Annotated in this window: 89 protein-coding genes and 1 pseudogene (2 of these 90 only partly in view); 57 read left to right on the plus strand and 33 right to left on the minus strand. The window is 68.9% G+C overall.

Annotated elements, in window-relative coordinates; genetic code table 11:
- Positions 1 to 748, minus strand: partial view of a BtpA/SgcQ family protein gene (locus tag HDC31_RS15505; RefSeq protein ID WP_179516313.1) — the 5' portion only. 71 nt of this gene lie to the left of the window's left edge; the window shows 748 of its 819 coding nt (coding positions 1-748); the start codon lies at positions 746 to 748; its stop codon lies off the left edge, out of view.
- Between the two features lie 124 nt (positions 749 to 872).
- On the opposite strand from HDC31_RS15505, the gene HDC31_RS15510 reads away from it, so the two are divergent.
- From HDC31_RS15510 to HDC31_RS15545, 8 genes are all read left to right on the plus strand, one after another.
- Positions 873 to 1,646, plus strand: a complete 774-nt coding sequence (locus tag HDC31_RS15510) for a DeoR/GlpR family DNA-binding transcription regulator (RefSeq protein WP_028503122.1) — start codon at positions 873 to 875, stop codon at positions 1,644 to 1,646.
- 172 nt (positions 1,647 to 1,818) lie between these two features.
- On the plus strand, positions 1,819 to 2,853 hold the full coding sequence (locus HDC31_RS15515; RefSeq protein ID WP_113680445.1) for an autoinducer 2 ABC transporter substrate-binding protein: 1,035 nt from the start codon (positions 1,819 to 1,821) through the stop codon (positions 2,851 to 2,853).
- A gap of 64 nt (positions 2,854 to 2,917) precedes the next feature.
- Positions 2,918 to 4,456, plus strand: a complete 1,539-nt coding sequence (locus HDC31_RS15520) for a sugar ABC transporter ATP-binding protein (RefSeq protein WP_113680444.1) — start codon at positions 2,918 to 2,920, stop codon at positions 4,454 to 4,456.
- A complete protein-coding gene (locus HDC31_RS15525) occupies positions 4,453 to 5,481 on the plus strand; it encodes an ABC transporter permease (protein ID WP_231728793.1) in 1,029 nt (342 codons plus the stop codon). Before HDC31_RS15520 ends, HDC31_RS15525 begins: the two co-directional genes overlap by 4 nt.
- Before the next feature lie 2 nt (positions 5,482 to 5,483).
- Positions 5,484 to 6,581 (plus strand): ABC transporter permease, encoded by a 1,098-nt coding sequence (locus tag HDC31_RS15530; RefSeq protein WP_230977975.1) that lies wholly within the window; start codon positions 5,484 to 5,486, stop codon positions 6,579 to 6,581.
- A 22-nt stretch (positions 6,582 to 6,603) separates the two neighbouring features.
- A complete protein-coding gene (locus HDC31_RS15535; protein WP_179516314.1) occupies positions 6,604 to 8,091 on the plus strand; it encodes an FGGY-family carbohydrate kinase in 1,488 nt (495 codons plus the stop codon).
- Positions 8,091 to 9,164 carry an aminopeptidase gene (locus HDC31_RS15540; RefSeq protein ID WP_179516315.1) on the plus strand — a complete coding sequence of 358 codons (1,074 nt, stop codon included), beginning with the start codon at positions 8,091 to 8,093 and terminating at the stop codon, positions 9,162 to 9,164. Before HDC31_RS15535 ends, HDC31_RS15540 begins: the two co-directional genes overlap by 1 nt.
- Position 9,165: 1 nt before the next feature.
- Complete coding sequence (locus HDC31_RS15545) at positions 9,166 to 10,866, plus strand: dihydroxyacetone kinase family protein (protein ID WP_179516316.1); 1,701 nt, start codon at positions 9,166 to 9,168, stop codon at positions 10,864 to 10,866.
- Positions 10,867 to 10,879: 13 nt separating this feature from the next.
- Here the strand turns inward: HDC31_RS15545 and HDC31_RS15550 are convergent, their stop codons facing one another.
- The 3 genes from HDC31_RS15550 to HDC31_RS15560 all read right to left on the minus strand — a co-directional run bounded on the left by HDC31_RS15550 (position 10,880) and on the right by HDC31_RS15560 (position 12,644).
- Complete coding sequence (locus HDC31_RS15550) at positions 10,880 to 11,326, minus strand: hypothetical protein (protein ID WP_113680442.1); 447 nt, start codon at positions 11,324 to 11,326, stop codon at positions 10,880 to 10,882.
- Between the two features lie 113 nt (positions 11,327 to 11,439).
- Entirely contained in the window at positions 11,440 to 12,216 is a 777-nt protein-coding gene (locus HDC31_RS15555; RefSeq protein WP_113680441.1) for an inositol monophosphatase, read from the minus strand.
- 59 nt (positions 12,217 to 12,275) lie between these two features.
- Positions 12,276 to 12,644 (minus strand): VOC family protein, encoded by a 369-nt coding sequence (locus HDC31_RS15560; protein ID WP_046746852.1) that lies wholly within the window; start codon positions 12,642 to 12,644, stop codon positions 12,276 to 12,278.
- Between the two features lie 62 nt (positions 12,645 to 12,706).
- Between HDC31_RS15560 and HDC31_RS15565 the strand changes: the two genes are divergently transcribed.
- Entirely contained in the window at positions 12,707 to 13,156 is a 450-nt protein-coding gene (locus HDC31_RS15565) for a MarR family winged helix-turn-helix transcriptional regulator (RefSeq protein ID WP_113680440.1), read from the plus strand.
- 11 nt (positions 13,157 to 13,167) lie between these two features.
- On the opposite strand, the gene HDC31_RS15570 is transcribed toward HDC31_RS15565, so the two are convergent.
- From HDC31_RS15570 to HDC31_RS15580, 3 genes are read right to left on the minus strand one after another with little or no spacing between them, the layout of a single operon-like run.
- Positions 13,168 to 13,941, minus strand: a complete 774-nt coding sequence (locus tag HDC31_RS15570) for a heme ABC transporter ATP-binding protein (RefSeq protein WP_058631633.1) — start codon at positions 13,939 to 13,941, stop codon at positions 13,168 to 13,170.
- Positions 13,938 to 15,011: an iron ABC transporter permease gene (locus HDC31_RS15575; RefSeq protein ID WP_179516317.1), complete on the minus strand. Its 1,074-nt coding sequence runs from the start codon at positions 15,009 to 15,011 to the stop codon at positions 13,938 to 13,940. Before HDC31_RS15575 ends, HDC31_RS15570 begins: the two co-directional genes overlap by 4 nt.
- Positions 15,008 to 16,114 (minus strand): hemin ABC transporter substrate-binding protein, encoded by a 1,107-nt coding sequence (locus HDC31_RS15580; RefSeq protein ID WP_179516318.1) that lies wholly within the window; start codon positions 16,112 to 16,114, stop codon positions 15,008 to 15,010. The genes HDC31_RS15575 and HDC31_RS15580 overlap by 4 nt, the downstream gene beginning before the upstream one ends.
- Before the next feature lie 163 nt (positions 16,115 to 16,277).
- On the opposite strand from HDC31_RS15580, the gene HDC31_RS20530 reads away from it, so the two are divergent.
- Both HDC31_RS20530 and HDC31_RS15590 read left to right on the plus strand, forming a co-directional pair.
- Positions 16,278 to 20,525, plus strand: coding sequence for an HtaA domain-containing protein (locus HDC31_RS20530; RefSeq protein WP_179516319.1), 4,248 nt, complete (start codon positions 16,278 to 16,280; stop codon positions 20,523 to 20,525).
- Between the two features lie 105 nt (positions 20,526 to 20,630).
- The gene (locus HDC31_RS15590; RefSeq protein WP_058631637.1) at positions 20,631 to 20,945 is read left to right on the plus strand and encodes a hypothetical protein; all 315 of its coding nucleotides are present in this window, start codon (positions 20,631 to 20,633) and stop codon (positions 20,943 to 20,945) included.
- A gap of 3 nt (positions 20,946 to 20,948) precedes the next feature.
- On the opposite strand, the gene HDC31_RS15595 is transcribed toward HDC31_RS15590, so the two are convergent.
- Genes HDC31_RS15595 through HDC31_RS15610 form a run of 4 tightly spaced genes read right to left on the minus strand, consistent with a single transcriptional unit; the run spans position 20,949 to position 25,274 of the window.
- A complete protein-coding gene (locus HDC31_RS15595) occupies positions 20,949 to 21,554 on the minus strand; it encodes a zinc-binding alcohol dehydrogenase (RefSeq protein WP_113681004.1) in 606 nt (201 codons plus the stop codon).
- 44 nt (positions 21,555 to 21,598) lie between these two features.
- Complete coding sequence (locus HDC31_RS15600; protein ID WP_113681003.1) at positions 21,599 to 22,423, minus strand: enoyl-CoA hydratase/isomerase family protein; 825 nt, start codon at positions 22,421 to 22,423, stop codon at positions 21,599 to 21,601.
- Positions 22,420 to 23,712 (minus strand): hypothetical protein, encoded by a 1,293-nt coding sequence (locus HDC31_RS15605; protein ID WP_113681002.1) that lies wholly within the window; start codon positions 23,710 to 23,712, stop codon positions 22,420 to 22,422. The genes HDC31_RS15600 and HDC31_RS15605 overlap by 4 nt, the downstream gene beginning before the upstream one ends.
- Entirely contained in the window at positions 23,709 to 25,274 is a 1,566-nt protein-coding gene (locus HDC31_RS15610) for an amino acid adenylation domain-containing protein (protein ID WP_113681001.1), read from the minus strand. Before HDC31_RS15610 ends, HDC31_RS15605 begins: the two co-directional genes overlap by 4 nt.
- A gap of 249 nt (positions 25,275 to 25,523) precedes the next feature.
- Here HDC31_RS15610 and purM point away from each other — a divergent pair, with 249 nt between their 5' ends.
- Genes purM through HDC31_RS15625 form a run of 3 tightly spaced genes read left to right on the plus strand, consistent with a single transcriptional unit; the run spans position 25,524 to position 29,431 of the window.
- Entirely contained in the window at positions 25,524 to 26,639 is a 1,116-nt protein-coding gene (purM, locus tag HDC31_RS15615) for a phosphoribosylformylglycinamidine cyclo-ligase (protein WP_046746859.1), read from the plus strand.
- 6 nt (positions 26,640 to 26,645) lie between these two features.
- Complete coding sequence (purF, locus tag HDC31_RS15620; protein ID WP_046746860.1) at positions 26,646 to 28,118, plus strand: amidophosphoribosyltransferase; 1,473 nt, start codon at positions 26,646 to 26,648, stop codon at positions 28,116 to 28,118.
- The gene (locus HDC31_RS15625) at positions 28,115 to 29,431 is read left to right on the plus strand and encodes a CynX/NimT family MFS transporter (protein WP_113681000.1); all 1,317 of its coding nucleotides are present in this window, start codon (positions 28,115 to 28,117) and stop codon (positions 29,429 to 29,431) included. Before purF ends, HDC31_RS15625 begins: the two co-directional genes overlap by 4 nt.
- A 9-nt stretch (positions 29,432 to 29,440) precedes the next feature.
- Here HDC31_RS15625 and HDC31_RS15630 read toward each other — a convergent pair whose 3' ends face one another.
- Positions 29,441 to 30,475, minus strand: a complete 1,035-nt coding sequence (locus HDC31_RS15630) for a LacI family DNA-binding transcriptional regulator (RefSeq protein WP_113680999.1) — start codon at positions 30,473 to 30,475, stop codon at positions 29,441 to 29,443.
- Positions 30,476 to 30,569: 94 nt separating this feature from the next.
- Between HDC31_RS15630 and HDC31_RS15635 the strand changes: the two genes are divergently transcribed.
- Together HDC31_RS15635 and HDC31_RS15640 are read left to right on the plus strand one after the other, a co-directional pair.
- A complete protein-coding gene (locus tag HDC31_RS15635; RefSeq protein WP_113680998.1) occupies positions 30,570 to 32,390 on the plus strand; it encodes a beta-galactosidase family protein in 1,821 nt (606 codons plus the stop codon).
- A gap of 265 nt (positions 32,391 to 32,655) precedes the next feature.
- On the plus strand, positions 32,656 to 37,845 hold the full coding sequence (locus HDC31_RS15640) for an endo-alpha-N-acetylgalactosaminidase family protein (protein WP_113680997.1): 5,190 nt from the start codon (positions 32,656 to 32,658) through the stop codon (positions 37,843 to 37,845).
- A gap of 406 nt (positions 37,846 to 38,251) precedes the next feature.
- Here the strand turns inward: HDC31_RS15640 and HDC31_RS15645 are convergent, their stop codons facing one another.
- From HDC31_RS15645 to HDC31_RS15665, 5 genes are all read right to left on the minus strand, one after another.
- Entirely contained in the window at positions 38,252 to 39,172 is a 921-nt protein-coding gene (locus HDC31_RS15645; RefSeq protein ID WP_113680996.1) for a carbohydrate ABC transporter permease, read from the minus strand.
- Positions 39,169 to 40,146, minus strand: coding sequence for a carbohydrate ABC transporter permease (locus HDC31_RS15650; RefSeq protein ID WP_257022229.1), 978 nt, complete (start codon positions 40,144 to 40,146; stop codon positions 39,169 to 39,171). Before HDC31_RS15650 ends, HDC31_RS15645 begins: the two co-directional genes overlap by 4 nt.
- A 90-nt stretch (positions 40,147 to 40,236) precedes the next feature.
- On the minus strand, positions 40,237 to 41,550 hold the full coding sequence (locus HDC31_RS15655; RefSeq protein ID WP_046746513.1) for an ABC transporter substrate-binding protein: 1,314 nt from the start codon (positions 41,548 to 41,550) through the stop codon (positions 40,237 to 40,239).
- A 195-nt stretch (positions 41,551 to 41,745) separates the two neighbouring features.
- Positions 41,746 to 42,567, minus strand: a complete 822-nt coding sequence (locus HDC31_RS15660) for an MOSC domain-containing protein (RefSeq protein WP_113680994.1) — start codon at positions 42,565 to 42,567, stop codon at positions 41,746 to 41,748.
- A gap of 80 nt (positions 42,568 to 42,647) precedes the next feature.
- Entirely contained in the window at positions 42,648 to 42,833 is a 186-nt protein-coding gene (locus HDC31_RS15665) for a DUF3073 domain-containing protein (protein ID WP_029259537.1), read from the minus strand.
- Positions 42,834 to 42,983: 150 nt separating this feature from the next.
- Between HDC31_RS15665 and HDC31_RS15670 the strand changes: the two genes are divergently transcribed.
- On the plus strand, positions 42,984 to 43,529 hold the full coding sequence (locus HDC31_RS15670; protein WP_046746511.1) for a universal stress protein: 546 nt from the start codon (positions 42,984 to 42,986) through the stop codon (positions 43,527 to 43,529).
- A gap of 150 nt (positions 43,530 to 43,679) precedes the next feature.
- Here the strand turns inward: HDC31_RS15670 and HDC31_RS15675 are convergent, their stop codons facing one another.
- The gene (locus tag HDC31_RS15675) at positions 43,680 to 44,306 is read right to left on the minus strand and encodes a PadR family transcriptional regulator (RefSeq protein WP_046746510.1); all 627 of its coding nucleotides are present in this window, start codon (positions 44,304 to 44,306) and stop codon (positions 43,680 to 43,682) included.
- Positions 44,303 to 45,142 (minus strand): DUF4097 family beta strand repeat-containing protein, encoded by an 840-nt coding sequence (locus HDC31_RS15680; protein ID WP_113680993.1) that lies wholly within the window; start codon positions 45,140 to 45,142, stop codon positions 44,303 to 44,305. Before HDC31_RS15680 ends, HDC31_RS15675 begins: the two co-directional genes overlap by 4 nt.
- 229 nt (positions 45,143 to 45,371) lie before the next feature.
- On the opposite strand from HDC31_RS15680, the gene HDC31_RS15685 reads away from it, so the two are divergent.
- From HDC31_RS15685 to HDC31_RS15695, 3 genes are all read left to right on the plus strand, one after another.
- On the plus strand, positions 45,372 to 46,187 hold the full coding sequence (locus HDC31_RS15685; protein ID WP_257022233.1) for a MerR family transcriptional regulator: 816 nt from the start codon (positions 45,372 to 45,374) through the stop codon (positions 46,185 to 46,187).
- A 145-nt stretch (positions 46,188 to 46,332) separates the two neighbouring features.
- Entirely contained in the window at positions 46,333 to 46,707 is a 375-nt protein-coding gene (locus tag HDC31_RS15690) for a hypothetical protein (RefSeq protein WP_046746508.1), read from the plus strand.
- 5 nt (positions 46,708 to 46,712) lie between these two features.
- Complete coding sequence (locus tag HDC31_RS15695) at positions 46,713 to 47,552, plus strand: nitroreductase family protein (RefSeq protein ID WP_113680992.1); 840 nt, start codon at positions 46,713 to 46,715, stop codon at positions 47,550 to 47,552.
- Here HDC31_RS15695 and HDC31_RS15700 read toward each other — a convergent pair.
- Positions 47,521 to 49,047, minus strand: a complete 1,527-nt coding sequence (locus HDC31_RS15700; protein WP_179516320.1) for an FAD-dependent oxidoreductase — start codon at positions 49,045 to 49,047, stop codon at positions 47,521 to 47,523. The genes HDC31_RS15695 and HDC31_RS15700 overlap by 32 nt on opposite strands.
- Positions 49,048 to 49,134: 87 nt before the next feature.
- Between HDC31_RS15700 and HDC31_RS15705 the strand changes: the two genes are divergently transcribed.
- From HDC31_RS15705 to HDC31_RS15745, 9 genes are all read left to right on the plus strand, one after another.
- Positions 49,135 to 49,509 (plus strand): CrcB family protein, encoded by a 375-nt coding sequence (locus HDC31_RS15705; RefSeq protein ID WP_113681463.1) that lies wholly within the window; start codon positions 49,135 to 49,137, stop codon positions 49,507 to 49,509.
- Complete coding sequence (locus HDC31_RS15710) at positions 49,506 to 49,865, plus strand: CrcB family protein (protein ID WP_113681462.1); 360 nt, start codon at positions 49,506 to 49,508, stop codon at positions 49,863 to 49,865. Before HDC31_RS15705 ends, HDC31_RS15710 begins: the two co-directional genes overlap by 4 nt.
- Before the next feature lie 177 nt (positions 49,866 to 50,042).
- A complete protein-coding gene (locus HDC31_RS15715) occupies positions 50,043 to 51,311 on the plus strand; it encodes a sugar ABC transporter substrate-binding protein (protein WP_113681461.1) in 1,269 nt (422 codons plus the stop codon).
- A gap of 4 nt (positions 51,312 to 51,315) precedes the next feature.
- A complete protein-coding gene (locus HDC31_RS15720; RefSeq protein ID WP_179516322.1) occupies positions 51,316 to 52,275 on the plus strand; it encodes a carbohydrate ABC transporter permease in 960 nt (319 codons plus the stop codon).
- Positions 52,268 to 53,155 (plus strand): carbohydrate ABC transporter permease, encoded by an 888-nt coding sequence (locus tag HDC31_RS15725; RefSeq protein WP_017204308.1) that lies wholly within the window; start codon positions 52,268 to 52,270, stop codon positions 53,153 to 53,155. The genes HDC31_RS15720 and HDC31_RS15725 overlap by 8 nt, the downstream gene beginning before the upstream one ends.
- Positions 53,156 to 53,158: 3 nt before the next feature.
- Complete coding sequence (locus tag HDC31_RS15730; RefSeq protein WP_113680311.1) at positions 53,159 to 54,214, plus strand: LacI family DNA-binding transcriptional regulator; 1,056 nt, start codon at positions 53,159 to 53,161, stop codon at positions 54,212 to 54,214.
- Positions 54,215 to 54,256: 42 nt separating this feature from the next.
- Positions 54,257 to 55,438 carry a Gfo/Idh/MocA family protein gene (locus HDC31_RS15735; protein WP_211368779.1) on the plus strand — a complete coding sequence of 394 codons (1,182 nt, stop codon included), beginning with the start codon at positions 54,257 to 54,259 and terminating at the stop codon, positions 55,436 to 55,438.
- Positions 55,439 to 55,590: 152 nt separating this feature from the next.
- Entirely contained in the window at positions 55,591 to 56,178 is a 588-nt protein-coding gene (locus HDC31_RS15740) for a TetR/AcrR family transcriptional regulator (protein ID WP_113680313.1), read from the plus strand.
- 16 nt (positions 56,179 to 56,194) lie between these two features.
- Positions 56,195 to 59,407 (plus strand): efflux RND transporter permease subunit, encoded by a 3,213-nt coding sequence (locus HDC31_RS15745; RefSeq protein WP_179516323.1) that lies wholly within the window; start codon positions 56,195 to 56,197, stop codon positions 59,405 to 59,407.
- Positions 59,408 to 59,565: 158 nt separating this feature from the next.
- Here the strand turns inward: HDC31_RS15745 and HDC31_RS15750 are convergent, their stop codons facing one another.
- Positions 59,566 to 60,462, minus strand: coding sequence for an aldose 1-epimerase family protein (locus tag HDC31_RS15750; protein WP_179516324.1), 897 nt, complete (start codon positions 60,460 to 60,462; stop codon positions 59,566 to 59,568).
- Between the two features lie 295 nt (positions 60,463 to 60,757).
- Between HDC31_RS15750 and HDC31_RS15755 the strand changes: the two genes are divergently transcribed.
- Positions 60,758 to 62,989 (plus strand): DEAD/DEAH box helicase, encoded by a 2,232-nt coding sequence (locus HDC31_RS15755; protein WP_179516325.1) that lies wholly within the window; start codon positions 60,758 to 60,760, stop codon positions 62,987 to 62,989.
- Between the two features lie 72 nt (positions 62,990 to 63,061).
- Here the strand turns inward: HDC31_RS15755 and HDC31_RS15760 are convergent, their stop codons facing one another.
- Complete coding sequence (locus HDC31_RS15760; protein ID WP_113681460.1) at positions 63,062 to 63,601, minus strand: YaeQ family protein; 540 nt, start codon at positions 63,599 to 63,601, stop codon at positions 63,062 to 63,064.
- A 47-nt stretch (positions 63,602 to 63,648) separates the two neighbouring features.
- Positions 63,649 to 64,728, minus strand: a complete 1,080-nt coding sequence (locus tag HDC31_RS15765) for an Rv2578c family radical SAM protein (RefSeq protein ID WP_113681459.1) — start codon at positions 64,726 to 64,728, stop codon at positions 63,649 to 63,651.
- Positions 64,729 to 64,802: 74 nt separating this feature from the next.
- Here HDC31_RS15765 and HDC31_RS15770 point away from each other — a divergent pair, with 74 nt between their 5' ends.
- From HDC31_RS15770 to HDC31_RS15785, 4 genes are all read left to right on the plus strand, one after another.
- The gene (locus HDC31_RS15770; RefSeq protein ID WP_058631662.1) at positions 64,803 to 65,732 is read left to right on the plus strand and encodes a M15 family metallopeptidase; all 930 of its coding nucleotides are present in this window, start codon (positions 64,803 to 64,805) and stop codon (positions 65,730 to 65,732) included.
- Positions 65,733 to 65,884: 152 nt separating this feature from the next.
- Positions 65,885 to 67,048 carry an acyl-CoA dehydrogenase family protein gene (locus HDC31_RS15775; protein WP_113681458.1) on the plus strand — a complete coding sequence of 388 codons (1,164 nt, stop codon included), beginning with the start codon at positions 65,885 to 65,887 and terminating at the stop codon, positions 67,046 to 67,048.
- A gap of 111 nt (positions 67,049 to 67,159) precedes the next feature.
- Complete coding sequence (locus tag HDC31_RS15780) at positions 67,160 to 68,257, plus strand: serine hydrolase (RefSeq protein WP_113681457.1); 1,098 nt, start codon at positions 67,160 to 67,162, stop codon at positions 68,255 to 68,257.
- A gap of 196 nt (positions 68,258 to 68,453) precedes the next feature.
- Positions 68,454 to 69,836 (plus strand): HNH endonuclease signature motif containing protein, encoded by a 1,383-nt coding sequence (locus tag HDC31_RS15785; RefSeq protein ID WP_257022235.1) that lies wholly within the window; start codon positions 68,454 to 68,456, stop codon positions 69,834 to 69,836.
- A 202-nt stretch (positions 69,837 to 70,038) separates the two neighbouring features.
- On the opposite strand, the gene HDC31_RS15790 is transcribed toward HDC31_RS15785, so the two are convergent.
- Genes HDC31_RS15790 through HDC31_RS15805 form a run of 4 tightly spaced genes read right to left on the minus strand, consistent with a single transcriptional unit; the run spans position 70,039 to position 74,172 of the window.
- Positions 70,039 to 70,764, minus strand: coding sequence for an ECF transporter S component (locus HDC31_RS15790; RefSeq protein ID WP_308472284.1), 726 nt, complete (start codon positions 70,762 to 70,764; stop codon positions 70,039 to 70,041).
- Positions 70,761 to 71,636, minus strand: coding sequence for a siderophore-interacting protein (locus HDC31_RS15795; protein ID WP_113681034.1), 876 nt, complete (start codon positions 71,634 to 71,636; stop codon positions 70,761 to 70,763). Before HDC31_RS15795 ends, HDC31_RS15790 begins: the two co-directional genes overlap by 4 nt.
- An 11-nt stretch (positions 71,637 to 71,647) precedes the next feature.
- Positions 71,648 to 72,466 carry an energy-coupling factor transporter transmembrane component T gene (locus HDC31_RS15800; RefSeq protein WP_058632145.1) on the minus strand — a complete coding sequence of 273 codons (819 nt, stop codon included), beginning with the start codon at positions 72,464 to 72,466 and terminating at the stop codon, positions 71,648 to 71,650.
- Positions 72,463 to 74,172, minus strand: coding sequence for an ABC transporter ATP-binding protein (locus tag HDC31_RS15805; protein ID WP_113681035.1), 1,710 nt, complete (start codon positions 74,170 to 74,172; stop codon positions 72,463 to 72,465). The genes HDC31_RS15800 and HDC31_RS15805 overlap by 4 nt, the downstream gene beginning before the upstream one ends.
- 182 nt (positions 74,173 to 74,354) lie before the next feature.
- Here HDC31_RS15805 and HDC31_RS15810 point away from each other — a divergent pair, with 182 nt between their 5' ends.
- On the plus strand, positions 74,355 to 75,692 hold the full coding sequence (locus HDC31_RS15810; protein WP_082682648.1) for a heparan-alpha-glucosaminide N-acetyltransferase domain-containing protein: 1,338 nt from the start codon (positions 74,355 to 74,357) through the stop codon (positions 75,690 to 75,692).
- Here the strand turns inward: HDC31_RS15810 and HDC31_RS15815 are convergent.
- Entirely contained in the window at positions 75,664 to 76,209 is a 546-nt protein-coding gene (locus HDC31_RS15815; RefSeq protein WP_045264328.1) for an ECF transporter S component, read from the minus strand. The two genes, HDC31_RS15810 and HDC31_RS15815, sit on opposite strands and share 29 nt — an antisense overlap.
- Positions 76,210 to 76,376: 167 nt before the next feature.
- Here HDC31_RS15815 and HDC31_RS15820 point away from each other — a divergent pair, with 167 nt between their 5' ends.
- The 7 genes and pseudogenes from HDC31_RS15820 (at position 76,377) to HDC31_RS15850 (ending at position 86,194) form a co-directional block, all read left to right on the plus strand.
- Positions 76,377 to 79,586, plus strand: coding sequence for a S8 family serine peptidase (locus HDC31_RS15820; protein ID WP_179516326.1), 3,210 nt, complete (start codon positions 76,377 to 76,379; stop codon positions 79,584 to 79,586).
- Positions 79,587 to 79,865: 279 nt separating this feature from the next.
- Positions 79,866 to 82,151 carry a carbon starvation CstA family protein gene (locus tag HDC31_RS15825; protein ID WP_058632149.1) on the plus strand — a complete coding sequence of 762 codons (2,286 nt, stop codon included), beginning with the start codon at positions 79,866 to 79,868 and terminating at the stop codon, positions 82,149 to 82,151.
- Positions 82,152 to 82,166: 15 nt separating this feature from the next.
- Complete coding sequence (locus HDC31_RS15830; RefSeq protein ID WP_046746616.1) at positions 82,167 to 82,412, plus strand: YbdD/YjiX family protein; 246 nt, start codon at positions 82,167 to 82,169, stop codon at positions 82,410 to 82,412.
- Between the two features lie 28 nt (positions 82,413 to 82,440).
- Positions 82,441 to 83,631 (plus strand): sensor histidine kinase, encoded by a 1,191-nt coding sequence (locus tag HDC31_RS15835; RefSeq protein WP_179516327.1) that lies wholly within the window; start codon positions 82,441 to 82,443, stop codon positions 83,629 to 83,631.
- A pseudogene (locus tag HDC31_RS15840) lies at positions 83,628 to 84,363 on the plus strand (LytR/AlgR family response regulator transcription factor). The gene HDC31_RS15835 and the pseudogene HDC31_RS15840 overlap by 4 nt, the downstream one beginning before the upstream one ends.
- Positions 84,360 to 84,740: a hypothetical protein gene (locus HDC31_RS15845; RefSeq protein WP_046746619.1), complete on the plus strand. Its 381-nt coding sequence runs from the start codon at positions 84,360 to 84,362 to the stop codon at positions 84,738 to 84,740. The pseudogene HDC31_RS15840 and the gene HDC31_RS15845 overlap by 4 nt, the downstream one beginning before the upstream one ends.
- A complete protein-coding gene (locus HDC31_RS15850; protein ID WP_046746620.1) occupies positions 84,737 to 86,194 on the plus strand; it encodes a cation acetate symporter in 1,458 nt (485 codons plus the stop codon). The genes HDC31_RS15845 and HDC31_RS15850 overlap by 4 nt, the downstream gene beginning before the upstream one ends.
- Position 86,195: 1 nt before the next feature.
- On the opposite strand, the gene HDC31_RS15855 is transcribed toward HDC31_RS15850, so the two are convergent.
- From HDC31_RS15855 to HDC31_RS15865, 3 genes are all read right to left on the minus strand, one after another.
- On the minus strand, positions 86,196 to 87,113 hold the full coding sequence (locus HDC31_RS15855) for a pirin family protein (RefSeq protein ID WP_058632152.1): 918 nt from the start codon (positions 87,111 to 87,113) through the stop codon (positions 86,196 to 86,198).
- Complete coding sequence (locus HDC31_RS15860) at positions 87,110 to 87,454, minus strand: GNAT family N-acetyltransferase (protein ID WP_058632153.1); 345 nt, start codon at positions 87,452 to 87,454, stop codon at positions 87,110 to 87,112. Before HDC31_RS15860 ends, HDC31_RS15855 begins: the two co-directional genes overlap by 4 nt.
- A 120-nt stretch (positions 87,455 to 87,574) precedes the next feature.
- Positions 87,575 to 89,017 carry an MFS transporter gene (locus tag HDC31_RS15865; protein WP_113681846.1) on the minus strand — a complete coding sequence of 481 codons (1,443 nt, stop codon included), beginning with the start codon at positions 89,015 to 89,017 and terminating at the stop codon, positions 87,575 to 87,577.
- A 59-nt stretch (positions 89,018 to 89,076) separates the two neighbouring features.
- On the opposite strand from HDC31_RS15865, the gene HDC31_RS15870 reads away from it, so the two are divergent.
- The 5 genes from HDC31_RS15870 (at position 89,077) to HDC31_RS15890 (ending at position 93,231) form a co-directional block, all read left to right on the plus strand.
- Positions 89,077 to 89,586, plus strand: a complete 510-nt coding sequence (locus tag HDC31_RS15870; protein ID WP_058632155.1) for a MarR family winged helix-turn-helix transcriptional regulator — start codon at positions 89,077 to 89,079, stop codon at positions 89,584 to 89,586.
- Positions 89,587 to 89,647: 61 nt separating this feature from the next.
- A complete protein-coding gene (recQ, locus tag HDC31_RS15875) occupies positions 89,648 to 91,705 on the plus strand; it encodes a DNA helicase RecQ (protein WP_179516328.1) in 2,058 nt (685 codons plus the stop codon).
- 84 nt (positions 91,706 to 91,789) lie between these two features.
- A complete protein-coding gene (locus tag HDC31_RS15880; RefSeq protein WP_046746624.1) occupies positions 91,790 to 92,131 on the plus strand; it encodes a helix-turn-helix transcriptional regulator in 342 nt (113 codons plus the stop codon).
- A gap of 3 nt (positions 92,132 to 92,134) precedes the next feature.
- Positions 92,135 to 92,611, plus strand: coding sequence for an SRPBCC family protein (locus tag HDC31_RS15885; RefSeq protein ID WP_058632157.1), 477 nt, complete (start codon positions 92,135 to 92,137; stop codon positions 92,609 to 92,611).
- Positions 92,611 to 93,231: a dihydrofolate reductase family protein gene (locus HDC31_RS15890; protein WP_046746626.1), complete on the plus strand. Its 621-nt coding sequence runs from the start codon at positions 92,611 to 92,613 to the stop codon at positions 93,229 to 93,231. Before HDC31_RS15885 ends, HDC31_RS15890 begins: the two co-directional genes overlap by 1 nt.
- A gap of 64 nt (positions 93,232 to 93,295) precedes the next feature.
- On the opposite strand, the gene HDC31_RS15895 is transcribed toward HDC31_RS15890, so the two are convergent.
- Entirely contained in the window at positions 93,296 to 94,588 is a 1,293-nt protein-coding gene (locus tag HDC31_RS15895) for a TetR/AcrR family transcriptional regulator (RefSeq protein WP_230977971.1), read from the minus strand.
- Between the two features lie 119 nt (positions 94,589 to 94,707).
- Here HDC31_RS15895 and HDC31_RS15900 point away from each other — a divergent pair, with 119 nt between their 5' ends.
- The 8 genes from HDC31_RS15900 (at position 94,708) to HDC31_RS15935 (ending at position 109,342) form a co-directional block, all read left to right on the plus strand.
- Positions 94,708 to 96,006, plus strand: a complete 1,299-nt coding sequence (locus tag HDC31_RS15900; protein WP_058632158.1) for an MFS transporter — start codon at positions 94,708 to 94,710, stop codon at positions 96,004 to 96,006.
- A gap of 2 nt (positions 96,007 to 96,008) precedes the next feature.
- Positions 96,009 to 97,763, plus strand: a complete 1,755-nt coding sequence (locus tag HDC31_RS15905) for a glycoside hydrolase family 3 protein (protein WP_113681727.1) — start codon at positions 96,009 to 96,011, stop codon at positions 97,761 to 97,763.
- A 261-nt stretch (positions 97,764 to 98,024) separates the two neighbouring features.
- The gene (locus tag HDC31_RS15910) at positions 98,025 to 103,217 is read left to right on the plus strand and encodes a choice-of-anchor G family protein (RefSeq protein WP_179516329.1); all 5,193 of its coding nucleotides are present in this window, start codon (positions 98,025 to 98,027) and stop codon (positions 103,215 to 103,217) included.
- Between the two features lie 79 nt (positions 103,218 to 103,296).
- A complete protein-coding gene (locus HDC31_RS15915; protein WP_061018464.1) occupies positions 103,297 to 104,133 on the plus strand; it encodes a DUF5819 family protein in 837 nt (278 codons plus the stop codon).
- The gene (locus tag HDC31_RS15920) at positions 104,130 to 105,365 is read left to right on the plus strand and encodes an HTTM domain-containing protein (RefSeq protein WP_113680841.1); all 1,236 of its coding nucleotides are present in this window, start codon (positions 104,130 to 104,132) and stop codon (positions 105,363 to 105,365) included. Before HDC31_RS15915 ends, HDC31_RS15920 begins: the two co-directional genes overlap by 4 nt.
- Before the next feature lie 120 nt (positions 105,366 to 105,485).
- On the plus strand, positions 105,486 to 107,552 hold the full coding sequence (locus tag HDC31_RS15925) for an acyl-CoA dehydrogenase (protein WP_058631584.1): 2,067 nt from the start codon (positions 105,486 to 105,488) through the stop codon (positions 107,550 to 107,552).
- Positions 107,553 to 107,660: 108 nt separating this feature from the next.
- The gene (locus HDC31_RS15930; RefSeq protein ID WP_113680840.1) at positions 107,661 to 108,704 is read left to right on the plus strand and encodes an NAD(P)-dependent alcohol dehydrogenase; all 1,044 of its coding nucleotides are present in this window, start codon (positions 107,661 to 107,663) and stop codon (positions 108,702 to 108,704) included.
- Positions 108,705 to 108,772: 68 nt separating this feature from the next.
- Positions 108,773 to 109,342, plus strand: a complete 570-nt coding sequence (locus HDC31_RS15935; protein WP_046746634.1) for a DNA-3-methyladenine glycosylase I — start codon at positions 108,773 to 108,775, stop codon at positions 109,340 to 109,342.
- Between the two features lie 18 nt (positions 109,343 to 109,360).
- Here the strand turns inward: HDC31_RS15935 and HDC31_RS15940 are convergent, their stop codons facing one another.
- Entirely contained in the window at positions 109,361 to 110,107 is a 747-nt protein-coding gene (locus tag HDC31_RS15940) for a GntR family transcriptional regulator (RefSeq protein WP_113680839.1), read from the minus strand.
- A 198-nt stretch (positions 110,108 to 110,305) separates the two neighbouring features.
- Here HDC31_RS15940 and HDC31_RS15945 point away from each other — a divergent pair, with 198 nt between their 5' ends.
- Positions 110,306 to 113,146 carry a metallophosphoesterase gene (locus HDC31_RS15945; protein WP_179516330.1) on the plus strand — a complete coding sequence of 947 codons (2,841 nt, stop codon included), beginning with the start codon at positions 110,306 to 110,308 and terminating at the stop codon, positions 113,144 to 113,146.
- Between the two features lie 202 nt (positions 113,147 to 113,348).
- Positions 113,349 to 115,343, plus strand: the 5' portion of a protein-coding gene (locus tag HDC31_RS15950; protein WP_179516331.1) for an Ig-like domain-containing protein. The gene runs 4,071 nt beyond the window's last position; only the first 1,995 of its 6,066 coding nucleotides appear in the window; its start codon is at positions 113,349 to 113,351; its stop codon lies beyond the right edge, outside the window.

Here is a 115,343-nt window from a genome sequence, read left to right on the forward strand (position 1 = left end):
TCTCGAACTTGCCGTCCTGCTTGAAGTAGGTGCCGACGACCGCGCCGTCGGCCACCGACAGCTGGTCGGCGACGTTGGAGGCCCGCACGCCGGTGTTGACGAACACCGGCACATCTCCGGCGTTCTCCTTCACGATGGCCAACGACTGCGTGTCGGTGGGGGCGCCGGCGGTGAGTCCGGAGACGCAGAGGGCATCGGGGTTGGTCGCGAACACCGTGGAGCGGGCGATCGCGCCGAGGTCGCGCTCGGCGAGGTAGGCGGCCGACTCCGGCACGATGTTGAAGAGCAGCTTCACGTTCGCCGTACCGATGCGGTGCCGGTGACGGGCCACCTCGCCGACGTTCGTGTTCCACAGCCCGAAGTCGCTGGCGTAGACGCCCGTGAAGATCTCGCGGACGAATGCGGCGTCGGTGGCGGTGGCGAGGTCGATGGAGGCACGGCCGTCCCACAGCACGTTCACGCCGTACGGCACGGCGAGTTCGCCCTGCAGTTCGCCGATGATTCGGGCCATAGTGATCGCGGTGATCGGCTCGGTCTTCGTCAGGTACGGGAGGCTGAACTCGTTCGAGATGAGCACGGCGTCCACTCCACCGCTCAGCAGCGCGTCGAGTTCGCCCTTGGCGCGGTTCACGATCGCGGCCACTCCGGCAGCGGTGTCGTAGCCGGGGTCGCCGGGGAGCGGGGCCAGGTGCAGCATCGCCACGATCGGCTTCTGCGTGCCGAACACCTCGGGGAGCCAGTTGGGCATGTCTTTCCTCGTTTCTTCGGATGGATCACAAGCACTGTGAAAGATTCACGATGAGCAAAGCACAAGTTACTCATTCACACAAGCGGGTCGCCTAAGGTTGGATCTGCCACACGAGGAGGTAGGGATGGAAGCCCACGAGCGCCGCGCGCTGATCGAACAGCGGGTCCTCTCTGACGGCGAGGCCGAGTTCAAGGCCCTCGCCCTGGAGTTCGACGTCTCCGAGATGACCATCAGGCGCGACCTGGAACTCCTCGAGGAGCGCGGCAGCGTACGTCGGGTGACGGGTGGTGTGATCGCAGCCCACGGGACCGCCGTGGAGCCGGGATTCAACTCCCGGGCGCTGATGGGAGCGCGCGAGAAGATCAACATCGCCGCAGCGGCCGTCGCCCACCTCAACCACGGCGAGACCGTCGTGCTCGACAGCGGCAGTACCGCCCTCGCGGTGGCCCGCGCGATCGTCGGCAAGGGCCTCGGACTCACCGTCGTCACGCCCAGCATCCTCGTCGCCCTCGAGCTCCACGACGAGCCCAACACCACGATCCTCGTCACGGGTGGGCGCGTGCGCCCCGGCGAGCTCAGCCTGGTCGGGGCCGAGTCGATCGAGGCGTTCAAGCGCTACAACTGCGACGTGTACGTGATGGGCGTCTCGGGTGTCGACGGTAAGCGCGGCCTCTCGGACTACAGCAATGAAGAGGGTGCGGTGAAGCGCGCGGCGATCGATGCGTGCGACCGGGTCATCGTCGTCGCCGACGCATCGAAACTCGGTCGGGTGCACCTGACGAATGTCGCAGGTCCAGGCGAGATCGATCTGCTGGTGACCGACGGCGCGGTGGATCATCCCGCGCTTGTCGGCCTGCGGGCTGCCGGCGTGCAGATCGAGGCCGTCGCCGCGCTCTAGCCGCGTCGCTCCTTCGGCCTCCCCGTTGCGCAACGGTTGCGCAACGGGTGTGAGATTTCGCATTGACAAGCGGCAGGATCACGTTTTACTGTTCCACAGCGATGAGATTTCTTCCCATTCCTCCCTGGGGGTGGTGGAAACTAACACTGGCTCACACACGAAGGAGTGGAACATGCGTAAGACGAAGTTGCTTGCAGGTGTCGGATTCGGTGCCGTGGCGATGCTCGCCCTCGCCGGCTGCGGTCAGGTCGGCGGCACCACCGGTGGTGGCGAGACCGGCGGGAGCGCCGAAGACGGCGCGATGGTCACGGTGGTCAAGATCTCGGGCGTCGGCTGGTTCGACCGCATGGAGGTCGGCGTGAAGGAGTTCGCCGAGGAGACGGGGCTCGACGCCCGCCAGGAGGGCGCGGATGACGCCAGCCCCGAGAAGCAGATCCAGATCATCCAGGACCTGATCGCCCAGTCGCCCGCCGCGATCACCGTCGTCCCCAACTCGCCCGAGGCGCTGGAGTCGGTGCTCAAGCAGGCCAGGGACCAGGGGATCATCGTGGTCGCCCATGAGGCGGCCGGTATCAAGAACGCCGACATCGACATCGAGGCCTTCGACAACCGGGCCTACGGCGCGAAGATCATGGACAACCTCGCCGAGTGCATGGGCGATTCCGGTCAGTACGTCTCGTTCGTCGGCGGCCTCACCGCCAAGACCCACATGGACTGGGTCGGCGGCGCCTACGACCAGCAGCAGGCCGAGTACCCCGACCTGACCCGCGTCGAGGAGCCCGTCGAGAGCAAGGAAGACGAGAACGTCGCCTACCAGCGCGCGAAGGAGCTGCTCGCGAAGTACCCCGACATCAAGGGCTTCCAGGGCTCGGCTGGCACCGACGTCGCCGGTATCGCCCGCGCGGTGCAGGAGGCGGGCCTGGAGGATCAGGTCTGCGTGATGGGCACCAGCATCCCGTCGGTGGCGAAGAAGTACATCGTCGACGGCTCGATCGACAAGATCTTCTTCTGGGACCCGGCGATGGCCGGCAAGGCGCAGCTCAAGATCGCGCAGCTGCTCGTCGACGGAGAGAAGATCACAGACGGCACCGACCTCGGCATCGAGGGCTACAACTCCCTGAAGAAGCTCGACGGCTTCGACAACGTGTACGTGGGTGACGCCGCGGTCATCGTCGACAAGGACAACGTCGACGATTACGACTTCTGATCCCGACGTCCACCACCACTCAGGGCGGGGCCGCCAACGCGCGGCCCCGCCTCGGAGGAAGAACATGAACGAAGAACAGGCGCAGCCGGCATCCGAGGCCGGGCTCGCTCCCGATGCCGGACCCGTTCTCGAGGTCAGAGGCGTGCGGAAGGTGTTCGGCGGGGTCGTCGCGCTCGACGACGTCGGCATCACCCTCTACCCCGGGCGGGTGCACTGTCTGGCCGGCGAGAACGGGTGCGGCAAGTCCACGCTCATCAAGATCATCAGCGGGGTCGAGAAGCCGGAGGCCGGCGAGATCCTGCTCGACGGCGAACCGCTCACCCACCTCTCGCCGACCCAGGCCCTGCGAGCCGGTATCCAGGTCATCTACCAGGACTTCTCGCTCTTCCCCAACCTGACCGTGGCGGAGAACATCGTGCTCCCGGCCGCGATCGCCGCGCGACGCAAGCTCTACAGCGCGAAGAACCGCCGTCCCGAGGCGCAGCGCATCGTGGAGGAGCTGGGACTCACCCTCGACCTCGACGCCGACGTCGAACGGCTCTCGGTCGCCGACCGACAGCTCACGGCGATCTGCCGGGCGCTCGTGCAGGACGCGCGGGTCATCTTCATGGACGAGCCGACCACCGCTCTCACGCACTCCGAGGTCGAGCGGCTCTTCGCCCTCGTGCGGCGGCTGCAGCAGCGCGGCGTCGCCCTGGTGTTCGTCAGCCACAAGCTCGACGAGGTGCTGCAGGTGTCGCAGGACATCACGGTGCTGCGCTCCGGGCGCCTGGTCGCGAACGGCCCGGCCGACGAGTTCGACGTCGCCTCCCTCACCCACGCGATGACGGGCCGCGCCGTCGACGACTCGCGCGTCGTGGTCGAGGTCGATGACGACGCCGAGCCGCTGCTGCGCGTCGAGCACCTCGATCTTCCCGGTGCCTTCACCGATGTCTCCTTCGACCTGCAGCCGGGCGAGATCCTCGGCCTCACCGGTCTGCTCGGCTCGGGTCGTGGCGAGATCGCCGATGCGTTGTTCGGCCTGTTGACCCCCCAGTCGGGAACCGTCACCGTCGGCGGCCGCGCCGTGCGACCCGGCAGCATCCGGGCCTCCGTCGAGGCGGGCATCGGGTACGTTCCGGAGGACCGGCTCACGCAGGGCCTGTTCCTGGACAAGTCGATCTCCGACAACATCATCGCGGGCTCGCTGAGCGAGCACGCTGTCGGCAAGGTGCTGCTGAGTCGCAAGCGCACCGCCGAGACCATCTCCCGTCTCTTCTCGCGCCTGCGCATCAAGGCGCCGAGCGTCGAGGCACCCGTGCGGTCGCTCTCCGGCGGCAACGCGCAGCGGGTCGTGCTGGCGAAGTGGCTCGCGACCAAGCCGCGCGTGCTGATCCTCAACGGACCGACGGTCGGCGTCGACGTGGGCTCGAAGGAGGAGATCCTGCAGATCCTCCGCGAGGCCGCGAGCGACGGGATGGGCGTGATCATGATCTCCGACGACGTTCCCGAGCTCGTCTCGCTCTGCAACCGGGTGCTCGTGGTGCGTCGCGGCGAGATCGTCTCACGACTGGCGGGCGACGACATCGCAGCGCCCCGAATCCAGGAGGTGATGGCCGCGTGAGCGCCACCGACACCCGCATCCGCCTTCCCCGCATCGGACGCATGTCGAACGAGCTCGTGCTCGCGAGCATCATCGTCGTCCTGGTGATCGTGATGTGTGCCGTGAACCCCGCTTTCTTCAGCGTGCACACGCTGTTCTCGATCCTGCGCTCGGCGCTGGTCCCGATGGTGTTCGCGCTCGCGGTGCTCTTCGTGATCATCTCCGGCGGCATCGACGTGTCGTTCGCCGCGATCGGAATCTTCGCCGCATACACGACGGTGTCGCTCGCCCAGGGCGGGGGCTTGGACTTCGGCCTCGTCGGCATCCTCGCCTTCGCGATCGTGATCGGCGGCGCCCTCGGGTTCGTCAACGGCATCGTGATCGCCCGGTTCCGGCTCCCGACCCTGATCGTGACTCTCGCGACACAGGGCATCTTCAAGGGCGTGCTGCTCGCCTACATCGGCTCCAAGTACATCGCCGAGCTGCCCGACGGCATCTCCTGGCTGTCGACCGCGAACCTGATCTCCGTCGAATCGACCCGCGCCTACCTGCCGATGCTGATCGTGCCGGTCGTGCTGCTCGTGTTCGGGGCCGCGCTCCTGCTGCGCCGCACGATGTTCGGCAGGGGCATCTACGCGATGGGTGGTGACCTGGAAGGGGCACGACGTGCCGGATTCCCGGTCGTGCGCCTGCAGATCATGCTCTACGTGCTCGTCGGGGCGGTCGCCGCGATCGGCGGACTCATCCACGTCGTGCTGGGCCGCAGCGCGAACCCGCAGGACCTGGTGGGTACCGAGCTCGACGTGATCGCGGCTGTCGTGCTCGGCGGCGCCTCGATCTTCGGCGGGCGCGGTACCGTCACCGGCACAGTGCTCGGCGTGCTGCTGGTGCAGATCATCAACAACAGTCTCATCCTGATGGGCGTGCCCACGGCCTGGCAGCGCGCCGCCGTCGGGTTCCTGCTGGTGATCGGCGTGGGGATCCAGGCCGTCATGGCCCGCCGCGCCTCTCGCCGGACGTTCGTCCTCGACACGGTGAAGGAATGACCATGCCTCAGTCGCCCCCTCCCGGGCAGTTCGCCCGGATGAACGACCAGGTCGATCGGTCGGTGCGCTCCCTGCTCGGCCGTATCCACGTCGGCCGCGGCGTCGGTCGGATGCTGGTGCTGTTCGCGCTCGCCTTCGGACTGTTCGCGATCCTGAACCCGAGGGTCTTCCTCAATCCGATCAACCTGCAGAACATGATGGTCGCCTCGCCGGAGGTGGGCATCCTGGCGATCGCCATGGCCCTCGCGATGCTCACCGGCGGGATCGATCTGTCCCTGGTCGCGATCGCGAACCTCTCGGCGATCACGGTCAGCACGATGTTCACCGCGATCGCGAGCAGCGATCCGGCCACGGCGGAGTCGATGGGCGGCCTCATCGCCCTGGTCGGCGTCCTGGTCGGCGCGCTCGCGGGAGCCGTCAACGGTTTCCTGATCGCAACCGTCGGCATCACGCCCATTCTCGCGACGCTCGCCACGATGCAGATCTTCAACGGCATCGCGATCGTGTGGACAGGCGGCACCACGCTCTACGGGGCCCCGGCGGTGCTCTCCTCGGTCGGGCAGGCGACGGTCGGCGGCATCCCGATCCTGTTCCTCGAGTTCCTCGTGGTCGCCGTTCTGATCGGGGTGCTGATCTCGCGCACGCCGTTCGGACGACGTACGCAGCTGCAGGGCGCGAACCCGACGGCGGCGATGTACTCGGGTATCCGCAGCACGAGCGTGCTCTACGGCACGTATGTGACGACGGGGCTGCTCGGCGGCATCGCAGGGCTCGTGTTCCTCTCACGCAACCCCACCGCGAGCGCCGACTACGGCACGTCGTACGTGCTGCTCGTGATCGTGATCGCCGTGCTCGGCGGCACGAACCCGACCGGCGGCTTCGCGACCATCACCGGCGTGGTCCTCGCGACGCTCGTGCTGCAGGTCGTGCAGTCCGGCTTCACGGCCATCCGGCTCTCGGCATATGAATACGCGATCGCGCAGGGGGTGATCCTGATCGCCGTGATGGTGTTCGATCAGGTGAGGGTGAGGCGAAGGCCACGCCGCGCACCGAGCAGCCAGACCGAGACGATCGCGCTCGCCGAGATCCCCCGCGCCTGAACCGCATCCGAAAGGCATCCTGATGGAACTGTTCCTCGGCATCGACGTCGGAACGTACGAGACCAAGGGCGTGCTGGTCGATGCCACCGGTCACGTGCACGCCGAGGCGCGCTCTCGGCACGGCATCAGCACCCCGGCGCCCGGCATGGTCGAGCAGGACGCGGATGCGGTGTGGTGGCATGACCTCGTCGAGGTCGCCTCGACTCTGCGTCAGGCGGTTCCGGATGCCGAGATCGTCGCGGTCGCGTGCAGTGCGATCGGTCCGTGCGTGCTCCCGGTCGACGCCGAGCTGCGTCCACTGCGCCCTGCGATCCTCTACGGCGTCGACACCAGGGCGACCGAGGAGATCGATCTGCTCGAGACGCGTCTCGGGCGCGAGGAGATCATCCGGCGGGCGGGCAACGCCCTCACGAGCCAGTCCTCGGGGCCGAAGATCCTGTGGATCGAGCGCAACGAGCCCGAGGTCGCCGCCCGAACCCGGTGGTACCTCACGAGTCAGAGCTACCTCGTCGCGCGCCTGACCGGTCAGGTCGTGATCGACCATGCGACGGCCGGCTACTTCCATCCCTGCTACGACCTCGCCAGGCTCGAGTGGAACCTCGACGGGATCGACGACCTGATCCGTCCGGACACTCTGCCCCCGCTCGGCTGGTCGACCGACGTCGCCGGTACCGTCACCGCCGCGGCTGCCGCGGCGACCGGCATCCCCGAGGGAACTCCGGTGCTGGTCGGCACGACGGATGCCGTCGCAGAAGCGGTCGGCGCCTCGGTCATGGCGGCCGACGACCTGATGCTCATGTACGGATCGAGCGGCTACTTCATCCGCGTGACCGACGAGCCGCACGCGGATCCGCGGCTGTGGGCTGCGCCTTTCGCCCTGCCGGGACGCTACGTGCTCGCGGCCGGAACCTCGACGGCCGGCACGGCGACGCGATGGATCGCCGACCTGCTCGGGCTCGACCACGGCGACGGCGACACCGCGATGTTCGGGCGCTTGATGGAGCTGGTGCGCGCGGCACCTCGGGGTGCGAACGGCGTGCTGCACCTGCCGCACTTCAGCGGGGAGCGCACACCGCTGCACGATGCCGATGCGCGAGCATCCTTCAGCGGCCTCACGCTGTCGACGGGCCGTGCCGACCTCGCACGCGCGGTGGTCGAGGGCGTCGGGCAGTCGATCGCGCTCGCCGTCTCCGCGTTGCTGGATGGCGGTGCCGCAGCGCCGCGCGTAGTCGCGATCGGCGGCGGAACGCACAACGAGGTGCTGATGCAGACGGTCGGCGACTTGACGGGCCTTCACCAGCGCACGGCCGCAACCCTCGGAGCCGCGTACGGCGATGCGATGCTCGCAGCGATTGGGCTCGGCATCGTGACCGAGGAGCAGGCCGCGAGCTGGGTCGCCTTCTCGGGCGAGGTCGTGCCCGACGAGGACGCCAATCCGCAGCTGCAGACGGCCTACGAACGATTCCCGAAGACGTACCGCGCGCTGCGCGCGCTGAGAGAGGTGGACTGATGAGCAGGTGGCAGGAACTGGCCGTGCATCTGGCCGACGTGAACGAGGTCGGGCAGGGGACGAGGGTCTCGGTGTTCGCGACCACGGCTTCCGTGCTCGACGCGGTCGACGCCTTCGTCGAAGAGGTGTACCGCCGTGGCGGGATGCCCCAGGTGCTGCTCGTCGAGGAGAAGTACGACCGCTTCGCGCTGGAGCACGCGAGCGAATCGCTGCTGCGCGAGGCGGCACCTCTCGAGCTGGCATCGATGGAGTGGGCAGACGTGCACGTCTCGTTCCGTGGCATGGAACCGCCCGCGGATGAGATCGACGGCGCCAGGCTCAGCCTGCAGCGGGAGGGCAAGGGCCTCGTGTCGACCGCGCGGTGGCAGGGAACGAAGTGGACGCTCGTACGCATCCCCACGCCCGAATGGGCGACGCTGATCGGAGTCCCGAGGGAACAGCTGGAGCAGGAGTTCTTCGCCGGCACCCTCGCCGACTGGACCGCGCACCGCACCCACCTCGATCGGCTGTGCACCGAATTGAACGCCACCTCGCTGGTGCGCATCCTCGATGACGACACCGACCTGCGCCTGAACTGCGCCGGTCGCACCTGGGTGCCGTTCGCAGGGGAGGCGAACCTGCCCGACGGTGAGGTCGCGACCGCTCCGGTGGAAGACGGCGTCGACGGGCACATCACGTTCCCCGGCTCGTTCTGGTTCGGCGGGGCGACCATCACCGACCTCCGGCTCGAGTTCGTCGAGGGGCGAGTGGAGAAGGTGTCGGCCACCCGTGGCCTCGACCTCGTGGAGCGCATCCTCGAAGCCGACGGCGCTCGCCGCGTGGGCGAGCTCGGCATCGGCACGAACCCCGATGTGCAGACCATGACCGGCGACCTGCTGATCGACGAGAAGATCCTCGGCACCGTGCACATCGCGCTCGGTCGCTCGTACCCGCAGTGCGGGGGCACGAACGAGTCGGCGATCCACTGGGACATCGTGAAGGACCTCCGCGCCTCGGGGCGGCTCGAGGCGGATGGCCGGGTGCTCATCGACCGCACGACGTACGACCCGATCCTCGCCGGGCAGGAGAGCTGACATGCGCAAGATCATCAATGACCCCCAGTCGTTCGTCGACGAGACGCTGGAGGGCATCCTTCTCGCCCACCCCGACGAGCTGCGGGCGGTCACCGCTGACCGGCGCGCGCTGGCGCGGACGGATGCTCCGGCACCGGGGCGCGTCGGCATCGTCACGGGTGGCGGCTCGGGACACCTGCCGTTCTTCCTCGGATACGTCGGCCGCGGGCTGTGCTCGGCGGTCGCCGTGGGCAACGTCTTCTCCTCGCCGAGCTCCGCTCAGATCCACGCGGCCTCGGTGGCCGTGCACTCGAACGCCGGACTCCTCTATCTCTACGGCAACTACGGCGGCGATGTGCTGAACTTCGACATCGCGGCCGAGCGCTGCCGCGCCGAGGGCATCGAGGTGCGCACGGTGCTCGGGGCGGACGACATCCAGTCCGCACCGAGCGAGCGGGCGGAGTCGCGCCGCGGGGTGGCCGGGCTCGTCCTCGTCTACAAGGTCGCCGGAGCGATGGCCGATCGCGGTGCCTCTCTCGCCGAGGTCGAGCGCGTGACCCGCAAGGCCGCCGATTCGACTCGCACGATGGGCGTCGGCCTCTCGCCGACCGTTCTCCCGGCCGCGGGGGAGGAGACCTTCACGCTGGATGAGGGCGAGATGGAGATCGGCGTCGGCATCCACGGAGAACACGGCAGCCACCGCGGCCCTCTCGAGACGGCCGATGCCATCACGGATCGGTTCCTGGTCGAGATCGGTACCGAACTCGACCTGAGTGAGGGACGGCGCGTCGCCGTGCTCGTGAACGGTCTGGGATCGACACCGCTCGAAGAGCTGTACGTGATCTATCGCCGGGTGCACCACGCGCTCACGGACGCCGGAGTGACCATCGGCTACCGGCTGATCGGCGAGTACGTCACGAGCCTGGAGATGGCCGGAGCCTCGCTGTCGATCATGCAGCTCGACGACGAGCTGGAAGAGCTGCTGCACGACCCTGCAGGGTCGCCCTTCTTCCGACAGGGAGCGGCCCCGGTGGGGGATGTCCGCACGGCCGAGACCGCACTGGATGACGACACGGCCGCCGTCGACGTGACCGTGGCCGGATCTGCCAGCGAGGCGCGCGACCTGCTCCTGACCGTGCTGCCGCGGATGCAGCGGCACCGCGAGGAACTGCGTGCCCTGGATGCCGCGCTCGGAGACGGCGACCTCGGCGTCACGGTAGCGGTCGGCAGTGCTGCGGTCGCCGATGCTCTGCAGCAGCTCCCGGACGACCTCGATGCCCGCAGCGTCCTTCGTGCCTCGGGCGATGCGTTCGCAGCGGCGAATCCCTCCACCTTCGCGGCACTGATCGGAAGCGGCCTGCTCGCCGCGGCGGAGCAGACGCCCGTGGGTGCGCACCTCGACCGTGCGGGTCTCATCGACGTCGTGCGCACCGTTGCGGCGAGGATCGGCGCTCAGGGCGGTGCCGTGCGCGGTGACAAGACCGTCATCGACGTGCTCCTCCCGATCGCTGAGGCGCTGGATGCCGGGGCGGATGCGGCCGGGGCTTCGAGGGCGGCGCTCGCCGCGGTCAGCGAGAGCACCGGATGGCAGTCGCGACGCGGTCGCGCCGGATGGCAGCAGGAGCGCTCGGTCGGTCATGCAGACCCCGGTTCGGTCGCCGTCATGCGCTTCGTCGAGGAGATCGCTCGTGCGCAGGAGAGGATCGGCGGGCCCGAGGCCTAGAGCATGCTTCGAATCAGCCCCGCCTGCGGCTCGCGATCTCGTCGGTGAGCAGCTGCACCTCGGCAGGGTCCGCATCCTCGGCGAGGGCGACGTAATGGTCCAGGACCGCCGGCCGGTAGCGCACGGGCATCGTCTGTCCTGGCGCGAGCCGGGTGAGGTCGGTGATGGTGAGGTCTTCGTCGGCGATACCGCGGAACGAGATCCCGTCGGCGGTCTCCACGTCGAGCATCAGGACCACACGGGGGTTGCTGTTGACCTCTCGCCAGTCGACGAGAACGCCGAGCGCAAGCTCTCCCGTACGCAGTTCTGCATTGCGAGTGCGTGCTTCACCGCTCAGGAGCGGGTTGGGGGTGACTCCGGGGAACTCGGGGCCGACGCCCAGTGACTCCCGACTGAGGTCGGGCCTGAGCTGCGCCATCAGGTCGTCGAGCTTCTGCTTCCTCTTCTTCGAACCGAACATCCTGGCCCTCCCTCGCGCCCCTTCGCCGTCGTTGCCGATATCCCGGCCTGGCGCTTCGCCTTCACCGCGATTGTATGGTGCCGGGCAGATCCCTCCGGGCTTTGCCAGATCCTCTAGTCGACCGGCAGATGCGGCGGGTGAGCGACGATGCCGCCGCGCATCGTCGCCGGACGCTTCACGATGAGCCCGGCCTCTTCGGCGATCAGCGCGCCCGCCGCCCAGTCGAACTCGTACAGGTCGGTCTCGATGAACGCGTCGACGCTGCCCTCTGCCACGAGGCACAGCCCGAGCGCTGCCGAGCCCATGCTGCGGAGATCCGTGAACGCCGACATCCTCGCCGGCAGGTCGGTGAGCTGCCGCGCCCGTTGCTCGGCGTCGTACGAGAAGCCGACTGCGAGCAGCACAGGGGTCGCGTCTGCTGCCGGCCCGTGAAGCCTTCGCCGCACGCCGCGGGACTCGCGGTACGCCCCCAGTCCTGCTCCGGCGGAGTAGACGTGCTCGAGCTCGGGGGCATGCACCACGCCGGCGAGCCAGGTGCCGGAGCTCACGTCCTGCACCGCGACGGACGATCCGTAGTGCGGCAGTCCGCGCACGAAGTTCGAGGTGCCGTCGAGCGGGTCGATCGACCAGCGCAGCGCGGAGCCCGCACCGGTGGTCGCGTACTCCTCACCCGACACCTCGTCGTCGGGGCGGTGTTCGGCGATCACAGCGCGAATCGCGCGTTCGGCACGCAGGTCGATCTCGGTCACCACGTCGCCGGACGCGCCCTTCGTGCGAAGGCCGAGTGCGTCGGGCGATGCATCACGCTCGTCTGCCGCCTCGGCGAGGACTGCGGCGCCGGCAGCGGCGGCGGAGAGGGCGATGTCGAGCAGTTCGGATGCAGACGGCATGGCGTATCGATCCTCCGGTGGGCGATCCTCCAGCGTAGCGGCAGGCACGCGGAGGGGCGTCAGGCGCGGTCGTGGAGGGTGATCCGGTAGCCGTCGGGATCGGCGAACGTGAAGGTCCGGCCGAACGGGCCGTCGATCGGCTCCGCGACGATGGTGTGTCCGTCGGCGAGGAGTGCATCGTGGATGGCCTGGACATCGGTGGCGTGCAGCCAGATGGCGGCGCCGATGCCGGGCTGGGCTACGCCGGTCAGGTCGGTGCCCGGTGCGATGTCACGCAGCGCGAATGCGATCGGGGCTGTGTCGAACACCACGGCGTGGGGAGGGCCTGCGGGAGAGCGGACGAGGCCGAGGTAGCGCTCGTAGAACGCCTGGGAGGCGGCGAGGTCGCGCGCCTGCAGGGAGATGAAGTCGGGGCCGGTGACGGGCATGGGAGAATCCTTCTCTTCGTGTCAGTTTTCTGACATAGGCGAGTGTATGTCAGAATACTGACATGAGTCAAGACCGCGCAGGCATCGACCTCGACACGTCGTTGGGCTACCTGCTGAAGGAGGCATCGAGCGCTCTCCGCACCGCGATGGAAGAGGTGCTGCGTCCGCTCGGCATGACCATCACCCACTACTCCTGTCTCGAACTGCTCTCCCAGCGGCCCGGCCTGTCGAACTCCGATCTCGCACGGGGCGCATTCGTGACGAGGCAGTCGATGAACGTCCTGCTCCAGGCGCTCGAACGCGAGGGGTTCGTCACCAGGCCGTCGGAAGCGCCTGTCGGAAAGACCCTCCCCGCCCGCCTCACCGAGCGCGGCCGTGAAAGTCTCGCGACGGCGACCGCGGCCGTCCGCTCCGTCGAGGTCCGGATGCTGTCCGGTATGACGCAGGAGGAGCAGACGGGAGCACGGGAGATCCTCCGAAGCATGATCCGCTCGCTTCGCGAAGAGTCCTAGCCCCGCAGGGTTCAGCGCCGAGCGACCACGAGCGGCACACCGGTCGTGGGGTGGGGGAACACGTCGACCGCCTGGCCGTACACCTGCTCGATCCGCTCGGCAGTGAGCACCTCGCTCGCTGTGCCTGTCGCCGCGACACGGCCGCCCGTGAGCAAGGTGACGCGGTCGGCGTGCGCGAGTGCGGCGTTGAGGTCGTGCAGCACGATCGCCACCGCGATCCCCGTGTCAGCGAGTCCCCGGATCAACCGCATGACGTCTTCGTGGTGCTTGAGGTCGAGAGCAGCGGTCGGTTCGTCGAGCAGCAGGACGCCGGTGGCCTGGGCGATCACGCGGGCGAGGGCGACCCTTGCGCGCTCGCCGCCGGACAGTGAGGGCACGGCTCGCGATCCGAGCGCCGTCACCTCGGTCTGTGTCATCGCTGCGGACACCAACTCGTCGTCCTCGTCGGCCGCGGGTGTGCGTGCCCACGGAGTACGCCCCATGCGCACGACCTGTTCGGCGCTGAAGGGAAACGTGACGGTGTTCTCCTGCAGAAGGACAGCGCGTTGCTGGGCGAGCGTGCGCGGCTTGATCCGGTCGATCGACCGCCCGTCGAGCTCGACCGTCCCTGCGTGAGCCGGCACGTCTCCGGCGAGCACTCCGAACAGGGTGGACTTGCCGGCCCCGTTCGGCCCGACCAGGGCGTGGATCTCTCCGCGGTGGATCTCGATGGAGGCGTCGTCGAGGATCGTCCGTCCTTCGCCCACGCGAACCGTGAGCCCCGATCCGCGCAGCCGCACGTTCATGCCCATCCTCCCGAGCGACGGCGGGTGCGCACGAGCAGCCACAGGAAGAAGGGCCCGCCCACGAGCGAGGTGATCATGCCGATGGGCAGATCGGCGAGCGGTACGGCCGTACGCGCGACGAGGTCGGCGACGGCGATGAGCAGTGCGCCACCGAGAGCCGAGGCGATCACGAGCGGCAGGTGGGCCGGCCCGATCAGCATGCGCATCAGGTGCGGGACCACGAGCCCGGCGAAGCCGATGATCCCCGCGAACGCGACCGCCGCGCACACCAGCAGCGCGACGGTCACGATGACGACGATCCGCAGCAGCTCGACATTGACGCCGAGGTGCCTGGCGGTGCGCTCGCCGAGGGCGAAGAGGTCGAGGCTCGGTGCCACGATCAGCGCGATGACGACGCCGATCAGCACGAGGGGTGCGACGAGCTGGATGTTCGACCACAACGCGCCGTTCAGCGATCCCAGCTGCCAGAACACGATCTGCTCGCGCGTCGACGTGGTGCCGAGGAACGTGAAGAACGCCATGCCGGCGCCCGCGATCGCGTTGATCGCGATGCCCGTCAGCAGCAGGGTCACGACCTCGGTGCGACCACCGGACCGACTGATGAAGTACACCGAGAACACTGCGACCAGCCCCCCGAGGAACGCGAACGCCGGCGTGGTCCACATGCCGAACGTCGCGAGTCCGAAGGTGATGCTCGCTGCCGCGCCGAGCGCTGCGCCCGAGGAGACCCCCACGACACCGGCGTCCGCGAGGGGGTTGCCGAAGATCGCCTGCATGAGCACACCCGAGACGGCGAGGGCGGCGCCGACGAGCAGCCCGAGCACGATGCGCGGCATCCGCAGATTGAAGATCACGCCGTAGTCGGTGGAAGCCGTCGGCGCCCACGCGGTGTCGATGCCGACACCGCGCAGCAGCACTCCGATCAGCGATGCGGGGGAGAGGTCATACTGTCCGCTCGTGATCGACACGATGCAGGTGACGGCGAGCGCGACGGTCAGGCCGACCGCCACCAGCGCGAAGCGCAGACCCCGGTGTCTCGAAGGGGTCGGGGCGACGACCTCGCCGGTCACGTCGCGGGCTCGGGGGCGTAGAGGGCGCGAGCCAGGGCCCCGATCACGTCGGCGGTACGTGGACCGAAGCTGAGGATCTCGCTGTCCGCCATGTCGATCACGCGGCGATTCGCTCCGGCGGGGGTCTCTGCCACGGCGGGGATCCGCTCGATCAGTCCGTCGATGCCGCCGACCGACTCCAGGCCGTCGGTCATCATCACGAGGACGTCGGGCTGTGCGGCGACCAGGGCTTCCGCGGTCATCGGCTTCATACCCTCCCAGCCGATCTCGGCCGCCACGTCGACACCGCCGACGGCGTCGATCAGCGAATCGGCTCCGGAGTCCTCGCCGAAGATGTAGTAGACGTTCGCGCTGCCGCGCACGTACAGGAACAGCATCCGTGCGCGTTCGGCTTCGTCGGCGGGAACGACCTCGGCGATCTCCGCGAGCGTCTCGTCGACCGATGCATCCAGCCGCTGGATGAGTGCTTCACCGCGGCTCGGCACACCGAGAGCGGCGGCGATCTCGGTCACCAGCTCGTCGGTGGTGTCGAGTCGCCGGTCGCTGGAGATCACGACGACCGCGATTCCCGCGTCGCGCAACTGCTGACGCACCTCCTTCGGGCCGATCGTGGTGTCGGTGAGGACCACGGTCGGGGCCAGCTCGAGGATCGCCTCGGCATTGAGCGTGTGACCGGTCTTCGTCACGACGGGAAGGTCTTCGGTACCGGCGAAGACGGTGGAGGCGTCGCGACCGACGACCTGATCGCCGAGGCCGAGCGCGAACACGGTCGATGCGATCGTGCCCGAGATGTCGATCGGGAGGATGCGGTCGACGTCGCTGATCTCGACCTCGTGGCCCTCGCTGTCGGTCACGGTCACAGGCAGCTTCGGAGCGCTGTCGTCGTCGACGGGCTCGATCGCGTGACTCGACAGGCAGGCGGTCGAGGGGCCTTCGTGCGTGCGCACGTCGTCGATGAGGTCAAGCGAGGCGAGCGGGACGGATGCCTGCGGGCAGTCGTCATCGGCGACGGAGGCCGGTGCCGCGGTGGCCTCCGGTTCTGCGCAGGCGGTGAGCCCGAGGGCGAGAACGGCGACGAAGAGGAGGGCGGGAACTCGACGCATTAGGCAAGGCTATCCTAAAACTTGACGCGCGATGATCCGCACCTCTACGCTCGGGACCGGCGGCTTGCTTAGCTAAGCCTAACCAAAACTCCTTCCTCGCCCGACTGCATTGCGGCACCGCCGGCGCGCCTGCTTCTCGGTGCGCCCGGAGCCGTGGAGAACCGTGAACACCACAGCCCCCGCACCCTCGGTGAGCACCCGCATACGCGTGCTGCTCGCCGCTTTCGTCTCCCTTCTCCTCGTCGCCGCCGGCGCGGTGATCGTCCCGCCAGCGCATGCCGCCGGCGCTGCGGTCACCGCGACGGTCGCGTCGGCAACCACCTCCGGCGTGAGCGTGCAAGTGCAGGCCGCCGGCCTGCCCGAGGTCGAAGGCACGTACGCCGCGCTGATCATGAAGGGCACGGAGTCGGGACTCAGCGGCGGGGGCGGGTATGCCGCGTTCGTGATGCCGACCGTCGCCGCCGGCGCGAGCTCGTTCACGCTCGATGCACCGGCCGGATCGCTGGATCGGACGAAGTCCTACGAGGTGCTCGTGTGGCAGAAGCACTCGAACCCCAGCGACGCCACCATCTACGGTCGCGGCGATGTCGTCATCTCGTCCGGACAGTGGGACGCCGTGTTCGGTCCCGTGCCGACCGATCCCGGTACCGACCCTGGCACCGATCCTGGCACCGACCCCGGCACCGATCCTGGCACCGACCCCGGCACCGATCCTGGCACCGACCCCGGCGCCGATCCTGGCACCGACCCCGGTACGGACCCCGGCACCGATCCGGGTACCGATCCGGGCACCTCGCCGAAGTCTGCGGCGATAGAGGTCTTCCTCGCCGACGGCACCACGCCGGCCGCAGGCGCCGCTCTCAAGGCGGGCGACAAGGTCGTGGTGAAGGGATCCGGCTACGACCCGACGGCGAACCTCGGCACCGAGGGGCGTGGTGTGCCGATCCCGAAGCACCTCCCGCAGGGCACCTACGTGGTCTTCGGCAACTTCGCCTCCACGTGGCAGCCGTCCGCCGGTGCCGCCTCCTCGACGCGATCGTCCGGCGCGCAGGTCTGGGCACTCGCCGAGGGCGTGCTGAACCAGGTCCCCGCTCAGTACCAGGGCGCGATCCGCGCGCAGTGGGTCGACATCGCGGCTGACGGCACGTTCCAGGCGACCATCACCCTGAAGGATGCGGCGGCGACGCCTGGCTCCTACGGTGTCTACACGTACGCGGCCGGTGGGGTGGTCAACGCCGATCAGGAGCGCAGCGTCGCCCTGAACTACACCGAGGCTCCGGCCGTCTCCGCGGTCGTGAAGTCAGCGACCGCGAAGGACGGCCTGACCGTCACGGCATCCGGCTCGAAGCTGGGAGCGATCACCGGCGCGTACGTCGCGCTGATCGAGAAGGGCACCGAGGCGAACGTCACCGGCAGCAGCGGCTTCCTGGCCATGCAGTGGGTGCGTCCGATCTCGGGCGGGGTCTTCACGATCGACCTGACCACTGCCGCTGACACCCTCGACCGCGCGAAGTCGTACGAGGTCATCGTGTGGAAGCAGCACTCGAACCCCGATGCGAGCACCATCTCCGCGCGTTCGACCATCGCCATCTCCGACGCGCAGTGGGAGATTCTGCGGCCGGCCCCTGTATCCGCCGCGATCGAGGTGTTCCTGGCCGATGGCACGACTCCGGCTGCCGGGGTGCCGCTCAAGGCGGGCGACAGGGTCGTGGTGAAGGGATCCGGCTACGACCCGACGGCGAACCTCGGCACCGAGGGGCGTGGTGTGCCGATCCCGAAGCACCTCCCGCAGGGCACCTACGTGGTCTTCGGCAACTTCGCCTCCACGTGGCAGCCGTCGACCGGTGCCGCATCGTCGGCCCGTTCGGTGGGCGCGCAGGTCTGGGCTCTCGCCGAGGGCGTGCTGAACCAGGTCCCCGCCCAGTACCAGGGCGCGATCCGCGCGCAGTGGGTCGACATCGCGGCCGACGGCACGTTCCAGACCACGCTGACGCTGAAGGATGCGTCCGCGACTCCTGGCTCCTACGGTGTCTACACGTACGCGGCCGGTGGGGTGGTCAACGCCGATCAGGAGCGCAGTGTCGCCCTGAACTACGGTGTCGCGTCGGGCGTGACCACGACGGTGAAATCTGCGAGCGCGAGCGGCGGGCTCACCGTTACCGCCTCCGCCTCCCAGCTCGGCGCGATCACCGGCGCCTACGTCGCGCTGATCGAGAAAGGCACCGAGGCGAACGTCACCGGCAGCAGCGGCTTCCTGGCCATGCAGTACGTGCGGAACATCTCTGGTGGCGCGCTCTCGGTCGACTTGACCGCAGCCACCGACACGCTCGACCGCGCGAAGTCGTACGAGGTCATCGTGTGGAAGCAGCACTCGATGCCCGATGCGAGCACGATCTACGGGCGGAGCACCGTCACGGTGACCGGCGCGCAGTGGGACACGCTGTTCCCTGCGGGGCCGACGACGACGACGACGGTGAAGACGGCGACGGCGAAGGACGGCCTGACCGTCAACGTCGCAGCCACGAACCTCGGCGAGATCCCCGGCGCCTACGTCGCACTGATCGAGGCCGGGACCGAGGCGGAGGTGAGCGCCGACGGCGGTTTCCTCGCGATGCAGTATGTGCAGAAGGTCACGTTCGGTGCCTTCGCGGTCGACCTCACGACCGCGGCGAAGAACCTCGACCGCACGAAGTCGTACGAGGTGATCGTGTGGAAGCAGCACTCGACGCCCGATGCGAGCACGATCTACGCGCGCTCCACCGTGACCATCACGCCGGCGCAGTGGGATGCCCTGCTCGACGTTAAGAACCCTGAAGTACCGGAGACACCGGGCACACCGGTCACGCCGACCGCTCCGGCGGCGAGCGTTCCGGGCGGCTCCCTCCGCTGGGCCATCTCCTCGTCGTTCACCGACTACATCACGGGCAACATCGCGAAGGGGTCCATCGCGGTCTCCGACGGCGCGACCCGTTCCGGCGGTCAGTTCCAGTTCGGCCAGACCGTCGGGGGCGACTTCGACGTGAACACCGGTCTCGGCAGCGTCGTGTACCGCGGATCGGTGCGCTTCACCGGACACCAGGGCGTGCTGGACGTGACGGTCTCGAACCCGTCGATCCGCATCACCTCGACGAACGCCGCGACTCTGTACGTCACCAGTGGCGGCGCGCAGGTGCCGTTCGCGACGCTCGACTTGTCCGGGGCGGCGCGCGTCGCTGCCAACGGCGCGGTGACCTACACGGCGGCTCCCGCGGCGCTGACCGCTGAGGGACGCGATCGGGTGCTCTCGGGCTACGGCACGGCACTGAACCCGGTGACCTTCACGATCGGCTCGGTCGCCTCAGCGCCAGCCGGATCGAGCGGCACGGTCGCCGCAGCGGTCGTGAAGCCGAAGGTCACGCTGCCGTCGACTCCGCCGGCGACCGCGGGAATCGAGGCCGACGAGGCCGCTCTGGCCGCACTCGCCGCGGGGCAGCCCGCGACGGTGTCCGCATCCGGATTCCGGGCGAACGAGCAGGGGATCAAGGTCGTCGTGTACTCGACCCCCGTGCTCCTCGACACGGTGGCGGCCGATGAGAACGGTGTCGCGACCTGGTCGGGTGCCCTTCCCGCCGCCCTCGAGGACGGCGAGCACACGCTCACGTTCCAGGGCTCCGTCAACCGTGGTCTGGTGTTCACCCTGAACAGGGCGACGGCGGCGATCGGCGTCTGCACGGTGGAGGGCGCCACGCTCAAGTGGGGCTACAAGGAGTCGTTCCGCACCTACATCGAGGGCATCGCGAAGGGGGGCTGGACCCTGACCGACGTGACCTATGAGTACCCCGACTACGTGTGGGGGAACGGGGCGGGATCCCTGGACGACGAGAGCCTCGCCGGCCTGATCACCTTCGGCGGCAGCATCACCTTCACGGGTCATGACGGCGCGCTGAACACGACACTCGCGAACGCGGCGGTCGAACTCGCGGGAGACAAGGGCTACCTCGTCTTCGACGTGACCGGCACCACGCAGGGCGGGGAGAGCATCGATCAGAAGGGGGTCCGCCTCGCGGAGTTCGCCCTCGGTGATGCCGCAGTGGTCGATGGCGCGCTGACGCTCGACGCGATCCCCACGACGCTGACCGAGGCCGGGGCCTCAGCCTTCGGCACCTACGCCGCGGGGGAGGAGCTCGATCCGGTCACGGCTGTCATCCCGGTCGGCGCGGACTGCGGCGTCGAGGCGGAGAAGCCGGAATCCGACTCGGAGGCGACTGCGGTGGTGACTGCCGCGGAAGAGCCCGCCGACGCCGAGGGTGCTCCGGTGTGGCCGTGGATCGTCGGTGGCCTGGTCGTGGTCGCCCTCGCTGCGACCGGCGGTGTGCTGATCGCCCGTCGCAACCGGGTGGCGGAGACCGCCGAGACGACCACCGAGGTCTGATCGCGGTGACACGGAACGGCCCTCCCCGCAGCAGACGTGGGGAGGGCCGTTCTGCCGCTCGTGACACCGGTGCACGGCGGCCGTCGTCGGTGGGACAATGGAGACATGACCCCCACCGACTCGCACCAGACCGTCGAAGCGACCGTGCGCCGCGTGCCGCGGTACGGCGTGCTCATGGGCATCGGCGTCGTGGTCGGTGTGATCGCGGCCGGCATCCTCACCTGGACCGGCAGCTTCGACGAGTCTCAGGCCCTCGACATCGTCTACCCGCCCGGCCAGGTGTTCGGCTTCCTGTTGCTGTGGACGGTCCCGATCGGGATCGCCCTGGGGGGCGTCGTCGGCCTGATCCTGGAGCGTCTCGCCCGTCGCCATGACCGGGTCGTGCGGGTCGACCGCGAGACCGTCGTCGACGAGGACTGACCGCTACGCCAACTCGGCGATCACCGGACGGATCGCGGCGTCGAATGCCACGACATCGCGGCGCAGTCCATCGGTCACGGCGACCGTGAGAGCCCCGATCCACCAGATACCGCGCTGCGAGAACGGCAGCACCTGCACGTTCAGCTCGAACGAGTGGGCCCGGCGACCGACCTCGCGCTCGAACTCCGCGATCGCGCTGGCATACGCGCGGTAGGCATCGCCGCCCGTATGGCTCTTCATCGAGGTCACGTACCTGTCGTGCGCGGCACGCGCGTACAGCAGGGCCGACGTCGCCTGGGGCGCGATCGCCGCCATGAGCTCCTCCGCACCGCGGGCGGGCAGCGCGACCAGGGTGTCGAATCCGTCGACGAGTTCGAGCGGTACATCCGAGGGGTGGGCGCGAGGTTCCACGGTCATGTCCCAGTAATGGCGCCACTGCGCTTCGAGATCGGGGGAGGCGTCGGCGGCATCGGGGGCGCGGACGGCGAGTTCCCGCAGGCTCGGCAGGTCTTCGGGAACCCGGATCCCGAGTTGTTGCCGCAGTGCGAGCGCGACGAGCACCGGAACGCTCGCGTCTTCGCGGATGAGCCACTGCGGCTTGTCTGCCATGGCCCCATCGTAGGCGGATGGTCGACGGCGGCGGCCCTCCGGGTTCATATGTCGTCGGGTGAGAACTCGGGTGGACGCTTGGCGAGGAATGCCCGGATGCCCTCGTCACTGTCCTGATGTGTGAAGGCGATTCCGTACAACCGCGTCTCCTCCGCAAAGGCCGTGCTCCTGTCTTCCTGCACAGCGGCTCGCAGCGCCTGACGGGCCATCGCGGTGGCGGCGCGCGAGCGGCGTGGCCCCGAGGAGAGAGCCGCGACCGCCTCGCGAAGGACGCCGTCCCTCGGCGCGAGACGGGTCGCGAGGCCGTGCGCTTGCGCCCCGACACCGTTCAAGGCCCGACCGGTGAGCACCATCTCCGCCGCCAGTCCTGGCCCCACCCGCTCGACGAGTCGCCGAACTCCCCCGAAGCCGGGAAGGAGGCCGAGAGTCGGCTCCGGCAGAGCGAAGTGAGAATCCGGTGTCGCGTAGATCGTGTCGCAGGCGAGCGCCAGCTCCAGGCCGCCCCCTACCGCGGGGCCGTCGACGCACGCGATCGTCGGGCACGGCGAATCCTCGATCTGCGACAGGAGCGACTTCGCTGCCAGGGCGATCCGTCGTCCTGCTGCGGCCGGGTCGTCGGACACCCGCGCCACGTGCAGCTCGCCGATGTCGGCTCCGGCGCAGAACGCGGACCCGGCTCCGCTGAGCACGATGCCGGACAGCGTCAGGTGCTCGAGGGTGTGGAAGGCGCGACCGAGCTCGGTGAGCATGAGGGCGGACAGCGCGTTCCGCCGCTCCGGTCGCTGCAGCCGGATGTGGGCGACGGGACCCTTCGTGATGACCTCGATCGTCTCGTAGCTGTGCTCCATGGTCTCCCGATCGCCGTTCATGAGTCCCAGATCGCGCCGAAGGCGGGGATCCCCTGCTGTTCGAGTCCTTCGACGATGGACCAGGTCGTGGTGCTGTTCGAGATGCAGATCACTGCTTCGGCTCCTGTCGTGGTGACGGCGTGGCGGGCGAGGGCGAGGAGGTCGGGCTTGCCGTCGGAGGCGGTGTCCCAGACGAGGGCATCGGGGACGGCCCTGCGGATCTCGGCGACCAGCTCGGTCCCGTAGGTGCTCTGCGGAGCGCGTGCAGACCAGACCAGGTGTGCCGGCGCCGTGCCGGCGAGCAGATGCGGCAGGCACGGACCGATGCCACTGCCGGTGGCCACCCAGACCACCTTCCGGAACAGCTTGTCGATGTTGCCGACGCCGGCGGTCGGGATGCCCTTGACCCACACGTGTCGTGGCTTGTCGTCGATGAATCTGCTCGTCCAGTCGCCGGCGCGCGAGATCGTCAGCCGGAGACCCGGCTCGCCGGGCGACGGCACGTTCGCGAAGGAGTGCCATTCGAGCAGCGGATTGCGACTGATCGACGTGGACGACCCGGCGAACGGGGTGACGCCGTAGTCGAACCGGGCGATCGCGACGTGGCTCGACGGTGTCGAGATGTCGACCGGGACCCTCCGCAGCCGCATCCAGGGGAGCGCGACGCTCACCGTCGTGGCGACGAGGAGCCAGAGCCCAGCGGAGGAGAGCACCTGCAGGAGCGAGGCCTGCGCGTCGACGAGCGTCGCGACCGTCTGCGCCCAGACGAGGACCAGCAGCAGCCAACCGCCCAACCGGTGCGTGACCTCGAAGGCGTCGTGCCATCGCGCACGCAGGGGCGGCAGGGCGGTGACGAGCATCGCGATGAGGACCGACGAGCCCAGGACCGCGGTGATCGCGAACAGAGGCGAGGGCCCGTCGGAGATCGTGAGCACGCAGAACGCGACGTACCAGGCGGTCGCGCTCACGGCGGCGCCGACGTGCACCCCGCCGAAGCTGTAGATCTTGCCGAGACCCCACCTCACGCGAAGCGGGGCCGTGGAGCGGATGCTCGTCGCCAGCCGGAACAGGGCGTTGATCACATATTGCTGACGGACGATCGCCGCCACGAACACGTTGACACCGGCGACGACGAATGCCTGCTCCGCGGTCGGAGACGGATTCGCAGCCCACACGACGAGATTCAGCAGGACGGTCGCCAGCGCGAGACGGTTGTACGGCCTGAGACGGCGGGACCGCCGCAGCCGGGACCACCGGCCCGGGACCGGCGGTGTGTCGAGCGTCGCAGCGGAGAGTGAGACGCCGGTCATGCCACTCGCCTCGGTCGTGCGCCCGTATCGATCATGCGCAGCACCGCCGCGCGGTCGGCCTTGCCCCGTGCCGTCAGGGGGATCCGATCGACGGTGATGATGTCGGACGGCACGCAGTAGTACGGAAGCAGCGCGGCGACGGCGGCCCGTGCGGCCTCGGGGTCTGCGCTCGCCGGGGTGATCACGGCTCCGAGGCGTCGCGCGTCGAGCTGCACGGTGACCGCCGTGGTGCAGGACAGGCTCGTCTCCAGCGCCCGCGACACCGAATCGAGTTCGACGCGGAATCCGCGTACCTTCACCTGGTCGTCCGTGCGGCTCAGGTGCTCGAGTTCGCCGCGAGACGTCCAGCGGCCGACATCGCGGGTGCGGAACATCCGCCCGCCGTCGGCAGAGAAGGGATCGGGGAGATAGCGCTGCGCCGTCAGTTCCGGATCACCGATGTATCCGAGGGTGACGCCGGCGCCGCCGACCCACATCTCGCCGATCTCCCCCGCGGGAACCGGTTGCCGTTCGTCGTCGAGCACATAGACCGTCGTGCCGGGAACGGGGGTCCCGATCGACAGTGCTCGGCCGGGAACATGCTCCACGAGGGTGTTGATGATCGTGATCTCCGTCGGCCCGCACGAGTTCAGGAAGCGATGCTCCGCCGCCCACTCGTCGGCCAGCGCCTGTGGGCAGCGCTCGCCGGCGACGACGACGGTGCGCGCGTGGCAGCGTGCGGACGAGAGGGTGCTCACGATGCTGGGCGTCGCGATGAGCACATCGACCTGCTCGGCGGTCTCGGCGATGTCGGAGCCGCGGATCACCAGAGTTCCACCGTTGACCAGCGTTCCGAGGATCTCCCACATGGCCATGTCGAACGCGATGTTGAGCACCTGGCCGACCGTCGTCCCTCGTCCGATGCCCAGATCACCCGGGGTATTGCGGAACAGGTTCACGAGGTTGCCGTCCGTGACCTGGACGCCGTTGGGCGATCCCGTGGTGCCTGAGGTGTAGATCACGGCGCAGACGTCCGACGCGCGCCGGTCCACGGATGCGCGCGTCATGACCGCTCCTGCGTCGTCGAGCTGCGTGTCGTCGAACTGCGTGTCGTCGAGCTGCGTGTCGTCGATCAGGGCGGTGTCGATCACCATGGCGTCGACGGCGTCCGGCATGGCGTCGAGGAACTCCTCGGTCGTGAGTGCGATGCGCATGCGCGATGAGGCCGCCACTCGACCGAGCAGCATCCGTGGGGAGATCCGTGCATCCTGGGGGGCATACGCCGCGCCGGTCTTCAGCACGGCCAGGATGCCGATGACCATCGGGATCGAACGCTGCACGAACACGCCCACCACGTCACCGCGTCCGACGCCACGCGAACGCAGCCGCGCGGACAGTGTCTCGGCAGCTCGATCGAGCTCGGCGTAGGTCATCGCGGCGGACAGGTGCCGCACCGCCGTCTCGTCGGGCTGCCGATCGACTCGCGCTTCGAAAAGGGTGGTGACGGTCGAGGTCGATACCTCGTGCGCGGCCGAACGCGCGGGTGAGGCCGCCGAGGCAGCAGGGGCGATCGAATCGGTCATCGAGTGTCCTTTCCCTCCGCCCCGCATGCGGATCCCGTGGCCGGAAGGACGACGACGGATCGGGGCGTGAGCGCCAACGCTAAGGAGCGCCTCGGCGGGTGGGGGGGAGTTCTTTCAGAACGGTAAGGAACCGAGGGGTCTCGTAACTTCGGGCGTCATCATGTCGACCCGGAACCGGTCCGGACCGCCGAAGGTCCCGCCTCGGACTTCGCGGAGAGAGTGGCCTGCTCCGGGCGGTAGGCTGGGGGCGTGGCTGCCTCCCCCACCAACCCCTATTCCGAAGCCGGCGTCGATACCGCTGCAGGTGATCTCGCCGTCGAGCTGATGAAGTCCTCCGTACGCGCGACGCACGGCCCCGAAGTGCTCGGCGGTGTCGGCGGATTCGCCGGCCTGTTCGACGCCAGCGCGCTGCGCGACTTCCGTCGTCCGCTGCTCGCGACCAGTACCGACGGCGTCGGCACGAAGGTCGCGATCGCGCAGGCCATCGACAAGCACGACACGATCGGCCAGGACCTGGTCGGCATGGTCGTCGACGACATCGTGGTGGTGGGCGCGAAGCCTCTCTTCATGACCGACTACATCGCGTGCGGCAAGGTCTATCCGCAGCGCATCGCCGACATCGTGCGCGGCATCGCCGAGGCATGCTCCGCGACCGGCACGGCTCTGGTCGGCGGCGAGACGGCGGAGCACCCCGGTCTGCTCGGACCGCGCGACTACGACGTGGCGGGGGCGGCGACGGGTGTGGTCGAGGCGGATGCGATCCTGGGCGCCGACCGCGTGCAGGATGGCGACGCGGTCATCGCCGTGGCTTCCAGCGGACTGCACTCCAACGGCTACTCCCTCGTGCGGCACATCATCACCGGTGCCGGCATCTCCTACGGCGACAACGCCGCTGACTTCGGAACGACGTGGGGCGAGGCGCTCCTCGAGCCGACCCGCCTGTACACGCTTCCGCTGCTGCGCCTGATCGAGCAGCTGTCCGGCGGCGTCCACGCGCTCAGCCATGTCACCGGCGGCGGCATCGCGGCGAACCTCGCCCGCGTGCTCCCGCAGGGCAGCTGGGCCGAGGTCGACCGCAGCAGCTGGTCGCCGAGTCCGGTCTTCCGTGTGCTCAGCGACATCGCCGGCTCCACGCTGGAATCTGCCGAGGGCACCTGGAACCTCGGCATCGGATTCCTCGCGGTGGTCGCCGCGGACAAGAAGGACGCCGCGATCGCCGCTCTGAACGCCGAGGGCATGCCCTCGTGGCAGGTCGGGACCGTGGGCTTCGGCCCGCGTCCAGCCGGTGAATTCGAACAGGGCGCCAAGGGCGTCGATGGTGGAGCAGTGCGCCTCGTCGGCGCCTATGCGGACGGAGCGAAGTAAGAGCCCATGTGCGGCATCGTCGGAATGGTGGGCTCTGCCCCGGTCAATCAGGACATCTACGACGCACTCCTGCTGCTGCAGCACCGCGGCCAGGATGCGACGGGCATCGCGACCGCCGAGGCGAACGGTGTGATGCACAACGCCAAGGCACAGGGCATGGTCCGCGAGGCCTTCCGCACCCGAGACATGCGCGCCCTGCTCGGCAACGTGGGTCTGGGTCATGTGCGCTATGCCACCAAGGGCACGGCCTCGAACGAGGAGGAGATGCAGCCGTTCTACGTGAACGCGCCGTACGGCATCATCCTCATCCACAACGGCAACCTCACCAACACGCGTGAGCTCACGGCCGACATGGCCAAGCGCGACCGTCGCCACCTGAACTCCTCGAGCGACACCGAGCTGCTGCTCAACGTGCTCGCGGGTGAGCTGCAGAACACCACCTCGACCGTCGACCTCGACCCCGAGCGGGTGTTCGAGGCCGTCGCCCGCACGCACGAGCGCATCGAGGGCGCCTATGCGGTGATCGCGGTGATCGCCGGATACGGTCTGCTCGCCTTCCGTGACCCCTTCGGCATCCGCCCGCTGATCCTGGGCCGTCGTCCTTCGACCGTCCCAGGGGCCGAGGGCAAGGACGAGTGGGTCGTCGCGAGCGAGTCGCTGGTGCTCGAGAACGGCGACTACGAGGTCGTGCGCGAGGTCGAGCCCGGTGAGGCCGTCTTCATCACCAACGACGGCGAGCTGTTCTCCCAGCAGTGCGCCACCGCCGCGACGCTCGCGCCCTGCGCGTTCGAGTACGTCTACCTCGCCCGCCCCGACTCCGTCATGAACGGCATCTCCGTCTACGAGTCGCGTCTGCGCATGGGCGACAAGCTCGCCGACACGATCGCCAAGCATGTGCCGATGGACAAGATCGACGTGGTCATGCCGATCCCCGACTCCTCGCGCCCCGCCGCGATGGAGGTCGCCCGCAAGCTCGGCATCGAGTACCGCGAGGGCTTCTACAAGAACCGCTACGTCGGCCGCACCTTCATCATGCCGGGGCAGGCGGTGCGCAAGAAGAGCGTCCGCCAGAAGCTCAACGCGATGTCGACCGAGTTCCAGGGCAAGAACGTGCTCCTCATCGACGACTCGATCGTGCGGGGAACGACCTCCAAGGAGATCATCCAGATGGCGCGGGATGCCGGAGCCGCCTCCGTCACCTTCGCGTCGGCAGCACCGCCCGTGCGGCACCCGCACGTCTACGGGATCAACATGCCGTCCCGTCACGAGCTCATCGCCCACGGACGCACGATCCCCGAGATCGCCGACGAGCTCGGCTGCGACCATCTCGTGTATCAGGAGGTCGAAGACCTCAAGGCCGCGATCACCGAGGGTTCCGTGCTCACGGATCTCGACATGAGCTGCTTCGACGGCCGATATGTGACCGGCACGGTCTCCGACGAGTATCTCGCCTGGGTGGAGGGGTCGCAGACTTCATGACGATGCCGAGCGCACGACCGCTGTGGCAGGGTCGGGCTCTCGCACTCGTGGGGATCGTCCTGGTGGCGTTCTCGCTGCGTTCCGCGGTCGCCTCCCTGTCGCCGGTCATCGATCACGTCGCCGCGGACTTCCCGGTCTCGCCCGTCGTGATCGGTCTGATCGGTGCCGCGCCTCCGGTGTGCTTCGCGATCTTCGGTCTGCTCACGCCCCTGTTCGAGCGGCGGTTCGGTCTGGAGCGGATGGCCGTCGCCGCGATCACGCTGATGGCGGCCGGCATGCTCCTGCGCGGCGTCGCGCAGGACTCGACGAGCCTGCTCGCGGCCACCGCTCTCGTGTTCGCGGGTGTCGGTTCCGGCAACGTGCTGCTGCCGCCGTTGGTCAAGAAGTACTTCGCGGACCGTCTCGGCGTCATGATGACGGCCTACTCGACCACGCTCGCCGTCTCGACGTTCCTGCCACCTCTGGTCGCGGTTCCCGTCGCCGACAGTCTCGGCTGGCGGGTGTCGCTCGGCATGTGGGGTGTGGTGGCCGCTCTCGCTCTGGTTCCCTGGATCACGCTGCTGGTGCGTTCACACTCCGAGCCCGACGACCGCGCGATGAGCACGGAGCTGCTTGTCCCGGATCCGACCGACGGCGTGGACGACGTCCGCGACGCGGTGGCCGCATCCACCGGACCCATCACGACCCAGTCCGCCAACCCGAAGGCGTTCGGGCGGCTGTGGCGGCTGCCGCTGGCCTGGTCGCTCGCTCTCGTGTTCGGCACCTCGTCCACCATGGCGTACGTCGCTTTCGCGTGGCTGCCCACCATGCTCGCCGACATCGGCGGCGTCACCCCGGCCACGGCAGGGTTCCTGCTGTCGCTGTTCGCTCTGGTGGGTCTGCCGTGTTCGATGCTCGTCCCCGTGCTCGTGGTGCGTTTCCAGGCCACCAGGCCCCTGTTCTTCGTGGCAGTGGCGGCGGGACTGGTCGGCCTTCTCGGACTGCTGCTCTTCCCGACCGTCGCTCTGCCGCTCTGGGTGGCGATCTTCGGCCTCACGGCCATCATGTTCCCGCTCAGTCTCGTGCTGCTGAGCATCCGCGCCCGCACTCCGGAGAGCGCAGTGGCGCTGAGCGGTTTCGTGCAGAGCATCGGCTACGGGATCGCGGCGACCTTCCCGCTGCTCGTCGGGCTCCTCCACGAGACCACCGCGGGCTGGCAGGTTCCGCTGCTGGTCGTCGCGGGAGTGCTCGTGGCCTCCATCCCCGCGGGCATCGTCGCAGGTCGTCGGCGCACGGTCGAGGACGAGTGGGAGCGCCGGCACGGGCGCTGGTGATGCGCTCGATCAGCTCACCGACCGCGGCGGGGCCGTCGATGAACGCACGATGAGCTGAGGATCGGTGGAGGGCATCTCGCCCACCGCCTCATGGCCCTCGATCTGCGCGATCACCCGGAGCGCCGCCGCGCGACCCATGGCCTCGAAGGGCTGGCGGACGGTGGTGAGTGCCGGGGAGGCGTAGGCGGCGAGGGCGATGTCGTCGACGCTCACCACCGAGACGTCGTCGGGAACGCTGCGTCCGGCCTCATGCAGCGCGCGGATCAGGCCGAACGCCATCTCGTCGCTGCTGACGAACACGGCCGTGGCCTCGGGGATGGCGGCGATCGTGCGACCGGCGCGGTAGCCCGACTCGGGTGTCCAGTCGGCGGGGATCAGTGGCGGGGGCACGATCCCGCGGTCGCGGAGCGTCTGCTCCCACGCCTCGCTGCGCTGCTGCGTCTCGGTCCAGTAGTCGTCGCCCGACACGTGCCACACGGTCTTGTGGCCGAGGTCGAGGAGATGCTCGACGGCGAGGCGGGCGATCGCGCGCTGATCGACGGCGAGCGGTGCATCCTCTTCGAGAGAGGTGCGCTCGCTGCGGGTCGCGGGCGTGCGCTCGGTGCGCGCCCTCATGGCCGGGCTCTCGAGTTCGAGCGGCACTCCGAGGATGATGCCCTCGGCTCCCTGGCGCTCGAGTCGGTCGAAGGCTTCGAGGAAGGCCTCGGCCGACGCGTGATCGGCGACGGCTGCGGTCGAGACCGTGTATCCGTTCGCCGCCGCCGCCTGTTGGATGCCGACGCCGAGCGCTGCCGACGAGTAGCGGTCGGTGGAGACGACGATCACACCCAGCACGCGTGTGCGACCGGACGCCAGCGAGGCGGCAGCGGCGTGCACCCGGTAGCCGAGTTCCTCGACCGCTGCCAGCACGCGCCTGGCGGTGTCGGGGCGCACGTTGTCCTGCCCCGACATGACGCGGGAGACGGTCTGTGTGGAGACACCGGCAAGCTGGGCGACATCGACCTGGCTGGGGGCGCGGTCGTCTCTCGGGCGACGAGGTGACATGTGCTCAATGGTAGCGATCAATCGGCGTGAATCCAGGAGGCGCGGAGTATCGTGATGCGATAATGTGAACGCAAACACTCGTACTTGGAGCGCTATGCCTGACCTTCTCGCCTCGGCTGTCGACGCCGCGTCCGTTGCCGTCGACACTCGGGCCGCCGTGCCGCCGATCGGCGCTCCCGCCCTGTCCTGGCGCGACGGGGAGATCCTTCGCGACGGCGTCGCGCACCGCATCATCGCCGGTTCGATCCACTACTTCCGGGTGCATCCCGACCAGTGGGAGGACCGCCTCCGCCGCCTCGCCGCGATGGGCGCGAACACGGTCGACACGTATGTCGCGTGGAACTTCCACGAACGCGTCGAGGGCGATGTGCGCTTCGACGGCTGGCGCGACATCGAGCGTTTCATCCGCCTCGCCGGAGAGGTGGGCCTGGATGTCTTCCTGCGGCCGAGCCCCTACATCTGCGCGGAATGGTCCAACGGCGGCATCCCGTTCTGGCTGTCCGGCCGCGTGGCTGCTCTGCGCACGAGCGATGCCGACTTCCTCGCGGCCGTCGACGCCTGGTACGACGAGCTGATCCCCCGCCTCGTCCCGCTGCAGGCTGCCCACGGCGGACCCATCGTCGCGATTCAGGTCGAGAACGAGTACGGGTCGTTCGGCAGCGATCCCGCCTACCTCGCGCATCTGCGTGACGGACTGCGCCGCCGCGGGATGGTCGAGATGCTCACGACCGCCGACGGCATCACGAGCGACATGATCGAGCACGGCAGTGTGCCTGGGGCCATGGCGACATTCACTTTCGGCACCGGTGTCGCGAGGGCCGTGGAGTTGCGGCGTGAAGGCGACGCGCTCATGTGCAGCGAGCTGTGGGGCGGCTGGTTCGACCACTGGGGGGAGCGGCACCACGTGCGTTCGGCCGCGAGTGCCGGCGGCACCATCGAGGAGCTGCTGCGTGCGGGCGGATCCGTGAGCCTCTACATGGCGCACGGCGGCACCAACTTCGGTTTCTGGAACGGGGCGAATCACGATCAGGTGCTGCAGCCGACCGTCACCAGCTATGACTCGGATGCGCCGATCGGCGAAGACGGCACCCTCAACGAGAAGTTCCATGCGCTCCGAGCGATGTTCGCGCCGTTCCATGCAGCTGCTCTTCCGCCTGTGCCCGCGGCGCCGCGGCGGCAGGGTGCGGCTACCGCAGCGCTCGACCGTCGCTCCTCCCTGAGCGAGCTGGTCTCCTCGCTTCCCGCGTCAGGCGAGGTCTCGCCGCGACCACGCACCTTCGAAGAGCTCGGCGCCGAAGACGGGCTCGTCGCCTACGAGGCCGACGTATCCTTCCCCGCCGATGCGACGCTCACTGTCGACGGACTGCACGACCGGGCAGTGGTGTTCCTCGACGGCGCTCGGCTCGGCGTGCTCGAGCGTGATGGCGAGACGTCTCTGCCCCTGCCGCGCGAAGGTGGCGTCGGCCGGCTCGTGATCGTCGTCGAGAGCCTGGGTCGCATCAACTACGGCCCCTACACCGGCGAGGGCAAGGGCATCATGCGTGGCGTGATGATCGGTCGCCGACTGGTCAACGGGTGGACGCATCGACTGATCCCGCACGACGCTCCTGCGGCGACCTCCCCTTCCGCCGGCCCCGCCGCCGACGGGGTCGCCGTGGCCTCGTTCGATATCGCCGAACCGCTCGACGCCTGGCTCGCCTTTCCCGACGGCTCGAAGGGCATGGTCTGGTTGAACGGATTCCTCCTCGGCCGGTACTGGAAGATCGGACCGCAGGAGACGCTGTACGCACCGGCGCCGCTGTGGCGGACGGGCCGCAACGAGATCGTGGTGCTCGACACCGACGGACTCGGCGCGACGGTCGAGATCCGCGAGCAGCCCTCCTTCGGCGAGACCGAGGAGTTCATCGGCTCCTGACCGCTCTGCTGCTGCTCCGAGACCCATCCTCCGCGCCGAGACCCATCGTCTCAGGCGGCTGTGAGGGTGGGTCTCGGCGCGGAGAATGGGTTTCGCTGCCGCAGCACTTCGACGCATGTTTGCGCTCGCCTGGCGAAAAGCCTTGATATAGGCGACCACGTGCGCTTACAGTGATAGCGCAAACATCGATGTGGATCGTCGATGACCACTTGCGGCGCACCGGGGCGTCCCTCCTCCCGACGTCGCTCCGATCGAGAGGCAAGACGTGTCGAAACCTTCCCGACCGCCCCGCGCCGCCGTCGCTCTCAGCTCCGTGCTGGCGACCGCGCTCGCAATCGGCGGTGTGCTCACCCCGGCGACGGCCGCGCAGGCCGCCGACCTCGTTCCGGTGCCCAAGACCGACTACCGCCTGCACGCGGTCTCGAGCGAGTCGGACCCCTATCCGGCGCCGCCGTCGCTCGACGGCACCGCGCTGGGGGCGTTCGACGGCGACTTCGCGACGCAGTGGACATCGCGGTACTCCGCGAACGCCCCGTTCCCGCACTGGATCGTCGTCGACCTGCAGCGCTCGCTCTCGGTGAAGGCCCTCGACTACTCGGTCAAGAAGGGTCAGGGCGTCGCCGCCAAGACGGTGGAGGTCTATGTGACCGATGACGCGGATGTCGCGCGCAACTCTCCGGCCGACGGCGGATGGGGAGCGGCCTCGGCAACGGCGACGCTGCACGCACCGACGGCGAACGACGAGAAGCAGCGCATCACCCTGGACTCCGCCAAGGACGGCCGCTACGTGGCGTTGCTCGTGATCGACGCGCAGGGCACCACCGGGGGAGGCGCGGGTGAGATCGAGGTCCTCTCCGACGAGCCGCTGCCTCCGATCGTCACCGAACCGGAGACGCCCGACACCGACGAGACCGTCGAGATCGCCGCCGGCGGTACGACAGCCATCGTGTCGACCGAGTTCCCCCGCATCACCGGATACCGGGTGGGCGGGGAGAGCATCGCCGGCCAGCGCAGCTCCGCGAAGACCTGGTCGGTGAACGGCACCACCTATCCGTCGACGACCACCTCGACATCCTCGGCAACCGGGGTCGACTACGTGTCGACGCTCACCGGCATCGACGTGACCGTGCGCAGCAGCATCCGCGTCGCGAAGGACGGGACCGTCGGGTTCGAGGTCACCGCTGTCGAAGGCGGGGCCACCGTGACCACGCTCGGACTCCCGGACAACGCGTTCCTCTCCGTGAGCGCCGCGGATGCCGGTGCAGCGCTCGACCGCACCGTGATCAGCCCCGACAGCACGAAGAACGCCGACGAGCACATCGCGGTCAATGCCTCGACGGCCACCGGCCAGAAGGGGGCGGCCTTCGCCTTCCTGGGCAACGGTGCGCTCGTCGGCAGTGTCATCACCAACGCGACGACGCAGGCATCCGGTGGCACAGCCTCCTGGAACACGCGCCTGACCACGCGCGTGACCGAGTCGGCGGGACGCACCGCTGAGATCGGATCCAGCGCCTGGCTGATCCACCCGACCACCGCCGTCGATAGCCGCGTGACCACCTACGCGCTGCCGAAGGTCACGGTGCTCCTCGCCGCCGACCGCAACGGTGACGCGGCGGTCGACTGGCAGGACGCGGCGATCCGCTACCGCGAGGTCGACACCCCGCGTCTCGGCGCCGACCGGGTCGCAGAGCGCGTCGTCAGCAGGATTCCGTTCAACTTTGCTTCGAGCGCGACGAACTACTTCGACCTCACCCTCGACAACACCAAGCGCATCGCGAACCAGACCGACGGCCTCGGACAGTGGGTGCTCAACAAGGGCTACGGCAGCGAAGGCCATGACTCCGCGAACACCGACTACGGCGGGAACTACAACGAGCGCGCGGGTGGGCTGACCGACCTGAACAACCTCGTCGACGAGGGGGCGAAGCTCAACGCCGACATGAGCGTGCACGTCAACGCCACGGAGATGTATCCGCAGGCGAACGCGTTCGACTCCGCGATCATCGACGGAGCGGCGCCCTACAAGCCGGGCTGGAACTGGCTCGACCAGTCGTACTACATCAACCAGCAGGCCGACCTCGGCACGGGGCGCGTGCTCGACCGCTTCCAGCAGCTGCGCGACGAGGTCCCCGGCCTCAGCGGCGTCTACATCGACGTGTACTACTCCAACGGGTGGGTCGCCGAGGAGCTCGCGGACGAGCTGAACGGCATGGACCTCGAGGTCGCGACGGAGTGGGGCGACAAGTTCGTCGACAGCACGGTCTGGTCGCACTGGCCGAACGACCTCAGCTACGGGGGCGTGACCAACAAGGGCATCAACTCCACGATGGTGCGCTTCATCCAGAACGGGCAGGCCGACGTCTGGAACAACGACGCCCTGCTCGGCCAGCAGCGTCTGGTCGACGCCGAGGGATGGGTCGGCAACCGCAACTGGGACGGTTTCATCGACAACATCTGGACGCAGAGCCTGCCGACCAAGTTCCTGCAGCACTTCGACCTGTTGACCTACGAGGCCGGTGCGGAGGCGACTCTGACCGATGATGTGGCCGTGCGGATGGACGGCAGCACCAGGGTCGTCACCATGGACGGCGCGACGGTGCTGCGCGGCGACTCCTACCTGCTTCCGTGGCAGTCGCTGGCGTCGAACCAGGACGCCGGCTCGCCCGTCGATGCCGACAAGATGTACTTCTACTCCGCATCCGGCGGCGAGAAGACCTTCGGTCTCACGGACGCGTTCCGGGGCAACACCACCTTCGATGTCTTCGAACTCGGTGACCAGGGCCGCGTCAAGGTCGGTACGGCCACCGCGAACGGCGGTGAGCTGACGCTCAGCGGTGACAAGGGCGCGGCCTACGTCGTGGTGCCGCAGGGCGGCGCACAGCGCGCGGCGGTCGAGTACCGCGATGCCGGTCTCGACGACCCGGGGTTCAACTCCGGTTCGCTCGATGTGTGGAACCCGCAGGGCGATGTGACGATCAAGCGCACCGACCTCGGCGGTGCGAAGAACGAGTCCCGCGGCGACAACATCGCCGTGTTCGGCCCCGCTGCCTCGTCGATCTCGCAGACCGTGACCGGGCTCACCCCCGGCCAGCGGTACGCGTTCTCGGCTCAGGTGCAGATCGATCCGACCGCGACCCGTGACGTGAGCGTCTCGGTCGACACCGGCTCCGGGGCGGTGACGCGCACGTGGAACCTCTCGCCGACGTACAACTACATGCGCGCCGACTCCAAGGCGGGCCAGTACTACCAGCGCGGCTCGACGTCGTTCCTCGCTCCGGCGTCCGGTGAGGTGAGGGTCTCGATCGGTGCCGTCGCCGGCGACGCGAAGGTGCGCATCGACAATGCCCGCGTCACTGCCGACACCACCGGCCCGTTCGCACCCGGCACGGTGTACTCGAACGACTTCGAGGGCAACGAGGCGGGTTGGGGACCGTTCGTGAAGGGCGACGCCAACGGGATCGACGACCCGCGCACCAGCATCTCGCGCCGGCATGACCCGTACGCGAGCAGCGAGTGGCGCAACACCGCCAAGCCGTTCGATGCGGGGCCCCTCGCCGGTCTGGCCGTCGACACGACGCTCAACGGCGACCACTCGCTCATGTCGCACTCCGAGAACAGCGGGGTCGTCTACCGCACGGATCCGACGCTCGTGCCGCTGCAGGCCGGGCACTCGTACCGCATCGGCTTCGACTATCAGGCCGGCGCGAGCGGGGCGTACCGCTGGCTCACCGGCACCGATGCGGTGGCGGGTGGCAAGGTCACCTCGACCACGCTCAGCCGCACCGGCATCACGCAGGCGTTGGAGACGACGCCGTTCTCGCAGGACGTGATCGTCGGCTGCGGCGACTACACCTGGGTGGGACTCGAGCGCGTGGGCGGACCGGACGTGGACTTCGTCTTGGACGACTTCACCGTCACCGACCTCGGCCCCACGGCCGGCGGCACGCCCTGCGCGACCGTCTCGGGCGAAGCGGGCGTCCTGAGCCCCGGGGCACAGACCGCGTTCACGACCACCTTCACCAACAGCGAGTCGATCGCCGTGGAGAACATCGGCGTGCAGCTCGAGGTTCCGGAGGGCTATGTGGTCGAGGTCGCCGACGGTTCGTCGAACCTGTTCGACGAGGTCGCGGCCGGCGACAGTGTGGAGACCACCTGGCTGGTCACCGCGCCGGCAGAGGCGGCGGGTACGACGGTCGGCATCGGGATAGCGGCGACGTATCTCGCCGACTGCGATGTGCGTACGGTCAGCACGACCCAGGAGGTGTCGGTGTCCTCGCGGGCACGCATCCCCAACGCGCAGATCTCCGCGACGGCGAGCTCGGAGGAGACCTCGGGCGAAGACGGCGCTGCCGCGAACATGCTCGACGGCAACGCCGGCACGTTCTGGCACAGTCGGTGGAGTTCGGCGGCCACCTCGTACCCGCACGTGCTGACGTTCGACCTCGGTGCTGCCGAGCAGGTCGACGGCATCTCGTACCTGCGTCGCGGTGCCAACCAGAACGGACCCATCAAGGGATACGAGGTCGCGGTGTCGACGGACGGACAGGCGTACACACCCGTCGCCTCGGGGGAGTGGAAGAACGTCGCCGAGTGGCAGGACGTGGACTTCGCGGAGACCACGGCTCGCTACATCCGCGTGACGGCGCTCTCTTCGATCTCGGGAACACAGTTCGCCGCAGTCGCCGAGATGGCCGTCTACGGATCCTCTGCACCGCGGGCCGGCCACGCCCCGGCGACCCGTCCTGCGGATGACCTGAGTGCGTGCAACCCGGTGATCGACCCGAAGCTCGGGCTCGACAGCGACACGGTGCGCGCCGGCGAGACGGTGGGCATGGCGCTCACGGGCTTCGCGCCGCGGTCGACGGTCTCGGTCTGGCTCGACGGCTCCGGACTGACGGAGGCCACGGTCGATGCGGAGGGTGCGTTGACGACGCGGCTGCTGATCCCGACGAACACCGAGGTCGGGAAGCACCGGGTCATCGTGCGGGATGCGGCAGGCGCCGAACTCGCGAGCGCACCGTTGAAGGTCAAGAAGGCGAAGCCGGGGAAGAAGGCGACCGTCACGGCCTCCATCGGTTCGGTTGTCGCCGGAGCGAGCGTGACCGTGCAGTTGAGCGGTTTCGAGGCCGATGCGCTGGTGCAGCTGTGGCTGCACTCCGAGCCCGTGCGGATCGGCGAGGTGACCGTGTCAGCAGAAGGCGACGCGGTCGCGACCGTCACGATCCCGGCGTCGACACCGGCTGGCGCGCACGCACTCGTCGCGACCGATGCTCAGGGTGTCGAGCTGGCTCGGGGCGACCTCGCCGTCACGGCTGCGATAGGCAGCGGTGGAAGCGGCGGAAACCTCGCGACGACCGGTGCCGACGGCGCGATCTGGTCCGGGGCGGCGCTCGCGGCCCTGCTCGCGATGGGCCTCGGCCTGACCCTGTGGCTGCGGAGGCGCCGCCACAGCTGACCTTCGCGTGATGAGCAGAGGCGGTCCGGGAGCATCCCTCCCGGACCGCCTCTTTCCGTGTGTCACGGTGCCGGCCCGCTCTCCGTGTCGGGAGGAGTTCGCCTCGTCGAGAGGAGCTCTCCGTGTCGGGAGGAGTTCTCCTCGTTGGGCGGTGGTCTCCTCCCGCAGTTGCCGCCGGTTGAAGAGCTCTCCTCCCCACGAGGACAGCACATGCAAGGGGCCTGCGGCGGGCCGGGCCATGCCCACCCTCCTCGGGCCCTCCTCAGGCCCACCCTTACGGAAGGACTTCTCCCCGTCGGGAGGAAGATCACGGGCGCAATCACCTCCCCACACGCAGAAGTCCGCCCTCGGCGCAGTGCCGAGGGCGGACGGGGTGCCGTGCGGGGGCCGACGGGTGGGGACCGGATCAGCCCTTCACAGCGCCGGCGGCGAGGCCGGAGCGCCAGTACTTCTGCAGGGCGAAGAACAACAGCACGAGCGGGATGACTCCGAGCAGGGCGCCGAGCATGACGGCTCCCTTGTCCGGGGCGAAGTAGCTCACCATCCCGTAGAGCCCGAGGGTCACAGGCTTCAGATCCTGACTCGAGATCATCATGAGCGGCAGCAGGAAGTTGTTCCAGGTGGCCACGAAGATGAACAGGAAGATCGTCACCATCGCCGGACCCAGAAGCCGCATCACGATCGTGAAGAAGATGCGCGCCTCGCCGGCACCGTCGATGCGGGCGGCTTCCAGCAGTTCGGTCGGCACCGACGACTGGGCGTAGACCATGCCGAGGAAGACGCCGAAGGGCGACACCGCAGACGGGATGATGATCGCCCAGACGGTGTTGGTGAGTCCGAGCGCCTGGAACTCGATGTACAGCGGAACGGTCAGCAGTGCGACCGGGAGCAGGAGCCCCGCCATGATGACACCCACCGCGATGCGCTTGCCGGGGAAGGCGAACTTCGCGATCGCGTAACCGGCCATCACCGCGAACAGGGTGCCGATGACGCCCGCGCTCACGGAGTACAGCATCGAGTTGCCGACCCACCGCCAGAAAAGCCCCTGTGTCCAGTTCATGAGGCTGTCGTAGTTCGTGCCGAGGTTCCAGTCGGCGAACCAGAAGCCGAAGGTCGACGTGAGGTCGGTGTTGTTCTTTGTCGACGCGACGATCAGCCAGTACACGGGCACGAGGAAGTACAGCGTGGCCACGACGAGCGCGACGATGCCGAACGCCCGAGCGGCCGGTGTGGGGGCGATCGAGGGTGGCGGGGCGTCCACGTCGCGCGATCTGCGGGGCCGTCGGCGCGGGGAAGCTCCTGTGGTGATGAGGCGCGTGGTGGTCATGCGTCGCCCTTCCGGCGCTGCAGCAGCGCGTACACGATCGCGAGCACACCCGCGATCAGAGCCATGAGCAGGGAGTATGCCGATGCGGGGCCGCTGCCGGACGGCGAGATCTCGCCCATCATCGTGTTGTAGGTGAGCATCATGGGCGTGAAGTCCTTGCCCATCCACGAGTTCGCGGCCTGCAGCACGACCGGCTCGTTGAACAGCTGGATGGTGCCGATGATCGACAGCAGCACGGCGAGCAGCGCGGCTCCCCGCACGAGCGGCACCTTGATGCGCATCGAGATCTGGAAGCCGGACGCGCCGTCGAGGCGCGCGGCCTCGTACAGGTCACGGGGGACGGCCTGCAGTGCTGACAGGAAGATGAGCATGTTGTACCCCGTGTAGGTCCAGGTCGTCATGTTCGCCATCGAGAGCAGGATCGTTCCCGGCGCCATGAAGTCGGTGCCCTCGGGGAGGAACGGCAGGAAGGGTGAGACCTCCGGGGTGTAGAGGTACAGCCACATCATCGCCGCGATGATGCCGGGAACCGCGTAGGGGAGGAAGAAGGAGAGCCGGAAGAGGGTGGGACGGCGCACGATGAACGAGTCAAGCAGCAGGGCGAGTCCGAGGGCGACGAGGATCATCACCGGGATCTGCAGCGCGGCATAGAGCACCACGCGACCCATGCCGGTCCAGAACGCCCCGTTGGTCGCGGCGGTGATGAAGTTCTCCAGACCGACGAACGTGTCGACGAGCTCACCGCCGCCGTAGAGTCCGTCACCCGCGGGAACCTGTGCGAAGAACGACGACCGGATCGACACGATGATCGGGACCAGGAAGACCAGTACGAACAGCACCGCGAACGGCGTCATGAACAGCCAGCCCGTGAGGCCTTCCCTCCGGGTTCCGAACCGGCGTCTGCGGGCCGGATCCGTGGGGCTGCGCGGCGGAGCTTCCGGTGCCGCGCCCCGCGTCTCGGTCACTGTGACCATGGTGTCGCCTCTCGATGTCAAGACGACGGCGGAGTGCACGATTGCGCGTGCACTCCGCCGTCGATCATCCGATGATGCCTTCTCGCCCGGTCACTCCGCGACCGGGAGGCCGAGGTCCTTCAGAGAGGCCACTGCCGTGTCCTGCGCCGTGGTGAAGATGTCGGCGACCGTCGCGGTGCCGGCCACGGCTGCCGCTGCGGTCTCGTTCATCTTCGACAGCGTCGAGAAGCCCGGCGCGTAGGGGAAGTCGGGGTTGAGGTTCTCGGTGGCGGTGCCGAGCTCGGCGAGCACGTCCTGTCCGCCGAACTGGCGCAGCATCTTCTCGGGGGTCTCCACGTCGCCCTTCGCGGCCACGACGAGGCCCTGCGACGCGAGGTCGTCGACCTGGGTGTTGAACCAGTCGTTGAACTCCATCGCCTCGGCGGGGTGCTCGCAGCCCTTCATGACCGAGACACCGGAACCGCCGTCGGGGCCGCTCATGGCGCCGGCACCGAAGTCGGGGAGCTGGGCGACGCGCCACTGTCCTTCTGCCGGGGTGCCGTCGAGCGAGTCGAGGAGGAATCCGGCCTCCCATGCCGCGCCGACGTGGCCGATGAGGCTGCCGTCGTTGAGGGCGGCCGTGAAGCCTTCGCCCCAGCGCTCGGTCGCGAGGGTCTGCTTGCCGTCGAGCAGGCCCTGCCAGAACGCGGCGACGCGCTCGGAGCCCGCACCCTCGGCGTCGACCTTCCACTCGTCGCCGGCGGTGCTGAACCAGGTGTCGCCTGCCGCAGCCGACTGGGCGGCGAGCCAGTTCTGCGCCTCATCGGGGGTGAACGCCGTGACGTACTTGCCGGCAGCCGCTGCCGTGGCGGAGTCCGCCGTCAGGTCGTCGAGCGTCTTCGGGGCATCGAGCCCGAGCGCCTGGAACTCGGCCTCGTTGTAGAAGTACACGAGAGGTCCGGTGTCCTGGGGGAGGCCGACGATGGCGTCGCCGACCTTCATGCCGCTGAAGGCTCCGGCCGAGAAGTCGTCCTCGTACTTCTTGGCCTCGTCCGCCACGTCCTGCAGCAGACCCTTGACGAACAGCTGCGGCACCTCGGAGTATCCCGTCTGCGCGAGGCAGGGTCCGTTGCCCGCCTTGACGTCGGTCTCGAGCTTGAGGATCATGTCACTCGACTTGCCGTCGAACTTCGTCGCCTTGACCTGGATGTCGGGGTGCTCGGCGTTCCAGCGATCGACGATCTCGGACGTCGGGGTCATGCCCTCTCCATCGGGAAGACGGTGCAGGTACTCGATCGTGACGGGTTCGCCGCCGGCGCCGTCGTCTCCGGAATCACCGGATGAGCAGGCTGCGAGGCCGAAGGCCGACACCGCGCCGACGGCGACGATCGCGGCGGTGCGGGTGAAGCGAGGGGTGATTGCCATGCTGTTCTCCTCTTTGAGGTCATGTTCCTGCGGATCGCCCTGGGCGGGGATTGGCGTCGTGGCGCCGTCGATCACATGCACATCAAATCAGAAAATGTTTGCGCTCACAAGCCTGAGATGATGACCTCTCGGCCGAAAAGGCGATACGGAAAGGGAGCGCTGACATCGAGCAACCCGCCCGTTCGAGCGTGGCGCTCAGCGGGCGAGGAGCTCGTCGCCGACGTGGACGACGCCACCGTGCTGAGCGCCGTCGTCATCCGCGGCCGGCCAGCCGGGGAGAAGCAGCCGTCCGAGGGTCGGCTCCTGTTGGCCGAACGCTCCGGTGAGGGTGGTGAGGACCTTCGCGTCCCGCCGGCCGTCGTCGGGGTTCGCGTGGGTCGCCAGGCAGCGCACGATGGGGCCGGCGGCGCGGAAGCACAGCTCCCCGATGCGCACGTCGTCCGTCCACTCGAGTTCGCTCCACGGGTCGGCGTCATCGATCACGATGTTCGAACGGAATCGCCGATCGTCGATGCTCATCCCGAGCGCCTCGCCCAGTGCGCGGATGCTGCCCCGGCTGTGCACCGAGACGTAGCCGCGCGAGCGGTCCTGGAAGCGGGACGTCTCGCCGTCGCCGACGAGCACGATCGGAAGGCGGCCCGGCCGTCGGAGGCGGCGACCCTCGGGGGTGGCGAGGACGAAGTCGGTGACGGCATCCGCGATCTCCCGGCGCCCCTCCTCGTCGATGCCTGCGTCGACGAGTGTCGCACCGGCGTGAACGATACGGATGCGGCGGCTCCCGTCGTCGTAACTCGTGCGCAGAGCGGCGAGCGCGGGGAAATCCTGGAGGGCGAGCCCCTTGGCTTTGGGCCAATAGTCGAAACCGTCGCGGTCCTCCGGCTCGGTCGCGTCTGCGAACCGGAACGCGAGCACGCGATCGCCGCCGACTCTGCCGTCGGACTGCACCGTCAGGGATTCACGTCGTTCGGGCGTGAGGCCCTTGATCGGGTGACGGTAGAGGGCGACGACGCGAGGCATGAGGAGATCCTCTCAGCTGCCGGCCCCGGAGCACGAAGAAACACCCGCACGTCGTGCGGGTGTCACGAACAGAGGGGCGGTCAGGCCTTCTCTAGTTCGTCCTCATCTTCGTCGGCGTAGTCATCTGCCCACTTGTCGACATATGCGTCTTCGTCTGTCGGATGACCCAGCTCGCGCTCGAGCGCGGAGTAGTTCACCGACGGACTGTACGCCTTGAGTTCGCGGGCGATCTTTGTGTGCTTCGCCTTCTGACGGCCACGGCCCATGCGCGAGACCCCCTCACGAGTTAAGCGGCGGGGTTCGAGGCCCGCGGCATTTTTCACGACACCGGATCAAAGCCGGTAAGAGTAGCATTCAGAATAGCACGCGGGTAAGCCCCTCTGGCTGACGCCAGGCTGCTGAAGGGAACGATCTTCATGACCGACGACACCTCCACTCCCTCCGACGAGGCCGCACAGAACGCGGCGCTGCAGAAAGCCGTCATCGTCGGCATGCAGGTGGACCAGGACCGACACGTCATCGACGAGGCCGTGCGCTATGCGCGGTTGCTCGGTGCGCCGCTGGTGGTCGCGCATGTCGACGTCACTCGATTCGTCACGTACGAGGACCCGGACGGCTACGTGCATTCGGCTCCGATCGACATCAACTTCGATGCCGGTGCTGCGGAGTTCGAGGCGGTCGAGGCGGCGGCCGCGGGCATGCTCGCTGGCACGGACATCACGTGGACGGCGCGGCAGCTGGTGGGAGACCCCGCGCTGGCGATCAAGCAGCTCGCGAACAAGCTCGACGCCCAGCTGATCGTCGTGGGCACTCGCAAGCGCGGCATCGGCGAGTCCATCAGGGAGTTCTTCACCGGGTCGGTCGCCGCTCGTCTGGCCCATCGTCAGCATCGCTCCGTCCTCGTGGTGCCGCTCGGGGAGTCGGTGCCGGACGAGCAGAAGGAGATCTGGCCGGAGAAGTAGTCCGTCCGACCGCACAGAGAACCAGAAAGAAGGTGTCGGCATCCGCGATGGATGCCGACACCTTCTGCGTGGTCGGGCGGGTTCCGTGTGGTCGGGCGGGTTCCGTCTGATCGGGGACTCGGGTCCCGGAGGGTCAGGACCCGGAGCTGTTCAGGAACCGGAGCCGCTCAGTGCGACCGTCACGCCTCGGGCTGCGGTATCCAGGGCTTCCTCGAGCTCGGTGACGATCGACGGGGACAGCGTGCCGCCTTTGGCGATGTGGGTGCGAAGGTCGGTGCGCACCCTGGCCCGGAAGGCGTTGATCACGGCATCCGCACGGTGCATCTCCTCGCGGCTCACGAGACGGGAGTCGTCGGTGGCCGTGCGTGGACGGTTCTTCGCCGCGCTCCGCTCGTCCTTCTCCGCCGCTGCCAGATCTGCGCGGAGGCTCTTCATCGCATCCTTGACGCTCTGCCGCACCTCGCTCGCGATCAGTCGTACCGAGTCGGTGAGTCCCGCCTCGATGCCGGCGAGGTCGCCCTCGCGCGAGGCGAGCTCGGCCCGACCGGCTTCGGTGATGGAGTAGATGGTGGTTCGGCCGTCGACGGTCTTGGAGACCAGGCCCTCCTCCTCGAGCTTCGCGAGTCGCGGGTAGATGGTGCCGGCGCTCGGCGTGTAGGTGCCACCGGTGCGATCGGTGAGCGACTGGATGATGCCGTAACCGTGCTGGGGCGCCTCGGCGAGGAGCGACAGCAGATACAGGCGCAGGTCGCCGTGGGAGAAGACCGCGGGGCTCATGCTTCCCACTCCGGGTCGTCGGCGATCGAAGCGGGGGAGCGGCGGAGCACGGTCACTCCACCGGAGACGGAGTTCGCGCGCAGGTCGACGAAGCGCCCCGCGAGTTCCCCGGTGGTGCCGGTGTAGTTGCTGGGGCCCGAGGTGCTGCGCTCGACGCCGTCGATCAGCAGGCGTCCGCTCAGCGACCGGATCACGTAGTTCGCGGCGAGAGACTCGTCCAGACGCACGGTGGTCCCGCCCGAGACCGAGTTGACGGTGATGGTGTTCACGTCTCCTGCGGCATCGACCAGCGTGGAGCCGGAGACGATGTCGACCGTTGCCCGGCGCACGACGCCCGTGACGGCCACGTCGCCCGAGACGCTGTTCGCGCTGATCGAGCCGGTGAGTCCGCGCACCTGCACATCGCCCGAGACGGAGTTCACGGTGAGGTCGCCGATCAGGGTGTCGACGATGATGTCGCCGGACACCGTGTTGAGGCGGGCGTCGTTGCGGAGTCCCGACACCAGGGCGCCGGCGCTGACGACACCGAGGTTCAGGGCGATCGCGCGGGGGACGGCGACGCTCACCTCGGCGCGGGGGCCGCCCGAGCCGAAGTTGCGGAACACCTCGAGGAAGTTGTCCCATCCCAGCTGCGGGTGGTCGATCTCGACCTCGCCGTCGTGGGACTCGATGCGCAGGTCTTTGGTGGTGACGCCGTGCACCTCGATGCGGATGCCCGGTTCGTCGTGGGCGATGATGTCGACCTGTCCGCCGACGAGGCCCACTTTGAGGCGGGTGACGGATTCGATGTCGATGACACGTTCCTCGCCGGGGGCGATGAGCCACTTCTCGGTCATGTCTGCTTCTCCTGGGTTGGGGTCACGATATATCGTGTGTTGCCACGATAACACGATATATCTCGTCCTTGTCAAGGGCACTCACCGCTCCCGTCGCGATATGACACCCTGCCGCGCATTTTCAGCTGACATATCGCGACCGGAGCGTGGTTGACCTTGACGCTGCGTCAACTTCTAGAGTCGAGGTGTTGGGCAGAGTCGAGGGTGTCGAGCGAGGAACGGAGGGGCGATGGAGAACGGAGGGGCGATGGAGAAGGACGACTGGTCTATCCAGGAGATCGCGCGGCTGGCGGGTACGACGAGTCGCACGCTCCGGCACTACGACGAGGTCGGGCTGCTGCCGCCGTCGCGCATCGCGTCCAACGGCTATCGGCACTACGACAGGAACGCCCTCGTGCGTCTGCAGCGCATCCTGCTGCTGCGGGAGCTCGGACTCGGGCTGCCGCAGGTCGCGGAGGTGCTGGGATCGGCATCCAGCGCGGACGCCGGGGCGGTCGAGGCCTCGGCGCTCGAGACCCATCTCGCGCTGCTGCGCGACGAACAGACCAGGCTGGCGCGACAGATCGCGTCGGTCGAATCCACCATCACGGCATTGAGAGGAGGTGAGAACCTCATGGCAGAGAACATGTTCGACGGTTTCGACCATACGAAGTACAAGGACGAGGTCGAGGAACGCTGGGGGAAGAAGGCATACGCCGACAGCGACAGCTGGTGGCGCGGTATGACCGACTCCGAACGCGGCGAGTGGCAGAAGCGCGTGTCCGACCTCGGACGCGACTGGATCGCGGCGGCGGAGAGCGGCATCGATCCGTCTTCCCGCGAAGCCCAGGAGATCGCGCGACGCCACGTGGAGTGGCTCACGGGCATCCCCGGCACTCCTGCGGCCGCGGCCGGAGGAGACGTCAAGGCGTACGTGATCGGCCTCGGCGAGATGTACGTCGCGGATCCGCGCTTCGGCGCGAACTATGCGACATCGTCCGGCGGCACGCACGGCGCGGAGTTCGTACGCGACGCCCTTCGCATCTACGCGGACGGCAACCTCTGAGTCGCCCCCTCCGGTCGCGATATGCCAGCCTCAGCCACGGTTTCGGCTGTCATATCGCGACCGGAAGTGCGTCGGGCCCGTACCGAACGGGCGCGCGGGGCGCAAGGGGGCGATCGCAGAGCAGCCCCGGGCGTAGGGTCGGGGCATGGCTCACGGACCCCGGCGCACGAATGCGGCGCCGCTGTTCGTCGCCGCGGCAACGGCGTACGGAGCGAACTGCGCTCTCGGCACGGCCGTCGCGGCGCGGGTCGTCGACACACGGAACTTCCGGTGGCTGCACCACCTGCTGTACATCGCCACGTGCCTCACGACCGGTCTGGCGCTGAGCGCAGCACTGTGGGGCCGCCCGCGCGGACAGAGTCGTCGCGCCGCACTCGCGTTGCTCCCCGTCGCCGCGCCGCTTGCGGCGATCCCGTATCTCGGCACGCACGGCCGACGGCACCCGGTGGTCGCCCTCACGGCCGCTCCCTTCATCATCGCGGGGCTGCTGCTCTCGCGGTCCACCGCCGACCGGAAGTGAAACGCATGGAGCTGCTCGACGCCATCCGCCGCCGTAAGACCACGAACGGCGCGTTCCTGCCCGACCCGGTCTCCGAAGAGCATCAGCGCATCCTTCTCGAGGCGGCGGGGCGTGCGCCGTCGCAGCTGAACAGTCAGCCCTGGCGGTTCGTCGTGATCGAGAGCCGAGACACGATCGAGCAGATCGCCCGCATCTCCGGCGAGAGCATGACCGAGGCGATGTCGAACGGCACCTTCTTCGAGCGCTACAAGCCGTACTTCCGCTTCAGTCAGGCCGAGATGGAGGAGAAGCGCAGCGGCATGCTGTTCGACAAGCTGCCCGCAGCGCTCCGACCGTTCACGAGCCAGGTGTTCACCAAGCGCGGCCAGACGCTGATGAACACGTTCGGAGTGCCGAAGACCCTCGGAGCCGAGAACCGGAAGCTCGTCGCGGGATCACCACTGCTGCTGGGCGTCATGCTCGATCGCAGCGAGTACCGACCGGGACAGCTGTCGTCGTTCTACTCGGTGTTCAGCATGGGCGCGGCGATGGAGAACGTGTGGCTCACGACAGTCGAGCTCGGCATGGGCATCCAGTTCATCTCGTTCCCGATGGAGGTGCCGGGGCGTTGGGACGAGATCGTCGAGCTGCTGCGCGTGCCCGACGACCTCGAGCTCATGGCCGTCTACCGGCTGGGCTACCTGCCGCCGGAGCAGCGTCGTCCTGCGATCGACTGGTCGAGCAGCCAGCGCAAACTCGTGTCGCAGTACGTGTTCCGCGAGAACGGCGAGACGCCGCAGCAGGGGTGGGACGGCCCGCCCCCTTCGGCCGACGTCACTCCGGGTCCGCCGACGACAGCGGGGTGAGGTCGCGGAGCGCCGGACCCTCGATGCGCGTCCCGTCCGGGGCGAAGCGCGATGCGTGCAGGGGGCAGTCCCAGGTGCAGTCCGCGTCGTTCCAGCTGAGGACTCCGCCGAGGTGCGTGCACACGGCGCCCACCGCCCGGGTCACGCCGTCGACGGTGGAGACCGCGACCGGACGCCCCGCGCGATTCGCGACCACCCCTTCGCCCTCCGCGGGCTGAGGGACCGGCGTGCGGCGCCGTTCCGCGTCCACCCACCCGGAGGCGAGGGCGGCAGCGACCTTTCCGCCCTCCACGGCGCCGCGACCGAGGTCGGCGGGAACCGTCAGGCGCGTGCCGATCGTCGTGACCCAGGTGGGGCGATCGCGCCGCGGTGTGCCGAGAATCTCGGAGGTGAGGCGCTGGGCCGCGGCGGGCGCATTGGACAGACCCCACTTGGCGTAGCCGGTCGCGAAGCGGATGCGGCCGAGGCCACGGGGCATCGACCCGACGAACGGGATGAGGTCGTGCGACTCGTAGTCCTGTGCCGACCACCGATGCGTCTCCTCGGCACCGGGGAAATGCAGCTGCGCCCAGGCGACGAGGTCCTCCACCGCTGCCGCCTCGCTGTCGGACCGGCCGACCGGATGGCCGTTGCCTCCGACCACGAGCCGGGCTCCGCTGCCTGGGCCATCCGCCACCGTCACGGGACGGATCGACCGGGTGGGTCTGTCGACCGAGAGGAATGTGCCCTCCGGCACATCGCCGGGAACGCGGAACGACACGCAGTACGACCGGAGCCCCCGCACCTTGGCGAAGTAGAGCCCGCGGTCCGTGATGGGCGTGCCGGTCGCGAGCACGATGTGTTCGGCGAAGAGCGGTCCCTGTGCGGTGTCGACGCGCCCGGCGAACGCCTTGGTCCCCGTCGCCCTGACGCCTGTGTGCAGAGTCCCGCCCGAGGCGAGCAGCTCCGCGGCCAGCGCCACCGCGACGGCGACGGGATCGATGGCGACCTGATCGTCCAGCGCCACTGCGGCCGCCACGGGGAACGGGGTGGGCGGGAGCTCGGTGGGCGACAGCACCCTGGCAGGCAGACCCGCCTCACGAGCGGCGGCATGCTGCTCGTCCACCGTGTCGATGCCGTCAGGGCCCTGGGCGTAGGAATGGTCCGTGTGGCGGGTGAACGGAACACCCGAGAGCTCGGCGAATGCGAGCAGCCATTCCATTCCCGAGCGGTTGGCATCCACGTAGGCGCGCACGAGCTCTGCCGGATGGTGTCGACGGATCGTCGCGAGCTGCGCGCCCTGCAGCAGGGACAGCTTTCCGGTGTTCGCACCGCTGGCGAGCTCGGCTATCCCGCCGGCGTCGATCACCGCCACGTCGAGGCCCGCTCTGGTGAGCATGACCGCCGTCGAGAGCCCGGTGAGCCCCGCGCCCACGATCACGACGTCATGGCGCGCGCCGGACTCGAGAGGTGTTCCGGTCGGCAGGGTCCGGTCGAACTTCCACAGGGGATTCATGCGCTCAGTCAACGCGGCGCGCATCCCGGTATCCACCGCCTTGACATCCGGACGGTCCGCTGTCAGGCGGCGACTACAGTGGCGGACGTGAACCTTCGCCGCATCCTCCTGGTCGCCGCCGGCGGCACGGCGGGAACTGCGGCACGGCTCGGGCTGGGGCTCATGCTGCCGGATGTCGGGGGCTTCCCCGTGGCCGTGCTGGTCGCCAACGTCCTCGGGGCCCTCCTGATCGGACTGCTGGCCGCGCGCCTGCCCGCCACAGCCGAGCTCCGACTCGCGCTCGGCACCGGCGTGCTCGGCGGCTTCACCACCTACAGCGCCTTCATGACGGGCACCCTCTCCCTGTGGGCGGACGCGCCTGTCATCGCCGTCGCCTATGCGGTCGGCAGTCTCACGCTCGGGCTCGCCGCGGCGGCTCTGGGACTGCGTCTCGGTCGGCCGCGCGCGGGAGGGGCATCGTGAGTCCGCTCCTCTTCATCGGTGCAGCGCTCGCCGGAGGGGTGGGCGCGGTGCTGCGCTACCTCGTCGATCTCGGGGTCGCCCGCTTCACGGGCCGCCGTTTCCCCTGGGGCATCCTCCTCGTCAACCTCAGCGGCTCGTTCGCGCTCGGAGTCGTCGCCACTGCGCTGCCCGACGCGGCCTTCCTCCTCGGGGCGGGGCTGCTCGGTGGGTACACGACCTTCAGCACGGCGATGCTCGACACGGTCGCCCTGTGGCGTGACGGAGAGCGCCCGGCGTCGGCCTTCAACGCGGTCGGGATGCTGTTGCTCGGTCTGCTCGCCGCGGCTCTCGGTCTGGCTCTCGGTTCCGTTCTGTAGTCGTCGGGCCTTCCCGCATCGCGCATCCGCCCCCCGGCGATCGGACCATTCGCGCGATTCGAACGACTCGATGGTTGCGGGGGTGTCAACCTCGGGGTACTCTCCTTGTTAATCGATTAGCGCTAAACGATTAACAACCGTGAATCCGCGCACCGTGCACTGTCGAAGGAGACACCGATGCCCCGTACGACCCGCCGCGCTCTCGGCGCCATCGCCGCGTCAGCCGCAGCCGTTCTCGCCCTCAGCGCCTGCTCGTCCGGAACCGGGGGAGGGAGCTCGGACGGCGAGGTCACCCTGAGCTACGCCATCTGGGACGAGAACCAGAAGCCTGCGATGGAGGACATCGCCGCGGCGTTCACGAAGGAGCACCCGAACGTCACGATCGACATCCAGGTCACGCCGTACAAGGAGTACTTCACCAAGCTGCAGACTGCCGCGACCGGTGGTTCGGCGGCCGACGTGTTCTGGATGAACGGTCCGAACTTCCAGCTGTACGCCTCGAACGGTCAGCTCGCCCCCCTCGACGACGGCGGGATCGACGCGGCCGACTACCCGCAGGGCCTGATCGACCTCTACACCTACGACGGGAAGCTCTACGGGGCACCGAAGGACTTCGACACCGTCGCCCTCTGGTACAACAAGGCGCTGTTCGACGCGGCCGGAGTGGGATATCCGTCGGCGGGCTGGACGTGGGACGACTTCTCCGCCGCGGCCGCGAAGCTCACCGATCCTGCCACGGGGCAGTTCGGAGTCGCGGCAAGCCAGTACGGGCAGGAGAACTTCTACAACTCGATCGCACAGGCCGGTGGTGAGGTGATCTCCGCCGACGGCACAAAGAGCGGCTACGGGTCGCCCGAGGCGCTCGCCGGTATCGAGCTGTGGACCGACCTGATCGCCGCAGGATCGTCGCCAACGGCGCAGCAGATGACCGACACCAACCCCGAGGACTTCTTCCTCTCCGGCAAGGTCGCCATGTTCCAGAACGGATCGTGGGCGGCTATCGCCTACGCGGACAACGCCGACATCGGCGGCAGCGTCGACGTGGCCCCGCTTCCCGCCGGAGCAGAAGGCAACCAGAGCGTGATCCACGGCGTCGGCAACGTCGCCAATGCCAAGAGCGCGCACCTCGCCGAGGCCAAGCAGTTCGCCGAGTTCGCCTCCGGCGAGCAGGCGGCGAAGATCCAGGCCGAGACCGGCACCGTGATCCCCGCCTTCGACGGCACCCAGCAGGCGTGGGTCGATGCGTTGCCGCAGTACGACCTGCAGGTCTACATCGACGCGCTCGACGACGCCGTCCCCTACCCGGCATCGAAGAACACGTCGGCCTGGACGAGCATCGAGAGCGAGGTGCTCTCGCAGGTATGGTCGGGGGCGGTCGCCCCGGAGGAGGGTCTCCAGGACCTCGCCGAGCAGATGCAGGCGGCACTGGACGCCGAGCAGGAGTGATCGCATGACCGTCATCGCGCCACGCGCGGTCGAGACGGCGGGGCGGATGCCGGCGACCCCGGCATCCGCCCCCCGCCGCCGTCGACGGAGCCCAGCGGCCTCGGCCTGGTGGGCGCTGGTGTTCCTCGGCCCCACCGCCCTGGGCATCGCCGTCTTCTACCTCTGGCCGACCGTCCGCACGCTCATCATCTCGTTCACGAAGTCCGGCCCGTTCGGAGGGGCCGAGTGGGTGGGCCTCGACAACTACACGCGCCTGTTCCAGGACCCCGAGCTGATCGGAGCCCTGCGCAACACCGCGATCTACACGGTCATCGCGCTCATCGGCATCCCGCTCGCCGTGGGCATCGCCGCCCTGCTGAACACCACGGGGCTCAAGGGCCGCAGCGCCTATCGCACGCTGTACTTCATCCCCGTGGTCACCATGCCCGCGGCGATCGCGCTGGTCTGGCGAATGATCTACAACGGCGATTACGGCGTGCTGAACGCCGCGCTCGCCGCCGTCGGCATCGAGGGGCGCAGCTGGCTCACCGATCCGAACACGGCCCTGATCGCGATCGCCGTCGTCGGCATCTGGGCGGGACTCGGCACGAACATCGTCATCTTCCTCGCCGGGCTCCAGGGCATCCCCGACACGATCATGGAGGCGGCTGACCTGGATGGCGCCGGTCCCGTGCGCAAGTTCTTCTCCATCACGATCCCACTGCTGTCGCCGTCGATCTTCTTCGTCAGCGTCATCAGCGTGATCGGGGCGCTGCAGGTGTTCGACCTGATCTACATGATGCTCGGACGCAGCAATCCCGCGATGCCGAACACCCGCACCGTCGTCTACCTCTTCTACGAAGCGGGGTTCCTCGACAACGACCGCGGCTATGCGGCCGCCGTGGCCTTCCTGCTGCTGGTGATCATCCTGATCCTCACGATCGTGCAGTTCCGTCTGCAGAAGAAGTGGGTGCACTATGAGTGACGTTTCCCTCGACACACGCGCCATCGTGGGCGCGAAGCCCGCGCGCTCCGGGGCGGGGAAGCCCAAGAACCGCGGTCTCTGGATCGTGCACCTCGTGCTCCTCGTCGGCGCAGTGCTGATGGTCTTCCCGTTCGTCTGGCAGCTGCTCACCTCGTTCAAGACGCTGTCCGACTCGGTGCAGGTGCCGCCGTCGTTCCTGCCGCGCGAGTGGGTGTTCACCAACTTCGCTGAGGTGTTCGACTCGATGCCGTTCGCGCAGATGTTCCTGAACTCCGTGTGGCTCACGGTCGGGCGCACGGTGGGTCAGGTGGTGCTCTGCACCATGGCGGGCTATGCGTTCGCGCGCATCCCGTTCCCCGGCCGCAACGCCCTGTTCGTGGTGTTCCTCTCGGTGCTGATGGTGCCGTCACAGCTGTACCTGCTGCCGCAGTACGAGATCATCCAGTCGCTCGGCTGGCTCAACACGCTGCAGGCGCTCATCGTGCCCGGCATCTTCAGCGCTTTCGGGACCTTCCTGATGCGACAGTTCTTCATGTCGATGCCCGCCGAGCTCGAGGAAGCCGCACGCATCGACGGCGCGAATCCGTGGCAGACCTTCTGGCGCATCATGGTTCCGCTCGCGAAGCCTGGCATCATCGCACTTGTGGTGTTCACTGTGCTGTGGTCCTGGAACGATCTGCTCTGGCCGTTGATCGTGACGACCGATCCCGCCAAGATGCCGCTGTCGGTGGGCCTGTCGCAGCTGGTCGGCATCCACGGCACGGACTATCCGGTGCTGATGGCGGGCGCGCTGCTGGCGACGCTGCCGATGCTGGTGACCTTCATGGTGCTGCAGCGACAGTTCATCCAGGGCATCGCGTTCAGCGGATCGAAGGGCTGAGACATGGCGAAGAGCGAGCACCAGGCGCCCCGAAGGCCGACGCTGCGGATGGTCGCCGAACGGGCGGGAGTGTCGACGGCGACGGTGTCTTACGTGTTCTCCGGTCGGTCGGGGACGAACGGGGCCGGTGTCGCCGAAGCCACGGCGGCGCGGGTGCTGGCGGCCGCCGACGAGCTGAACTACCGACCGAACAGCGCGGCCCGGGCGATCCGCACCGGACGCAGCGGCATGGTGCAGCTCTCGCTGCACATGCTGAGCGACCCGTGGTCCCTGGCGGTGGCCGATGCCGTGAACGCCGAGGCGAACAGGCACGGGCTCACCACGCTGATCCTCGCCGACGGCGACTGGCACGCGGCCCTCGACCGGGTCGAGAGCGACGTAGCCTACCTCGACGGCGTGGGTCTCGACGATGCGGCGCGGAAGAACCTCGCCGACCTCGTGCGCCGCGGACAGCGCCTCGTGGTGTTCTCCGAGCATCTCGACCCGGACGGCTTCGACGTCATCCGCTCCGACGCGATCCCCGGTTGCGAGATCGCGATGGATCATCTGCTGGAGACGCACACCGCGATCGGGTGCATCGCCGCGGAGGGGGCGGTGCGCCTCGCCGACGAGCAGATCACCCGCTACACGCCGTATGTCGAGAAGCTCGCTGCCGCCGGCATCGTTCCCGATCCTGCGTGGACGGTGACCTACGCCGACACCCAGGCGAGCGCCTTCACCGCTGCGGTCGAGCTGCTGTCCGGCGAGAACCGGCCGCATGCCGTGTACGCCACGACCGACTTCGCAGCGATCGCCACGATCAATGCCGCGCACATGCTCGGCCTCCGCGTGCCGCACGATGTCGCGGTGGTGGGGGTCGGCAACACCCCGGACGCCCGCCTGATCGCGCCGACCCTCACGACCGTCGGTCCGACCGACTTCTACGAGCGGCAGGCGCGCATCATCGTCGACCGCGCCCTCGAGACCGACCCCACACCGGGGCGCCTGCACGACTTCGCGTGGACGCTCTTCCCCGGCGGCTCGACCGACCTCGACGCCCCCGCACCGCGGGCCCGTTGACCCTCGGCATCCCGCAAAGACTCATCACACAGAAGGACCATCGTGGATCTCCAGATCGGCATCATCGGCTTCGGCGCGCGCTCGACACTCCAGGAAGAGGTGCATCGACCGGGGCACGGCTCGCGCATCTCCGCCGTGTGCGACCTCGCCCCGCGTGCCCGGGAGGACGCCCGCCTGCTCGTGCCGGACGCGCTCATCACCGACTCGCTCGACGAGCTGCTCTCCTCGGGCGTCGACGCCGTCATGGTGCTCACCCCCGACGACACGCACGCCGCGCTCAGCATCCGCGCGCTCGAAGCCGGCGTGCCGGTGTTCTGCGAGAAACCCCTCGCGATCGACCTCGCCGACGCCGACCGCATGCTCGAGACCGCACGCCGTACCGGCACCGGGCTCTACATCGGCCACAACATGCGGCACATGCCCGTCATCACACTGATGCGCGGGCTGATCCAGAGCGGCCGCATCGGTCAGGTCAAGGCCGTCTGGGTGCGCCACTTCGTCGGGCACGGCGGCGACTTCTACTTCAAGGACTGGCACGCCGACCGTCGCCGCACCACCGGGCTGCTGCTGCAGAAGGGCGCCCACGACATCGACATCATCCACTGGCTCGCCGGCGCCTACAGCGAGCGTGTCTCGGCGATGGGCGCGCTCAGCGTGTACGGCGACATCACCGACCGGCGTGACCGCACCGGCGAGCGGATGCCGGACTGGTTCAGCATGGACAACTGGCCGCCGACCGCGCTGACGGGACTGCACCCGGTGGTGGACGTCGAGGACATCTCGATGGTGAACATGCAGCTGGAGGGCGGGATCTTCGCGTCATACCAGCAGTGTCATTTCACGCCCGACTACTGGCGCAACTACACCGTGATCGGCACCGAGGGTCGCATCGAGAACTTCGGCGACGTGGCCGGCAGTGAGGTCAAGCTGTGGAATCGGCGTCATGCCGGAGCGGCGGCGGCCGACGAGACCTTCATCGTCCCGGAGGTGCCAGACGCCGGGCACGACGGTGCGGACGCCCTGCTCGTCGCGGAGTTCCTGCGCTTCGTGCGGCACGGCGGACTAACCGAGACGTCGCCCGTCGCGGCCCGCGAGGCCGTCGCCGCCGGCATCCTCGCCACCGCGTCGCTGCGTGGCGACGGATCGGCGATCGAGGTTCCGCCGTTGGATCCCGAGCTCGTCGCCTACTTCGAGCGCGGGCAGGTCGAGGCCGCGCTGGTCTGAACCCACCCGTCTTCGAATCGCGCAACGGGGGGCATCGGCAGCTCGGATCGAACCATGTGCGCGATTCGAAACGCTGGGGCGACGCCGCCTCCCAGCGTCTTCACAATCCTGAAATGTACAAACGTACATGTACGGATGTCCAAGGGGGCGGGATGAAGCACGGGGAGCGTCGGCGACGTGACCCTGAGGCGCGCCGTCGGGAGATCGTGACCGCGACCGCCGAGCTCATCGTCGAGGTGGGTGCCGAAGCGGTCACACACCGTATGGTGGCCGCGCGTGCCGGGGTGCCTCTCGGGGCGACGACGCAGTACTTCGACACCCTCGACGACCTCAGGGCTGCCGCGTTCCGCGCCCTCGCGGAAGAGGTCGATGCCCGCCTCGACGGAGTGCGTCAGACCATCGCCGAACGCGGCGACACGCCCGACGTCATCGCTGCCCTCGTGTTCGAGAGCATGGACGACCATCACGCCGTGCAGGCCGACCGTGCGGTGGTCACCGCCGCCGTGCACGACCCCCGCCTGCGCGATCTCGCTCGTCATCTGTCGGACCGCCTGGTCGATCTGCTCACGCCCACCTATGGCGAAGACCGTGCCAGAGCGGCGATGATCTTCATCGACGGCGTCATGTGGAGCACGCAGATCCGCGACGACCGCCTTGCCCAGTCCTTCATCGAGTCCGCACTGGCGCGGATCCTCGGAGATTCCGTCTCCACCCCCTCCGCAGCGACAGCCACACCCTGACACCGAGGAAACCGCCTTGTCGAAACTCGCCATCCTGAGCCTCAAGAACCGCGCGCTCATCGCGCTGATCACCATCGTCGCGGCGGTGTTCGGCGGCCTCGCGCTCACGAACCTCAAGCAGGAGCTCATCCCCTCGCTCGAGCTGCCGGCGCTCGTCGTCATGACGACCTACCCCGGCGCATCGCCCGAGGTCGTCGAGAACGACGTGTCCACCCCGGTGGAAGCGGCGATCCAGGGCGTCCCCGGCCTGGAGTCGACGACGGCGACGAGCACCACGAACGCGTCGATCGTGCAGGCGATGTTCGCCTACGGCACGAACCTCGCCACGGCAGAGCAGAAGATCCAGCAGGCGATCAACCGCATCTCGTCCCAGCTGCCGGAGGATGTGACGCCGCAGGTGCTGTCGGTCTCCATCGACGACTTCCCCGTGATCCAGGTGGCCGTCACCGGGTTCGAGGACGCGGACAACGCCCAGGCCCAGCTCGAATCCGTCGCGATCCCCGAACTCGAAGACGTCGACGGCGTCAACGCGGCCGAGATCGTGGGCGGGGTCGGTCAGCGCATCAGCATCACGCCCGACGTGGCGAAGCTCGCTGCTGCCGGCCAGAGCACCTCGGCGATCAACGACGCACTCGACCAGAACGGCACGCTGTTCCCCGGTGGCGACATCACCGAGAACGGTCAGACGCTGACGGTGCAGACGGGCGCGAAGATCACCTCGGTCGAGGAGATCGCCGCCCTTCCGCTGGTGGGCAGCGACGTCACGATCGGCGATGTCGCGACGGTCGTGCAGGAGTCCGATCCCGTCACCTCCATCTCCCGTGTCGACGGCAAGGATGCGCTGTCGATCTCGATCACGAAGCTCCCGGCCGCGAACACCGTGGAGGTGTCCAACGGCGTGATCGCCGCGCTCGACACGATCGGCGACGCCTTCCCGGACGCGACCTTCACGGTGATCTTCGACCAGGCGCCGTTCATCGTGCAGTCGATCGAGACGCTCGCCACCGAGGGAATGCTCGGCCTGGTGTTCGCGGTGCTCGTGATCCTCGTCTTCCTGATGTCGGTGCGCTCCACCCTCGTCACCGCGATCTCGATCCCCACCAGCGTGCTCATCACCTTCATCGGGCTGCAGGCGTTCGGCTACTCGCTGAACGTGCTCACCCTCGGTGCGCTCACGATCGCGATCGGTCGAGTGGTCGACGACTCCATCGTCGTGATCGAGAACATCAAACGTCACTACGTGGGCGATGCCGACAAGGGCGATGCGATCCGCCTCGCGGTGCGCGAGGTCGCGATGGCGATCACGGCGTCCACCATCACGACCGTGGCGGTCTTCCTGCCGATCGTCTTCGTCGGCGACATGGTCGGCGAGCTCTTCCGGCCGTTCGCGATGACCGTGACGATCGCGATGGTCGCCTCGCTCCTCGTAGCCCTGACGATCGTGCCGGTGCTCGCCTACTGGTTCCTCAAGCCGGGCAAGCCGTTGCTCGACGAGCACGGCGACGCGATCGACCCAGAGCACCCCGACGCTCCGCCGACGTGGCTGCAGCGGCAGTACCGGCCGATCCTGGGCTGGACGCTCAAGCACTCCGGTGTCACGGTGATCCTGGCGGTCGTCGTGCTCGGCGCCACGCTCGCCGCAGCGCCGCTGATGAAGGTCAACTTCCTCGGCGACTCCGGCCAGAACACCATGACGATCACACAGGACCTCGGCCCGACGGCGAGTCTGCAGGCCAAGTCGGATGCGGCGGTGGCAGTCGAAGACGCCCTGCTCGACATCGACGGCATCGAGCACGTACAGGCCTCGATCGGCACCAGCGGTTCGGCGCTCAGCGACGCCTTCTCGGGCGGTGCGGGCGTCACGTACTCGGTGCTCACCGATTCGAACGCCGATCAGGAGAAGCTCCGCGCGGATGTGCAGGATGCGATCGACGGCCTCGGTGACGAGGTCGGGGATGTCGCGGTCTCGGCCTCGGCCGGCTTCGGATCGAGCGACATCGAGATCACGGTCAGCGCCTCGGACTCGGACGACCTCCAGACGGCGACCACCGCGCTGGTCAAGGAACTCGACGGGAAGGACGGCGTCGGCCAGGTGAGCGACAACCTCGCCGCGTCGCTGCCGTACATCGCCGTCGTGGTCGACCGGGAAGCCGCCGCGCAACGAGGACTCTCGGAGGTCGCGGTCGGTGCCATCGTCTCGGGCACCATGCGCCCGCAGCAGGCCGGATCCGTCGAGATCGACGACACCGCGCTGACGGTCTACATCGTGACTCCGAACCCACCGACCACGGTCGATGCGCTCAAGCAGCTCACCATCCCGACGCCCGCCGGCATCGTGCAGCTGCAGGACATCGCGACCGTCGAGCAGCAGAACGGACCCACCTCGATCACCACGGAGCAGGGCCGTCGTACTGCGACGATCACCGTGCCGCCGGCGTCCGACAACCTCGCCACGGCCACGCAGTCGGTGAACACCGCGCTCGCGGCGGTCGACCTGCCCGACGGTGCATCCGCCGAGGTGGGCGGTGTCGCGTCCCAGCAGGCCGACTCGTTCTCGCAGCTGGGGCTGGCGATGCTCGCGGCGATCCTGATCGTCTACGTGGTCATGGTCGCGACCTTCAAGTCGCTGCGCCAGCCGCTGCTGCTGCTCATCTCGGTGCCGTTCGCGGCGACCGGGGCGATCCTGCTGCAGATCATCACGGGTGTGCCGCTCGGCGTCGCGTCGTTGATCGGCGTGCTGATGCTCATCGGCATCGTGGTGACGAACGCGATCGTGCTCGTCGACCTCGTGAACCAGTACCGGGAGAAGGGTCTGTCGACGATCGAGGCGGTCAAGGCCGGTGGGGAGAAGCGTCTGCGGCCGATCCTCATGACGGCGCTCGCGACGATCCTGGCTCTGACTCCGATGGCGCTCGGCATCACGGGCCACGGCGGCTTCATCTCGCAGCCCCTCGCGATCGTCGTGATCGGCGGCCTGATCTCGTCGACCGTGTTGACGCTGATCGTGCTGCCGACGCTGTACAACCTCGTCGAGGGTGCCAAGGAGCGCCGCGCTGCCCGCAAGGCCGGGGGCTCGGATGCCGGTGCGGCGCCCGCTCCGGACGCCCCGACCGATCCCGCCGCACCTGCCGCCGCGACGGGCCCGGGTTCCCCGGTGCTGATCGACGCGTCCGGCCTGCCGCACGCGCCGCAGCTCACACGGCGTGAGCTGCGGGAGCGCGGGGAGTAGAGCACGCTCCCGGCTCCGTCCGGCTGAAACGGAGACCATGTGTGCCGCGCCCGGCGAGTCCCCATCCGACTCGCCGGCCGGGCGTCATTCGGTCTCCGTTTTCGCGGAGGATGCTCGCGAAGGGAGTGTGGGGCTGTCGCGGAGAGAGTGTGGGGCTGTCAGCTCAGGGTGATGCCCCAGTGCAGGGTCCAGGTCTCGTCGGGGTCGAGGCGCCGGATGCCGAGGCCGCTGTTCAGCGCATCGGCGGGCGCGGTCATGGGTTCGATCGCGACGGCCAGGCTCTGTCCGGGATAGGCGGGCGTGGTGTACACCTGCACGTAGTCGAAGCCTTCTCCCTGCCAGAGCGTGACCTGTCGGCCGTCCGGTGCGGTGAGGGAGTGACGGACGATTCCGTCAGCGTCGCGGGTCAGGTCTGCGAAGCCGGTGTCGAGGGAGACATCGCCGAGGCGTGCCCCTTCTCGCAGGGTGGCGTCGGCCGGTCGGGTGCCGGTCGGCAGCATCCGCTCGTCCGTTTCGAAGGCGGTCTCCGCGGGGATCCGCAGGACGAGGTCGTGCGGATCGACGTCGCCGATCGTGACGAAGGGGTGGGTTCCGAGAGCGACCGGGGCTGGGCCGGTCGAACGGTTGGTCAGGGTGTGCACGACATCGATGCCGTCGGCGGTGAGGGTGTACGTGACGGCGGTCTCGATCAGGTACGGGTATCCGGTCTGGGGCACGATCGTCGCGCGGAGCACCGCTGCCGTCTCGGTCTGGGCGACCTCGTAGGCGGTGAAACGCAGCAGGCCGTGGCTCGCATTGCCGAGTTTGGGCTCCGTGATGGCGAGCTGTCTGACCGTACCCGCATCGTCCCATCGGCCATCACGCACCCTGTTCGGCCACGGGGCGAGGACCACTCCGGAGCACGATGGGGTCGGAGAGTCCTCGGGATACGGCGGCACGAGGTCGACGCCCCCGATGCGCAGCGAACGGAGGGAGGCGCCGACCTGAGCGATCTGGGCGGTGACGTCGCCGAGCTGCAGGGCGATCTGGGTGCCGGTGGGGGAGACGGAAATCACTCCCTCAGCGTAGAGGCACCCGGTCGGCACCGGGGGTCTGTGCGGTCTCTCAGGAGCGTCGGCTACACTTGAACGGTCGGCTTCGGACACCCGCGCGTTGGCGCGGACGTTTTATGTGTGTGAAGTGTGAGTCCAGGGGCCGATGGTGAGCGTCGATCGACGCAAATCAACCATCACATGAATGGCCCCGGCCGCTGACAGTCCGGAACCCCGCTGGTCGCATCCGACCACGCGCTGGGTGCTCGCGCGTGTGCGCGGCGCTGTTCTCGTGCGAGAACTCAGAAAGAACACCGCAATGCCGAAGAACAAGAAGCCCCGCGGCGGGCGTCCCGCCGCCAACTTCGAGCCGCGCTACGGCGCCAAGAAGACCTCCTTCCACGATCGCCACAACGGCGGGCCCGCCCGCGACGGTGCGCGCGATGAGCGCGGTGGACGCGCGGATGCCGGTGACCGCCGCTCCGCTCCCGCCGCAGGCGGATACGACCGTCGTCCGGGCAGCCGCAGCGCCGGTCACCGGGGCTACCGCCCGGCCGAGGCCGAGGGCGGTGCTCCCAAGCAGCGGTGGGGTGCGTCCGAGCGCGCAGGCCGCGATGAGGCCCGCGCGATTCGCAACCGTGCCGAGTCCGGGCGCCGTGAGGCTCCGCACCACCGCAACGACGACCGCTCCGAGCGCCCTCGCTACAACGACCGTCCCAGCGCCGGCGGCCGTTTCGACGACCGTCCGCGTCGCGATGACCGTGGCGGACAGCGTCCGACCGGCCCCGGCACCTACCGTGACGACCGTGGCGGAGACCGCCCCCGGTATGACCGTGACGACCGTGCGCGTCGCGACGACCGCGGTGCCGGCACCCAGCGTCAGGGCTTCCGCGACAACGACCACCGCGATGGCGGACGTCCGGTTCGGGACGATCGCCGTGGCGGCGAGCGTCCCCGCTTCAACGACCGCGGCAACGACCGTCCCCGGTTCGAGCGCGACGAGCGTCCGCGGCGCGACGACCGCAGCTTCGACCGCACCCGCTCGAACGACCGTGGCGCCGAGCGCCCCGAGCGTTCCTTCGACGCCGACCGCGCACGTCGTGCTTTCGACCGCGACCGCACCCAGCGTTCCTTCGAGGGTGGGCGCGAGCGTCCGTCGACCGGCGGCGCCTACCGCACCGAGCGTCCCCGTCCGCTGACCTCGGACACCCGTGGCCGCCCGGCACGCAATGAGCGCCCGAGCCGCAACGACTGGAATGCCACCAGCCGTCCGGCCTCAACCGGAGCGAAGTTCGCGCCCGGTGACGATGTCGTCCACGAGCGCCTCGAAGCGAAGTCCGTCGCGGCCGTCGAGGTCGATGGTGTGACGTTCGGCGATCTGGGTCTCGGCTCGAACATCGTCGAGACACTCGTCGGAATGGGCGCTGCGACGCCGTTCCCGATCCAGGCCGCCAGCATCCCTGCCGTGCTCGCCGGTCGCGATGTGCTCGCCCGTGGCCGCACCGGCTCCGGCAAGACCATCGCCTTCGGCGCACCGCTCGTCGAGCGTGTGCTGCAGTCGCAGGCAGGCAAGCGCCGTGAGTTCGGACGTTCGCCGCGCGCGATCATCCTCGCTCCGACCCGCGAGCTCGCGCTGCAGATCGACCGCACCATCCAGCCGATCGCGCGCAGCGTCGGCCTGTTCACCACGCAGATCTACGGTGGTGTGCCGCAGGGCCGTCAGGTGGGTGCGCTCAAGAAGGGCGTCGACATCGTGATCGGCACCCCCGGTCGCATCGAGGACCTCATCAACCAGGGCAAGCTCGACCTCTCCGACTGCCGCATCGCGGTGCTCGACGAGGCCGACCACATGTGCGAGCTCGGGTTCGTCGAACCCGTGCAGCGCATCCTCCGTCACACCGCGGAAGGCAGCCAGAAGCTGCTGTTCTCGGCGACGCTGGACCGCGAGGTCGCCGCGCTCGTCGACGAGTTCCTCGTCGACCCCGCCGTGTACGAGGTCGCAGGTGAGGACCAGGACTCCTCGACGATCGAGCACCGCGTTCTCGTGATCGAGCACCGCGACAAGGCCGACATCCTCACGTCGCTCGTCGACCGCGACGGCAAGACGCTCGTCTTCGCCCGCACCCGCGCCTACGCCGACATGCTCGCCGAGCAGTTCGACGACGCCGGGATCCCCGCCGTCTCGCTGCACGGAGACCTGAACCAGGCCAAGCGCACGCGCAACCTCGAGCGGCTGACGTCGGGTCGCGTGAACGTGCTCGTCGCCACGGACGTCGCCGCCCGCGGCATCCACGTCGACGACATCGACCTGGTCGTCCAGGCCGATGCGCCCGACGAGTACAAGACGTACCTGCACCGCTCGGGTCGCACCGGTCGTGCCGGTCGCTCGGGTCGCGTCGTCACGCTGATCACGCGCCAGCGTCAGCGCCGCATGACCGAGCTGCTCGATCGCGCCGAGATCGACGCGCCGTTCGAGAACGCCCGTCTGGACGACGACGTGATCGAGGAGATCGCCGGTCGCGTGCCGACCGCGGCCGACCTGACTGCCTGAGTCTCATTCACGAAGGCCCCGTTCTGCGCTCGCAGGCGGGGCCTTCGTCGTGCGGGGAGTGTGGGCGCGGGGTCAGGCCAGCTCGTGCACGTGCACGGCGGAAGTCAGGTTCGTGCCGTTGAGGTCGAGGTAGATCACGCCCTCGGTCACGGTGAGGGTCATGGTGTTCCGGCGCTCGATGAGGGCCGAAGCGGTCTCGATGAACCCGGGATCGAAGCTGTAGACGCGGATGTCCTCGCGGCGGTGGATGCGTTTGTCCGTCCACGGTGCCATCACCTTGGCGGGGTCGCGGTGCGTGTACACGACGGTGCGCTCGGCGAGACGGCTGCCGTGGTGCAGGCGCTCGGCATCGGGCGCGCCGATCTCGACCCAGGCCGTGATGAGCCCGGTGAGGTCGCGTACGAGCACTGCAGGTTCCTCCGTCGAGGAGATGCTGCCACCGAACGCGATACCCTCGGCGAACTCCAGCCCGTAGGCCAGCACCCGGGTGAGCATGTACGCATCGGTCTCGGACGGATGCCGGGCCGCGCGCAGCGAGTAGTCCTCGTAGACGCCGCGATCGGTGTCAGCGAGCTGCACCTCGAATGTGTGGACTGTGGAACCGATCGCCATGATCCCCGAGCCTACGCGGCCGGCGAAGGAGCGCCGGACCAGCGCTCTCAGAAGAGCATCGGCTGTGCGGGTGATGCCTCGGATCGCGCGCTGGGTGCGAATGCCACTCGAGGGCCCGACTGCACGTGACCCTGCCCCGGCCGAAGGCCTCGCCGGGGGTAGTCGTCCTCGTGGCGGCCGTCGAGTCCATGCATGCGGATTAGCGGACGAGTGCGTTTCGCGAGCCACTGTCTGTACCCCTTCGGCGCCTCGGCGGAGGCTCCCGGGTACAGGCCGCGGTACGACGAGACGAGGTCGGGGCGATTCGCGTCGAGCCACTGGAAGAACCACGGCTTCACGCCGGGTCGCAGGTGCAGGGCACCGTAGATGACCGAGCGTGCACCGGCCTCTCTGATGCGCACGAGGGCGCTGTCGATCGCGGCGAGGGAGTCGGTCATATGGGGCATGATCGGCATGAGGAAGACGGTCACGGGGAAACCCGCATCCGCCAGTGCTCGCACGGTGTCGAGGCGGGCCTGCGTCGTCGGTGCCCCCGGCTCGATGGCCTTCTGCAGGTCGTCGTCGTACATCGCGATCGACATCTGCACATCGATCGGCACACGCTGCGCGGCCTTCACGAGCAGCGGGATGTCTCGACGGATCAGCGTTCCCTTCGTGAGGATGGAGATCGGGGTTCCCGATGCGGCGAGGGCCTGGATGATCCCCGGCATGAGCTTGTAGCGGCCCTCGGCGCGCTGGTACGGATCGGTGTTTGTCCCGAGGGCGACGGTCTCGTTTTCCCAGCTGCCCTTGCGCAGCTCGCGTTCGAGCACCTCGACGACATTCACCTTCACGACGATCTGCGAGTCGAAATCGGAGCCGCCGTCGAGGTCGAGGTACTCGTGCGTGCCGCGGGCGAAGCAGTAGACGCAGGCATGGGAGCATCCGCGGTACGGGTTGATAGTCCATGCGAACGGCATGCGCGAGGCGCCGGGGACATGGTTCAGTGCCGACTTCGACAGCACCTCGTGGAACGTCATGCCCGCGAACTCGGGCGTGGTCACCGAGCGCAGAACGCTGGATCGGTCTTCGAGGCCGGGGAGCGCGGATGCATCCGTCTCGCCGAGTTTCTGTCCTTGCCACCGCATTCGACTATTCGAACAGATGACCGATCCTGATGCAAGCCGCTCTCATAACTATCTTCGAATGAGATGATGGACCAATGCCCTTTCTGCCGCACGCTCAGCATGCGGCGCCGCGGTCCCCGATCCGCGGACCCGCTCTCCCGATCGGCGTCGCCCTGACGGCGATCGGCATCCTCTGCTCGATCGGATCCGGTCCGGTGCCGTCGTCCGACGCCGAGGTCATGCCCGTGCCGGTCGCGGTCATGCAGGTCCCGCCGGTCAAGGTCGCTGCGACCACGGCGGCCGACCCCTGTGCCGAGCCGTCGGTGCAGCAGGCCATCGCGAACGGCGACGATGCGGGCGCGATCGCGGGCTTCGGGGGAGGGGCGGCCTTCCGCGAGGCGGTGGTGGCGGGCAATGCCCCCTGCGTCTCGCTCAGCGACCCCGCACGCCTCTGGGTGGTGGTGAACAAGTCGCTGCCGCTGAATCCCCCCGCCTACGAGCCGGCGGACCTCGCTCAGGTGCCGCTGCAGATGACGACGCCGTCCGGACGTGTGCGCTCCGACGTGGCCGCCGCCGTCGGCCGGATGGCGGATGCGGCAGCCGCGGCCGGCGTGGGACGCATCGGGGCGAACAACGGCTACCGCTCCTATGGTCTTCAGGTGACGACCTACGGCTCGCACGTGCGTTCGCAGGGGCAGGCGGAGGCGGATGCCGGCTCGGCTCGCCCCGGTCACAGCGAGCACCAGACGGGTCTCGCCCTCGATGTGGTGGCGTGCGGTGCGGGCTGCGGCGGACTCGACGGCTTCGGCGGCACCGCCCAGAGCGACTGGGTCGCCGCTCACGCCTGGGAGTACGGATTCATCGTGCGCTACGAGCAGGTCGGCACCCCGGTCACCGGATACGCCCCGGAGCCGTGGCACCTCCGCTATGTCGGGGTCGACCTGGCGGCGGCATACCACGAGGGCGGATTCCATACGCTGGAGGAGTTCTTCGGGCTCCCCGCTGCGCCCGATTACTCGCACTGAACCGGGCGGGAACGCCGTGGTTGCGGCATCCGACAACCGCGGTACCCAGTCTCACGTTTTATGGGATGCATTCTCACAACGTCCTGTCTCCGGCCTCCGCGGCGTCGTAGAATCACCGGAGCAATGATGCACGACACGTTCAGGAGGACGGCATGGAACGCGACATCTACGACGAGGATCACGAGGCTTTCCGGGACCTGGTCAAGGACTTCGTCAAGCGCCACGTGACAGGCGAGGCGATCGAGCGGTGGGATGCCGCGGGCGAGATCGACCGCGCGACCATGCTGGCGGCCGGCGAGGCCGGTCTGATCGGGCTCTCCGTCCCCGAGGAGTTCGGCGGCGCGGGGATGCTGCAGGACTACCGCTTCCGCACGATCGTCATGGAGGAGGCCATCGCCTCCGGTGCGGGCTCGCTGGCCGGTGCGTTCGGCATCCAGGACGACCTGGCCGTCCCCTACCTCGTGCACATGGGCACGCAGGAGCAGAAGGAGAAGTGGCTGCCCCGCATGGCCACCGGCGAGGTGCTCGGCGCCCTCGCGATGACCGACCCCGGCGCGGGCTCCGACCTGCGCGGGATCAAGACCAACGCCAAGAAGGTCGACGGCGGCTACATCCTCAACGGTGCGAAGACGTTCATCTCCTCCGGCACGACCGCCGACGTCGTGGTGACCTTCGTCAAGACCGGTGAGGGCAACCGTCCGGACGCGTTCAGCCTCCTGCTCGTCGAGAAGGGCATGGAGGGCTTCGACCAGGGGAAGAAGCTCAGCAAGATGGGCTTCCACGGCTGGGACACGGCCGAGCTCAGCTTCACGGACGTGTTCGTCCCCGACGAGAACCTCATCAGTGGCAAAGAGGGTCAGGGCTTCATCCAGCTGATGCTGAACCTGCCACTCGAGCGCCTCTCGATCGGCGTCGCCGCAGCTGCAGCCGCACAGGCCGCCCTCGACTGGACCATCGCCTACACGAAGGACCGCGAGGCGTTCGGTGAGCGCATCGCCGACTTCCAGAACACCCGCTTCCGCCTCGCCGACATGTCCGCGACCACCGATGCGATGTGGGCCTACATCGACCGCGCGCTCCGGGCCTACTCGGAGGGGAAGCTGTCCGCCGAGGATGCCGCGAAGGTGAAGTTCTGGGCGACCGAACGCGAGTGGGAGGTGCTCGACACGGGAGTGCAGCTGCACGGGGGCTACGGGTACATCATGGAGTACCCGATCGCCCGCGCGTTCACCGATGCCCGAGTGCACCGCATCTACGGCGGCACGAACGAGATCATGCGCGACCTCGTCGGGCGTCAGATCGCCGGCAAGCGCTGACGCGCCTCCCCTGAAGAGGCCCCGGATTTCGCATCCGGGGCCTCTTCTCGTCGTTGCCCTATCGCCGTCGAGGCGTGGACAGGGGTGCTGCGGCCCGGTTGAATCGACTGCATGACGACGTCGCTCGCACGGATCCTGGATGAACACGTCGCGCGAGGCACGGCGCCGGGGATCATCGGCGTGCACGGTGAACCCGGTGGGGCGTTCGAGATCGTCGCGGCCGGAGACCTGCCGGCGGATGCGATCGTGCGCATCCAATCGATGACCAAACCGATCCTCGCGGTCGCCGCACTGCGCCTCGTGCAGGCGGGGCGCCTCCTTCTCGACGATCCCGTCGAGAAGTGGGTGCCTGAGGTCGCCGATCGTCAGGTGCTGCGCGTGCCGGATGCTCCCCTCGACGACGTCGCGCCTGCGACGACGCCCATCACTCTGCGTCATCTGCTCACCAACACCTCCGGCTACGGCGTGCAGGTCGTGTCGTCGTCCCTCGCCGAGGCGATGATCAGGAATCGGACGGCCGCGGGGCAGGAGCCGGTCGCGATGGGCGCACAGGAGTGGCTGGACGCGCTGACCGCGCTCCCGCTCGCGTTCGAGCCCGGCACCGGATGGCGCTACCACCACTCCTTCGGCATCCTCGGGATCCTGCTCTCACGAGTGGTCGACGGGTCGCTGGAGGAGCACCTTCGGCGTGACCTCTTCGGACCGCTGGGAATGGTCGACACGGGTTTCACGGTTCCCGTCGACCAGGCGCATCGGCTGCCCGCGGCATACCGGCACCAGGAGGGCCAGCTGGTCGAGATCGAGCCGGCGGCCGCAGGGTTCTCCGTCGCGCCTGCGCCGTTCGATCTCAATCACTCGGAACTCGTGTCGACGGCCGCCGACTATGCCGTGTTCGCGGGGATGCTGGCCGCCGGCGGGCGCCATGGCGGGAGTGTCGTCCTCGACCCGGAGCTGCTCGCGCTGATGCGTTCGGACCAGGTGCCGGCCGCAGCGAAGACCGCTGACAGCTTCTTCCCGGGATTCTGGGAGGGCACGGGGTGGGGATTCGGCGTCGCGGTGCAGACCGAGGGTGAGCACGTCGGCCGGTTCGGCTGGTCGGGTGGGCAGGGGACGGACTTCTGGATCGACCAGGACGGCTCGTTCCGCGTCGTCCTGAGCCAGGTCGAGATGGGACCGGAGGTCATGGGATTGTTCACCGACGTGCAGTGAGGCACTCCGGCGGCCCGCGGCTCCTGTGCCCGGGCGGCCCGGGCGGGGCTGGCGGGCCTGGCGGGCCGGGCGGGCCTGGTAGGCCTGGTGGGCCTGGTGGGTCGGTCCGGGGAGGGTGGCTTTCGGGATACCGGTCTCACCAGCATGCGATCGAACAAATCTTCGAATCTCGGCACGATCCGCGATAAAATGAAGCATGTCCAGATTGACCGCGTTGCACGAGGCGATGTCCCGCCTCGATGAGGCGTGGTCGGATGCCGACGACTCCGGAGACCTGTCGCGCGAGCAGTTGATGGTGGTGAGCGAGTCGATCGGGGTGCTGCGGCGTCGGTTGGATGCCGTGCATGTCTCGGTGGCGGCGTGCATATCGCGTGAGTCGCGTCCAGAGCTCGGCGCGGAGAGCCTGGCGAAGCAGCAGGGCTACCGCAATCCGGCGACGCTGATCGCGGCTGCGACGGGAGTGTCGACGGGCGATGCCTCGCGCCTCGTCAAGGTGGGCGAAGCGACTGCACCCCGCAGCGACCTCCTGGGCGCCCCTCTGCCGGCGAAGTACCCGTCGGTGAGTACGGCACTCGACTCGGGTGCGCTCGGCGCCCCGGCCGCCGCGGTGATCATCGCGCTCCTCGATCGCTGTCGGATCGCCGCGGGAGCGGAGCGTATCGCCGAAGGCGAGCGGGTGCTGGCGGAGAAAGCGGCGGGTTTGGCGCTCGACGATGTGCGCAAGCTCGTGGTCCGCGCGGAAGCATGGCTCGACCCGGACGGTCTGGAGCCCAGGGAGGACGAACGGCGCAACAGACGTGCGCTATCGCTGTTCGAGCGTGACGGCATGGTGCATCTGAACGCGGTGCTCGACGTCGAGACCGCGGCTCCGGTGGTCACCGCGATCCGGGGGTACGTGACCGCCGCGTTCGCCGCGCGAAAAGATGCGCCCGACGAGGGTGCGCCCGATGCGGACCGCCGGACGGTGCCGATGATCCAAGCTGATGCTCTGGCGGTGTTCTGTGCGCACGTGCTCGGGTGCGAGCAGCGGGTGCCGGTAGCGGGTGCGACGGTGATCGTGCGGATGAACCTCGACGATCTGGAAGCCGGCACGGGGTCGGCGACCCTGGATGGTGTCGATCACCCGGTCAGCGTCGGAGCTGCGCGCAGGATGGCGGCCGGTGGCGGTGTGATCCCGTGCGTTCTCGGTGGCGACAGCGAGATCCTCGAATGGGGTCGGGAGAAGCGGCTGTTCACCCGCGCACAACGGCTGGCGCTGGTGGAGCGCGACGGGGGATGCGCGATGTGCGGATTGCCGCCCGAGATGACGAAGGCCCATCACATCCGCTGGTGGAAACGAGATCACGGGCCGACCGACCTCTCCAACGGGGTACTGCTGTGCGAAACGTGTCACCACCGCATCCACGACAACGGGTGGGAGATCCGTATCGACGATGCCGGGAGTATGAGTAGGAGTGGGGGCGGGAGTAGGAGGGGGACTGGGAGCGGCGCGCGGGTGTGGTTCATTCCGCCGCGATACGTCGATCCTGCGCAGACCCCGAGGCTCGGCGGTCGCGCACGCCTCGACGTCGCTGCGTGAGGATGTCGGTCTCTGGTGGGCTGGTCTCTGGTGAGGCTGGTCTCTGGTGAGGCTGGTCTCTGGTGAGGCTGGTCTCTGGTGACGGTCGTCCGGTGGGGGGGTCTCGGGTGAGGACGCCGCCCGACGGTGCGATGTGCTCCGTCTTACGGCACCGGTCGGCCCCACCTGAGGAGTGTGATGAGGGCGGCTGTGCTCTTGAGGCTCAGCGGCGCCCGTTGACAGCTGGCCTGCCCACTCCGGCGCTGCCTACTCCTGCCCTGCCCACTCCGGCGCTACCCACTCCTGCCCTAACCACTCCTGCCCTGCCCACTCCTGCCCTGCGCAGACGGTCGGCGATCAGGATGCCGAGGGCGGTGCCGCCGACGCAGCTGGCGATCGTCACGGCGAAGAAGGCGACCTGGGCGAAGAGAGACATGGATCCGAGATCGAACCAGGCCCACGCCGAGATCGGGTAGACGACGCCCACGACGACGGCGCCGACGTAGTGCATCCACGTTCCCCAGTAGCGCCAGAGCACGAACAGGAACGGCAGCTCCGTGAACGCCGCCCACCAGAGATTCGTCAGCACGCTGCTGAAACCGTACCCGGAGAACGGGACCATCACGAGGCCGGCGATCAGCGCGACGAGGAGTCCGACCAGCGGCTTCCGCAGCAGCCTCAGCGCGATCACGGACGACAACAGCCACAGGCCGGCGAGGGCCATGCCGACGAAGGGCAGCGGCCCGGTCAGCAGCGTCGAGAACCAGTTCATCGGCGCGAGCAGCACCGCCCCGGCGACGCCGAGCGCGGCACAGGTCAGCAGGATGGCGGTGGGGAAGCGGAATCGTCCACCGGCGACTGACGCGCGATGTCCGGCTGCTGCTGCTGCGGGAGCATCTCCCACTGATCCCCTGGAGGCGAGGCCATCGGCTGCATCCGTTCCGCTCACGCGAGGGGCTCCGCTGCAGCGTCGCGCGCGGCCTTCGAGGCGGGTGATGAGGCGCCGATCTTCCAGTAGCCGCAGAAGCTCACGGCATTCTTGTCGACCCCGCGTGTGCCAACGAGATGCTTGCGCGCCCCTGAGGCGAGTGCCTGCTCGCCCGCCGCATACGCGTGGAACGGCGCATCCGGCAGGGCAGCGCGTGCCAGCGTCTCCAGGGCGAGCGCCCCGGGAGCGATGCCATGCGGCCGCACGATCCACACGACCTCGACGCCCGAGGGATGCGTGAACGCGAGAGCGTCGTCGTCGCTCGGCACCTCCACGATCGCGGTGCCCGTCGCAGTGGCAGGCAGCGAGGCGCAGATGGAGGAGATCGCGGGCAGGGCGGTCTCGTCGCCGACCAGCACGACCCGCTCCACCCCGCGCTGCGGGTTGAACGTGAGGCCTTCGTCGATGATCAGCACGTGCTCGCCAGGCTCGCAGGTCTCCGCCCATCGCGACGCGGGGCCGGCGGTGCCGTCCGTGGCCGAGCCGTGCAGCACGAAGTCGACGTCGATCTCGGCGCCGGCCTCCGCGGTCGCCGGACGGTACGCGCGCACGCTGTAGTTGCGCATCACCGGACGCTCACCGTCGGGGATGCGCAGGAACTTCAGGTACCCGAACACCTTGTTCGCCTTCGCCGGCACCCGGTCGAGCCCGGCATCCCCTCCGATCGGCAGGAACAATCGGAACCACTGGTCGAACCCCATCGGCCGGAACTTCTCGATCTCGCCACCGCCGAGCGTCACCCGGATCCAGTGCGCCGAGAGCTGCTCCGTGCGCAGCACCGTCAGGTGGAGGAGTTCGGACGACTCGGGCTTGACCATCTTGCTGAACGCCATCAGGACGCCTTTCAGGGAAGCTGCCAGGGGAAGAAGACGACGAAGATGGCTGCAGAGGCCAGCAGGGTCGCGACCGTGAAGACGGTGTCTCGCGTCCGGAACGGGACCAGGTGCCGCTCGGTGCGCGTCGGATGTGCACCGAACGCCCGCGAGTCCATCGCCAACGCGACGCGCTCGGCGTGGCGGATCGCGCCGGCGAGCAGCGGCACGATGTACCCCCACCCCCGGGCGATGCGCGCGAACGGACCGCGACCGCCGTGATACCCGCGCACCCGATGGGCCGCCCTGATCACGGAGAGCTCATGCCCGAACCGCGGCACGAAACGGAAGGCCGCCAAGGCCGTGTAGCCGATCCGATACGGTACCCGCAGCTGCTGCACACTGGCCCGCACCAGGTCGGGCCCGCTGGTGGTGAGCCCGCCGACGAGCGCGAGAGCGACGATCGAGCCGAGCCGCAGCGCTGTCGCGAAGCCGAGGAGCAGGGCCCCGCTGTAGAGCGTCCAGTCCCCGATGCGCACGACCGGAGTGGAGTCGTGGACCAGTCCGGTGTCGACCCACAGGGAGAAGCCGATGCCGATCAGGAGCATCCCGGCGGGGAGAGCGAGCAGCAGCAGGGCGAGGAGCCGCACGGTGAGACGCGCGCCGACCAGGATCAGCGCATAGGCGAGCACCAGGAACGCGGCGGGGGTCGCCAGATCCCGTACGAAGACGAGCAGCACCATCGCTGGTGCGAAGCCGGCGACTTTCGCGAGCGGATTCAGTGTGTAGAGGAACTGCCGGCGCGACGTCGCCGTCATGCGTGCATAGGGGTCGAACGTCGTCGCGGTCATGAGCTCACCCCGAGGCCGGCGGACGCCAGCACGCGTTGCAGGGCCGGCAGCTGCAGCCCTGCATCCGTGAACAGCAGTTCGTCCTGCAGGAGCGCGGCGGTGGGCCCGGTCGCCCGCACCCGACCCTCGGCGAGGAGCACGACGTGGCTGGCGTGCTCGGCCACCAACTGCAGGTCGTGCGTGACGATCAGGATGGTCGTCCCGTCCGCGCGCAGCTCCTGCAGCAGATCGAGCAGCTCAGCGGCTCTCGCACGGTCCTGTCCGAAGGTCGGCTCATCGAGCGCCAGCACACGGGGCCGGGTGATCAGCGCCGTGCCCACCGACAGGCGCCGCTTCTCACCGCCCGAGAGCAAGAACGGATGCACGTCCGTCTTGTGCTCGAGTCCGAAGCGCGTGAGCATCTCGTCGACTCTCGCCGTGATCTCGGCGTCGGGCACATGGCGCAGCCGCAGCCCATGGGCGAGCTCGTCGAACACCGTCGGGGCGATGAACTGGTGCTCGGGATTCTGGAACACGAACCCGATCCGTGCGGCGAGGTCGCGGGGAGACGCGGTCCCCGGGTCGATGCCGTCGACCGACACCTGTCCACGCGGTGGCGGTACGACGCCCGCGAGTGCCTGGATCAGCGTGGTCTTGCCCGCCCCGTTCGCACCCACGATTGCCGTGAGACTGCCGGGGGCAAGGTCGAGGTCGACACTGTGGAGGATCTCGGCACGACGCCGGCGCACCGTCAGCTCTCGCGCGCGGATGATCGGCTCGACCCGTGTCGTGGCGTCGCTCTTCGTCGTCGAGGCGGACGACGTCGTGCGGCTCGACGACGTCGTCTGGCTCGATGGCAGGGACGAGACCGGCTGACCTTCGAGTGCGACGGCGAGTTCCGGGGGAGACAGCGGCAGCGGATCGAGTGTGAACCCCTGACCCCGGAGTCGGAGCGCCGTCAGGGTGGCGGCCGGAACCCACACGCCCATCCGGACCAGCTCGTCGGCGTTCTCGCGGATGATCTCGGCCGCCGGTCCGTCGAAAGCCACCCGACCCTCGCGGTCGAGCACGATCGTCCGCGTGACGAACGACATAGCCGCATCGAGGTTGTGCTCCACGAGCAGGATGGCGCGGTCACCCGCAGCGACCACCTCAGCGAGCGCGGCGTACACGTCGTCGATGCCCTGGGCATCGAGGTTCGCGGTCGGTTCGTCGAGCACGATGAGGGGTGAGCCCATCGCGAGGGCACCGGCGATCGCGAGTCGCTGCCGTCCGCCGCCGGAGAGGTGGTCGGGGTTCACCGTGCGCCGTTCCCAGAGCCCGACGCGGCGCAGTGCCTCCTCGACGCGACTCTCCACCACGTCGAGCGGCAGTCGCAGGTTCTCGGGGCCGAACGCGACCTCGTCGTACACACTGCCGGTGACGATCTGCGCATCGGGGTCTTGGAACACCATCGCCACGCGGGTGCTCAGCGTCGCGGTCGGAGCGCTCGCCGTGTCGATGCCGCCGGCCTCCACCGTGCCGATCATGGCTGTGGGGAGGGCGTGCGGGATGAGCCCGTTGAGGGCGAGGGTGAGCGTCGACTTGCCCGAACCGGAGGGCCCGAGCAGGAGCACGACCTCTCCTGCATCGATGTCGAAGGTCACATCACGCGGAGAGGGGTGCGCCGCATCGGCGTGGGTGAGGGAGAGGTCACGCACGCTCAGCAGGGGCGCGGATGGGCGCACGGCGGAGTCCCGGGTCGGCGGATCGTACCCTTCTAACTTAGCTGAGCCTTACCTGATTATCCACGCGCACAGAAGCCCTCCGGCGGATGACATCGATCATCCGGTGGACGGACGTGGAGCGGCCGAAGAACCGGCATCGTCGTAGAGGCGCCGACCGGGCGCCGCAGGAACGAGGGAGCACCGTGCCACAAGACACGAACACGCACACGATCGCCCGACCGCACCGTACGGCGCGGAGGGAGCAGCCGACGCCTCCACCCGAGTCGGATGCGGCACGTCGTCGCGGCGAGCTCGGCCGGATGGTCGGCATCGACTTCGCGCGCTTCCTGGCGATCATCGGCATGTTCTGCGCCCACCTGCTCCCGCCGGCCGGCCTGCCAGGCCACGTCGAAGGCGTGTCGACCATCGTCGACGGGAACGCCTCGACCCTGTTCGCCGTCGTCGGCGGGATCAGCGTCGTGCTCGCCACCCGCTCCTACCTGGAACGCGGCCACGTCGCCGCCGCACGGTGGGCGATGGCTGTGCGGGGTGTGCTCGTCATCCTCATCGGGGCGACGCTCGCCCTGGCGCCGGGAAGCATCGTGGTCGTCCTCGTCTACTTCGGTGTCGCCATGCTGTGCAGTATCCCGTTCCTCAGGGTGAGTCCGCGCTGGTTGCTCGTCTCCGCGGCGATCCTCGCGATCGCGGGGCCGATCCTCAACGCCTTCCTGCGACAGGCCCTGGGGGTCATCGGTGAGGGCGGCGGAGTGTCCTGGCCGCAGTGGGGGGAGCCGGCCGTGGCGCTGCGCGCGATCTTCGTCACCGGCACCTATCCCGTCGTGACCTGGATCGTCTACGTTCTCGTCGGGATGGCCGTCGCCACACTGCTGATCGCCGCTCGGCGCAACGGGACGGAGAAGCGATTCCTCGCGTGGACGGCCGGCATCGGCGCCTTCCTCGCCGTGTTCGCCGTGTCGACCAGCGCCCTCGTCTACGAGTTCTTCGGGCGCGCGGTCCTCGTCGCGACCCTGCCGCCCGAGGCGGCTGCCGCCACCGAGAGCATCATCGGCACGCCGGGCTTCGGCGCTCCACTCTCTCCGCAGTGGTGGGCGCTCGTGCTGCAGACGCCGCACACGGGGACGACCCTCGACATCCTGCGCGGGGTCGGCATCGCACTCTTCGTCATCGCGAGCATGCTGTTCCTCGCCGGAGTCCTCCCCAAGTCCGCGCTTCGCGTGCTCGAGCCCGTCAGGGCGGCGGGGGCCGCTCCGCTCACGGTCTACACGGTGCACGTGCTCGCCGCGGCGGCCACCTCGTTCGTGCTGCTCTCCGGTGCGGTCGACGCGTCGACGGATCTCCCGTGGTGGTACCTGGGGCCGGCGATCCTCGGTGTCCACATCCTTGGCGCGATCGTCATCGGCGCGATCCTGGCGGCGCTGAAGCGTCGCGGTCCACTCGAGGCGCTCGTGAGCTCGGTTTCGGGCGCCGTCGCGCGGCGGCTGGGCGGAGTGCCTAGCGGCGGGCGACGCCGGCGCGGCTGAGTGCCGAGCCGATCGCGAGGCCGATGGCTGTCCACGCGATCGGCCCGAGCACCGAGATCGCGAGGTAGAGGATCTGCGCCCACAGCGGCATCACCGAGAGGTGGGCGGCGAAGAACACCACGACCGCCACGAAGACGCCGATGATCGCCGCCGAGAGGAAGAAGCGCCACGGGCCCCAGGAGCGGTAGCGGGTGAGGGCGGCCACCCCCTCCTGGATCAGGCCGAACAGCAGAGCGGTGCCGATGAACCGCAGCGCCCAGGCCGGGTTGAAGGCGCTCGCGATCAGAGCGGCGAACACATGGGTGATCAGCGCGACGAGCGGGAGGCGCAGCACCTCCTGCGCGATGATGCCCGGCAGCACGTGCGAGCCGAGGACCAGGCCGTAGAGGAACAGCAGGGGGCTCGCCAGCAGCACCGGAGTCACCCACCCGGCTATACCGGCGAGGATGCCCGTGGCGACCCCGATGGCCGCGCATACGAGCAGGACGCGGGTCGTCAGGACAGAGGTGCGGGCCACCTCTCCAGCTTACTGTCGACGTATCGCGAGGGCGGCCGTGGATAACCCTGGCCGATCGGCGAATGCCGGGTGACCGATCGGCCAGACTTCCTGAGAATCGCCAGGGTCGGGCATATGTTGGCCGCGGTGCAGCAAGAGGGCCGCACCGTGATCATCGGGAGCACCACATGGGTCGAACACCCCTCCGGATGGCGGCAGCCACCACCCTGGCCACGCTGTTCATCGCATCGACGGCAACCGCGGGCTACGCGACGGAGGAGGTGACGCACCCCGTCCCCGTCGCAGGCACACCAGGGCACTACATCGTGGTGATGAAGTCGGATCCGCTCGCCACCTACGAGGGCGACGTCAAGGGTCTGAAGGCCACCAAGCCCGCCGAAGGCGACCAGCTCGAGACGCAGTCGCAGGATTCGCAGCGCTACGTCGAACATCTCCAGACCGAGCAGGAAGACCTCGTCAGCGACATCGGGGTCACGCCGGACACCACCTATCAGGTCGTCCTCAACGGCTTCAGCGCCGACCTCAGCGGCGAGCAGGTCGATGCGCTCCGCGCCTCGAAGGACGTCCTCGGCGTCTACCCGGATGAGATCCGTCACCCCGACGCGCAGAGCTCGACCGACTACCTCGGCCTCGGCGACGACCGCAAGGGCAAGGGCGGAGTGTGGCAGCAGACCGGAGGGGTCGCGACCGCCGGAGAGGGCGTCGTCATCGGTGTGATCGACACCGGCATCGCCCCCGAGCACCCCTCCTTCGAGGGGAAGAAGATCAAGAAGCAGAAGAAGCAGCACAACCGCAACAAGGGCGGGCAGCCCTACACCGACGGCACCTACGTCTACTTCGACAAGTCCGACGGCGGGCAGTTCCAGGCCGCGATGGTCGAGGGTCAGGACTGGGACACCAGCGACTACTCCTCGAAGCTCATCGGCGGACAGTACTTCTACGCCGGGGCCGAGGCCGCCGGCTTCGACTTCCAGTACGACTACCTCTCGCCGCGTGACGGCGACGGCCACGGCTCGCACACCGCGAGCACGGCGGCGGGCAACTTCAAGGTCAAGGCCAGCATCGAGAACGTCGATTTCGGCACGATCTCGGGTGTCGCCCCGGCAGCGAAGATCTCGGCGTACAAGGCCTGCTACGTCGGCCCCGACACGACGGTCACCACCGACGACATCTGCGCGCAGAGCGACCTGATCGCCGCGATCGACCAGGCCGTCGCCGACGGTGTCGACGTGATCAACTACTCCATCGGCGGCGGAGCTGCGAGCACCGTGATGGCTCCGGAGGACCTCGCGTTCTTCAACGCCGCAGCAGCAGGCGTCTTCGTGGCGACGAGCGCCGGCAACGACGGACCTGACCCGGTCACGGCCGACCACGCCTCGCCCTGGTACACCACGGTGGCCGCATCGACCATCCCGACCTGGGAGGGCACCGTGCAGTTCGACGGGTTCGCGCAGGCCGGAGCCTCGGTGAGCGTGCCGTTCGGTCAGAAGGTCACCGGCCCGTCGATCGCCGCAGTCGACGCCGCGGCGGCGGGCGCCGTCACCCCGCAGCTCTGCCTGCCCGGCACCCTCGATCCTGCCAAGGTCGCCGGACACATCGTGGTCTGCGACCGTGGCAGCAACGCCCGCGCCGAGAAGTCGCAGGTCGTGAAGGACGCCGGCGGCATGGGCATGGTGCTCGTGAACGTGCCCGGCGGCGCCGACTCGCTCGACAACGACTTCCACGCGGTGCCGACCGTGCACCTGAACGCCGTGCACCGCGCGGCCGTGCTCGCGTATGTGCAGGGCGGCGTGGATCGTCCCATCACCCTCGTGGGTGAGAACACCACCGGCGTCGTCACCCCGACCCCGCAGATCGCGGGCTTCTCGAGCCGCGGGCCCATGCTGGCCGACGGCAGCGACGTGATGAAGCCGGATGTCGCGGCTCCCGGTGTCGCGATCCTCGCGGCGACCGAGAACGCTCCGGGGGAGAAGCCGACGTTCGGCATCCTCTCCGGCACGTCGATGGCCTCCCCGCACGTGGCCGGCCTCGCCGCGCTCTACCTCGGCGAGCACCCCAAGGCGACGCCAGCGGAGATCAAGTCGGCGATGATGACCACCGCCTACGACACCGTGCTGCCCGACGGATCGAAGAACACGAATCCGTTCGAGCAGGGTGCAGGCCAGGTCGACCCGAAGCGCTACCTGAACCCGGGTCTGCTCTACCTCAACGGTGTGAAGGACTGGGCGGCGTTCCTCGACGGGAAGGGACTGTCGGACTTCCCCGGCATCGACCCCATCGACGGCAGCGATCTGAACCAGGCGTCGATCTCGATCGGCTCCCTGACCAGCGCACAGACCGTCACCCGCACGGTGACCTCGACCGAGAAGGGCACCTTCACGGCCAAGGCCTCGGTGCCCGGAGTGAACGTCAAGGTCACGCCGCAGCAGTTGAAGTTCGACCGTCCGGGCCAGACCAAGACGTTCACGGTGACCTTCGACAACGCCACGGCTCCGGTGGAGCAGTGGGCCACCGGTTCGCTCACCTGGACGAGTGCGAAGAACTCGGTGCGCTCGCCGATCGCGCTGTTCCCGGTCACGGCCGATGCGCCGGCCGAGGTCACGGGCAGTGGCGTCGACGGCAGCACCGCTGTCGAGATCACCCCCGGTCTCACCGGTGACCTCGCGCTCGGACTCTCGGGTCTGACGCCGTTCGAACTGCTCGCCGACGCGGACAACCCCGTCGAGGGGCACTCGGGTGACGAGAAGTCGGGCGACGCCAACAAGGACGTCTCGTGGATCGTGAACGTACCCGAGGGCACGACCCTCTCGCGTTTCGACCTCGATTCGTCGGACGACAAGGGCAGCGACCTCGACCTCACCGTGTACCGGGTGGTGAGCCCGGACGACCTGCAGTACTACGAGCGCTGGCGTTCGGCCACCGGCTCGGCGGACGAACAGGTCACGATCCCGTCGCCTAAGGCCGGAACCTACCTGGTGGTGGCGAACATCTACTCGACGACGGGCGCGATGACGTGGGACATGACCTACGCCAACGTGCTGGCCGACGGCGAGGGTGACCTCACGGCAACGCCGAACCCGCTCGCCGCGGTGCGCGGCAAGAAGACGTCGTACAACCTCGGCTGGACCGGCCTGACCGCCGGCACCCGCTACCTCGGGGTCGTGCAGTACGGCGAATCCGACGTGCGCACCGTCCTGACGGTCGACGTGCCGGCGGCGAAGGCTCCGGAGACTCCGGCGCCCGAGACGAAGGCACCGGAGGCCCCGGCACCGGAGACGAAGGCACCGGAGACCCCGGCACCGGAGACCCCGGCACCCGAGGCATCACGGACGGGCGCGCCTCCGACGAGTGCGCCGGAGACGGCGAAGCCGGAGTAGCCCCTCCACACACACACGACGCCCCGCGGTCTCCCTTCCGCGGGGCGTCGTGTGCGTGGCGCTCGGAAACAGGCGATCCCGCGGAGACAGGCCGATTCGCGAGGCAGCCGCCTGATGTGGCGGGAGGGCCTGATGCGGCGGGGCGAACGGACATCCCCGGTATCCGTTCATCGCGCCATCCGCGCCGCTCGTCGCAGCAACCGCGGCGAGCGGTCATGTCGGGAGCGGGATCTTCCTAACGTGGGGGAACGCAACGTCGCGTATCCCGAGGAGACCCCCATGACCGCACCTTCGTCGCGCCGCCGCGACGGCGCCGGACTCGTCGACGACGAGCCCATCATCGTCACCGACCCGAACCTCCCTCCCGTGGCCCTCACCGAAGAGCACCACGAGAAGGCGAACCGCTGGACCCTGCCGAAGATCATCCTGTGGGCCGCGATCGCCCTGCTGGGTGCCGTCGCCTGGACCATGCTCGCGATCGTCCGCGGCGAGACGGTCAACGCGATCTGGTTCGTGTTCGCCGCGGTCTGCACGTACCTGATCGGCTACCGGTTCTACTCCAAGGTGATCGAGAAGTACATCACCCGACCCGATGACCGCCGGGCCACCCCCGCCGAGGTGAAGCAGGACGGCAAGGACTACGTCCCCACCGACCGCCGGGTGCTCTACGGTCACCACTTCGCCGCGATCGCCGGTGCCGGCCCGCTCGTCGGCCCCGTGCTCGCGGCGCAGATGGGGTACCTCCCCGGCACGATCTGGATCATCGTCGGCGTCGTGCTCGCAGGCGCCGTGCAGGACTACACGGTGCTCTTCTTCTCGATGCGACGCGGTGGTCGCACGATCGGGCAGATGGCCCGTCAGGAACTCGGCAAGATCGGTGGAACCGCCGCGATCATCGCCTCGCTGCTGATCATGCTGATCATCGTCGCGATCCTCGCCCTCGTCGTCGTCAACGCGCTCGGGGAGAGCCCGTGGGGCGTCTTCTCGGTCGCGATGACCATCCCGATCGCGTTGTTCATGGGCGTGTACCTGCGCTACCTGCGCCCGGGCAAGGTGACCGAGGTCTCGATCATCGGCTTCGTGCTGCTCATGGCCGCGATCATCGGCGGGGGCTGGGTCGCCGGCACCGAGTGGGGCCAGGCGATCTTCCACCTCGACCGCACCACGATCGCCTGGGGCATCATCATCTACGGCTTCATCGCCGCGGTGCTCCCGGTGTGGCTGCTGCTCGCCCCCCGCGACTACCTGTCGACCTTCATGAAGATCGGCGTGATCGTGATGCTCGCCGGGGCCATCGTGCTGGTCCGTCCCGAGATCACCGTCCCCGCCATCAGCATCTTCGGTGAGAACGGCATGGGGCCGGTGTTCGCCGGTCCGCTGTTCCCCTTCCTGTTCGTCACGATCGCCTGCGGAGCGCTGTCGGGCTTCCACGCCCTGATCGCCTCCGGCACCACCCCGAAGCTCATCGAGAAGGAGCGTCAGACGCGCTTCATCGGCTACGGCGGCATGCTCATGGAGTCGTTCGTCGCGATCATGGCACTCGTCGCCGCGATCTCCATCGACCAGGGCATCTACTTCGCGATGAACGCACCGACCGCCGCCACAGGGGGCACGGTCGAGGGGGCCGTGGCCTTCGTGAACTCGCTCGGCCTGACGGGGGTGAACCTGACGCCCGACATGCTCACAGGCACGGCAGCGGCTGTCGGGGAGGAGTCGATCGTCTCGCGCACCGGTGGTGCCCCCACCCTGGCGCTCGGCCTCGCGCACATCATGCAACAGGCTCTCGGTGGCCAGGCCCTCATGGCGTTCTGGTACCACTTCGCGATCATGTTCGAGGCGCTGTTCATCCTCACGGCCGTCGATGCAGGAACCCGCGTCGCCCGGTTCATGCTGCAGGACTCGATCGGCGCCTGGTTCCCCAAGTTCCGCGACGTCTCCTGGCGCCCCGGGGTGTGGATCTGCACCGCGATCATGGTGGCCGGCTGGGGAGCGATCCTCATCCTCGGCGTCACCGACCCGCTCGGCGGCATCAACACCTTCTTCCCGCTGTTCGGCATCGCCAACCAGCTGCTCGCCGCGATCGCGCTCGCCGTGGTGATGGCCATCGTCGCCAAGCGCGGCAAGAGCTACATCAAGTGGCTGTGGATCATCGGGCTGCCTCTGGCCTTCACCGCGGTGGTCACGATCACGGCGTCGCTGTACAAGATCGCCTCTCCCGTGCCGGCCATCGGCTATTGGGCGAATCACTTCCGCTACGTCGCCGCCCGCGACAGCGGAGACACCTCGCTCGGCGAGCCGGCGGTGCTCGATGCGGTCATCCGCAACACCGCCGTGCAGGGCACGCTGTCGATCATCTTCGTGACCCTGGCGATCATCGTGATGGTGGCGGCCGTGATCGTCACGATCAGGGCGATCCGCAACGGTGGTGGCGAGAACACCGAGGACGCACCCGTGGCCTCGCGCCGCTTCGCCCCGGCCGGGTTCCTGCCCAGCGCCGAAGAACGCGAGCTCGAGAAGCAGTGGGAGCCGATCCTCGCCGACGAGCGCAAGGCGTCGACCCACTGATGTCGAGACACTGAGATGGCTGACACCACGAGTCGGACGGATGCCGCGACCACCCTCCTGCGGACGCTGCTCAGCGCCGCGGTGCGGGCCGGCCGCGGCATCCGCTGGTACATCACGACCCTGATGGGCGACAGCGCCTACGCGACGTACGTCGCCCATCACGGTCGCGTGCATCCCGGCGAGGAGCCGCTGACCGAGCGGCAGTTCTGGCGGCAGCGGATGGACGACCAGGATCGCAACCCCGGTGCCCGCTGCTGCTGAGGCGTGCGCGGCTCCGTAGGCTGAACCCATGACCGACGTCGTTCTCGCAGCGATCCTCGGCGTGCTCGGCGGCATCGTCCTCTCGGTGCTCCTCCTGCTCGCACGTCGACTCGCCCGCGGCGCCGCCGAGCTGGGGAGCGACGCCGAACAGGCCGCCCTCACCGTGCTGCATCAGGCGAGTCTGGCGGCACCGCATCTGCGCGCTGGACTGTCCGCCCCCGACGTCGTCAAGGCCGCGCGTCACCTGCGGGTGCTCCTCGGCAGCGCGGCGGTCGCGATCGTCAGCGCCGAGGGCACGGTGTCGTTCGACGGGCCGTCCGACGGACTGGAATCCGCTGCCCGCCGCATCGCCGCCAGGGTCGGGGAGTCGGGCCGCAGGCAGGTCTTCCCCGCGCCCGGTGCCGACGACGACCTCGAGGCCGTCGGGGCGCCCATCCTGGTCGATGGACGCGTGATCGGCGTCGTGGTCGCCTTCGCGGCGCCCGTCCGTGCCGCGCTGGTGCGTGCCTCGGAGGAGGTGGCCGACTGGTGTGCCGCGCAGGTCGAGCTCGGCGGACTCGACGCGTCCAGGACGCAGCTGGCCGAGGCGGAGCTGCGCTCGCTGCGTGCGCAGATCTCGCCGCATTTCATCTACAACGCCCTCACGGCGATCGCCTCCTTCGTGCTCACCGACCCCGCACGCGCGCGCGAGCTGGTGCTGGAGTTCGCCGACTTCACCCGCTACTCCTTCCGGCGCCAGGGGGAGTTCACGACGGTGGCCGACGAGCTCGGCAGCATCCACTCGTATCTCGAGCTCGAACGAGCGCGGTTCGGGGACCGTCTGCGCGTGACGCTGCAGATCGCACCGGAGACGCTGGCCACCGTCATCCCGTTCCTCTCGGTGCAGCCGCTGGTCGAGAACGCCGTCCGTCACGGGCTCGAGCCCGGCGAAGGGGGAGGGGAGATCCGCATCGCCTCACGCGACGACGGCACCCACACCGAGATCACGGTCGAGGACGACGGGGTGGGCATGGACCCCGAGGCTCTTCATGCGACGCTCACCGCCGGCGACGACGGGGTCCACGTGGGACTCCGCAACGTCGACACCCGGCTCCGCCAGCTCTACGGGGCGGACGGCGCTCTGGTGGTCGAGACGAACACGGGCGCCGGTACCCTGGTGCGCATGCGGGTCCCGAAGTCCCAGCCGCAGCACGACCCGGACAGCGACGGCCGAGCATGACCAGAAGCGTGCAGCCGATCGATGTGCTCGTCGCGGACGACGAGAGACCCGCCCTGGATGAGCTGGTCCATCTGCTGCGCACGGACGCGCGCATCGGCGCGATCGTCACCGCATCATCGGGTGCGGAAGCCCTGCGGCTGCTGTCGGAGCGGGCCGTACGGATCGCATTCCTCGACATCCACATGCCGGGGCTCGGCGGGATGGAGCTCGCGCGTGCGCTGCTCGCCCTCGCGGAACCGCCCGCCGTCGTGTTCGTGACCGCCGATGATGCCAGGGCGGTGGAGGCGTTCGAGCTGCGTGCCGCCGACTACCTCCTCAAGCCCGTGCGCATCGAGCGGCTCCGCCAGGCGGTCGGACGGGTGGTCGAGGTCGCGGAGGCTCCGACGCCCGGTGACGACGAGATGCTGCCGGTCACGATCGGATCCGTGGTGCGGTTCGTGCGTCGCAGCGAGGTGCGCTGGGTGCAGGCCCAGGGGGACTATTCCCGGTTGCACACCGGCGACGGTGCGGGGCACCTGGCGCGCGCCCATCTCGGAACTCGAGACGCGGTGGGCGGACGCCGGGTTCCTGCGCATCCATCGCTCCTCGCTCGTGCGCATCGCCGTCGTGTCCGAGGCCCGGCTCTCCGGCGCTGAACCCTCGGTCTCGATCGGCGCCGTCTCGCTGCCGGTGAGCAGACGCCTGGTGCCAGCGGTGCGCGATGCCCTGTTGCGCGGGGAGGTCGGGGGATGACGGAGAAGCCGAAGCGCGTGCGGGTGCGGGTGACCGCTGATCTGCCTGATCGTCGGCCGGCGGCCTTCACCCGGGGAATCGCGCTGCCGGGCGCACCCGTCGACGAGGCGGATGCCGTCTACGCCAGGGCTCTCATGCGCAGTCAGCTGCGACTCGCACTCGGAACGGTCGCCGGGTTCGTGATCGTCGTCATCGCGCTGACTCTGGCGATCGCGCTCATCCCGGAGATCGGGCAGGTCATGGTCTGGGGCCTGCCGTTGTCATGGCTGCTGCAGGCGTACGCGTTCTATCCGATCATCGTGGTGTTCGCGGTGCTCTACGTGCGCACCGCAGCGCGCAACGAACGTCGATATCGTGCCCTCCGGGATCGCGAATGAATGCGGTGCTCGACCTCATCGGCGTCGCGCTCGTGATCGTCGCGACGCTGCTGATCGGCATCTACGGTCTGCGCATCTCGCGCACGACCGGCGACTTCTTCGTCGCGTCCCGCACCGTGCGGCCGGTATGGAACGCCTCGGCGATCAGCGGCGAGTACCTCTCGGCCGGCACGTTCCTCGGGCTGTCCGGCCTCGTGCTGCTCGACGGCGCCCGTGGCTTCTGGTTCCCCATCGGCTACGCGGCCGGCTATCTCCTGGTCCTGGCATTCGTCGCGGCACCCCTTCGGCGCAGCGGGGCTTACACGATCCCGGACTTCATCGAGGCGCGGTTGGAGTCGCCGTCGGCGCGCCGGGTCACGAGCGTCGCGGTGCTGGTCATCGGCTGGCTCTACATCGTGCCGCAGCTGCACGGAGCGGGGCTGACCCTGCTGGTGGTCGCCGGGCTGCCGGAGTGGGTGGGCGCCGTCACCGTCGCGGTGCTCGTCGCCGCAGCGGTCGCGGCCGGGGGCATGCGCGCCATCACCTACGTGCAGGCTTTCCAGTACTGGCTCAAGCTCACCGCGCTCCTCGTTCCCGTGGTCTTCATCGCGTTCGCGCTCAGCGGCGGGCCGCACGACTTCGATCCGGCGCTGGTGTTCCCCGTCGAGGCCGGGCCCTCGGGGTTCGACGCCTACGAGACCGCCTCGCTCCTGCTCGCGCTGCTGCTGGGCACGATGGGTCTACCGCACGTGCTGGTGCGCTTCTACACGAGTCCGACCGGGGTGTCCGCACGGCGCACGACCGTGATCGTGATCGGCATGGTGAGCGCCTTCTACGCGGTGTCGAGCACGATGGGGCTGCTTGCGCGCATCGCCGCTCCGGACCTGGCGGTGCCCGGTGTCGCGGACACGGCGGTGCTGCTGCTCCCCTCACGCGTCTTCCCCGGGGCGTTCGGTGAACTGTTGACCGCGCTGATCGTCGCCGGAGCGTTCGCAGCGTTCCTGGCGACATCGGCCGGCCTCGTCGTGTCGCTCGCCGGCGTGATCAGCCAGGACGTGTTCTCCGGATCCGTGCGGTCGTTCCGGCTGTCGGCGGTGCTCTGTGCCCTGGTGCCGCTCGCCGTGGCGCTGCTCACGGCCCCGGCGGGCCTCGGGTCGAGCGTGGGTGTCGTGTTCGTGGTGGCGGCGTCGACCCTCTCGCCGGTCGTGCTGCTCGGCGTGTGGTGGCGGGGGCTCACCGCACGAGGTGCGGTGGCCGGAATGGTGTCGGGTGGGTGCGCTGCGGGACTCGCCCTGCTGGTGCACGCGGCGGTCGGCGGCATCGGCGCAGCGGCGCCCTATCTCGCGCAGCCCGCCGCATGGACGATCCCGCTCGCCACAGCGGTCACGGTCGTCGTCTCGCTGCTGGATCCGCGGGGTCCGTCGCCGCGCACCGAGCGCTTCCTCGCGCGTGTGCACACCCCCGAGCGCGGCTGAGTCAGAGCTTGCGGCTGCGCGGCATGAGCCGAACAGGGGGGAGGGGCGGCGCGGGTATGCGCACATCGTGCCCGGCCACGACTCCGAAACGGTCGGACGCCGCCTCCCACTCCTCGCGGGCCTCGACGATCTCTTCGTGTGTGCGTCCGGCGAAATTCCACCACATCACGATGTCGTCCTCGAACGGCTCACCGCCCAGCAGGAAGAGCAGGGCGCCCTCGGTGCTCGACACCTCGACCGCATCGCGGGAGTCGCCGAGGTAGAGCAGTCCGTTGCGGTCGAGTGGATGCCCGGCCACCACGGCATCGCCTTCGACGAGCATCAGCGCGTGCTCCCAGTCGGAACGCAGTGGCAGGCGCACGCGCGAGCCGGGGGAGATGACGACCTCGGCGCCGACGATCGGGGTGTGCACGGTGGCGGGCGAACGCACCCCGGCGAGTTCGCCGAGCACGACCGTGGCCTCGGCATCTGCTCCCTCTTCGGCCGGGAGTGCGAGTGTCGGCAGCGCGGTGTGCCGTTCGAAGCCGGGGGCACCGCGGCGGGCCGAGTCGGGCAGCACCACCCAGAACTGCAGGGCGTCGAGCGGCACCGGTTCTTCACCGATCGAGTACTCCGAGTGCGAGATGCCGTCGCCCGCTGTCATCAGGTTCAGCTGCCCGCGGCGCAGGTCGGCGTCGCTGCCGAGCGAGTCGCGGTGGCGGATCTCTCCGACGAGCGGCCAGGTCACGGTCTGCAGTCCGATGTGTGGATGCGGCTCGACCCGCATCTTTGTGTCGGCGGGACCGAACCGGTCCAGGAAGCACCAGGCGCCGATCGTCGGCAGGTTGCGGTGAGGCAGCGCCCGCAGCACGTTCATGCCGCGCACTCCGCCCAGCGGCACCTCGCGGGGCTCGAGGATGAGGCGGTGCTGCCCGATCATTCGGCTCGGCCCGTCGGCTCTTCGCCCGTCGATGCGCCATGGCTCGGCGACGCCCGCGGCCAGCGGATCTCGGCTCCGGCGATCTCGTGCGTTTCGAGGTACTTCGCGATGTACGGGCACAGCGGGACGATCGCCTCACCGCGTCCTGCGGCATCCGTCAGCGCTGCCGATGCCAGCTTTCCCGCCAGCCCCTGGCCCTGGAACGCCGGGTCGACCTCGGTGTGGATGAAGCGGATCGATCCGGGGCGCAGGTCGAACTCCGCGAAACCTGCGAGCACGTCGTCGGAGCGGATCTCGTAGCGCGACTCGTCGTCGTTGCGGGTCACGGTGATGTCGGTCATCGGAGGCTCCTTCGAACGGGTTGACTCCAACCTACGCCCGCGTGAGATCGCTGGGGCGGGCGAGAACCCGGTCCGTCTGGCGCCGACGCAGACGGTCCGGGTTCTCGCCCACCGATCCGGTCAGCCCGCTGTTTCCATCACGGCTACCCCGTGCGCATCCTCCCGACTCTTCTTCGGGAAGAGGAAGGTGAGTGCGAGGAAGGCGACGAGCATGATCGCGGGCACGATCAGGGTCTGCTGATACGCCTCCGCCGGGGTACCGGAGTCGATCGCATCGAAGAACACCGAGGCGAAGATCGCGACACCCACTGCGCTCGCGATCGCCTGGACCGCGGTGAGAACGCCCGAAGCCGAACCGATCTCGTCGTCCTTCACCGCGGCGAGGATCGTGCTGAACAGTGCGGCGATAATCGCGCCGCCGCCGACCCCGAACAGGGCGATGCCCGGGGCGATGGTCCAGATGCTGAAGTCGCCCGGCTGCTGCAGCTCGAACCACAGCAGTCCCGCGCCGAGCAGCTGCGTGACTGCTCCGAGCTGCAGCACGGACCGCCCGATCTTCTCGGCGAGCCATGCGCCGCTGATCGCACCGCCGACCGCGGAGCCGATCGCGAGTGGCAGGTTGCTCAACCCCGCCTCGCCGGCGCTGAAGCCGTTGCCGACCTGCAGGAACAGCGTCAGCACCAGCTGTGTGCCGGTCAGGCTGCTGAAGAACAGGGCGATGCCCACGAGCCCGAAGGTGTAGGCCCGACGCGTGAACATGGTCGCCGTGACCAGCGGCACTCCGCCGCGGGCGAGGAGTGCGCGCTGCTGCACCCCGAAGAGGATGAAGCCGGCAAGGCCGGCGGCCACGCACGCCCAGGCCCACAGCGGCCAGTCCAGCTCGGGTCCGAAGGTGAGGCCGAGCACGAGGATGCCGGATGCCGCGACGATGACGGCTGCGCCGAGCATGTCGATGCGGACCGCCCGATCCCCCGAGCGTCGCGGCAGGATGCGCCAGGCGATGACCAGGGCGACGATCCCGATGGGGATGTTCACGAGGAAGACCGAGCGCCATCCGAGCCCGAGGATGTCGGCCTCGATCAGTCCGCCGCCGATGATGGGGCCCAGGATGCCGCCGAGGCCCAGCGCCGGACCGAAGATGCCGAATGCGACGGCGAGCTCGGCGCCGGAGAGGTTCTCACGCAGCAGACCGAGGCCCTGGGGGAGCAGCAGCGCGCCGGCCGCGCCCTGGAGCAGACGGAAGGCGATCAGTAGCTCAGCGGTCGGCGCGAGGGAGCACAACAGCGATGCGATCGTGAACGCCGACAGGCCGAGGAGGAACATCCGGCGCCGCCCGAAGCGGTCACCCAGGCGACCGCCCAGGATCAGTCCCGCCCCCAACGCGAGGGCGTAGCCGCCGATCACCCACTGCAGGCCCAGGGCGTTCGTCCCCAGGGAGGACTCCAACGAGGGGCCGGCGACGTTGACGATCGTCGCGTCGAGCATGTCCATGATCTCGGCCGCGAGCATCACTCCGAGGATCGCCCAGCGCCAGCGGTAGGGCGCTTCTGTCGCGTCTGTCATATCGTCTCAATCCTTGATTATCAATCAAATTAGCAATATGAAGTATTACCATGGTGCGCATGGATGTCAAACGGTCCGAGCGGGCGACGGAATCGGCCTCGACGTATGACCCGTCACGTCGGCACGACGCCGGCGAGATCGACGAGATTGACATCCGCACCCGCGTGCAGCAGCTCACGATGCGTCAGCAGCGCTTCGAGCGCTCGATCGCCAAGCAGCTCGAACTCGACGCCCCGGGCCTCGAGGTGCTCGACCACCTCATCTCCCGCGGCCCCACGACTCCGACCGAGCTGGCCCACCGCGTCGAGATCTCGACCGCAGCCATGACTCTCGTCCTCAATCGCCTCGAAGATCGCGGCCATGTGCGCCGAGATCGGCATCCGTCCGACGGGCGAAAACTCATCGTGACCGCGTCAGAGGATGCCGCCGCCGATGCCGAGCGCCTGGTGGAGCCGCTCATCGTCGAGGTCGAGGCGCAGATCGCCGCGATGAGCGAGGGCGAGCGGGCGACGGTGGCGAAGTTCCTCGACGACCTCATCCGCGCCTACGACCGGTCGACCGCGAGCTGATCGAGACTGCGCCTGTGGATGAGGCGCGGCCCACGTCGGCGGGGGTCGTTACGCTGGAGGGATGCCGCAGACTCCCCGTGACCCGTACGCGGACCTGCCGTACGCCGACGAGCCCTATGACGACGGGTGGGAGTCGTCCATCCCGCCCGAGCCGATGGACTGGGAGCCTCAGGGCGCCGGGTTCGAACCGCCGCTGGACTGGGGTCAGGGTCCGGTCACCCCGGTGGCCCCCGCGGCCTCCGCGCCGGCCGTGCGCCGAGCGACGCCGAGCCGCTACTCCACCGCACGCGAGGCCCTGCACACGGTCTTCGGCTACGACGAGTTCCGCGGCGACCAGGCAGGCATCGTCGATCAGGTCATCGGGGGCGGAGACGCCGTCGTGCTGATGCCCACCGGTGGCGGCAAGAGCATCACGTACCAGGTGCCCGCGCTCGTGCGCGAGGGCACGGGGCTCGTGATAAGCCCGCTCATCGCGCTCATGCACGACCAGGTCGACGCTCTGCGGGCCAACGGCGTCAACGCCGCCTATCTCAACTCCACGCAGGCGATCGACGAGCGCCGCGAGGTCGAGCGGGCGTACGTCGCCGGTGAACTCGACCTCATCTACGTCGCCCCGGAGCGGTTGTCGAACGCGCAGACCACGGCGCTCCTGCAACGCGGCACCCTCAGCGTGATCGCGATCGACGAGGCCCACTGCGTGTCGCAGTGGGGTCACGACTTCCGGCCCGACTACCTGGCTCTCGGCGATCTGGGCGAGCGGTTCCCCGGTGTTCCACGCATGGCGCTCACGGCTACTGCGACCGCAGCGACGCACAAGGAGATCACCGAACGTCTGCACCTCGACGGCGCAGAGGGGCGGGCGCCGGCGAAGCACTTCGTGGCGAGCTTCGATCGCCCGAACATCCAGTACCGGATCGTGCCCAAGGTCGACCCGCGCAAGCAGCTGGTCGCGTTCATCAAGTCGCAGACCCCGGTGACCGACGACGCCGCGCAGCCCGCGGGCATCGTGTACGCGCTCAGTCGCAAGTCGGTCGAGCAGACGGCGACGTACCTCGCCGCCCAGGGTCTCGATGCGCTGCCGTACCACGCGGGTCTGCCCGGCGAGGTGCGCGCGGCCAACCAGGCGCGCTTCCTCCGCGAGGACGGCGTCGTCATGGTCGCCACCATCGCATTCGGGATGGGCATCGACAAGCCGGATGTGCGCTTCGTCGCGCACATCGATCTGCCGAAGTCCGTGGAGGGCTATTACCAGGAGACCGGGCGCGCCGGTCGAGACGGCGAGCCCTCGGTGGCCTGGATGGCTTACGGGCTCGGCGACGTCGTGCAGCAGCGCAGGCTCATCGACCAGAGTCCCGGTGATCGCACCTTCAAGATGCGCATGGGGCAGCACCTCGACGCCATGCTCGCGCTGTGCGAGACCGTGGAGTGTCGTCGGCAGAACCTGCTCGGCTACTTCGGTCAGGAGTCGCAGCCGTGCGGCAACTGCGACACCTGTCTCGACGACACCGAGACGTTCGACGGGCTCGTCCCAGCACAGAAGCTGCTCTCGACGATCGTGCGGTTGAAGCGCGAGCGCAATCAGGCGTTCGGCGCCGGGCACCTGATCGACATCCTCCGCGGGGCCTCGACAGAGCGCATCAGGCAGCAGGGTCACGACAAGCTCGCGACCTACGGCATCGGCAGCGATCTCTCGGATCAGGATTGGCGCAGCGTCGTCCGTCAGCTCCTGGCCCGCGGCATTCTCGTCGCGCAGGGTGACTACGGCACCCTCGCGCCCGGTGAGCAGGCGGCAGGAGTACTGCGTGGTGAGACCGCTGTACCCCTGCGCAAGGACACGATCGGGCGCCCGACGTCCTCGGGCCGGGCCCGCAAGGCCAGCGCCGCCGATGCCCTGGACGCGGGGGATCGGCCACTGTTCGAGGCACTGCGTGCATGGCGTGCCGAGACCGCTCGCGAGCAGGGCGTGCCCGCGTACATCGTGTTCGGTGACGCGACGCTGCGCGCGCTCGCGGAGCGCCGCCCTGCTGCTCTCGCCGACCTCGACGGCATCACCGGCATCGGTGCGAAGAAGCGCGAGGCGTACGGCGAGGGCGTGCTCGCGGTGATCGCCGGCGCCTGACGCCGACGCCCGACGCCTCGCCTTCGGGCGTACTCCGGATCGTGGCGTCTTGAACACTTGCCCATATGGGTATATGTTGATCACATGGCGCGAGCGGCAACCACATCCGATGTCTTCAACGCGATCGCCGAACCGCGACGCCGGGACATCCTGACGCTGCTGCGCAGTGGCGACCGCCCCGTGACCGAGGTGTCCGAGGTGCTGGGGATGACTCAGCCGGGTGCCTCCAAGCACCTGCGTGTGCTGCGCGAGGTCGGTCTCGTGCGCGACCGCCGGGAGGGCAAGCAGCGGGTCTACGGGCTCGACGCCACGGGGCTCCGGGCCGTCCATGAGTGGACGGGCGGCTTCGAGCAGTTCTGGAACGAGAGCTTCGACCGGCTCGACGCCTACGTGCAGGACCTGAAAGCGGAAAGAAGGCAGGAGTAGTGGATGGATACGACGATTGATCGCGAGATCGTGATCTCGCGCGTGATCGACGCCGCGCCGGCGCTGGTGTTCGAGGCGTTCACCACGGTGCAGCACCTCTCGAGGTGGTGGGGCCCCGACGGTTTCACCACGACGACGCGATCGTTCGAGTTCCGTGTCGGGGGCGAATGGGAGTTCGTGATGCACGGACCGGACGGCACCGACTACCCGGAGTGGATCGTGTGGACCGACATCGTCGCGCCGGAGCGGATCGTGATGCTCCATGGTGAGCACCGCGACGATCCTGAGGCATTCGAATCACACCTCACGTTCGTGCTGGACGGCGATCGGACCCGCATCGAGATGCGCACGGTGTTCCCGACACCGGAGCTGCGCGACCGGGCGATCGAGCGGCATGGCGCACTCGAGGGTGGCCGGCAGACACTGGACAACCTCGCCGTCCACGTCGCGGAGATGGCGATCGCGCGAGGGGAGCGCTGATGGCCGGAGCGGTGTTCTTCAGCGTCTCGATGTCTCTCGACGGGTTCATCGCCCCCGAGTCGCCGGACGAGTTGATGGGTCGGCAGTGGATGGAGCTGCAGAAGTGGGTGTTCCGGCTGCGGTCCTTCCGCGAGAATCTGCACCTGGGCGAAGGTGGGGACGAGGGACGCGACAACGACATCGTGCGCGAGACGTTCGAGCGCACCGGGGCGAGTGTGATGGGGAAGCGGATGTTCGACGCCGGCGAGCACGCGTGGCCGGAGGACCCGCCGTTCCATACGCCGGTCTTCGTCGTCACCCATGAGGAGCGCGAGCCGTGGGAGCGCCGCGGCGGCACCACGTTCCACTTCGTGACCGACGGCATCGAGTCGGCGCTCGACCAGGCGCGCGCTGCTGCCGGCGACCTCGACGTCCGCATCTCGGGCGGCGGTGAGACGATCGTCCAGTTCCTCAATGCCGGTCTGGTCGACGAGTTCCACATCGCTCTCTCACCTGTGCTGTTCGGGGCAGGAGTGCGCCTGTTCGACGGTGTGGACGGGGAACGCCTCTCGCTCGACCTGGTGGGCGCGGAGGATTCCCCGCAGACGACGCATCTGCGCTACGCCGTCCGTCTGCGCTGATCCGCGCGGCGTCGTCTCCGCGCGGCGTCGTCTCAGCGCGGCATCGTCTCAGCGCAGCGCCGTCTCAGCGCGGAGGCAGCACGTCGTCGAGATGAGCCCGCAGGTGCGTGGCGATGTCGACCCTGTCGCGGTCGTACAGCCACTGGTACTGCAGCCCGTCCCACATCGCGATGAGCCAGGTGGCCTCGTGCACGGGATCGCGGTGCGCTGGCAGGTCGCCGTCGACCTGGGCGAGGCGGAAGAGCTCAGCGAAGTAGTCGAGGGCGTTCGCGAACCGCATCGTGAAGTAGTCGTGTGCGGGGTGTGCGACGGGGACGGCCTCGCACGACAGCACCGCGTAGACCTCGATCAGTCCCGGTTCGTCCCGTGCGCTGAGCGCCGCGCCCTCGGGAATGCTGCGGAGCACCGTGGCAGCCGACGCGGTGCTCGTAAACATCTGGTTCTCGTTGATGGCGCTGTCGCGTTCCGTGAGCACGGCGCTCAGCAGCAGCTCCTTCGACGCGTAGTGGTGCAGCAGCGTCGACTTCGACACTCCGACCGCGGTGGCGATGTCCTGCAGGCTGGTGTCGCCGTAGCCGTCGCGGGCGAACAGGCGCATCGCATCGGAGACGATCTGTGCGCGCCTGCGGCGGCCGACCGCGTAGCCGGGGTCGGTGTCGGCGACACTGGTGGCGCGCAGTCGCGGGAGGGGACCGGCGGCCGTCGCGGACCCGGATGAGGGCTCGTCGTCGGGGTCCCGCCACGCGTGCGGCAGCGCCCACAGGTTCTCGCGCTCCTCGAGCATCTCGACGACGTCCACCCGATCGGGCAGGTACTGCGAGAGCAGCTGCAGCCCGTCCCACCCCGCCGTGTGCCGGACGGCCTCGCCGTCGACATCGCGGTCGGCGGCGACCACCCCGTGGTACTGGGCATCCTCGAGCACGTCGTTGCTGAGTGCGCGGATCCGGCAGTAGCGCTCGCGCATCCGCTCGTGCGCGGGGTGGTCCGGCGCCGAGGCCTCCCCGGTGAGGGCCGCGAACAGCTCGAGGTAGCCGGCGGTGCGCGCATTGCGCTCGGCGATGCCGGCGAAGACCAGCTCGCCCGGTTCGGATGCGGCCGAGATCGCGCTGAACACGGACTCGTTCTCGGCTTCGAGCCCGGCGACCACCTCTCCGAGCAGATCGTCCTTCGAGGCGAAGTGCCCGAGCAGGCCCGGGTGGCTGACGGAGGCGGCTGCGGCGATGTCGCGCAGCGACGTGGATCGGTAACCGCGGGTCACGAACAGATCGTGCGCGGCGGTGAGGATGCGCTGCCTCGTCGCGACGGCGCGCGAGTGACGGGTGCCGGTCGCCGTCATCGTCATCGCATCCTCCGTCATCACTCTATCCTCGTTCATTACCAATCGGTCTGGTTTGACTTACCAATCGGTCGAGATTGGTGTACTGTCATGCCAGAACCGCATCGCCCGAAGATGTGCGGTGAATCGAAAGGACTGTCATGACAGAGCTGTCATCCGCCGCCAACGCGGCCGCGGTGGGCACCACGGGATTCAAGGCCCCAGGGACCACGCCGCCCAAGACTCCGCGCGGCTACACCCCCGGCCTCGCCGCGGTGAACTTCGGTGTCTTCCTGGCGCTTCTCACCCCGGTGATGGTGTCCATGGCGTTCAAGATCCAGCACATCGACCCCGTCAACACCGAGGGAAGCCTCGGACTCGTGATGGGCGTCGGTGCGATCTTCGCCCTCGTGGCGAACCCCCTCGTCGGCAGGCTCTCCGACCGCACGACCTCGCGCTGGGGCATGCGTCGTCCGTGGATCCTGGGTGGTGCCGTCGTCGGCCTCGGCGGGTTCTTCCTCATCGGGTCCGCGAACTCCGTCTGGATGGTCCTGCTCGCCTGGTGCCTCGTGCAGACCGCGATGAACGCCGTGCTCGCGGCGGCGAACGCGACCCTGCCCGACCAGGTGCCGGTCACGAGCCGCGGCAAGGTGTCGGGCATCATCGGCATCACCACCCCGATCGGCATCCTCGCCGGCAGCTTCCTGGTGAACTTCCTGCCCGGCGACTTCGAGCGCTTCGTCGTGCCGGGCGTGATCGCACTGATCCTGGTGATCATCTTCGTCCTGATCCTGAAGGACCGCCGCCTCACCGAGAAGCCCGCCGAGAAGTTCACGATCGGGATGTTCTTCGGCTCGTTCGTGTTCAACCCGCGCAAGCACCCCGACTTCGGCTGGACCTGGCTCACCAAGTTCTTCGTGATGTTCGGCTATGCCGGCATCGCCACCTTCCTGCCGCTGTACCTCGTCACCAAGTTCGGCCTCGACGAGCAGGGTGCGGTGGGCGTCATCCTCGCGGCCAACCTCGCCTCGATGGCGGCGATGGCGATCTCCTCCCCGCTCGGCGGCTTCCTCTCCGACAAGATCGGCAAGCGCCGTCCCTTCGTCGCCGTCGCCGGTGTGATCATGGTGGTCGGCCTGGTCATCCTCGCCATCGCCCCCGATATCACGACCGTCATCATCGCCCAGGCCATCATCGGGCTCGGGGCCGGATCGTTCCTCTCGGTCGACCTCGCCCTCGCCACCGAGGTGCTGCCCAACCCGGACGACGTGGCGAAGGACCTCGGGGTGCTGAACATCGCCAACGCGCTGCCGCAGTCGATCGCCCCCGCGATCGCGCCGGGCATCATCGCCATCGGGGCGGCCACGCCGCTGGGCGGCTACACCACGTGGTACCTGTTCGGTGCGGTCGTCGCGCTGGCCGGTGCCGTGCTCGTCTACCGCATCAAGGGAGTTAAGTGACCATGACAGAGACCACCATCGCGCGCCCCTGGCTCGACACCGATCTCTCGGTCGACGAGCGGGTGCAGCTGCTGCTCGATGCCATGACCATCGAGGAGAAGGCAGGGCTCTTCTTCCACACCATGATCGCGATCGGCGACCTCGAGGAGCCCAACCCGGTGTTCGCGACGCCGTCGGCCCGCGAGTTTCTCGAGTCCAAGCAGATGACGCACTTCAACCTGCTGGGTGCCGCGCCCACCGGCCGGGAGATCGCCGCGTGGCAGAACGCCCTGCAGCGGCTCGCGGCGTCCACGCGCCTCGGCATCCCGGTCACGCTCTCCACCGACCCCCGGCACTCGTTCAGCGAGAATCCGGGAGCGTCGATCCTGGCAGGGCCCTTCTCGCAGTGGCCGGAGACGCTCGGCCTCGCGGCCACCCGCGACGAGGAGCTCGTCGAGCGCTTCGCCGACATCGCCCGCCAGGAGTACACGGCCGTCGGTCTGCGCGTGGCACTGCACCCGCAGGTCGACCTCGCGACCGAGCCGCGCTGGGCGCGCCAGACGGCGACGTTCGGCGAAGACGCCGAGCTGTCGGGAAAGCTCGGCGCGGCCTACATCCGCGGCTTCCAGGGGAAGTCGTTCGGGCCTGGCTCGGTATCGACCATGACGAAGCACTTCCCCGGCGGCGGCCCCCAGAAGGACGGCGAGGATCCGCACTTCCCGTACGGCCGCGAGCAGGTCTATCCTGGCGGCGAGTTCGAGCTTCACCTGAAGCCGTTCGAAGACGCGCTCGCCGCGGGTACCCGGCAGATGATGCCGTATTACGGGATGCCCGTCGGCACGGAGTACGAGGAGGTGGGTTTCGGCTTCAACAAGTCGGTGATCACGGGTCTGCTCCGCGAGCGCTACGGCTTCGACGGTCTGGTGTGCACCGATTGGGGCCTGATCAGCGACTCCGAGATCTTCGGGCAGCCGTTCCCGGCGCGTGCCTGGGGCGTGGAAGACCTCACGCCTCGCGAGCGGATGAAGAAGGTGCTCGATGCGGGCGTCGATCAATTCGGCGGTGAGGCGAACCCGGAGCTGCTGCTCGAGCTCATCGCCGACGGTGAGATCACCGAGGCCCGGCTGGACATCTCCGCACGACGCATCCTGCGCGAGAAGTTCGAGCTCGGACTGTTCGAGAACCCTTACGTCGACGAGGACGCCGCCGACGAGATCGTGGGTCGTGCCGACTTCCGTGCCGCGGGGGAGGATGCCCAGCGCGCGTCGATCACGGTGCTCGCGAACGACGGCGCGCTGCCCTTCGCCCGAGGGGCGAAGCTCTACGTCGAGGGCATCGACGTCGCCGTGGCTGAAAAGTTCGCCGACGTCGTCGAGACGCCGTCGGAAGCCGATCTGGCGATCATCCGGCTGCAGGCTCCATTCGAGGAGCGCGCGACCATGTTCGAGAACTTCTTCCACGCCGGTTCCCTCGACTTCCCGGATGACGTGATCGCCCATGTCGGCGAGGTCGCGGCCGTCGTGCCCACAGTGGTCGACGTGCTCGCCGATCGCCCGCCGATCTTGACGCCGCTCGCCGAGGTGGCGGCTGCGATCACGGTGAACTGGGGTGCTTCCGGGACGGCGCTGCTGGACGTGCTCAGCGGTGCGTTCCCCGCGCAGGGTCGACTGCCCTTCGACCTGCCGCGCTCGATGGCGGCTGTCGAGGCCTCGCGTCCCGACGTCCCGTTCGACACGACCGACCCGCTGTTCCGCTTCGGTCACGGGCTCTCGCTGTAACACCCGAGGGCATTCGCGAAACGCCTCGACGGCTTCGGCCGCGGGGCGTTTCGTCGTGTCGGCGAACCCTCGATCGCGGGTCCGATGTCGGCCGATGGCGAAGTGTCTCGGACGATGACGATGGCTGAAAAGTTCTCTGGACGAATGCTGGACAACGCGTCCCGTATCCCGTAGAACTGTCCTCAACATCGCTCGGCCGACTGACGTCGACCCGTGGGGGGGCCATGTGACGCGGAAGATCGCATCACACGGGAGTAGCGAATGGAATTGCAGGAGAGGACTCTGCGGCGACGCAGAGCAGCAGGAGGAAGCATCGCCGGCGTCACCGTCGGCGCGGTGATCCTCGCAAGTGCACTGGTGCCGACAGCGGCGAATGCGCTGGACGCGGCGAATCCGAACGATCCGTCGGTCGCGCAGGGGCAGATCATCCAGCTGCCGGCCGCACTGCTCGGCGGACTCGACATCGCCGCGCTCGGTCACACGCTGACGAGCAACCCGGCCGCCCCTGGCTCGGAGCTCGGCGGACTGAACGTCGGACTGCTCGAGGCGCTCAACATCGACGTGGGCACCCTCAACGTGCCGCTGCTGACCGACGGCACCACGCCGGGTCTGCTGCGGCTCGGCGACCTGGGCGCTGCGCAGAGCTTCAGCTCCTCGCCGACGCAGACCCAGTCGATCGCCTCTTCGGGCACGATCACCTCGGGTGGGGCTGTCGACACCGGCGCCATCGACGGCAGCGTGAACCCCGGCACCCTCGAGCTCACAGACCTCTTCGACCAGCTCGCCGTGGCGGGTCTGACCGATGCGGTCCTCGACCAGGCCTCCATCGGCATCGGCGCCCTCGCGTCGCGTGCCGAGTCGAACGCGGGAACGGTGACGTCCGAGTACCGCATCGCCGACCTGAACCTCGATCTGCACAGCAACCTGGTCGCCGGGCTCTCCGGCACCCTCGCCTCCGCGATCCAGGGCACCGTCACTCCCGTGAGCAACCTCGCCGGTCCCGGCGGCGCGCTGACCGCCCTCACCACCACGATCGTCAACACGATCAACGCGATCCCCGATGTGCCGCTCGTCGCCGCCTTCACCGCGACAGGGGGCACCGTCTCGATCGCGGGGCTCGACACGGTCGGGCAGACCGTGACGACGCAGGTGCTGCAGACCCCGGTCGAGAACACGACCGGTTCGGTTCTCGTCGACCTGAGCACCGGCACGGTCTCGGTCGATCTCGCCAAGATCCTCGTCGAGACCGGCGCGGGCGCGAACCTCAACACACTGCCGGCGAACACCCCGGTGCTCTCCGCCACGACGATCTCCGCCATCCAGCAGGGGATCACCTCCGCACTCACGGGCACGCACCCGAACAGCCTGAACGGCAAGGTCTCCACGATCCTGAAGTCGACGCTCGACGCCCTCCAGGTGACGATCACGGTCGGCGTCGACCTCACGGTGCCGCTCACCGGGACGCCGCTCGTGTCGGGCGACGTCACGGTCAAGGGTTCACTGGCGCAGTTCGCCGGCACCGCCACTCCCGTTCCCACGGTCGCGACCGACATCACCCTGGCCGGCCTCAACATCGGCGTGCTCCTGAACCCGGTGGTCGCGACGGTGACGAATGCGGTCGCCACGACGACGGGTCCGCTCGTGAACACCGCGTTGACCAGCGTGATCCCGCTCGTGCAGCCGGCACTCGCCGCTCTCACGGGTCCCGTGCTGACGACGCTCGATCCCGTGCTCCAGGGCGTGCTGTCGGACATCGCGACCATCACCATCAACGAGCAGCCGGCGACGGGAGACATTCCGGGCGGCAGCTTCACGGTGCGTGCGCTCGGAGTGAACCTGCTCCCGGCCGTCGGAGGCGGGGTCGCTCTCGATCTCGGTTCCTCGACGGTCAAGGCTGCCGCGGCAGCTGTGGCGGCTATCGACGCGGCCCCGACCGTCCAGGCGGGGACGAACCTGCCCGTGACCGGCTCCGGCTGGCCCGCGAACACGCAGGTCTCCGTGCAGGTGACCGCACCCGGCGGGGGGATCGTGAACGACCCTGTTCCGGTCACGACCGACGGCAACGGTGCATTCACGGTCGATTACTTCGTCCCGACGGCGACGACGGTGGGCACCGGGTACACGGTCACCGCGACGGCAGGCGCCGTCTCGGCGACGGATACGACCGAGGTGACGGCCGCGGCGACGGTCGATGCCGCCCCGGCCGTACAGGCGGGGACGGATCTCGCGGTCTCCGGTGCCAACTGGCCTGCGAACACCCAGGTCTCGGTGCAGCTGTCGGCTCCGGCTTCCGGCCCGAACGTGGGCGGCCCCGTACTGGTCACCACCGACGGTTCCGGCACCTTCACGGTCGCCTACCCTGTTCCGGCCGGCACACCCGCGGCCACCGGCTACACGGTGACGGCATCGGTGGGCACGCAGACGGCGACCGACACCACCGAGGTGACGGACGCCCCCGTGGCCGCCGTCGATGCCGCAGCCACCGTGCAGGCGGGCACCAGCCTTCCGGTCACGGGATCGAACTGGCCGGGTAACACCCAGGTGTCCGTGCAGCTGACAGCTCCGGGCGGCGGCGCGAACGTCGGCGGCCCTGTCACGGCGACTACGAACGCCTCGGGTGACTTCACGCTCGACTACCCGGTTCCCGCTTCTGCGGCTCCGGGTGCGGCATACACCGTGACGGCGACCGCAGGTGCCGTCACGGCGATCGACACCACGGAGGTCACGGCCGCCGCGGCTGTCGATGCCGCTGACACGGTGCAGGCGGGCACGAGCCTTCCGGTGACCGGTACGAACTGGCCGGCGAGCACGCAGGTGTCCGTGCAGCTGACGGCGCCGGGTGGCGGGAACGTCGGCGGTCCGGTGACGGCCACGACCGACGCGTCTGGCGGGTTCACGCTCGACTACCCGGTTCCGGCTTCGGCCACGCCCGGCGCGGGCTACACGGTGACGGCGACCGTCGGCACCCAGACCGCGACCGACACCACGGAGGTCACGGCCGCCGCGGCTGTCGATGCCGCTGACACGGTGCAGGCGGGCACGAGCCTTCCGGTGACCGGTACGAACTGGCCGGCGAGCACGCAGGTGTCCGTGCAGCTGACGGCGCCGGGTGGCGGGAACGTCGGCGGTCCGGTGACGGCCACGACCGACGCGTCTGGCGGGTTCACGCTCGACTACCCGGTTCCCGCTTCCGCGACGCCCGGCGCAGGCTACACGGTGACGGCGACCGTCGGCACCCAGACCGCGACCGACACGACCACCGTGACTGCGGCGGCCACGGTCGACGCGGCGGCGACGGTGCAGGCAGGGGACGATCTGCCCGTCACCGGAGCGAACTGGCCGGCGAACACGCAGGTCTCGGTGCAGCTGAGCGCACCCGGCGGCGCGGCCGTCGGTACCCCGCGCACGGCCACGACCGGCGCGCTCGGCGGCTTCGCGCTCGACTACCCGGTCCCGGCCGGCACCCCGGCCGGCACCGGCTACACGGTCACGGCCTCGGTCGGTGCGCAGACGGCGACGGACACGACGGAGGTCACCGCGGCTCCCGTCGTGGTCGACGCGGCCGCCCAGGTTCCGGCGGGCAGCAACCTCGCCGTGACCGGCTCGGGCTGGCCCGTGAGCTCCTCGGTCTCGCTGCAGCTGACAGCTCCGGGCGGAGGCGCGAACGTCGGCGGCCCGGTGACGGCGACGACCGATGCTTCGGGAGCCTTCACTGCGAACTATCCCGTACCGGCGGGCACCACTCCCGGAACCGGATACACGCTGACTGCGACCGCCGGTGCCGTCACCGCGACGGACACCACAGAGGTGACGGCGGGCGACCCGGGTGACGTCAACACCAACGCAGCGGCGTCAGCGTCGGCCTCGGCGGACGCGACCGCGGACGGCGACCCGTCGGCCCAGGCCGCTGCGGAGGCGGCTGCTCTGGCCGATGCCACCTCGTCCGCGTCGGCGGCCGCCACCGCTGACGCGACCGCGGCCGCCGAGGCTGCGGCGACGACGACGGCATCGACGACAGCGTCGACCGACTCGACATCGACCGCCAACGCCTCCGCGGCCGTCGCCGCCCAGGCCGCGGCGCTGGCTGATGCCTCGACGAACGCGAACGCCGCAGCCTCCGCGGCAGCGGAAGCGAACTCCGCGGCCTCGTCGGAGTCCGCAGCGACCTCCGACTCCTCCACCGACGCATCCTCGGAAGCCTCGACCAACGCGAACGCGGCTGCCTCGGCATCCGCTTCGGCGAACGCCGATGCCACCACCGCGGCCGTCGCGGAAGCGTCCGCGCAGGCAGCGGCCTTCGCGGATGCGACAGCGCAGGGCTCGGCGGCGGCCGACCCGGCAGCGGACGCCGCATCGGAGTCGGCGGCGACGGCGACCTCGTCCACGGCGGCGACGGCTGATGCCACCTCGGCGGCGAACGCCGGCGCGGCCATCGCGGCCCAGGCCGCAGCTCTCGCCGACGCCACGACGAACACGGCGGCTGACGCCACCGCGACGTCGGATGCCAGCACGAGCGCTGCGGCGAACGCGAGCGCGGCGGCGATCGCGAACGCCTCGACCGATGCCTCGTCCGACGCGGTCGCCTCGGCTGACGCGTCGGCGGAGATCAACACCAACGCGTCCGCGTCGGCAGCGGCCTCCGCCCAGGCTGACGACGACAGCAACGCCTCGGCTGAGGCCGCGGCAGTCGCTGCGGCACTCGCGGACGCGACCAGCCAGGCATCCGCGGCGGCCGACGTGTCGGCCAACGCAGCGGCTCAGGCGGCGGCGACCACCGATGCCTCCACCGATGCCTCGACCACGGCCACCACGGCGGCGAACGCCTCCGCGGCTGCGGCGGCTCAGGCGGCGGCGCAGAACGATGCGACCTCGACGAGCGCGGCGGATGCCTCGGCTGCGGCCGATGCAGACCCGAACGCCTCTGCGGCCGCAGCGGCCAACGCGTCCTCGTCGGCGACGGCATCGGCATCGGCTGCGGCCGACGCCTCGGCCGAAGCCACCGCGGAGGCATCCGCATCCGCCACCGCGAGCGCTTCGGCGGACGCGGCAGCCGACCCGACCGGGAACATCGCGATCGTCCTCCGGTCGCCGGTCCTGGAACGCGGACAGCAGCAGACCGCCGTCGGCACCGGCTTCAAGCCCGGAGAGAAGGTCACCGGCGTGATGGCCTCCGATCCGGTCGCGCTGGGCAGCCAGGTCGCGAACGCGCAGGGCACGGTCACCTTCACCTGGACCGTGCCGACCGCCACCGACCTCGGATCGCACACCGTGACACTGACCGGGGCGACCTCGGGCAGCGTATCGGCCTCGTTCCAGGTGGTCGCCTCGGGCCTGGCCACGACCGGTGGACAGGTGCAGGGCGGCTGGATCGCCCTGGCCGCACTGCTCCTCGTCCTCGGCCTGGGGGCGATGAGACTCGCGACATCCCGACGGCGACTGATCCGTACGGAGTGATCGCGATGCAGGAACGCTGAGTGGTCGGGACCGTTTCCCCACGGCGGTCCCGACCCCTCGACGGTATGGAGGGAAGTGAATGAGCACCAGACTCGAGTCCGCACCGCACTCCGACGCGGCAGGTTCCGACGTGGTCGAGCCGGAACCCTCGGCAGCCGTGCGGCCACGGCCGACGTGGTGGGTGAAGCTCATCGCCTTCGCGGCCTGCCTCCTGACGCTGTGGCACATCGGCGCCTCGTTCCTGTGGATAGCGCCATACTCCGCACTGCGGGAGATCCCCACCCAGCAGGTCCTCGCCGGGTACATGCTGCCGATGTTCGGTCAGTCCTGGAGCGTGTTCGCACCGGAGCCCATCAACGGCGACTACCACTTCAACGTCCGCGCCCTCATCGAGAAGAACGGCGAACAGGTCGAGACCGGGTGGGTCAGCGCCACCGACGTGGAGCTCTCGATGATCCGGTACAACCTCTTCCCTCCTCGGGCCGGCATCCAGTCGAGTGAGGTGGCGAGCGGACAGATGAACGCCTACAACAAGCTGAACGCCGACCAGCAGGCCGTCATCGGCCTGGACTTCATGAAGGACGACTGGGAGGAGTGGATGGTGCGCTCCTTCGACGAACTGCAGGGTGAAGACAATCCATCGACCGAGGCCTACATGGCCGAGGAGCACCTCTCGACCGCGTACGCGACCCAGGTGGCCTACGCGATCTGGGGAGCGGATGCGGTGGTCGCGGTGCAGTACCGCGTGAGCCGCCAGAACGTGGTCCCCTACAAGGATCGCAACGACCCCGGCGCGCAGCGCCCCGACCCGACGTTCTCGACGACCGGATGGCGTCTGCCCATAGAAGAGGAAGGGCAGAGTCGCGAGAACTTCGCGAACACCTTCCGCGGCCAGTTCGAGAGGATCCAGCCGTGAGCGCGCCGGTCAAGACCGCGGACCGCCGGAAGGACGCGAAGAAGAAGGACTCCGCGCCACGGAGCACCATCACCGCTCCGGCCCCGGCGTCCGCGCCACCCACCCCTCCTCGCGAACCCGCCCCGGCACCGGCTCCGGCGAGCACCGTGCCGCCGCGGTCGTTCGTCACACGGCTGCTGACCTTCGTGTCGTCGATGATCGGTGGTCTCTGGTCGATGGTGCTGTCGGCGATCGACCGCATCTCGGCGTTCGTCGGCGACTGGCTCTTCCACGGGAAGAAGGCGCTCTACGGGCTCGCGGTCACGCGCATCCTCTTCGGACTCACCGCGATCGGCCTGCTGATCTCGAACTTCAGCACCCGGCTCTACACGTTCGGATCGGGGTCGGCCTGGAACGGCGAGCTCGCGGAGCCGGTGAGCGAGTTCCCCAGGATCTGGGTGTTCAGTGCGTTCCATGCCGCGATGGGGAACGATGCGCTCTACACGGCGCTCTACCTTCTGCTCGGAGTGCTCGCCGTGCTGTTCGTGCTCGGGTGGCGCTTCCGGATCGTGCTGCCGATCTTCTTCTGCCTCTGGGTGGGGTTCATCGAGGCGAACGACATGGTGGGCGATCAGGGCGACAACATGTTCCGCATCGCCCTGCTGCTGCTGTTCTTCGCCGACCCGGCGGCGCGCTGGTCGCTGGATGCCCGGCGTCGGGCGAAGTCGGGGGAGTGGTTCGCCCCGAACAGCCAGCCGGCGCTGCTGGGAACCATGTTCCACAACCTGGCGCTCGTGGCTCTCACGGCACAGGTCTGCTTCGTCTACGCCTCCGGCGCTCTCTACAAGGCGGGCGGCGCGCCGTGGGAAGAGGGGTATGCGGTCTACAACCCGCTGCAGACCGCCCGGTTCGGCACCTGGCCGGTGCTGAGCGACCTCGTCACGACATGGGGACCGATGGTCACCGTCGCCAGCTGGGGTTCGATCATCCTGCAGGTGGCGTTCCCGCTCATGCTGCTCACCCGTCCCACGCGGTTGATCGGACTGCTGGGCATCCTGTCGTTCCACATCGGCATCGCCGTGCTCATGGGGCTGCCGTGGTTCTCGCTGACGATGATCGCGATCGATGCGATCTTCATCCGCGATCGCACGTGGGCGCGTCTGAGCGCGGGGACGAAGCGGCGTTGGCGGGAGGCAGGAGCGCCACCGCCTACCGTGCCGGAAGATGCGCTGCCGGCCCGGACTGTGGTCTGACGACAAGCCGACGGGGAGATGCCCCCGCAGCGCATTGGAGGAAGTGGACAGGGCAGTAGGACTCCCGTTGTGGCAGACCTACCATGGCAGTATTCCCACTTCCCTCTGAGAGGAACGCTCATGGTCGACGCCGCCGTCCGTCCGAAGACGACCCGCACCTCCCCCGACAACGCTGACGCCACCCCGCGTCTCGATGTCGCCCGCGTGAACGACGCCCTGATGGGCACGTGGGGTGACGTGCGTCGTCAGGCCCGCGAGATGATCAAGGACTCGGCGTTCTGGCGCAAGGACGAGCTCGGCAAGGACGAGCACCGCGAGCGCGTGCTCAGCCAGCTGCACCTGCTGGTGGAGAACAAGGCCGTGCATCGCGCGTTCCCGAAGTCGCTCGGCGGCGAGGAGAACAACGGCGCGAACATCGCGGGCTTCGAGGAGCTCGTGGTGGCCGACCCCAGCCTGCAGATCAAGTCGGGTGTGCAGTGGGGTCTCTTCGGATCGGCGATCCTGCAGCTGGGTACGGAGGAGCACCACGCGAAGTGGCTCCCCGGAGTGATGGACCTCTCGATCCCTGGTGCCTTCGCGATGACCGAGATCGGCCACGGCTCCGACGTCGCTGCGGTCGGCACCACGGCCACGTACGACCCGGAGACGGAGGAGTTCGTCATCAACACCCCGTTCCGCGGGGCGACGAAGGAGTACCTCGGAAACGCCGCACTGCACGGCGTAGCGGCGACCGTCTTCGCGCAGCTGATCACGAACGGCGTGAACCACGGCGTGCACTGCTTCTATGTGCCGCTGCGCGGTGAGGACGGGGTGGACCTCCCCGGCATCGGCCGCGAGGACGACGGTCTCAAGGGCGGACTCAACGGCATCGACAACGGGCGCCTCTCGTTCGACCACGTGCGGATCCCGCGGACCAACCTGCTCAACCGCTACGGCGACGTCGCGGCCGACGGCACCTACTCCAGTGCGATCGACAGCCCTGGCCGCCGCTTCTTCACGATGCTCGGCACCCTCGTGCAGGGGCGGGTGTCCCTCGACGGCGCGGCCTCCTGGGCCTCCGCCCTCGGTCTGCACATCGCGATCACCTACGCCACCCAGCGCCGTCAGTTCGACGGTGCTGATGGGCAGGAGGTGGTGCTGATGGACTACGGCAAGCACCAGCGCCGTCTGCTGCCGCGCCTGGCGACCACCTACGCGCAGATCTTCGCGCACGACGAGTTCCTGCAGAAGTTCGACGGTGTCTTCTCCGGCCGGACCGACACCCCGGCGGACCGGGAAGACCTGGAGACCTTGGCCGCCGCCCTCAAGCCGCTGTCGACGTGGCATGCGCTCGACACCCTCCAGGAGGCCCGAGAGGCCACCGGCGGTGCCGGCTTCATGTTCGAGAACCGTCTGGTCGGGCTTCGTGCCGACCTCGACATCTACGTCACCTTCGAGGGCGACAACAACGTGCTGCTGCAGCTGGTGGGCAAGCGTCTGCTGACCGACTACGCGAAGCAGTTCCAGGGCAAGGATGCGGCGGCCCTCGCCAAGTTCGCCGTGGGCATGACCGCGGGCAAGCTGTTCCACGGTGCGGGCCTGCGTCAGCTCGGTCAGGCCGTCTCCGACTTCGGTCAGGTGAGCCGATCGGTCGAGCGGGGCCTGCGCGAGGAGCAGCAGCACGATCTGCTCGCCGGACGTGTGCAGCAGATGGTGGCCGACATCGCCTCGCGCCTCCGCCCCGGTGCGAAGGACAAGGCCCTCGGCGCTCGCCTGTTCAACGAGAACCAGGCCGAGCTCATCGAGGCCGCCCGTGCGCACGGAGAGCTGCTGCAGTGGGAGGCGTTCACCGACGCCGTGCACCAGATCGACGACGAGGACACCAAGAAGGTGCTCACCTGGCTGCGCGACCTGTTCGGCCTGCAGCTCATCGAGAAGCACCTCGCCTGGCATCTGATCCACGGACGTCTGTCGATGCAGCGCGGCGCGGCGGTGTCGAGCTACATCGACCGCCTGTGCGCCCGTCTGCGCCCGTACTCCCTCGACCTCGTGAACGCGTTCGGCTACGAGCCCGAGCACGTGCGCGCTCCCATCGCGAGCGGCCTGGAGAAGCAGCGGCAGGACGAGGCCCGTGCGTACTACGCCGACCTCGAGGCGAGCGGACAGGCCCCCATCCAGGAGAAGGCGCTCAAGAAGAAGCAGCGCTGACCCGCCCGCGGTTCGCTCTCCTCTCGACGACCGTCGACTCGCGCGGCACGGCTGATTCACCTCCCGCGCTGGGTAGTCTCGGCAGGTACCCGATCCGAGGAGTCCGAGATGCCTGCCGTGAACGCCTATGCCGCACCCCGTGAAGCAGCCCCGCTGGAGAAGACCGTCATCCAGCGACGCGAACTCGGCCCGCTCGACGTGCTGATCGACATCGCCTTCGCCGGGATCTGCCACTCGGACATCCACACCGTCCGCGGCGATTGGGGTCCGCAGCAGTATCCGCTCGCTCCCGGGCACGAGATCACCGGCACGGTCGCTGCGGTAGGCGAGGCCGTCACCCGGTATGCGGTCGGCGATCGTGTCGGCGTCGGATGCCTGGTGAACTCCTGCGGGGAGTGCCGCAACTGTCTGCGCGGCGAAGAGCAGTTCTGCACCCAGGGGGCCGTGCTCACCTACGGCGGCATCGATCGCGACGGCACCGTCACCCAGGGCGGCTACTCGGAGCAGGTGGTCGTGACCGAGGCCTTCGTGCTGCGCATCCCCGACGCTCTGCCGCTGGACGTCGCCGCACCGCTGCTGTGCGCGGGCATCACGACCTATTCGCCGCTGCGGCACTGGAACGTCGGGCCCGGCACACGCGTCGCGGTCGTCGGGCTCGGCGGCCTCGGGCACATGGGAGTGCAGATCGCCCATGCTCTCGGCGCGGAGGTGACCGTGCTCTCGCAGACCCTGAGCAAGAAGGACGACGGTCTGCGGCTCGGCGCCGACCACTATCGCGCCACCAGCGACCGGGAGACCTTCCGCGAGCTGCGCTCATCGTTCGATGTGATCCTCAACACCGTGAGCGCCGTGATCGATCTGCGCTCCTACCTGAGCCTGCTCGACGTCGGCGGAGCCATGGTGTGCGTCGGCGCTCCCGGCGAACCCCTGGAGGTGGGCGTGATGTCGCTGATCGGTGGTCGGCGCTCGCTTGCCGGCAGCAACATCGGCGGCATCGGCGAGACGCAGGAGATGCTCGACTTCTGTGCCGAGCACGGCATCGCGGCAGAGATCGAGGTCATCCCCGCCTCCGACATCAACACCGCCTACGAGCGCGTGCTGGCCTCCGACGTGCGGTACCGGTTCGTGATCGACGCCGCCACCTTCGCCTGAGCGTTCGCCGATTGCAGCCGCGAGGCGCGAAGGCATCCGGTGTCGGTCGCCGCGGATAGCCTGAGCGCATGACCTCTCTTCTCACGGGCCCCGACGCCCGCGACCGCTGCGCCTGGGTGGGCGACGACGACGAGTACCGCCGCTACCACGACGAGGAGTGGGGCACGCCGTTGCACGGCGACCGCGCGCTGTTCGAGAAGATGGCGCTGGAGGGGTTCCAGGCCGGGCTCTCCTGGATCACGATCCTGCGCAAGCGTCCGCGGTTCCGGGAGGTGTTCGAGGGGTTCGTGCCCGAGATCGTCTCGGAGTTCGACGAGTCCGATGTCGAACGTCTGATGGGGGATGCCGGCATCATCCGCAACCGCGCGAAGATCGAGGCCACGATCGGCAACGCCCGCATCGTCCGTGGCATGGCCGATGGCGAGTTCGACGAGCTGATGTGGTCGTTCGCTCCTGCGGTCTCCGGTGAGCGCCCGGCATCGTTCGCCGACGTCCCGGCCGTCACACCGGAATCGACCGCTCTGAGCAAAGAACTGCGCCGTCGCGGGTTCCGTTTCGTCGGGCCGACCACCATGTACGCCCTGATGCAGTCGGGTGGGATGGTCGACGACCACATCGCGGGGTGCTGGAGAGCGTGATGTCGGCTCCGTCGGCGCTCAGCGCTCGCCGGTCTCCCGGGTGAGCGCTGAGCGCGCGTCGGAGGTGTTCTCGACGGCGAAGGTGGCCATCGTCGGCAGGTAGCGGTCGTCCGCCACCTCGACGAGGGAACCGTCGGCCGCCCATCCCGTTCGTCGTACGCGCAGCAGCGGTGTGGACACGGACACCGCCAGTGCCGCCGCATCGATCTCGTCCGCCGGTACCGCGTCGAAGACATGACGTGCGCGAACGGGCGCCAGGCCATGCTCCTGCATCGCCTGGTAGATGCTCCCCGCATCGAGGTCGGCGGCGAGCAGCAGCCTGCCGACGGGGAGCGGGAACGCCGAGCGTTCGAGCATCGCCGGTTCGTCGTCGAGCAGTCGCAGCCGTACGATCTCCACGATCGCGGCGCCCGTCTCGATTCCGAGGTCATCGGCGATCGCTTCCGAGGCGGGTCGGCGTGCGGCCTCGAGCACGCGTTGGCCGGGGCGTCGTCCGATCGAACGTGCCCAGTCGGTGAACGAGACGAAGGTCTGGAACGACTGCGTCGGCACGATTCGCCGCACCCGAGGCGGTGCGCCTCTCCCGCCGTCGACAGCACCTTCGGCTCGCAGCGTCGCGAGAGCCTGCCTGATCGGTCCGCGAGAGGTCCCGAACTCGGCGATCAGGGAGTGCTCACTCGGCACACGTTCGCCCTCCGGCCATTCGCCGCTTCTGATGCGATCGAGCATCCGCTCGTAGAGCTGCTCGTGCAGAGGTCTGGGCATTCTCGTTCGTGCTCCTGTTGTCGTGACTTCTCATCCCCGCGGCGACCGCGATATGTTCACTCTGACGCACATCGGTGAACAATCGGGGAATTTCCGTGGAAAAAGTTGTCATGACTACTTTTGCTCCTCATGCTCGGAAGAGACGGAATCCCCCTGCCTCGGCCGACATGAGCGGTCGACCAACCCCTAGGAAGAGACATGAGAACCAGACACGGAATCGGCGCCATCGCCGTGACGTGCGCCCTCACGCTGCTCGTCGGCGCGGCGGCGACGCCCGCCTTCGCTGCAGCCCCGCCGCTGACCGAAGGCTTCACCGACGCGACGGCCTCGCAGCCCCCTGCCGGATGGTCGATCGACAACACCAACGTGACCGGTATGCGGGCGGACTGGCAGGGCTGGTCGTTCCACACCTCGGCCGAGGTCGTGTCGACCTGGGGGAACAGCGGCGATCGCGGCTCCTTCACACGTGCGGACGGTGTCACCGCGGTCGTGCACTCCGACGCCAACCGGCCGACGGACGGGCGCTTCAGCTCCGTGCTGTGGGCACCCGCCGTCGACCTGCAGAGTCAGGACGGGGCGGTGCGGGTGCGCTTCGACAGCCACTACAAGCAGGGGCAGTCGCCGCAGACCGCGCAGCTCGTCGCTCGCTTCGACGACGCAGCGCCGGTGGTGGTCGAGTCGTTCGCCCGGAACCGTCTCGACGAGCAGGTGGACGTCTCGATCCCGGTGCCTGCGGGGACCGATGCCGTCACGGTGGGCTGGTCGTACGCCGAGAGCAGCAACAACTGGTTCTGGATGATCGACGACGTGCAGATCAGCGAAGCCCCGCCGGCCGATGCAGCACCGCGCATCCTCTCCGCCGCGAAGCCCGTCGCCAGAGCAGGTGCGACGGTTCCGGTGAAGGTCGGCGGACTGCGCCCCGGCCAGCAGCTGACCGCGTCGTTCGGCGATGCCGGGGCGGCGGTTCCCGGTATCCCGGTCGCTGACGCCGCGGGGGAGACGTCGTTCTCGGTCGCGCTGCCCGCTGACCTCGCGCCCGGCTCGGTGACGCTGTCTCTCGGTGGCGCCGGCATCGTGTCGACCCCGCTCGTGATCACCGTGCTCACCGCCGACGACCCGGACACCTCGACCACCGAGCAGCTGCTCTGGTTCGACGGCTTCGAGACGGACAGCTGGACGAGAGAGGGGGCGTGGACGCTGTCGAACCTCGACAGCGTGATCGCTCAGTACGGCACCGATCGCCGACACGCGTTCACCCGCGCTTCGGGGCGGATCGCCGTGGCGGAGGCGACGAGCGGGGCATTCGCCGGCAGCCTCGCCTCCTCTCCGATCGCCGTGAAGGCGGGGGATGCGCTGGAGGTGCGCCTCGACAGCCACTACCGCAAGAGGGGCGGAACCCAGCATGGCACCGTGACGGCGGTGTTCGACGAGGGAACGGAGACCGTGCTGCGCGAGCTCTCCGATGCCGACGAGGAGTCAGCGCAGCTCCGGCTGCCGGTCACGGTGCCGGCGGGCGCATCCGCGATGACCCTGCGGTTCGTCTTCGACGCCCCCGGCGCCGCGGGATCGTGGATGCTCGACGACGTGCAGGTGGTGCGCCCGCTCGCGGCACTCGCCGAAGGAGTCGAGGCCAACACCGTGGTCGACATCTTCAGCGACGTGCAGGGGGCGACGACGCGACTGAGCCAGAACGTGCTGCCGGGGTTCCGCGCGATGGCGCAGACGGCGGACGTGCTCGTGTCCAACGGCGACCTGGTCAGCAACGGATCGACCGCGAACTACACCTCCTATCTGTCGGCGCTCGCGGCGGGTGGCGGCGGCGAGTACGGCACGGTCGTCTCGACGATCGGCAATCACGAGTACTACGGCAGCGAGGGATCGGCGGTGTACCGGGAGCGCTTCCTCGATTCGACGGGGATGCGCGACATCGGTGGCCAGGGTGGGCTGTGGGGTGAGGTGCTCGTGGACGGTCAGCTTCCCCTGATCTGGATCGGCAGCGAGTTCTACGACTACACGGCGAAGACCGGCGCAGGCCCGTTCGTCGACTTCAGCGAGGAGCAGTTCACCTGGCTGCGTGATCGGCTCGCCCACTGGCGCGCCCAGGACCAGCCGGTGCTGCTGTTCTCGCACCACCTGCTGCCGTACTCGGTCTCCGGATCGTACGCGCGGTTCTACGAGAACGACTTCGGTCAGGAGGAGGCCCGGTTCGCCGCCCTGCTCGCACAGAACCCGAACGTCATCATGTTCAACAGCCACACGCACTGGTCGCCGACGTTGAACGACTGGAGTACAGAGCTGCGGCCGGATCCGACGCGCGCGCACGGCCCCACGGTCGTGAACACCGGAGCCGTCACCACGATGTACGGACCGAGCGGGGACTGGGAGGAGAAGGCCGTCGGCGGTGCCGACCCCGTCGGGCTGCGCGCCGCGCTGTACGACGACCGCGTGCGCGTCACGGTGTACTCCTTCTCGACGGCCGGAGCGACGGAGATCAAGCACGTCGACATCCCGCGTCCCACCGACGCCCCCGTGGATCCGGTGGACCCGGTGGACCCGGTCGATCCCGTCGACCCGGCTGTGGCGCTGAGCGCGCAGACAGTCGCGGCCGGTGGCCGGGTCACGATCTCCGGAACCGGATTCCCCGAGGCTGCGGAGCTCGCGATCGAGCTGCGTTCCACACCGGTGCGGGTGGGCGTCGCGACCGCCGATGCCGACGGGGCGTTCCGCACCGCTGTCACGATCCCCGCGAAGACGCCGGCCGGTGCGCACACACTGGCGGTGATCCTCCCCGACGGGACCGAGGCGACCGCGCCGATCACGGTCACCCGCGCGGGGGACGGCTCCGGCGGCGTCGCACCGGGAACGGGGACGGGCACAGCCCCCGGTGCGGGATCCAGTGGCGGAGCGGATGCGTCGTCCACGGGCGGTGACCTCGCCACGACGGGCGGTGCACCCGGTTGGTACCTCGTCGGCGGCGCTCTGCTGCTTCTGAGCCTCGGTGGCGCGCTCGTCCTCCGACGGCGTCGGGGTCGCAGCTGACCGCACGCTCTCATGCTCCATGGGCGGGGCGGCTTCGAGGTCTTCTCGACGTCGCCCCGCTCGATGGGCAAAACTCCCCATCGAGCGGTATTCCAGGACGCAGTTAGGATGAACGGGTGCTTCGTGGGCCCGTCGGGTCGCGATCGAGGAGAACAGAGAGTGTCACCCTGGGGGGGAACCGGGTATGAAGGCGTTGTCATGGATGCGCGCACGACCGAAGACACTGGCGTCAGCGGCCGGTGTCACCGTGGGCGTGATCGCCATCACCACGATGGCCTTCACCTATGAGGGGTTCCCGACCACCAAGGTCGATCTGAACGACGGCGGCGTCTGGATCACCAAGACGTCGAGCCTTCTCGTGGGGCACTTCAACCACGAGTCGACGGTGCTCGACGGCGGACTGCGCACCACGGGTGAGAACTACGACATCCTGCAGGACACGAACAACATCCTGGTCGTCGACGAGAACGCGTCGACACTCACAGCCGTCGATCCTGCACGCGTCTCGCTCGGCGATTCGGCGAAGGTCCCGTCCTCCTCGAAGGTCGCACTGGGCAACCGCACGGCTGCGATCCTCGATCAGAAGACCGGCGAGCTCTGGGTCGTGCCGGCGCAGGGCGTCGCGTCCTTCGAGGCCGAGGTCAACGAGCCGGTGGCCGAGTTGGGCGCTAGCGCCGATGTCGCCGTGGCCAAGGACGGCACCGTCTTCGGACTCGCCCCGGAGCGCGGCGAGGTGGTCACCGTCCCCGTCGACAACGAGGGGGAGGCGCTCGACGCCTCCGCCGCGTCGGTCGGCGAACTCGACGCGTCCGCCAAGCCCGCGATCACCGCCGTGGGTCGCACCCCGGTCGTGCTGGATCGCGCTGCCGGCGTCGTGACCTCCCCGGGCGGGGTCCGCACCGAGATCCCCGGCGCGGACAAGGCCGTTCTGCAGCAGGCCTCCGAGAACACCGACGCGGTGGCGGTCTCGACCGCGAACGCGCTGGTGAGCGTTCCGCTCGACGGCGGTGAGCCCACAGAGGTCGAGGCGGGCGGCGACGGCGTGCCGGCGGCGCCGGTGTGGCTGCGCGGTTGCACCTACGGCGCGTGGGCCGGAACGGCCACCTTCATCCGGGAGTGCCCCGGGTCGGCGAACGACGTCAACGCGAACGTCGACGGCGCCGAGGATTCGAAGAGCCTCGTGTTCCGCGTCAACCGCGACGTCATCATCCTCAACGACGCGGTGGGCGGAGCGGCCTGGCTGGCGAACGAGAGCCTGCAGCGCGTCGACAACTGGAACGACCTCACCCCGCCGGAGGGCGAGACCGAGAACGAGGACGACTCGACCGAGGAGACCGTCGAGACCACGCTCCCCGAGCGCAAGGAGGAGAACACCCCTCCGATCGCCGAGGACGACACGTTCGGTGTGCGCCCCGGCGTGACGACGATGCTCCCCGTGCTCGACAACGACAACGATCCGGACGGCGACGTCCTGGTCGCGACCCTCGCCGAGGCCCAGCCCGCTCTCGGCACGATCCAGCAGGTGCAGAACGGCGGATCCCTGCAGATCGCGGTCGACGAGGACGCGACCGGATCGACCACCTTCACCTACGAGGCCGATGACGGTCGCGGCGGGAAGGACACGGCAGCGGTCACGCTGACCGTCTACGACAAGAGCGTGAACACCGCTCCGGTGCCCAAACGGCACACCAGTCTCACCGTGGAGACCGGCGGAACGATCTCGTACAACATCCTCCCGGACTGGATCGACCCCGAGGGCGACGATGTCTACCTCAAGGAGGTCGTCCCCGCGCCGGGCGACGAGGTCGACTTCAGCACCGACGGCCAGATCACGTACAAGGCGACCGCGAGCCAGCAGGGACGCAAGGACGTGCAGGTCACCGTCGCCGACGGATACGGGGAGAGCGCCACCGCGACGGTGACCCTCGATGTCCGACCGGAGGGCTCGACCAAGCCCAAGACCAACGCCGATCACGTCGTGACCCGCGTCGGCGAGCAGGTCACCGTGGCACCGCTGGCCAACGACACCAGTTCGGGGCGCGAGCTGCTGCGACTCGGCCGCGTGAACGAGGTTCCCGGCGCGACCATCGTCACGGACGGGCCGAACAAGACCTTCTCCTTCACCGCTGATGCTCCCGGCACCTACTACGTGCTGTACCTGGCGACCGCCGGCCCCGAGAACGGCGAGGGGATCGTG

Origin of the sequence: Microbacterium sp. JAI119 (genome assembly GCF_013410135.1) — a bacterium.
GTDB classification, from domain to species: Bacteria; Actinomycetota; Actinomycetes; order Actinomycetales; family Microbacteriaceae; genus Microbacterium; species Microbacterium oxydans.

Excerpts from the sequence above, each read along its gene's own strand:
- HDC31_RS15520 (WP_113680444.1), top strand. The coding sequence starts at position 2,918 with ATGAACGAAGAACAGGCGCAGCCGGCATCCGAGGCCGGGCTCGCTCCC.
- HDC31_RS15695 (WP_113680992.1), top strand. The coding sequence starts at position 46,713 with ATGGAGCTGCTCGACGCCATCCGCCGCCGTAAGACCACGAACGGCGCG.
- HDC31_RS15885 (WP_058632157.1), top strand. The coding sequence starts at position 92,135 with ATGGATACGACGATTGATCGCGAGATCGTGATCTCGCGCGTGATCGAC.
- HDC31_RS15655 (WP_046746513.1), bottom strand. The coding sequence starts at position 41,550 with ATGGCAATCACCCCTCGCTTCACCCGCACCGCCGCGATCGTCGCCGTC.
- HDC31_RS15775 (WP_113681458.1), top strand. The coding sequence starts at position 65,885 with ATGGAACGCGACATCTACGACGAGGATCACGAGGCTTTCCGGGACCTG.
- HDC31_RS15535 (WP_179516314.1), top strand. The coding sequence starts at position 6,604 with ATGGAACTGTTCCTCGGCATCGACGTCGGAACGTACGAGACCAAGGGC.
- HDC31_RS15855 (WP_058632152.1), bottom strand. The coding sequence starts at position 87,113 with ATGATCGGGCAGCACCGCCTCATCCTCGAGCCCCGCGAGGTGCCGCTG.
- HDC31_RS15630 (WP_113680999.1), bottom strand. The coding sequence starts at position 30,475 with ATGTCACCTCGTCGCCCGAGAGACGACCGCGCCCCCAGCCAGGTCGAT.
- HDC31_RS15870 (WP_058632155.1), top strand. The coding sequence starts at position 89,077 with ATGGATGTCAAACGGTCCGAGCGGGCGACGGAATCGGCCTCGACGTAT.
- HDC31_RS15595 (WP_113681004.1), bottom strand. The coding sequence starts at position 21,554 with ATGGCAGACAAGCCGCAGTGGCTCATCCGCGAAGACGCGAGCGTTCCG.
- HDC31_RS15650 (WP_257022229.1), bottom strand. The coding sequence starts at position 40,146 with ATGGTCACAGTGACCGAGACGCGGGGCGCGGCACCGGAAGCTCCGCCG.
- HDC31_RS15760 (WP_113681460.1), bottom strand. The coding sequence starts at position 63,601 with ATGGCGATCGGTTCCACAGTCCACACATTCGAGGTGCAGCTCGCTGAC.
- HDC31_RS15800 (WP_058632145.1), bottom strand. The coding sequence starts at position 72,466 with ATGACCGCGACGACGTTCGACCCCTATGCACGCATGACGGCGACGTCG.
- HDC31_RS15765 (WP_113681459.1), bottom strand. The coding sequence starts at position 64,728 with ATGCGGTGGCAAGGACAGAAACTCGGCGAGACGGATGCATCCGCGCTC.
- HDC31_RS15700 (WP_179516320.1), bottom strand. The coding sequence starts at position 49,047 with ATGAATCCCCTGTGGAAGTTCGACCGGACCCTGCCGACCGGAACACCT.
- HDC31_RS15555 (WP_113680441.1), bottom strand. The coding sequence starts at position 12,216 with ATGCCGTCTGCATCCGAACTGCTCGACATCGCCCTCTCCGCCGCCGCT.
- HDC31_RS15565 (WP_113680440.1), top strand. The coding sequence starts at position 12,707 with ATGAGTCAAGACCGCGCAGGCATCGACCTCGACACGTCGTTGGGCTAC.
- HDC31_RS15940 (WP_113680839.1), bottom strand. The coding sequence starts at position 110,107 with ATGCCCAGACCTCTGCACGAGCAGCTCTACGAGCGGATGCTCGATCGC.
- HDC31_RS15825 (WP_058632149.1), top strand. The coding sequence starts at position 79,866 with ATGACCGCACCTTCGTCGCGCCGCCGCGACGGCGCCGGACTCGTCGAC.
- HDC31_RS15515 (WP_113680445.1), top strand. The coding sequence starts at position 1,819 with ATGCGTAAGACGAAGTTGCTTGCAGGTGTCGGATTCGGTGCCGTGGCG.
- HDC31_RS15900 (WP_058632158.1), top strand. The coding sequence starts at position 94,708 with ATGACAGAGCTGTCATCCGCCGCCAACGCGGCCGCGGTGGGCACCACG.
- HDC31_RS15845 (WP_046746619.1), top strand. The coding sequence starts at position 84,360 with ATGACGGAGAAGCCGAAGCGCGTGCGGGTGCGGGTGACCGCTGATCTG.
- HDC31_RS15590 (WP_058631637.1), top strand. The coding sequence starts at position 20,631 with ATGACCCCCACCGACTCGCACCAGACCGTCGAAGCGACCGTGCGCCGC.
- HDC31_RS15755 (WP_179516325.1), top strand. The coding sequence starts at position 60,758 with ATGCCGAAGAACAAGAAGCCCCGCGGCGGGCGTCCCGCCGCCAACTTC.
- HDC31_RS15880 (WP_046746624.1), top strand. The coding sequence starts at position 91,790 with ATGGCGCGAGCGGCAACCACATCCGATGTCTTCAACGCGATCGCCGAA.
- HDC31_RS15865 (WP_113681846.1), bottom strand. The coding sequence starts at position 89,017 with ATGACAGACGCGACAGAAGCGCCCTACCGCTGGCGCTGGGCGATCCTC.
- HDC31_RS15780 (WP_113681457.1), top strand. The coding sequence starts at position 67,160 with ATGACGACGTCGCTCGCACGGATCCTGGATGAACACGTCGCGCGAGGC.
- HDC31_RS15720 (WP_179516322.1), top strand. The coding sequence starts at position 51,316 with ATGACCGTCATCGCGCCACGCGCGGTCGAGACGGCGGGGCGGATGCCG.
- HDC31_RS15665 (WP_029259537.1), bottom strand. The coding sequence starts at position 42,833 with ATGGGCCGTGGCCGTCAGAAGGCGAAGCACACAAAGATCGCCCGCGAA.
- HDC31_RS15945 (WP_179516330.1), top strand. The coding sequence starts at position 110,306 with ATGAGAACCAGACACGGAATCGGCGCCATCGCCGTGACGTGCGCCCTC.
- HDC31_RS15890 (WP_046746626.1), top strand. The coding sequence starts at position 92,611 with ATGGCCGGAGCGGTGTTCTTCAGCGTCTCGATGTCTCTCGACGGGTTC.
- HDC31_RS15545 (WP_179516316.1), top strand. The coding sequence starts at position 9,166 with ATGCGCAAGATCATCAATGACCCCCAGTCGTTCGTCGACGAGACGCTG.
- recQ (WP_179516328.1), top strand. The coding sequence starts at position 89,648 with ATGCCGCAGACTCCCCGTGACCCGTACGCGGACCTGCCGTACGCCGAC.
- purF (WP_046746860.1), top strand. The coding sequence starts at position 26,646 with ATGTGCGGCATCGTCGGAATGGTGGGCTCTGCCCCGGTCAATCAGGAC.
- HDC31_RS15715 (WP_113681461.1), top strand. The coding sequence starts at position 50,043 with ATGCCCCGTACGACCCGCCGCGCTCTCGGCGCCATCGCCGCGTCAGCC.
- HDC31_RS15785 (WP_257022235.1), top strand. The coding sequence starts at position 68,454 with ATGTCCAGATTGACCGCGTTGCACGAGGCGATGTCCCGCCTCGATGAG.
- HDC31_RS15660 (WP_113680994.1), bottom strand. The coding sequence starts at position 42,567 with ATGCCTCGCGTCGTCGCCCTCTACCGTCACCCGATCAAGGGCCTCACG.
- HDC31_RS15635 (WP_113680998.1), top strand. The coding sequence starts at position 30,570 with ATGCCTGACCTTCTCGCCTCGGCTGTCGACGCCGCGTCCGTTGCCGTC.
- HDC31_RS15680 (WP_113680993.1), bottom strand. The coding sequence starts at position 45,142 with ATGACCGAGAAGTGGCTCATCGCCCCCGGCGAGGAACGTGTCATCGAC.
- HDC31_RS15540 (WP_179516315.1), top strand. The coding sequence starts at position 8,091 with ATGAGCAGGTGGCAGGAACTGGCCGTGCATCTGGCCGACGTGAACGAG.
- HDC31_RS15600 (WP_113681003.1), bottom strand. The coding sequence starts at position 22,423 with ATGAACGGCGATCGGGAGACCATGGAGCACAGCTACGAGACGATCGAG.
- HDC31_RS15605 (WP_113681002.1), bottom strand. The coding sequence starts at position 23,712 with ATGACCGGCGTCTCACTCTCCGCTGCGACGCTCGACACACCGCCGGTC.
- HDC31_RS15830 (WP_046746616.1), top strand. The coding sequence starts at position 82,167 with ATGGCTGACACCACGAGTCGGACGGATGCCGCGACCACCCTCCTGCGG.
- HDC31_RS15610 (WP_113681001.1), bottom strand. The coding sequence starts at position 25,274 with ATGACCGATTCGATCGCCCCTGCTGCCTCGGCGGCCTCACCCGCGCGT.
- HDC31_RS15850 (WP_046746620.1), top strand. The coding sequence starts at position 84,737 with ATGAATGCGGTGCTCGACCTCATCGGCGTCGCGCTCGTGATCGTCGCG.
- HDC31_RS15910 (WP_179516329.1), top strand. The coding sequence starts at position 98,025 with ATGGAATTGCAGGAGAGGACTCTGCGGCGACGCAGAGCAGCAGGAGGA.
- HDC31_RS15560 (WP_046746852.1), bottom strand. The coding sequence starts at position 12,644 with ATGCCCGTCACCGGCCCCGACTTCATCTCCCTGCAGGCGCGCGACCTC.
- HDC31_RS15925 (WP_058631584.1), top strand. The coding sequence starts at position 105,486 with ATGGTCGACGCCGCCGTCCGTCCGAAGACGACCCGCACCTCCCCCGAC.
- HDC31_RS15570 (WP_058631633.1), bottom strand. The coding sequence starts at position 13,941 with ATGAACGTGCGGCTGCGCGGATCGGGGCTCACGGTTCGCGTGGGCGAA.
- HDC31_RS15670 (WP_046746511.1), top strand. The coding sequence starts at position 42,984 with ATGACCGACGACACCTCCACTCCCTCCGACGAGGCCGCACAGAACGCG.
- HDC31_RS15820 (WP_179516326.1), top strand. The coding sequence starts at position 76,377 with ATGGGTCGAACACCCCTCCGGATGGCGGCAGCCACCACCCTGGCCACG.
- HDC31_RS15935 (WP_046746634.1), top strand. The coding sequence starts at position 108,773 with ATGACCTCTCTTCTCACGGGCCCCGACGCCCGCGACCGCTGCGCCTGG.
- HDC31_RS15550 (WP_113680442.1), bottom strand. The coding sequence starts at position 11,326 with ATGTTCGGTTCGAAGAAGAGGAAGCAGAAGCTCGACGACCTGATGGCG.
- HDC31_RS15930 (WP_113680840.1), top strand. The coding sequence starts at position 107,661 with ATGCCTGCCGTGAACGCCTATGCCGCACCCCGTGAAGCAGCCCCGCTG.
- HDC31_RS15770 (WP_058631662.1), top strand. The coding sequence starts at position 64,803 with ATGCCCTTTCTGCCGCACGCTCAGCATGCGGCGCCGCGGTCCCCGATC.
- HDC31_RS15675 (WP_046746510.1), bottom strand. The coding sequence starts at position 44,306 with ATGAGCCCCGCGGTCTTCTCCCACGGCGACCTGCGCCTGTATCTGCTG.
- HDC31_RS15530 (WP_230977975.1), top strand. The coding sequence starts at position 5,484 with ATGCCTCAGTCGCCCCCTCCCGGGCAGTTCGCCCGGATGAACGACCAG.
- HDC31_RS15740 (WP_113680313.1), top strand. The coding sequence starts at position 55,591 with ATGAAGCACGGGGAGCGTCGGCGACGTGACCCTGAGGCGCGCCGTCGG.
- HDC31_RS15795 (WP_113681034.1), bottom strand. The coding sequence starts at position 71,636 with ATGGCGTTCAGCAAGATGGTCAAGCCCGAGTCGTCCGAACTCCTCCAC.
- HDC31_RS15690 (WP_046746508.1), top strand. The coding sequence starts at position 46,333 with ATGGCTCACGGACCCCGGCGCACGAATGCGGCGCCGCTGTTCGTCGCC.
- HDC31_RS15835 (WP_179516327.1), top strand. The coding sequence starts at position 82,441 with ATGACCGACGTCGTTCTCGCAGCGATCCTCGGCGTGCTCGGCGGCATC.
- HDC31_RS15510 (WP_028503122.1), top strand. The coding sequence starts at position 873 with ATGGAAGCCCACGAGCGCCGCGCGCTGATCGAACAGCGGGTCCTCTCT.
- HDC31_RS15730 (WP_113680311.1), top strand. The coding sequence starts at position 53,159 with ATGGCGAAGAGCGAGCACCAGGCGCCCCGAAGGCCGACGCTGCGGATG.
- HDC31_RS15580 (WP_179516318.1), bottom strand. The coding sequence starts at position 16,114 with ATGCGTCGAGTTCCCGCCCTCCTCTTCGTCGCCGTTCTCGCCCTCGGG.
- HDC31_RS15625 (WP_113681000.1), top strand. The coding sequence starts at position 28,115 with ATGACGATGCCGAGCGCACGACCGCTGTGGCAGGGTCGGGCTCTCGCA.
- HDC31_RS15725 (WP_017204308.1), top strand. The coding sequence starts at position 52,268 with ATGAGTGACGTTTCCCTCGACACACGCGCCATCGTGGGCGCGAAGCCC.
- HDC31_RS15915 (WP_061018464.1), top strand. The coding sequence starts at position 103,297 with ATGAGCACCAGACTCGAGTCCGCACCGCACTCCGACGCGGCAGGTTCC.
- HDC31_RS15645 (WP_113680996.1), bottom strand. The coding sequence starts at position 39,172 with ATGACCACCACGCGCCTCATCACCACAGGAGCTTCCCCGCGCCGACGG.
- HDC31_RS15895 (WP_230977971.1), bottom strand. The coding sequence starts at position 94,588 with ATGACGGAGGATGCGATGACGATGACGGCGACCGGCACCCGTCACTCG.
- HDC31_RS15905 (WP_113681727.1), top strand. The coding sequence starts at position 96,009 with ATGACAGAGACCACCATCGCGCGCCCCTGGCTCGACACCGATCTCTCG.
- HDC31_RS15685 (WP_257022233.1), top strand. The coding sequence starts at position 45,372 with ATGGAGAACGGAGGGGCGATGGAGAAGGACGACTGGTCTATCCAGGAG.
- HDC31_RS15860 (WP_058632153.1), bottom strand. The coding sequence starts at position 87,454 with ATGACCGACATCACCGTGACCCGCAACGACGACGAGTCGCGCTACGAG.